Here is a 115,343-nt window from a genome sequence, read left to right on the forward strand (position 1 = left end):
GTCGTCGGCCATTGCGGCCGTTGGAGTGTCGGCCGCTGTGAGGCAGTTCATAGGCGCATTGCCGCCGTTCGCTCCGTCGTTAATGCGAATGTCAGATATCGTTGGAGTGAACGAGTACTTGCGACCCCATTGCTGACAGTCGAGCGGTCAGAGGTGCAACGGCGGGTATCGGAGTTGAGCCGTCGCTCGATACTGCAGCTCACGGACGTCAAATAGAGCGAGACCTGCTGCCAGCAGCCAGGTCTCAGTCTGGATTCCGCACACCGGCACGCGAAGGCCTAACCCTTTGCGACGGGTGCAGGAGGTACGGGCAGGATGATCTCAGAAGCAACCTTCCAGTCCTTCCCGACCTTTATCCAGTTGATGATCATCAGAAACGGCTTGGGAGTTCCGTCCTGCCCTGCATACGAGACCGTGATGTTCACCGGCGCGTAGGATTGCGCTACGTCCGGCGTCAAGCCGACGACCTTGAGCTTTGAGTAATCCGGTCGGAGGACGACCGGGCCGGAGGTGCCGATGTCGTGCAGCTTCCGATCGATTGCCTCGTTGCCCCAGAAGCCTGCCCAGTTCCCCTCGGAGGGAATTGCGCTTTTGGCAACGAGAAGGGCCGAGGGGGATTGCCAGAACATCTCGTGCAGAGCCTTGAAATCGTGCCGGTTGGCTAATTCCATGAGCTCGCCGAACTCTGATTTGATCGTGTTCAAGGCCTGAGCGTCCAGCGGCTCCTTGTAAGCGGCAGGAGCAGCCGCGAGAGATCCGGCGGAGACGGTCAAGGTGGTGGCAGCGGCCAATAACGTCCTGTGCATGGTCAGCATTCCTTTGGGGATTCCATAGCTTCGTTGTGGTGCGGAGCAATCCTACGCGGCCTTCCTGGCGGAGTTCGCCGCGCCCCAGAGCGAGCCCGGATTAGCGTGGTCGGGGTAGAGTGCGAGCATCGCGTCGTAGAGTTGGACGACCACCTCGGGACACAAGGCCCAGCATATTCGATCGGCTGATCGGAAATCTTTAAATTCGCTACGTCCGTTTTCTGGCGTGCGCTTAACTCCTCCCGCTGGGGATGCGGATTTCGCGTCATTGCGCTCGTATGTGCGCGGCGTCGAGCCATGCCCGTCACCCCTTCAACTCAAAGATACTGTCAATCTCAACCGGGATGCCCATCGGCAACGAATGCACTCCCAGCGCGCTTCGAGCCGGCAGATTGTCTTGCCCAAACAGGGTCAGCAACAGATCACTGGCGCCATTGGCCACTTGCGGATGCTGGGTGAACGACTGTGCTGTACGCACGTAAACTGTTAGCCGGCTGCATCGCCGGACGTTGTCGAGTCCGCAGGCCTGTTCGACACAGGCCAAGATCATGAGCATCGTTAGGCGCGCCGCGTCTTGAGCCTTTTCCAGAGAAATATCGCGGGCGACCATTCCGACGATTGGCTTGCCATCCTCGAAAGGGCCGAGCCCCGATACATACAGTTGATTCCCCGAAACGGAAACCGTTCGATAGGACCCAAGTGGGTTGATGGGCGATGGCAATTTTAGGCCCGCTTGCGCGAGGCGTTCGGATACGTTCATGTTCGGGCTCAACGTAACGTGAAAAGGAAATGGACTTGGCCTGATGAAATTAGCGCGATGCAGTGAGCTCAACCGTCCGATACACCGAACGACGTTCGTCGGTTGAGGCTCGATACGCTCGCGGATGCTTGTCCTGGTTACGATGCATTGACGCAATCGATCAGTTCGGTCAACGCATCACGTATCAAGAAGCGTGCGAGTCCCGTTGTTCAGGCCCTGATATGTACGCACTACGGGAAAGTCAGTCTCCGTGTTTGCAACGACGTTGGCGTAGTTCGTCAAGACGCTCAGTGCGATGTGCACGACAATCTCGACGATCTGCGCATCAGTGTAGCCGGCCTCCTTGAGGACGCGCAGATCTTCGTCGGATACGCGGCCACGTTCGTGCGCGACCTTCGCGGCGAACTGCACGGCAGGGGCAGCCTTTGGTTCATTCGAGCCGCCATTTCGATTGGCGGACATTTCCGCATCGTCAAGCTTCGCCACGTTCTTTCCTAAATAGCTGTGCGCCGACATGCAATAGTCGCAGCCGTTGATTTCGGCGACGGCGAGAGCTATACGTTCGCCGGTTTGTGCTGGAAGTGCGCCTTTTGCCAAGGCTCCGGCCAGACCGAGGTACCCCTCTAGCGCCGCGGGGCTGTTGGCTATCAGACGAAACAGATTCGGTACAACACCCAGTTTCTTGTTGACGGCCTCCAGGAAGGGCTGAGAAGCAGCTGGTGCATCTGCGATCGTGGCGGGTATCTGAAGACGGGACATATCGGTTCTGCCTTTTGAAAACACGAGAAATTGTCGAAGACAACGGACGCGTATGCTTCTATTGGAAAGAGCATCCCGGCACAGACCATCGAAGAGCGGCCTGCAGGACGATGCGCGGAAGCCCGGATACCGCAGCCCTCTGCACAGAGCAACACACTCGAAGGCAAAGCGCGGGATGACGAAGCCTCCCGCCTTCGCTTCCCCGGACCGACCGTAAGCCGCCTATTTCGCAGCGGCCTCGATCGCCTTTGCCAGACCGTCGGGATCGATGAGGAACGGCGTATGACCGGTCGGCAGGGAGTACTCGGCTCTCACGGGGGTGGCGGCAACCATCTCGGCCTGGAACGAGGGGCTGATGACCTGGTCCATGGCTGTGTGGATATAGACCTTGTCGACCTGACCAAAGTTGGGGGAAGTCACGTGTACAGGCGTAGCCAGCGGGCCGACGGGTTCATCCAGGATCAGATCCGCGATTGCCTCGCGTAGTTTGTCAGGACCTCCATTGGCAAACAGATCGGCACGTGCCGGATATTCGATGGAGGCAATGCCCTTTTCCTTATCGATCTGCAGGTGCGGGCCGATCTTGGCGTCGGCATCCTTACTGGCCATTGAAACGAGCGAGTCGCCGTCTTGCGGCAGGTAGGCAGCAACAAAGACCAAAGTCTTGATCTTCTTCGGTGCCGTTTCCGCGGCGTCGGCGATGACGATGCCGCCGAAGCTGTGACCGACCACGACGGCCGGGCGATGGGACTTGTTCAGCGCTGCGACCACGGTGTCGCGATAGAGGTCAAGGCTGACTTTGTCCGGTGTGGCTGGCGCGCCCGGACGCCCTGGCAGATCAACAGCCACCACCTTAAAGCCGTCGGTTTGAAGCCTGGATGTGACATAACCCCAGACCTGGGCGTCTTCGAAAGCGCCGTGGACCAGAACGATGGGGGGCTTTTCCGCAGCCATCGCACCGGTACCAAAGGCGAATGCTGACATGGCGAGAACAGCGAGGATGAGTTTCATCTACATTGCTTCCTTGAAGAGACATCGGTGCCGATGTCGTGAATTGAAACCTGCATTTGAAAGATCCGTGGGCATGCCTCGATCTCTCGATTCCGTTTAGGAATCCAGAACTCTATTATGTTGGGGCGGAACTGAACGGCACCAGATCGACGAATTGCCCGAGATCAGCCGACGTTACTTATGCATCGCGGCATGCCCGGTCTTCATGCCGCCTATACGACGGTGAAGCTAGCGGCTCCGCTCCAGCTTCCGATCCAGACGCATGACGGAAGCGTGGGTGCTGCAACGAGAAGTGTTATCGCAAACCGTCTGAGCTGCCTGAGCATGAGAGATCCGAACCATAGTGCGTGAGAGCCTTTCCTCCTATTCAGATACCGGAGGACCTTGGCTATCCACTCTAAAGAATGTATTCGAGACTGACCATATCTCGGCGTCTGATTTGCATGATCCATCGTACGATCGACGCACTCGGACAAGCGAGCAGATCGGCGCCGCCTGGGGACCGACGCGATGCCATTGAAAGGAAACCGCCGCAATGACAGTTTCAACTGACGAATCAAGCCAACGGTGTAAAGAGGACTCTCAAAGGAGTTCCGCACTTCGCGCGACAAAGGCCCCGGTCTGTGCGATTCGATGCGCGTCACGCGGTGGATAGCCAAACTCCTCCTTGAAGGCGCGACTGAAGGCAGCCTCCGAACCATAGCCGGCACCGTGGGCCACTTCGGTCACCTTCAGGGTCCCTCCGCTTAGCAAGTCTGCTGCGATTGTCAATCTCCAGCGTGTCAGGTAACGCAACGGTGGAAGTCCCACCACCGCCGTGAAGCGATCCGAGAACGTCGATCGCGACATCATCGCCGTCTCGGCGAGGGCCGAGACCGTCCATGCACGGTCAGGTTCCAGATGCATTGCGTTCAACGCACGGCCTACGCGTTCGTCGCTAAGTCCGGACAGCCAGCCGAGCCGATCGCCTTGCTGGCTGACCCACATCCGCAAGGTGCGGATAACGAGTAGATCAATAAGCCGCGAGATCATCAGCGATGACCCTGGGCCGGCGCTACGCGATTCCACGTCAAGGAAATGCGAGATAGAGGCCAGCCAAGGGGGCTCGCTGACTTTGTCGCATGTCAGATGAATCAGACCGGGAAGCCCGGTGAGCAAAGAGCGTAACGGCGCCCCGTCAAAATAGAATGATCCTGCGAGAAAGGATCCTGCCATGCCGTCATCAGCCGCCCATTTGAACGTCTGAGCATCTCTGCTGGGGGTAAAGTCCACCGCCGCCTCGAAGCGTTGATGTGCTTTCCGGCCCGGCTTGCTTCGAATCGTATGTCCGTCCGCATGTGGCAAAAGAACGAAGTCGCCTGACCGCAGCGTCACGGAGGGGCCATTGCGTTGAGACACCGACAGTTCGCCGGCACGCAGATGCAAAAACGTTGCCGGCCCTGGCGGAAAAATCACTTCGGTGGAACTGCCCAGCTCGCCGTGGAAAACATGATCTCCGCGAAGGCGAATCAGCCTGAGTACCTGTGACAAGACATCGGCGTGCTCGGACGGCATGGGCTACTCCTCTGGGGCATATTCACAGGGCTGCGCCCATCAACGATGTATGCGAGGTCAAGAGACTGACGGTTGCCTCAGGGCCACCATCGTACCGTGCCGCTTCTGGTATGCGGACATATCTTCGGCGGAACGAACGCCACGCGGGGCGGGTTGTCCGATCTCAGCTTGTCTTCAGCCATTCGAGCTTTTCTCACAAATGGCCGCTGCTGGCCGATATCTTGCATTGGAGCGCGCTTGTCCGCACGAATGCTGAAGACGTTGGCGAACGTCCGCGCGTCGCCCGCCATGCAACGCGCGCCACCCGCCAAGAGATAACTCAGGCGATGACCTTCTGCTCTGCGGCAGCCTGCTCGCGCATGCGACGGGCTTCGTCGCGCAGGAACTGCTGGTAGTCGTCCAGATCCCCGTCGAAGGGCTCGACGCCGCCCTTGGTGACCAGCCAGAACTCATCACATACCGCGCGCAGCAGGGCCCGGTCGTGACTGACCAGCATCACCGTGCCTTCGAATTCGTTGAGCGCCATGGCTAGCGCTTCGCGTGTGGCCAGGTCGAGGTGGTTGGTGGGCTCATCGAGTAGCAGAAGGTTGGGACGCTGCCACACGATCATGCACAACACGAGCCGCGCCTTTTCGCCGCCGCTCATCGTGCCAACCGCCTGATGGACCATGTCGCCACTGAAGTTGAAGGTGCCGAGGAAGGTGCGAAGCGATTGTTCGGTTCCACTCTGGCCGGGGGCGCGCATTTGAACCGGCGTGTCCCTGGCAAGGCGGATCATGTGTTCCATCGGCGTGTCGAGCGGGCGCAGCACGTCGAGTTCCTGCTGGGCGAAGTAGCCGATGTTCAGGCCTTTGCCTTCGCTGATTTCGCCGGTAATCGGCGTAAGCGCGTGCGCCACCGTCTTCACCAGCGTGGACTTCCCTTGGCCGTTGGCACCGAGAATGCCGATGCGCTGCCCGGCCAGCACGGAACGGTTGATGCCCCGCACGATGACCGTGGGCGGCGTGCCCGGCAGTGCGCCGGTCGGCGCGGGGTAGCCGAAGGTCGCGTCCAGCATCGACAACAGCGGGTTCGGGACATTGAGCGGCTCCTTGAACTCGAAAGTGAACTCCGCATCGGCAAGCACCGGTGCGATCTTCTCCATGCGCTCAAGCGCCTTGACCCGGCTCTGCGCCTGTTTCGCCTTCGACGCCTTGGCCTTGAAGCGGTCGATGAATTTCTGCAGATGGGCGATCTTGTCCGCCTGCCGGGCCACCGCGGCTTGCTGCAACAGGAGCTGCTCTGCGCGCATCTCTTCAAACTTGCTGTAGTTGCCGCCATAACGCACGAGCTTGGCGTTGTCGACGTGCACCGTCACCTGCGTCACCGCGTCGAGGAATTCGCGGTCGTGGCTGATCACGACCAGGGTTCCTTGATAGCGCTTGAGCCAGGCTTCCAGCCAGATCAGCGCGTCGAGGTCGAGATGGTTGGTCGGCTCGTCGAGCAGCAGCAGGTCGGATGGGCACATGAGGGCGCGCGCCAGTTGCAGTCGCATGCGCCAGCCGCCGGAGAAGCTGTTGACCGGCTGGCCAAGCTGCGCAGCACTGAAGCCAAGTCCCAGGATCAGCGCCTGGGCACGTGCGGGGGCATCGTGTGCACCGGCGTCGTGCAGGGCCATATAGGCGTGGGCCATGCGCATGCCGTCGTCGCTGACCTCAGCGGCAGCTACTTCGGCCTGCGCGGCCAGCAGTATGGCGTCACCCTCGATGACGAAGTCCGTCGCGCTCTGCTCGGTCTCCGGCATCTCCTGCGCGACCTGGCCCATCTTCCACGAAGCGGGAATCGAGAACTCGCCGCCGTCTTCGTGCAGCGTGCCGTTGAGAAGGCCAAAGAAAGACGACTTACCGGCGCCATTGCGGCCGACAAGGCCAATCTTTTCGCCGGGGGTGAAGGTGACGAACGCGCTATCGAGTACGACATTGACGCCGCGGCGCAGCGTGACATTACGGACGGAAATCATAAGGAGCTACTTCGGAGAGGATAGGCATGATAGCCGACCGGACGTACAAGGCGGTCTCTTTCCTGGCCGAACGAGTGAAGAGCCGCTTGCGCTTTGCGGCGCCCACCGGCAACAAAGCGAGGTAGACCATGGTGCACCGGGCGTTCCAGCTACGGAGCCAGCGAACTTGGCGGTGGATGACGGATCTTGGTCGAAAAGCGCAGTTTAGCCGTGGCGCAAGCGCGGCTGGCGGCCAGCAACCTGTCGCGCAGCCACGTCCCGATGTTAGATTTCAGTTTGCTCAGATATTTCGAGGGCATCGTCGACCTCAATCCCGAGATATCGAACAGTGCTTCCAATTTGCTGTGACCAAGCAGGAGTTGAACGGCTCTAAGATTCTTCGTCCGCTTGTAGATCAAGGTGGCCTTCGTCCGGCGCATCGTGTGCGTGCCGTAAGCGGTCGGATCAAGACCGATTGCAGCGACCCACTGATGAACCATCCTGGCGTATTGTCGCGTTGAAATGTGCGGCGAGCGAGAAAGCCGACTCGGGAATAGGTACTGATCGGACCTCAGCTTGGCTTTCTCAATCCATGCAGCAACGGCAGTGCGAGCTGGCTCCGTGACCTCAAACTGCACGGGCCGTTTAGTCTTGCTCTGCATGATCATCGCACGCGGCAGTATCTGATTGCCGTGAGTCACGTCGCGGACATGCAGGTTGACGAGATCGCAACCGCGCAGCTTACTGTCGATCGCAAGATTGAATAACGCAAGATCGCGAACCGCATGCGCGTTCTGCAGGTGAATCCGGATTGCCCAGACGTCTTTTGGCTTCAACGGCGGCTTCTGACCGATCAGCTTGGCCTTGTTCCAAGGCTCCCGGTTTTGAATGCTTCCCATGACAAACTCCCCTTGAGTTGATGGGAAATATATTGTCTGCCGTTATTTTTCCGCCACACCGGTTCCATCCGGTCTTCTTACCCGAATCGGCCTGAGCCGTCATTCGAGCATCGGTGCCGGTCAGACGGGTATGGGGCGCCTTCCTGTCATTCACAGGTCGGTGGTCGCGAATGACTCGTCCCGCGGAAAGCGAACGAGTACTTGCGACCCTGAGCCGCCGTCCACCGTCTTTAACCCGGACGCCCGTTTCCCAAGGTTAAGCAGTCGATCGCGCCTCCAGACGCAGCGACGGAATCGGCAGAAATGTCCGAAGGCGGAACCGATGCTCCAGGAGTTGAATCCCCGAAATCCCTTCGTCAACCCTTAGAGGATGCCGCCGCCCAGGCGACCTTCGAGCGCTCATGCGTCCAACGTTACGCCCCTTCCTCAACAGCGAATGCCCTTCCGTCACACATCCATTCGGCGTTCCGAAGAAGTACAACGACTTGCCTGTAGCGGATAACGCAAGAATTAATAGGGTTTTCCCTGATGTAATTCTGCGACTGTTTGCCTTTAATCCAAGCCGGTAAATTCGATGGAGGCTCAATGAAGAGACACGCGCTGCCCTGTGAGCCTTTCACAATCTTGCGCTGGCTTTAGAGTCGCGAAAGCTTGACCTCGCCTTGACGAGAACACCTGGGCACCCACCGGCTAAATTAAGGAACATTCAATGGAACACTACAGCGGTACCCTTTCCCCCGAGGCCGCAAACGTCTCCGCTGATCTTTTAGAGAAACTCGCATACGCTACGACGGAAACAGCCCCACTAGTAGCAGGTCGCCGAACATTCTTCAATTATCGGGATCTCGGTGTTTCCGACGCCACAGACGGTCGAATGAGGGCGCAGGTGACCGTGGCGACAGGCGTGATGCAGCAGACCGGTTGGCATTACCATGTTTGCGAAACGCAGTTTATTTTCACCCTCCGAGGCTGGATAGATCTTCAGTTCGAAGATGGTCGAGTTATTCGGGTTGGCGCTGGCGAATCGCTTTATATTCCACCTGGTCTCAAACACAATGAAACGGCGATCTCGGAAGATTTCGAGTTCCTGGAAATTTCAGTGCCGGCCAATATGGGAACAATACCGTGCGAGCCTCCTGAAGGTTTAAAGATCCTCGACTGAATTGCACGACGTACCACTTGGCTCGCAATGCGCACTGAGACGCAGTAAGCATGACCTGAAGTCGTGCTTACCAGTCAAGAGCGCTTGCGCTGGTTGTTTTACTGCCCGCCCTTTACCGCCCGTACAGTCCTAGTCATGCAAGCTAACGGTTCTAACCAACCACGCGGCATGCGGCAGCGACAATGTTCTGCTTGTCCTGCTTTCCTTGGCGAAGCCGACGGTGCACGCAACAGAGACCGCGAAAGTCCGACGGCTGGACGGAGCCTATGTATCAGTTCAACGGGTATGATGCTTGGTATGTTCGTTACATAAGTCGTCTGGCCGATTGACCTGTCCGGCGGCTGAAGCCCAGGCGATGAAAGGAAGGCCGAAACTGCATCTGTCGTTAAGTCCAGAGGACAGAGCCGCGCTCAACGACTTCGCGCAGCGCGGCGGCAATAGTCCAGCGCTGGCTTTTCGCGCCCGAATCGTCCTGGCTTGTGCAGAGGGACTGGACAATGCTGATGTGGCCGCTCGCGTTCAGTCGACGGCGCACACAGTCTCCAAATGGCGCAGAAGGTTCATCATGGATGGCCTGCAGGGCTTGACGGATCTTCCTCGCAGCGGGGCTCCCCAAAGAATCGGCGAAGCGACGGTGGCTGCGATTGCATCTCGCAAGCCCGACGGTGTCACGGCAGTAAGCAGCGCCCGTCACGTCGCACGAGAGTCTAACGTTTCCGCCTCCACTGTCGGCCGGATATGGCAGAACATGGACAGGCCGGTAAAACGATCCGGATCCCACGGACAATCCCGTACCGCGCATCCTTCTGCTGGATCCGAAGTCGTTTCCATAAAGGCGGCGCCGCCCACCGTCAACCAGGAAGGAGAGGGTTCCAGTGATGACAGACTGGCTACCGACGTGGGTTCCGGTGAGTCGCCGTATCTGCCTGACGATCTTGCGCAGGCGTTTCGCATGGCACCCGTTGGCCTGCTCCTGTCCAGGCAGCGAGTCATCGTGTCTTGCAACTACACGTTCGGTGAAATTTTTGGGTGTGCGCCCAACGAACTGGCTGGACGCTCGCTGGAATACCTTTACCCCTCCCAGGACGAGTTTCGACACATCGGCGAGCGCGCATGGCTTGTGATGAAGGAGACGGGCTTCTATTCTGATGAGCGCATCATGCAAAGGCTTGATGGCAGCCCGTTCTGGTGCCACGTTTCCGGGCGCTCAATGAACCGAGACGATCCATTTGCAACTGCGATTTGGGCATTCGAGGATATTTCGTCGGTCCGTCGGGTGACCCGCGACCTGACTCGGCGCGAGCGCGAGGTCGCGCAACTGTTGGTGACGGGAAAAAGCAGCAAGCAGATCGCGCGCGAGCTGCAAATTAGTCATCGAACGGTTGAAGCACACCGTGCCCGGCTTATGCGCAAGTATGCAGCCATGACGACGGGAGAACTGATCGGCAAGCTACTCGGGCGCGATCGGTGACCTTCTGCACTACCTCTGCGCCACGTTGCCACGTTGTAAGTCCTACGCCCGGAGAAACGCGGATTAATGAAATGAAGTTAAGACGCATCTTACCGGTGTTCACCCTAATGTAATTCGACGACTGCCATCCCGGTGATGACGCGGGTAAATTTCCCAAATGCACACTGATGGGAGAACGCGATGGGAGTGGCGATTGTAGGCTGGGCGCACTTGCCGTTTGGCCGATTCGACGACGCAAGCCTTGAGGATCTGATCGTGCGGGCCGGCCGCGAAGCCGTGAAGGATGCGGGCCTGCAAGGCGAAGAAATCGACGGCACCTGGCTGGGCAACTTGAATGGTGGTCTGGTCCCGGACATCTTCGCTTCGTCACTGACGCTGAATTGCAGCGATGGGCTGCGATGGAAGCCGGCGGTGCGCGTTGAGAACGCCTGCGCGTCGGGCGCCGCCGCAATTTACTCGGCATGCGATGCGATCGAGGCGGGCCGTGCGCGTACCGCGCTGGTAATCGGCGCCGAAAAGATGACCGATGTATCCGGCGAAGATGTTACGCGGATTCTTGGTAACTGCGCATACTCGGGCGAGGCGGGAAGTCCACCCGGGGGCTTCCCGGGAATCTTCGCCTCAATCGCGCAGGACTATTTCGCGGAGTACGGAGACCATTCGTCGGCGCTCGCGCGTATAGCCGCAAAAAATCATGCGAACGGCGTCGACAATCCGTGGGCGCATATGCGGCGAGATCTCGGCTTTGAGTTCTGCAATACCGTATCTGAAAAAAATCCGATGATTGCGCCACCGCTGCGCAAGACCGACTGCTCGCTAATCTCCGACGGCGCTGCGGCACTGGTGCTTGCCTCGAGCGATGCGGCCGCAGATTTTCCTCGTGCGATATCAATCCGTTCCCGTGTGCAGGTCAACGACTATCTGCCGCTGGGGCGCCGCCATGCTGCGTCGTTCGAAGGTCCGAAGCGTGCCTGGCGCGGCGCACTCGAGCGTGCCGGTTGCGCGGTTGACGACTTGTCGTTCGCCGAGGTTCACGATTGCTTCACGATCGCCGAGTTGCTCAGCTACGAAGCGATGGGCCTGGCCGCTGCTGGCCAAGGCCATCGTCTTATCGAAGAAGGGGTCGTTGCCCGTGGAGGGCGACTTCCGGTCAACGCTTCGGGCGGCCTCAAAGCGAAAGGCCACCCGATCGGCGCCACAGGCGTGTCCATGCACGTGATCGCTGCGATGCAACTGACCAATACGGCAGGCGCGATGCAGGTTCCCGATGCCTCCCTCGCAGGCGTCTTCAACATGGGAGGCTCCGCGGTGGCGAGCTATGTCAGCATTCTGGAGCGCAGCCGATGAACATCGCGCGCTGGCTGCAGCGCACGGCAGCGATCTTTCCCAAGCGGCTCGCGGTTCTGCACGGCGACGAACCCTGGCTCGAATACGGGCAACTTGCAGCACGCGTGGCGGCACTAGCGGGTTTCCTTCGCGAGCAATGCGGCGTACGGCCTGGTGCCCGGGTTGCCATCTACTCCGCCAACCGTCCCGAATATCTGGAGGCGCTTCAGGCCATCTATTGGGCAGGTGCCGTTTCCGTGCCCGCTAACTGCAAGCTGCATCCCAGAGAGTTGGAGTACATCCTGGATGACGCCGGGGCCGACGTGCTGTTCGTTTCGAGCGAGTTGCTGTCGACATTGGGCGACATGCAATGCGGTAAGCGGCGCTGCGTCGTGTTCGGCTCGGACGAATACCTGCATGCGGTCGAATATGCACCGACCGACCTGCATCACCGTCAGCCCGACGATCTCGCGTCGTTGTTCTACACATCCGGAACAACTGGGCGACCGAAAGGCGTCATGCAGACACACCGGAACCTGATGGCGATGACGGCGTGCTATTGCATTGACGTGGACGATGTCAGCCCCGAAGACGCAATGGTCTACGCAGCGCCGATGTCTCACGGCGCCGGACTTTACCACTATGCGTACATTTTGCGAGGCGCGCGTCACGTGGTGCCGCGGTCGGGTGGATTCGAGCCCGAGGAGTTGGCTGGTCTGGCCGCGCGCGCCGGACCTCTCGCGATGTTCGCGGCACCGACGATGGTCAAACGGCTCGTCGATCATTTCCGCGCGGTCGATGCCGATCCCGCCGGCTTCAAGACCATCATCTATGGCGGCGGACCGATGTACGTGAATGACCTGCAGCAGGCTTTGGAAGTGTTGGGTCCGCGCCTCGTGCAAATCTATGGGCAGGGCGAAAGCCCGATGACAATTACCGCACTCGGACGTCACCATCTCTCAGATCGGAAGCATGCTCATTGGTTGGCCCGTGCCGCTTCGGTAGGTGTCGCACAGTCGCTCGTCGAAGTCGACGTCGTGGCGCAAGATGGAAGCTCCGCCCCGAAAGGAGAAACAGGCGAGGTCGTTGTTCGCGGCGCCGCCGTCATGTCCGGCTACTGGAACAATGCGTCCGCTACGCGCGACGCGATCCGCAACGGCTGGCTCTACACGGGCGATACCGGCAGTCTCGACGAGGACGGGTTTCTCACGCTGAAGGACCGATCAAAGGACCTGATCATTTCGGGCGGTTCCAACATCTATCCGCGAGAGGTAGAGGAAACGTTGCTGGCTCATCCGTCGGTGTCGGAAGTGTCGGTTGTGGGACAGCGAGACGACGAATGGGGTGAGGTGCCCGTGGCTTTCGTGGTGCTTCACGCGGGCCGTCAAACGACCCGCGACGAACTGGACGCCTGGTGTGTGCAGCACATTGCACGTTTCAAGCGCCCGAAACACTACCGGTTCACCAATGAGTTGCCAAAAAACAGTTACGGCAAGGTATTGAAAACGGAGTTGCGCGGCCGGCTCGGCCAGTAGCCGTTGCGCAAGCTGCTGAAGATGAGGAGAGCAATCTTGAAACAAGTCAATGTACCGGTACTGATCGTCGGTGGAGGCGGTTGCGGGCTGAGCACATCTATTTTTTTGGCCAACCTTGGCGTTGAATCGCTGCTAATCGAGCGGCACCCGCAGCAGTCGCCGATGCCGAAGGCGCGGTACCTGAATCAGCGCACGATGGAGGTGTTTCGTCAATACGGGCTTGCCGACGCAATCTACGCACGATCATTGCCGATCGAATACGTCAGCAAGATGCGCTGGTGCACGAGTCTGGGCGGAGATCGCCCGTGGGACCGCAAGACGCTTTACGAACTCGAAGCCTGGGGCGGCGGTTCCCTGGCGTCTACGTATCAGAAAGATAGTCCGTGCCAGAGCACCGTTTATCCGCAAGTGCGCCTTGAGCCGCTGCTCAAGGCGCATTCGGAGCAGATGGGTGGTGCGCAGATGCGCTTCGGTCACGAGTTGCTGTCGATCGAGCAAAGCGAGACCGAGGTCATCGCGACCGTGCGTGACCGCATCGCTGACGAAAACTATCAGGTTCGCGCTCAATACGTCGTCGCTGCCGACGGTGGAAAAACGGTCGGTCCGTGCGTCGGTGCGCGTCTTGAAGGTACGCCCGAACTGCTGGAGATGGTGACCGTCTACTTCGCGGCAGATCTGTCGGCTTATATCGACGACGACAACGTCAGCACGTTCTGGTTTGCGAATCCCGAAGGCGACACCAAAGCATGGGGTAGCGGCGTGCTGGGTAAGCTGGGCCCGACGCGGTTCGACCGTCGCTCAGAAGAATGGATGTTCCACTTCAGTTTCAAGCCCGGCAGCAGCGAAAATTACGAGGCGGCTACGCTCGTGCCTCGCATCCGCGCATTGTTGAAGATTCCTGATCTCGACGTTAGCGTGCTCAGCGTCGGCAAATGGATCGTGCAAGGTGTGCTGGCTGATCGCTATCGGTTTGGCCGCGTCTTTCTGGCAGGCGATGCCGCACATAGACACACGCCCACGACGGGGCTTGGCCTGAACTCCGCTGTGCACGACGCACAGAATCTGGCATGGAAACTGGCTGCCGTGATTCGGGGCCGGGCCGGCGCCGGGTTGCTTGACAGCTATGAGAGCGAACGTCGCCCGGTCGCCGAGCGCAACGTCAACTGGGCACTGTTCACGTTCGGAAATTATCAGGTGACGAACGCAGCCATCGGCATCGTGCCGGGCGATCCGCGGGGCAGCGAGGCAAACTTCAAGGCCTTGCTCGCCGAGGGCGACGACGCAGATGCACGACGTGCCCGGTTCAATGAACTGATGAAGGTTCACCAAACCGAATATCAGGCGCACGACCTCGAAATCGGCATCCGGTATGACACCGGTGCGCTCGTGAGCGACAACACATCGCCTCCGCCTCGCGACCCGCTCGGTCAACGCTTCGTTCCGACCACGCGCCCCGGCCATCGCATCGCGCATGCATGGCTGGCGCGCGGGGCGCAGAAAATTTCCAGCCTTGATCTCGCACGGGCTGATCGCTTTGTGCTTATTACCGGCCGGCCGGACATCTGGGAAACGGCGGCAAAGGAGACCACTGACAGGCTCGGTATGCCCGTCGAGGTGGTGGTCATCGCCGACGACGCACAGGTAAGCGATCCTTCGGGCGAATGGCGCAACGTACGCGAAATCCAGGATGACGGCGCAATCCTGCTGCGCCCGGATCAGCACGTTGCGTGGCGCTGTACAACTGCTCCAGTAGGTGTCGATCTCGCGCAGTGCCTGACGGACGTGCTGGCACAAGTCATCGATCGCGCCCCCGTGCCGGTCTAACTACGACAGATAGGAGTCGATATGCAAACTTCCACATTAGCATCGCGCCGCTCGGCCTCCGAGCTGGGACTGCGGCCGAATATGCTCAATCACTATGCACGCGTCACGCATGACGTCGGTGCGACTGCCGACTTTTACGGCCGCATCCTCGGAATGGAACTCGCGAGCGCGATCATGGATGATCACGTGCCGTCTACGGGTGATGCCTTTCCCTATTTCCATATCTTCTTCCGGATGGCGGACGGATCAACGATGGCGTTCTTCGAATGCACCGATTTGCCTTTGCCCTCGTCTCCGTCGCATCCCGCCTACGACGTCTTCGACCACATCGCGCTTGAAGTGAGCGATACGGCCGAGCTCATGCGCTGGAAGGAATGGCTGGTAAGCCAGGGCGTAGATGTACTTGGCCCCGTCGATCACAAAGGCATTATTCAGAGCATCTATTTCAGGGACCCGAACGGATATCGGCTTGAGTTGACGACGCCGATCGATCCTGCATGGAACCAGCACACTACCCGGGCACAGGAAGATCTTAATCAATGGCTCGCCGCGAAAGCAGCGGCGCAAGCCGAAGGCCGGGACGTCTCCGCCGCCATGATTGAGTTGATCGGACAGATTAAGCGCAAGCGCTACGAGACCTCTGCGGAAGGAAATGAGTGAACATGACCCGTTCCAATCATACCCATGACGCTTCACGGAAGAGCTGGGTCCGCTCAGCAAATGACGGCGCGACGGATTTTCCAATTCAGAACCTTCCCCACGGCGTATTCCGGCGGGCTTCGCGAGGCGAAGATTTCCGAGGCGGCACAGCAATCGGCGATCAAATTCTTGATGTAGGCGCTGCTCTGGCAAGGAGTCTTTTTCCGGCAGAAGCGCGTGAGGCAGCGCAGGCGGCCGCACGTGCGCCGCTCAACGATTACATGGCGCTATCGTCCGACAAGCGAAGCGCTGTGCGCTCGGCTGTGTCGTTCCTGCTATCTGAGGACTGTCCTCAGCGGAAGGAGGTTTCCGAATGCCTCGTTCCGCAGGCGGACGCTGAATACGCTCTTCCGGCGCGCATCGAGAACTTTTCCGACTTTTACTCGTCGCTCAGCCATGCGACAAACGTCGGCCGTCTGTTCCGGCCCGACAATCCGATCCTGCCAAACTATCGCTGGCTGCCGGTAGGCTATCACGGCCGTACGTCCTCGATTCGTGTGTCGGGACAGGATTTCCGTCGGCCAACCGGTCAACTGAAGGACCCGAGCAGCGCCGAGCCGGAGTTTGCGCCCAGCCGGCGACTTGATTACGAAGCCGAGCTCGGTGTACTCATCGGACAAGGAAACGAACTCGGCACGGCAATTGACATCCAGAATGCTGACGCGCATGTATTCGGCGTTTGCCTGTTGAACGACTGGTCCGCGCGCGACATTCAGTCATGGGAATATCAGCCGCTGGGGCCGTTCCTTGCGAAAAGCTTTTTCACCAGCCTGTCGCCGTGGATCGTGACGCTCGAGGCGCTCGAGCCGTACCGCACCGGCTTCTCTCGGCCTGAAGGTGATCCTGCGCCGATGCCGCACCTTTGGAGTCCGGAGCTGGCGACACGTGGTTCGATTGATATTCGAGTCGAGACCCTGTTGCAGTCAGCGCAGATGCGAACCAGCGGCGCACCTCCGGCGAGCTTGTCCATCTCGCGTTATCCGGACGCTTATTGGGCAATGTCACAACTGATTGCACATCAGACATCAAACGGGACGAATCTTTGCCCAGGCGACCTGCTCGGCAGCGGGACGCTCTCAGGCCCCGATCCGGCTTCGCGCGCCTGTCTTCTTGAACTCACGGAAGGCGGCAAGCATCCGTTCACGTTGCCGGGCGGAGAAACCCGCACGTTCCTGGAGGACGGCGACACAGTCATCATGCGCGGATGGTGCGAACGAGACGGCTATCGTCGCATCGGGTTCGGTGAGTGCCGCGCGACGGTGCTTCCCGCGCGCCGGCCGTGACGGGTGACGTGAGGATGTAAGGAGCGGCGGTGGCCTTGGCCCACCGCTGGTAGGAAAACATGAACCGTATTGTCCGTAAGAGATAAGCGGCTACCCAGGAATCACCTGGATCGGTGAAGGACAAGGCAACCCAGTGACATGCCCAAAGGGTTTGGTCCAAAGCCGGTCCACCATCGTCCGGATGGAGGAGACAAAATGAAATCCGATCAAACCGCCGCGAGCCTCGCGGCAGGCACAGCTTTGCCTGAACATTCCGCAGGAAAGCGCTCGGGCGCGAGCCTTTACCAGATTGTGGTTGCTGCATCGCTTGGATCGTGCTTCGAGGCGTACGATTTGTTCCTCGTCGGCACTATGGCTGCCGTGATTGGCAAGCAGTTTTTTTCCGGTGTCAATCCCGCGCTGTCGCTGATCTTTACGTTGCTCGGATTTGCGGCAGGCTTTCTCGTCAGGCCGCTTGGCGCGATGGTCTTCGGCGGCATAGGCGACCGGCTCGGTCGAAAACAGGTTTTCGTCGTGACGGTCGCGCTGATGGGACTCGCGACCGTGCTCATCGGTCTGCTGCCGACATACGCAACCGTCGGCGTCCTCGCCCCCGTTATGTTCGTCGGGCTGCGGCTTGTGCAGGGGTTCGCGTTGGGCGGCGAAAATGGAGGGGCGATGGTGTACGTCGCGGAACACGTTCCGGCAAATCGGCGCGCCTTCTATACCTCGTGGCTCCAGATTGCACCGATCGCTGGTCTGATTCTCTCTCAGTTGGTCGTGCAGGGCACGCGTTCTACATTTGGCGAGGCGGCTTTTCTTGAATGGGCCTGGCGTGTGCCGTTCGTGCTATCGCTGGTTTTGCTGGCGTTGTCGTTGTGGATGCGTACCCGCATGGGCGAATCACCTGAATTCGAACGCCTGCGCAACGAACACCAGGTCTCACGCGCGCCGCTCAGGGAAGCGTTCACCGGTCGTCGCAACATCGTCGCAATGATCTGTTCGCTGTTCGCTCTTGGACCCGGCGCGGCGGTGACGTTTTACAGCGCATTTTTCTACACGCCATTTTTCCTGACTGAGGTGCTGCGCGTTGAGCCCGCAACGGCCAATCTGCTTTCAATGTTCTCGCTCGTCATGGCGGTTCCGATCTTTCTCGCTTTCGGCGTGCTGTCCGACAAGATCGAGCGTAAGACAGTAATCTGCACAGGTTTCATTCTGGTTGTCCTTTGTTATCCGGCTATCTACCGCGGCCTGACGCATTTTGCCAATCCGGCGCTGGAACGCGCCATTGAGACGGCGCCCGTCGTGGTCGTGGCCGATCCGCACGAATGCTCCACGCAATTCAATGCACTCGGAACGTCGAAGCTTCATACGTCCTGCGATCTCGCGAAGAGTGCGCTTGTCCGCGCCGGCATCAGCTACACGAATGAGACAGCGAGCGCGGGTGCCGGTGCAATCATCAGGGTGGGCGATAAGGTCGTCGCTTCTTACGAAGGCAGCGGGCCGGACGCCCCAGTCAAGGCTAAAGCTTTCGCCGCCTCGCTGCGCGGTGCGCTGGACTCGGCCGGATACCCGCAGAAGGCCCCGCCGCACGGTGTGAACCGGCCAATGGTCTTCCTGCTGCTGGTCGCCCTTGCCACTTTTTCAGCGATGACCTACGCACCTTTAGCAGCGGCAATGACTGAACTGTTTCCAGCCAGGATTCGCTTCACCGCGCTTTCCGTGAGCTACCACATCGGCTTCGGCTGGACTGGAGGATTTCTTCCTGCAGCGGCTTTCGCGATCGTCGCGGCGAACGGGAACATGTATGCAGGATTGGCCTATCCCAGGGTGGCCGCCCTGATCGGCGCAATCCTTGTCGTGGCGTTCATGCTGGCAGCACGCACGGGAAGTCTGAAGCACGAGACGTGACACGAGGGGTTGGCGTGGCGGGCGGGCGCCGGGTCGGCGTTGCATGGCGTGACCTGGCGGCGCGGTTACGCAAGGTTGTAATCTGGAGACATTGACAGTGCATAGTACCTATCAGTACGAGAAATTCGAATTTGTGCGTCCGCCTGAGCTCAATGGCGTTCCCCATGGGCGCTACCCGGTGGTCGTGGTCGGCGCCGGTCCGGTCGGTCTCACTACCGCTATTGACCTGGCCGCCCAGGGGACGCCGGTGCTTCTCCTGGACAACGACGATACTGTTTCATTCGGCTCACGCGGGGTGGCGTACGCCAAACGCACGCTCGAGATCTTCGACCGACTCGGCTGCAGCGGGCCGATGATGGAAAAGGGTGTGTCTTGGAACGTCGGCCGTACATTCTTTGACGAGACGGAAGTTTTTAACTTCAATCTCAGCCCGGAGCCCGACCATCATCGCCCCGGCATGATTAACCTTCAGCAGTACTACCTCGAAGAGTTTCTGCTTCGACGCGCTCGCGAGTTGCCGAATCTCGAGATCCGTTTCAAGAACGAGGTCATCGGCATTATGCCGCAGGGTCATGAGGTGACGCTTCAGGTCAGGACCCCTGCGGGGGACTACACCTTGGACACGGAATGGCTCGTCGCTGCGGACGGCGCGCGCAGCCCAATCCGCACCTTTCTTTGGTTGGACATCGACGGGAAAATCTTCAAGGATCGGTTCCTGATTGCCGATGTGGTCATGAACGCCGATTACCCCACGGAGCGGTGGTTCTGGTTCAATCCGCCGTTTCACCGTAATCAGTCGGCGCTCGTACACCGTCAGCCCGACAACGTCTGGCGGATCGACTTTCAGCTTGGCTGGCAGGCCGACCCCGAAGAGGAAAAGAAGCCAGAGAATGTCATCCCGCGCATAAAAGCGATGCTGGGCGACGACCGCGAGTTCGAGCTCGAATGGGTGAGCATCTACACGTTCCAGTGTCGGCGCATGGGCAGCTTCAACCATGGCCGGGTGCTTTTTGTCGGCGATTCCGCGCATCAGGTTTCTCCTTTTGGCGGGCGGGGTGCCAATTCGGGCATACAAGACGCCGACAACCTGGTATGGAAGCTCAAGCTCGTGATGGAAGGCGAGGCGCCGCCGGCGCTGCTCGACACCTACACGGAAGAGCGCGGGCTGGCTGCTGACGACAACATCAGGAACTCGACGCGCTCGACGGATTTCATTACCCCGAAAAGCAACATCAGCAAAACGTTCCGTGATGCGCTACTGGGGCTGGCCGGGGAGCAGCCTTTTGCACGGGCGCTGGTGAACTCTGGCCGTCTCTCGGTGCCCACGATCCTGATCGACTCGAGTCTTAACACGCCGGATGCGTCACCGTTCGCCGGCAACATGGTGCCGGGGGCGCCGATGGCCGATGCGCCGGTGACCGGTGGCGGTCACTCATGGCTGCTCGGGGCATTCGGTGATCGCTTCGCGCTACTCCTTTTCACGAAGGACGCGTCAGCGCTCGATGCGGCGACTGTTCAGGCGCTCGCCGAACTTTCGGATGCGCCGATTCTGGTCGAAGCAGTTGTGGTGGCGGAAGGTGGCAGCGCCCCTAGCGGCATTCCCACGCTCATCGACATCAAGGGGCGCGTCCGCGAGCGATACGATCTCGCTCCCGGGAGCGTCTATCTTGTGCGGCCCGACCAGCATGTCGCAGCACGCTGGCGCGAGCTTGACCCGATGAAGGTACGGAGTGCGATTGCCCGCGCGACGTGCAACGATTGAAGGACTCAGAATGGCACTGACTACGCAGCCCAATTTTGCTGAACCCGGCAAACGCTATTTCTATTCGTTCGTTCCCGGCGACGATTTTTACGAGGCGCTCATCAATGCTCATCGCGACCTCACCGATGAGCAGAGTTCAACGCTCAACGCGCGGCTGATCCTGCTGCTGGCCAACCACATCGGCGATCTATTAGTGCTGCGCGAGGCGCTTGGTATCGCGAGGGGAAAAGTGGAGACCACCGGCAACCTCGAACCTTCCGCGGAGCATTGATCCATGAGCGGATCCAATGATTTGATGCAGGCTGAATGGCGTCTGACGGATTTTGTGCATGGGTTTGATGCCTCGCATGCACCGGAACAGGCACTCGCAGTCGTGCGCAACATGCTTTTGACGACCCTCGGGCGACGACGGGCGAGCAGCAATAACCCGGAGGCTGTCGGAAAGCACTGAAGTGTTTGCAATATCAGCCGCCTGATGAATTTCTAAGGAACTCGATAGCAAATTCAGTTGCACGCCGCGAGAAGAAACGAAAACCCGCGTTGCCTCTAGCTGCCCGCGTGGACTCTGAGCGGTAGGCGGCTGTTGATTGTTGTGAAGCGGACAAACCGACGTCCCGTATGCGTAGGCTTCGGGCGTCGCCTAATGGCCGAGAGCACCAGTTCAATGAAGGTACCCAAGAGCTGTCATCGAAATTTCCAACGGCAGCTCAGGGGCGGCTTCGGCGAATGAGTACAGTCGGCCAAAAGCAGCCGCCGGAACCCAACCTGCGACCGTCCGTTCCCCATTCAACATACGACAGCCACTAGGGTTGACCTGTCTTGCGTAGCAATCGGAAAGGAGGATTGCAGGGCTCCGCGTCGCCGGAATCGTCGCTATTTCCATACGCAGAGAACCGACGGCTGCCATTGCTTCGATCTGGAGGCCCGCGTTACGCGACGCCGTACAATGAGGCGTTTCCCCACCCGTCGACAGATCGCATTCTGCGCCGCCCTACATCGCCATGAATCACGACACTGAACACGCTCTCGCTGCCGCGCAAAAGAACCTCATGGCCGGTCAATTCGACGATGCAACGCGTCTGCTGAGCGGTATTCTGGCAAGCGTCCCCGACCACGGTGAAGCTCTTGCGGGCCTCGGTTACATCGCGGCCAAACAGGGCGATCATGCACGTGCAGCGGCGTATCTGATACAGGCATCGGCGCACATGTCCATGTCGGCGGAACACCTGAATTTCGCCGCGCAGGTGTGTCAGTTGGCGCAACGTCACGATGATGCGATAGCGCTGTTCGAGCGCTGCCTGGCCCAGTTTCCAAACCATGCCGCTTCATTGCATGGCGTCGCAATGTCGCTGATACAGCTTGGCGAACCGCAGCGTGCACTCGAAATCCTGGTGCATCTGTGCAAAATCCAGGCACATTCAGCCGAAGCGCATTACAACCGGGGCGCGCTGCTCGGCAAGTTGGAGCGCTATGAGGACGAACTGGATGCCTACCGGCAGGCGATCGCGCTCAAGCCGCGTTTCGTGCGCGCATACGTCAATCTCGGTGTCGCGTTGCGAGATCTGCGACGCTTTGATGAGGCGTTGCTTCAATTCAAGAAGGCGCTTTCGCTCGATCCGAACGACGTCGGCGCCCGCACCAATCGGGCTCAGACGAATTTGCTGCTCGGCGAATTCGAACACGGCTGGCGCGAATATGAATGGCGTTGGCGCGATGGCACCGATAGCCACGGATTTCCGCAGAACACCCTATGGACCGGCACCCAACCGATACGTGACAAGACAATACTCGTTCATCACGAGCAGGGGTTCGGCGACACGCTGCAATTCGTGCGTTTCGTGGATCGACTCAGTGCAGTTGGAGCTCGGGTCGTGTTGCGTGTTCAGGATGCACTGCTGCCGCTTCTCAAGAATTATCAGGGTGCGGCCGAAGTCATCGGCGAGACAGGACAGGTGCCGCATTTCGATTATCACGTTCCGACCCTGAGTCTACCGTTTGCGCTCAAGGTTCGTGCACCCGATCTCGCGGTGACCGGTCCATATATTCACGCAGACGACGCGCTTGTACGTCAATGGGACGATCTTTTTGCAGGCTCTGCTCGACGGCCGAGAGTTGGGATCGTATGGTCGGGAAGCCTGACGCATGTAAATGACTGCAACCGGTCTATGTCACTCAAGCAACTGAAGCCGTTGTTAGATGCCGACGCGGACTTCTTCGCGCTGCAACAGGATGTACGCGACAGTGATCGTACGTGCCTCGCGCAGCTTGAGCAGCGCGCGGTGCTGCGCGATGTTTCCGCGCGGCTCACTACGTTCGCTGAGACGGCTGCGCTGATCGCTGGTTTTGTCGCATTAACGCGGTCAAGTAAAATCCGTGGACCGCAACGCATGATAAGCATCATGGCAAAGACGCAAACGCCGCGCAAGACGCTGCCCGCTGGCATTGGCAAGGTACTGAAGCGGCTGCACTACCCGTTGGACGTGATCCTGCTGTGCGTGCGGTGGTACGTGGCGTACTCACTGAGCCTACGTAACCTCGAGGAAATGATAGCCGAGCGGGGTATCGAGGTGGATCATTCGAGCGTGCACCGGTGGGTTATTAAGCTGCTGCCGGTGCTTGAAAAAGCATTCCGCAAACGCAAACGGCCTGTGGGCAAGAGCTGGCGGGTCGATGAGACCTACGTCAAGGTCAAAGGCCAATGGAAATACTTGTACCGTGCCGTCGACAAGACAGGTAATACGGTGGATTTCCTGCTGCGCGCCCATCGGGACAAGGCCGCGGCGCGCGGCTACTTCGAGAAGGCGATTGAACAGAACGGCGAGCCCGAGACAATCACCGTGGACAGGAGTGGCGCGAATCTGGCTGCGCTTGAAGCGCTCAATGCCGAGCGTTTAACACCGATCAAGGTCCGTCAAAACAAATACCTGAACAACGTCGTCGAGCAGGATCACCGTGCCATTAAACGCATCATCAAACCGATGCTGGGGTTCAAGGATTTCCGCTGTGCGCGCATCATCCTGTCTGGCATAGAAATCGCACACATGATCCGCAAGGGGCAGATGTGTGACGATGGCGTCGCCCCGACTGCAGCCGAACAATTCTACTCGTTGGTAGCGTGAGTAGTACTACCGATATCACGCTTTGCTCAAGCTGTAATCGTTAGCGCGACAGAACCCTTTCGGCGCGTTCTTCGCCGAGTGCGAGCCGGGCGCGAGTTCGAATTCGACCGCGCCCGGGCTCGCCTTGATCGACGCTCGCACGCGCTCTTCCATGCGATTGAGGTCGAATGGCGACAGGCCGGTCACCAGCGACTTCGCCTGTTCGAGCACGCGCAGCATCGGTTCGTCGCCATAGGTCTCGGAGATGCCGACGCGGCCGTCGCTCGTCTCGAGCTCGACGATGGCGCGCAGCGCCCAAGGTTCGTGGATTCCGGCGGCGTTGAGCAGCGGGCCGTCGCGGAAGGCGATCGGGGTGATGCGCACCTGCGTGATGGTGATGTCGCGAGTCATGATAGCAATCGGCATAAGAAGAGTTTGATGGGACGGATGGTAAAGCACTAATGTATTAGTGCGTTACTGGGGTAAGTACCCATGTGCACTGTTCGCGGAATTCCGCTCGCAAGCCCGCTGGAAGGGGCGCGCGTCGGCTATAGTACTAGTGCCTCAGCGGACCGCCATGCCGGGTCACGCCTGCTTCCATGCTTCAGTTTCTGCCATGAAAAACCACGCTCATTCGTCGACGGTAACCCGGCTCGACCGCTCCCGCCACGCCGCGCCGCAAGTATTCGAACGACTGCGCGAAATGATCCTTTCCCTCGAACTCACGCCGGGTACGGTGCTGTCGCGCACCGAGCTGGCGAACCGCTACGGGCTCAGCCAGACGCCCGTGCGCGACGCGCTGATGAAGCTCGGCGAGGAAGGTCTCGTCGACATCTATCCGCAGCACGCGACGGTCGTCAGTCAGATCAACGTGACGTCCGCGCTGCAGGCGCATTTCCTGCGCCGCTCGATTGAACTCGAAGTGGTCCGCACGCTCGCGGAGCAGCGCGACGCCACGCTGATCGCTGAACTGCGCCTGACGATCGCGCGGCAAACGGAAGTGCTCGACCTGAAGAACTACGAGCAGTTTTCGCTGCTCGATCAGGCGTTTCATCGGCAGATGTACGAGGCGGCCGGCGTGCCGCAGCTATGGGATCTGGTGCGTAGGTTGAGCGGCCATATCGACCGGCTGCGGCGCCTGAATCTGCCGGTGGAGGGCAAGACGATAGCGGTCGTGCGCGATCACACCGAGATCGTCGATGCGATCGACAAAGGTGATGTCGAGGCGGCGCAGGCAGCGCTACGCAAGCATCTGTCGGGGACGCTGAGTCAGATCGATCAGATCCGCACAAGTCATCCGAATTTTTTGGCGGACGAGTGAGCGTTCGCTGATTCGCTGGCTACGGCTGGTTCACGGTCATTCTGAATGGACCGCCGTTCGCCGCCGCGTGGGGTACCGCTTCGTTGAGCGGACCGCAACATCCTGTTTTCATGTTCATCGAACCGGAAGCGCGGCGGCTTGTGGATCGCGCACGACGCGAAGGCCCTAAGACCTTGGTCCGATTGACGCGACAGCCACGCGTGGCACCCTCGTACAAAGCCGGCATACTCGTATTCAACCTGTCAGGGAGGTCGCCATGTTTTCATGGAGCCGGGAGTTCGCGGTCGCGGTCATGGCTGTGTCCGTGATGGTTTGCGCGGGAAGCTCCTGGGCAACCGAACAGGCTCAGCAGCGTCGCGCCGGACGTGACGTTCGCCAGGAGACACGCCAGGGTTCCCGCCACACGAAGCAGGAGTGCCGGGCCACGGACCAGAAGAGCAATTCGCAATGCCGGCAGGACAAGCGGCAAACCAAGCAGAATGGCCGTGAGGCGGCCAGGAATATCAAGTATTGAGCGTTTGCGTTCGCGTGCGCCGGCTGGGCACTGAACCAGCGACAGCAGGGGATGGCAGACACCACGTCCACCAGATCAAGCGGGGAAGCTGATGCGAGCCTGCCGATACGTAGCGCTTTGCACCTTGCCGTTCATGATCGTCGGCTGTAACACGCCTCCGATCGCACCGGGCAAGCCGGTCGATATCCCGACTGCCCTCGAGCAGGTTCTCCAGGGCCTGTGCAATTTCCGCAAAGATCAGGCCGGCCGGAAGCAGGATCTCGGCGCTGCAATCGACTCGATCACCGTGGAACTCGACCTGACCGTCGACGGAGCGAGAAATCCCCCGGTGGCGGTGGCGCCGGATATCCAGTTCATTCCCACCGTTAGCTATGGTCAGATCATGACGGCAAACAGGGGTAGCAGACTCGTGCTTACGCTGAAAAACACCGGCAGCGGTGCCCACGGCGGCGACTGCGATGTCACCGCGCCGGCCAGGTAGAGACCACTTTCGCTCGCCATAGTCTATGGCATTGCGAAAGCGGACGACTGGGCACTTGCCGCGCGTTGAACAGCGCGGCTCGCGCCAGCGTTGCACGTCAACCTTGGGCGATGCTCTCCCACGCGCCCGATTGAGCCGAGCGGAACACGGCATCGATCACCCGCATATTCGCGCGCGCATCTTCTAGCGAAATAGCCTGCGGGCCCCCACTCAGGATCGCCTCCGCGAACGTGGCGGCGGCTACGCCATATTGATCGCACACCGCAAGCTCCAGCCAGCGGTCAGTCGCGACACCGTCGCTATTGTGCTCACTGATTAGCAGGCGTGTCGGTCGATCGTTTGGTGCATTGAATGGAATTTCGACTTCGATTCGCCCCTTGGTACCGTGAAATTGCATCCGCTGGTACGGATAGGTCTGAGTCGAGTAAAAGAAACTCGCCTGCACGCCATCGAAGTCCATCAGCACGGAGCCGAGCCGGTCCACTTTGAAGGTCGGATCCTGCTCCACCAGCGCAACGACGCGCCGTGGCTCACGCCCGATAGTGAAGCGCGACGTCGTGATCGGATAACAACCAATATCGAGCAGACCGCCGCCACCTAGCTCGCTCTTGTTGCGGATATTGTGTTCGTTCGTGTTGTGATAGGTGAAACCGCCGGTCACTGCCCGCAATTCGCCGATCGCGCCTTCGTCGATCAAGGTCCGCACCTTCAACCATTGCGGATGCGTGCGAACCATGAACGCTTCCTGGATGTATCGGCCGGTCTTGTCGCGCGCGGCGATCAGCCGTTCAACCTGTTGAGCGTCCAGGCTGATCGGCTTCTCACACAGGACGTGCTTGCCCGCCTCGACCGATTTGATCGTCCATTCCACGTGGAAATGATTGGGTAATGGAATATAGACCGCGTCGATTTCCGGGTCCGCGAGGAGCGCCTCGTAACTATCGTATGCGACAGCCAGACCATACCTGGCCGCGGCTTCCCGCGCCTTCTCCGGAGAGCGTGACGCGATGCCTTTCACCCGACACTTCGGCGCGTTGTGCATGGGCACGACCACCTTGTCGTTGATCTTTGCGGCGCCCAAAATTCCCCAGACTATTTCATCCTTTGCCATGACATCCCTTTATTCGATTGCGTATCCGATGAGTCGAGCAGGCTGAACATTCGCGTGAGTCGACAAGTCGCGTGAGTCCGCGAACGACCAGAAGCATGCGATCGTATCAGTTTAACCGTGTCGCCCCGCGATACGCGGCGAACACTGCCGCGCGCTGAGCGGGCGTCAGCCGGCCCAGATCGAGTTCGTCGTGATTGCGCAGAAACACCCCCCATTGCGCGCTCGGCGGCCGTGGCTTCGTCGCAAGGAGCGCGTCCTTCAACGGCTTCGTGTTGCCCGTCGCGAGCGTGTAGAACGTGTTTTGATTGACCCGGAAGTTGAACATCATCGGCAGGCGCTCGCCCTCGTCGCCGAAGTAGTGCAGGTCGGTTTGGGGCGGCACGTTGGCTTCGGCCAGATCGTCGTCATGCCGAGCCCTTGCAGGTAATCGGAGCCTGCGCATCAGGCCCTCGAAGTCGCCGACGCCGTCGCCATTCGCATCCATGAAGGTGTCTACCGAGAGGCAATAAATGATCGCGCCAACTTGCTTGCCGCCAGCGAGGCGGTCATCGTGATTCTTACGCGAAGCTTGTGCGATGCCGTGCAGCCAATTAACGGGCCGAACGATGCAGTTCGGTAGTCGTCCCCAAGGTGCTTCAACCTCATTGGTTTCCACGAGCAATTGCGGAGTCGCCCGAGTGCGATCCGGCGGCCGCGCTCGCGCTCGAGCGTCAAAGCCGATCACGCAGCGGTCAAAGGCGCGGCGCTGGCACTCTCATCGATCGATGAAACGGTACTGCGGATGCGCGCGGCGATTCGCGCGTCGAGCGGCGTGTACACGAGCATGCTCAGGTCTGGCCGACCATCGACGGCGAACAGCGAATACTCCATTTCGATGGTCCCGAACGCAGGATGCAGCAGGCGCTTAACGTGCTGTCCTTCGCTGTGGCCGAATACCTGGTTTTCGCGCCACATGCGTTCGAAGTCCGGGCTCGCGCGACACAGATCGTCGACCAGATCGCCCACCTCGGAAGCGAGCCCCGCGCGGGCAACGTCCGCTCGGAACGTCCCCACGACGAAGCGCGCGACACTCTCCCAGTCGTGCTGTTTTGCCCGGACGGCCGGATCGCCGAACAGGAAGCGCAGGATGTTGCGCTGGCCCGGCGGCAGCGCGCTGTAGTCGGTCAGCACCACGGCTGCGGCGCGATTCCACGCGACGACGTCCCACGTCGCGGTCTTGATGATCGACGGGCTGGCATCGAGTGAATCGAGCACGCGCTGCAAGCGCGGGTCCACTGCGTCGGTGGACCGGTAGCGCACTTCCGGGGGGCGTCCGAGGCCCAGCATGAAAAGATGTTCGCGCTCGGTATTCGTCAGCATCAGCGCCGCGCAGATGCGCTCAAGCACCGCGGCGGACGGCGCGCCGCCGCGGCCCTGCTCGAGCCACGTGTACCACGTCGAGCTGATATTCGCGCGCTGCGCCACTTCTTCCCGGCGCAATCCGGGCGTGCGCCTGCGGCCCGAGAAGCCGAAGCTGGCCGGATCGAGCCGCGTGCGGCGACTACGCAGAAAGTCCCCGAGGGTTTGGGCGGTGTTCACTGGGATGATTAACCTGTTAGTCGCTTTACCGGGATAAGCTCACTACTTCAATAGCATAGTGAATGATCGCATAGTGCGTCGGTGGCTATTCTGGAGACTTGACCATGCGAATCTTTCTGACGGGCGCAACCGGGTTTATCGGCTCGGCTTTGGTGCCCGAACTTATCGAAGCCGGGCATCAGGTTGTCGGCATGACCCGGTCCGACCAGGGCGCGCAGGCGCTCAGCGCAGCCGGTGCGGAGGTCCATCGCGGCACGCTCGAAGACACCGATAGCCTGCGCAGCGGCGCCGCGAAGGCGGACGCCGTCGTTCACCTTGCTTTCGACCACGATTTCTCGCACTTCGTGGAGAACTGCGAGAAGGACAAGCGTGCTATCGCTGCACTGGGCTCGGCGCTGGCCGGCTCGGATCGGCCGCTTCTGATCACGTCGGGCACGGGCGTCGGCAGCCGCGATAACGGGCAGCCGGCCACCGAAGACGTGTTCAACACCAGTCACCCGAACTCGCGCATCGGCTCGGAGCTGGCCGGCAACGTGCAGCTGGAGGCGGGCGTCAACGTGTCGGTGATGCGCTTGCCGCAAGTGCATAACCCGTACCGGCAAGGCCTCATCACGCCGCTCATCCAGATCGCGCGGGACAAAGGCGTGTGCGCATATGTGGAGGAGGGACGCAACCGCTGGCCGGCGGGGCATCTGTCGGATGTCGTGCGGCTGTACCTGCTCGCGATCGAGAGGGGCGAACGCGGTGCGCGCTATCACGCGGTCGGCGAAGAAGGCGTTAGCGCCCGCGAGATCGCCGAGGCGCTCGGACGCGGCCTGAAGTTGCCGGTCGTCTCGATCGCGCGCGGCGAGGCGCAGGCGTACTTCGGATGGATGGCGATGTTCGCCGCGCTCGATATGCCGGCATCGAGCGCGCAGACGCAGGCGCGTTTGGGCTGGCGACCGACAGGTCCGACGCTTCTCGCGGATCTGAACGAAGCGCGCTACGTTCAGGGGGTCACGTAGCTTTCGCTGTCGCTGTCAGCCGCCGTCGCACGAGAACAAACCTGGAGCAACCATCGCCGTCATCATAGGTGTTTCATTACGCCACTCGCCAGCTTGCGCAATTCGTCGAACTGCGTGACGAGCTGGAGGCACAGAATAAAGGCCAGCGTCGCTGCGGGCGCCGGGTGGCGTTCGGTCCATCGCAGCACCGGCGTCGCGTAGCGCACGCGGATCGCATCCCGCGTCATCGCCAATGTAATCACGATTCCCACCGCGGCGCCCACCAGCAAATCGGTCGGATAGTGAAAGCCGAGATAGGCGCGCGGAAGGCAAATGAACAGCGCAGTATAGAGAAGCGCCAGCACGCCGACGCGCCGCGACATGAGGAAGATGCCGGTGGCGACCGCCATCCATAGCATCGCGTGATCGCTTGGGAAGGAACTCCAGTTGGTCAGCACTGCGTCCTTGATTTCGCCGCTGGCAAAGCGCAGATGCAGTTCGGTGTCGTAGACGGGGCGCACCCTGAATGGCAACCAGTGAGTCAGCAGTCTTCCGACTAAGAGCGCCACGATGCCGCTGACAAGCGTCGCGAGAACCATTTCTCGCCGCCATTCGCGGCACTCGTCTTGCTGAAACCACATCCACCACAGCACGGGAATGAGTACGAGGCCTTTGAAGGTGTACAGGTTGTCGATGGCCTGGATGGATAGATTCGCGAACTCACCGAGGTGTATGTTGGACAGATATGTTTCGATGGATAAATCGAAGCTATTCATTGTTTTCTAAAGAAATTGAGCCGGTCGCAGATGAGGGTCAGCATAATTCATCGCATGCACGGCATTTTTTGGCGCTTACTTTCACTGACAATTTTTACCGCGCAATTTCATCGCTAACTTTCAGTGACCCTGGGGACGCTCATAACAAGGGGAGCCGTGTGATTGAAATGCGCCCGTCCTGTCCAGCGCTGAGTCACCGCGCAGGATGCGGCGATACACTGTAGTCGGATCTTTCAAGGAGGCCGTCATGAAACTGGTCGACTGGAACATTCAGTGGGGATGCGGCGTCGACGGCTGCGTCGACCTCGGACGGATCGTGCGGGAAGCACGCGCGTTGTGCGACTTCGACGTCCTGTGTCTGCAGGAAGTCACGCGCGGCTTCAACGAAGAACCGGCGGCCGGCGGACTGAAAGGCGCGCCATCGTCCGATCAGTTCGCCGAACTTGCCGCTCTGCTGCCGGAGATGACCGTGCTCGATGCGATCGGCTCCGATCTGCCCTCGTTGGGCGCGAGCCGTCATCGGCGGCAGTTCGGCAATGCCATCGTGACCCGTTTGCCGGTTCGTCAGGTGCTGCGCCATTCTCTGCCGTGGCCCGCGGACCCCGCCAAGCCATCGATGCTGCGCGTCGCGCTCGAAGCGGTGCTCGAAGCCGACGTCGGTCCGCTTCGTTTCATCACCACGCACCTAGAGTTCTATTCGGAGAAACAGCGGCTCGCACAAGTGGCGAGACTGCGCGAGTTGCATCAGGAGGCGTGCGCTCACGCGCGCGCTCCCGCGCGTGGCGAGAAGCCGGACAGTCCGTTTGCCGATACGGCGCGCCCGGTCAGCGCGATTGTCTGCGGAGACTTCAACAGCGCATTCGAAGACACCGCCTTTTGCCGAATGCTCGAACCGATCACCAACGCTCCGGCGTTCGTCGATGCGTGGGCCCGCGCGCACCCCGGCGAGCCGCGTGCCGCGACGGTCGGCCTATACGATCACGAGCAATGGCCCGACGGAGCATTCGCGTGCGATTTCGTTTTCGTCACGGCAGACCTGAGCGCACGCATTGCATCGTGCGATGTCGATCAGCACAGCCGCTCGTCCGATCATCAGCCGATGTGGCTGGAACTGCGTTGAAGGGACTCGGAGTTACCGCCCCGTTACTGGCGCAGGAAAATCTGACCGCGTGATTCGGCGGGATGCTTAAGGTGCTGTTAAGGGTCGCTCTGCGATGGTTGAGCCTATGTTCAAGCCATGAGAATAGTGAGCACGTCACATGAATAGCAACCCGTTGCAAACTCGCGCGCATGCACTCACTAAAGTCCCGCAGATCACGCTGGGCTTCTGGATCATCAAAATCGCCGCCACGACGCTTGGCGAAACGGGCGGCGATTGGGTGACCATGTCGCTCAAATTGGGTTATCTGATCGGCACCGCGATTTTTGCGGTTATTTTTATTGGGCTGGTCGCAGGGCAGATCAGGGCGGAGCGGTTCAATGCCTCGCTCTATTGGGCGACCATCGTTGCAACGACCACGCTCGGTACCACGCTGGCCGACTTCTTCGATCGTTCGGTGGGAGTCGGCTATCCGGGCGGTGTAGTCATCGTCTTCGCGCTTCTGCTTGCGAGCCTGGGCGTCTGGTACAAATCGGAAGGTACGGTGGCGGTGCAGAGCGTGACCACGCCCAAAGCCGAGTGGTTCTATTGGGTGACGATCCTCTTTTCGCAGACACTGGGTACGGCCTTGGGCGATTGGGTGGCGGGATCGGACGAAGGCGGTCTGGGGCTTGGCTATGAGTACGGCGCTTTGATCTTCGGTGGGGGTCTGCTGATCGTCGGTGCGCTTTATTACTGGTCGCGGCTGTCACGGACCGCTATATTCTGGGCGGCGTTCATCCTGACGCGTCCGCTCGGCGCGACCTTGGGGGACCTGCTCGACAAACCCATTTCTCAAGGTGGGCTCGAGATCAGCCGACTCTATGCGTCGGTGATTCTGGTTTCGTTCATGGCGCTCTGCGTGATTTTCTTACCGCAACGTCCTGCTGGGCGAGCGATGCGGTAGATGGCGCGAAGAGGCTACGAATGTTCGGGAATAGCCATTGCGTGCCCGCTTCTCGGGTGGCGCCGCGTTGTTTGCCGTGTCTGCTCCTTCGACTACGGCAGCGACGAGTTTGACGCAACGCATTGGCACAGTGCCAGTTCATCCTCGCGAAGCTCGGCCTCGGGAATTTCGCTGCGGCCCTCAAACTGGATGCGGTCCTGTCAACCCGGCCCAAAACGGAAAAACGAAGGAGCGCGATAGTCGCGCCCCGTTCGTTCATGGGTTACAGCAGGCAGGCTTACTTGATCGCAGTCAGGTAAGAGCCGGACAGGAAGCGTTGCGAACGCGGAATGGTCGCCGTGTAGGCCTGAATCGCGGCTGCCAGCTGCGGACGAATCAGGTTTCGGTTGTAGTCGTAGATCGAATAGCCGTCGCCTTCGCCATTGCTCGGATCGCCGTTACGCACGACATACCAGAACGCCTTTGCCACCGAACCGTTGTTCATCAGAACCTTCAACTGGTTGAATGCGGCCGTTTGTCCGGCGTCCGTACCGTTGGTGCCATTGTTGGTCTCGGTCAGCCAGATCGGCTTCGCGCCACTGCTGACGAGGTTCGACACCGTGGTCATGAATGCCTGCACCATCATGTCGTATTCGGCGCTGCCGAAGTAGGGGTGAACGTCGACGACATCGATCGTGGTGTTCAACGGGCTGGAAGCACTCTTCGTGTTGTTACCCATTGCCTTGATGTAGTCGGTCGCCTGGATCAGCTCGCTGCCCGCGGGCGGTTTCCAGCCGTTATTCGGGTACGCCGAGTTGTAGAAGTACGAGATGCCCTGAGTGTGCAGAACCGTTTTGTAGCCCGACTGGCTTTTCGTGTTCAGGATCTGCCTGGCTTCCGAATAGAGCGTCTTGCTGCGATTCAGAATGTATCCGGAGATACCGTTCGGATCGCCGTAAGACGGGTCTGAAGCGGAGAACGACCAGTTGGTCTCATTGAACAGTTCGATGTCAGCCGTAAAGGGCAGAACGACGTCCATGAGCGAGCCGAGATACTTCGTGAACGTCGCGTCGCAGAAGTCGAGTCGCGGTGACGATGCGGTCGGCGGATTTTTGGTGGCCGGGCATTGGTATGCACTAGACGGCGCGTACATGCCCACCTGGAAAAGAATCTTCATGCCGCGCGTGCGTGCGGCGTTCAGAAGCGACTTCAGAAAGGCCACTTTGTTGGGGTCCAGCGTGCTGCCGTCGGCCAGCGTCATGAAGTCCCACGAAACGCCGAGGCGAACCGTGCCCACGCCCAATCCGGCAATCAGATCCAGGTCCTTTGAGCATTCGCTCAGCGCCGTCTGATCCGCACTCCAGAGATTGCAGTTCACGTCCATTGCAAAACGGTCGTTTCCGCTTCCGGTGGGCGGCGGCTGCAGCGCCGCGAGTTGCTGGGCGGTGGCGGCGGTCGAACTCGTCTGGGAGAACGCTGGCATCGATTGCCCGCACAACAGGGCTAAAACGGCGAATAGTGAGTAGAGTCTGAGTTTCATGGCTTAGCTATAAATTGCTACTGACCGGGGATGGGCCGAGAACGTTGGAATTACGTTTGCCGATGACCATCAGTTCCTGAAGCGATGGCATACGTAACGCAAACACGTCAAACGCGTGAGTCAACGGTCGCTGACATCACGATTGAAAATGCTCTTGCACGGGATATGCGGGTTTCGTATCGATCGTCGCGAAACGGTTCAATCGCCTTGTCCCGCCCGTTGCACCAGGGCGCGGTTATAAGGCTGACCGTTCGCCTGAACCGGCGGAGAGCCATTGTCGGGGGGCACTACGCCGTTGCTGTACGGATCTGTAGCCGCGTTCGCGACTGTGTCGGCAGGGAGGGAGTTGGCCGTCACGGACGCGGTGCTGCCATCATCGCTTGTTTCACCGCCACAACCTGCAAGGCTTAGTACGCCTGCGATAAATGCAAGCGCCGAAGCAGTTTTTGCGATCTGGGGAAGCCGACGAAATGACGGTTTCAGTCTTGGAGAGAGTCTGCTGAAGAAGGACATCTGTCTATCAAGGCCGATGGAACCTGGCCGCTAAAACGAACAACGTTCGCGTGATAAGGACGTCGCCACGAAAAAATACGCAACAACACGAAGTACAACTGAATAATGATCGGCTTTTGTCAAGAGCCGCCCGCTGCCGCACTCGCGTGGGGCACTAATCGCGTTTAATCTTCAGATTTAATGCGACCTACTGAAAACCCGCTTTCATCATTTTCAATCGGAAGATTCGGTAATTCGTCGCAAATTGCGAAGTTTTTCCAATCGAATCAAAATCGACAAGGTTTTCCCTGAGTGATCTGATGAATACGAATGATACAGAATTGGAACAAAACTTTCGCCGTCGGACGTAACTAAGCGTAACAACGAAATTTGTGCTACATGAGCCTATCGGCAACGCGTCCCTCCTCCCTTCCAACGCTTATCCAGAGGCGTTCTCACGCCCGAATTCGAGATTCACAAAACAACAAAAAAGCCGTTACAAAATTGTTACTTGTCGCTTTTAGACAGTCGCGGTGCTTTATTTCCGCCAATGTATGGTTCTTATCGGGATGGCTGGGACCTAATTAAATGCTGATTAAATGTTTCGGTATGGTTTTAGAAAGAAAATAATGCTGCCGAGGCATTTATATGGGCCGCACCGGTCGCATCAAATAAATCGCGGAATGCGAATTTTGCCACGGTTTGACTTTGGGCTTTGGAACAAGGAGACGGCCGGGAGCCAGGGGCGCGGAACCTGCATATCATCGCCAGCGAAACACGCGCAATGGCTCGCCTGGTCGCGGCGAAACTCGAAGCCGCCGGAACACCGGCGCTGCTTGCTATTCGCCACCGCGGACTTGCCATCGTGCCGATGCTGAGGCCTTGTTGGGCAACCCCTTCGTGGTAGGAGCAGGGCTTGGCAGTTCGGTAACGGTCAGCCGAGTCTCTTCGGCCGGGCCGACCTGGTCCGCCTGCCTGACGCGTCTTGCCGCCACGTTTGAGCGCGCAATCCATTTTCGCGACTTCGCCATTTCCGCCGCCTCACGACGAATCTCAGGACAACATAGGTTTTGCTCGGGCTTTCTAAAACACCCAGTTTTTGAAGTTTCATTGTTATGTGGCCGACCTCACAAAGCGGAGCAAGTCGCGGGCCTGACGCTGTAATTTTCCGGAAGGTTCTCTGCTACGCTCCCGAATGCCGTTGATTCGCAATTAGAAAGCGAACGTAGCCGTCGCGCGACTCGTGCGCATTATCGCGTGGGTAACACGCAATAAAAGATGGCGACGAATGGTTCTGCGAGCCATTACACGTTGCGGGAGATCATAGTCATGTTCCATCAACACGCGCCGACTCGCGCGACGTTGCGTGCGTGCGCGCCGGTCCGAAGTCCGGGACGCCGCGCGCTGCTGCGTGGCATATCGGCCGCGGCGTTAGCCGGCGTTTCTTTTCCGCTATACGCGCAGCACGCAAGCATAGGACTCGTCACGCCGCCCATTCGTCTCGACGACTTCTGGGTGGTCGATCAAAGCGGCCAGAAACAGTTGCTAACCGACCTGTTGCGTCAGAAAGTGACTGCGTTGCAGACGATTTACACAGGATGCACTTCAGTTTGTCCTTTGCAGGGTGCACTGTTCAGCACCGTTCAGCAACGGATATCGCAGTTACAGCACCGCTACCCCGTTCAGTTGGTGTCGATCGGAATCGATCCGCTTTCCGATTCGCCGCCCGCGCTGCACGCATGGCTCATGCGCTTCCAGGCCGGACCCGAATGGCGGGCGGCCACGCCGACGTTGCAGGACGTCGACCGGATGCGCAGAGCGCTTTCGGGCAGCACCCTGCCACTCGGCAACATTGCCGATCACTCGACCCAAATCTACTGCTTCGATGCGAACGCAATGTTGCGCTGGCGAAGTGACGACCTGCCTCGCGCGGATCAAATTTGCGATGTACTGGGCGCATTAGGGCGTGTGTAACCTACTGGACTGAGGCTATGTCACAAAACCGATCGTTTAGGATCCTCTCGCAATTGTTCGACAGGTGCGTGAAAGCGTTGCTGCTGATCACATTCATGGCGGCGCTTTCGATGTTCTCCACAGCTGCCGACGCGCAGACATCGAGCACGCTCACCGTCAACGGCACGACCTTGTGCGCCGACGTGAACGCCGAATCGAAGACGCCTGGCGCCTCGGTTATCGAGTGGACGTGCAATGGCGGGAATAACCAGCACTGGACACTGACGCAGAACAACGGGCTTTATCAGTTCGTCAACGTCAACAGCAACCTTTGCCTCGACATCTACGGTGTCAGCACGGACGCCGGCGCTGGGGCGGACCAGTGGACCTGCAATGGCCAGGCGAATCAAAGCTTTCAGCTGATCCCGCAAGGTGGCGGCTTTGCAATCGTCGCGTCGCAGAGTCACCTGTGTCTGGCTGCTGCCAGCCTCACGGCGCAGGGCTCGCAGATCACGCAGCAGGCTTGCAGCGGAACCGCTCTGCAGACGTGGCAGATCAGCGGCATGACCGCGAAAACATTGCCGGCAAAGTGGACTACACCCTATAACCTGTCGATCGTGCCGGCAGCTGCGGCGAATCTGCCCGATGGCACCGTGGTAGTGTGGTCCGCCGACCAGAAGCTGGACTTTACGTCTGGCGAAGTCACCCCCGGCAACACATACACCGCAATCTTTAACCCGACTACCGGCACGAGCAAACAGGTTCTCGTGTCGAATACCGGCCACGATATGTTCTGCCCGGGAATCGTCAATCTTCCGGATGGCCGTATTTACGTCACTGGTGGCTCGAGCAGCGACGCGACGAGTTTCTACACGCCTTCGACCGGAAAATGGTCGTCAGGTCCTCTAATGAATATTCCGCGCGCCTACCACGGCAGCGTAACGTTGAGCAATGGCAACGTATTCCTGGTGGGCGGCTCGTGGAACGGAGGCGAGGGCGGCAAGACCGGCGAAACCTGGTCACCGAGTACGGGTTGGCAGCTCAATAGCGCCATTCTCGCCGACTACATCCTCACGAATGACGCGGCTGGCATTTTCCGCTCCGACAATCATGCATGGCTGTTTGCGGTGGCAAATGGGCGAGTCTTCCACGCCGGCCCGAGCGTCGCCATGCACTGGTTCGATACCGCCGGCGCGGGCAACGTGACGCCTGCCGGCAACCGGGGCAGCGATACCGATGCGATGAACGGCAACGCCGTTATGTACGATATCGGCAAGATCCTGGCTGTAGGCGGTGCGCCGAGCTACGAGTATGCCAACGCGACTGCGGACGCCACCCTAATCGACATCAGCAGCGGCACCGCGGTGACTCAAACGCTTACGCCGATGAATTACCGCCGCGCCTTCAACACCAGCGTGGTCTTGCCGAACGGTCAGGTGGTAGTCCTTGGTGGAGAGGCGTACCCGATAACGTTTTCGGACGACACCGCCGTGCTGGCGCCAGAGTTGTGGGACCCTACCACCAAGACTTTCTCGGTGCTCCCGCCGCAAGCCGTGCCGCGTAACTATCACAGCATCGCACTGCTGTTGTCGGACGGTCGCGTACTGAGTGGTGGCGGTGGACTGTGCGGAACCTGCTCGACAAACCATACGAACCTCGAAATACTGACGCCGCCGTACCTGCTCAACGCGGACGGCTCGGCGGCAACACGACCGACCCTCACAGCCGCGCCCACTACGGCACAGCTCGGGACATCGATCGCCGTAACGGGCAGCAGTGGCATCAAGGCCTTTGCGTTGATGCGCATGTCTTCGTCGACCCACGCGGTCAACAACGAGCAGCGGCGGGTACCCGTGACTTTCACGGTAGGAACGGCGGGCGAATATCTGATCAATATTCCTTCCGATCCGGGTGTCGTCGTGCCTGGCTACTACATGCTGTTTGGCCTGAACGCGAAGGGTGTGCCGAGCGTTTCGCGCACGGTGCAGATCCAGTGATGGCGTTACGGTCACGGCGAACCGCGGCGCGTGCGCTGGCGCTGGCGCTGGCGAACATCACGTATGTCGCGCATGGCGCGCCGCCTTGTGAGTCGAACGATCTCGGGTGTTCGATCTTCAACGGGCAGCATTCGGTTGAGGCGCAATTGCGCGACGACGATCGTCTGTTGCCCGGCTCGACCACGCGTTGCGCGAACTGCCATTCGCAAACCGGCTCGGGCGACGCATTCGCACCACCCTTGACCGCCGGGAACCTGTTTCCTGCGAAGAGTCGAAGGGACGGTCCGGCGAGCAGTTACGATCAGGCAACGTTCTGCAGGGCGCTGAGGGAAGGCATCGACCCGGTCAACGTGATGTTGCGCAAAGCCATGCCTCACTACCGGATATCCGAGACCGAGTGTGCGGCGCTCTGGCATTTCGTGACGAAGCGCTAGCACCCTTGCGTGCGGTTGCGCGAATTCGGCGCCGTTTGCTCCACCAGCTTTTGTCGGTGTTTTCACGCTATACGGGTGCTTGTTCGAAATGATCGAAATAGCGACATCGCAATTGCGCATGACCCCGTTGGAGCGAAAAATGGGAATGTGCGGCAGCGTACGGAGGTGCGGCAAGCCGTCAGATAGGCTGCGATGACTTCTGCTATGAATAACTCGCTTTCTGTTTGCTGGCGCAATACATCGGATGCGGAAAAATTAGAAGTCTGCGCCAGACCCGGCGGAAGTCTCTTTTAGACCATAAGACGATTCATTTCGAGCACGCTTGCGAGCAGGACTGACGTACTCGGCCTGTGCGTCCGATTTCAGCCGTGACAAAAAGCGAGATCTGGCAACGCCGCATCGCCTGCACATTAAATCGAGCTTCCATCCTTTTCGTACACCCGCCCTGGGGTTTCGATGAATCAGAACTCTCTGCTTACGAATGCTGCCGTGCTCCGGAATAACGATGTCAGTCTTTCGCGTTATTTCGACGTTCTAATGGCCAACCGCTGGCTGGTCGGTGGAATCGCCGGCGGCGTGCTCGCCGTGGGCGTGGCCTACGCGTTTATCGCGCCGTCGGTGTACCAGGCCGATATTCTCGTGCAGGTTGAAGACAGCATTCCGACCAACAATTCAAAAGGCCCGCTGGGCGACGTCTCCAGCATGTTCGACGTCAAAACAGAGGCGACGGCTGAAATGGAAATCCTGCAGTCGAGAATGGTGGTCGGAAAAGCGGTTGACGATCTGCACCTCGACGTCAGCGCAAAGCCGAAGCGCTTTCCCTTGATCGGAGACTGGTTGGGCCGGCAAGCCCGGAGTCTTTCCGAGCCAGGGATCTTTGGATTTGGCGGATATGCATGGGGCGATGAAGCGATCAAGGTGTCCAGCTTCGACGTCCCGGAAGCATTCGAAGGCGAGAAGTTCGTTCTGACGGTTCTGGAGGGCGGACGCTACCGGCTGGAGCAGTCGGATCTCAGCGAGCCGATCGAGGGTCGCGTGGGCGAAAAGCTCGACACGAAACTGCCCGATGGCGCGATCACGCTGCAGGTCGATTCGCTGAACGCAAAGCCGGGCACGCAATTCATTCTGGAGAGACAGTCGCGCGAGAAGACGGTGGAAAGCCTGCAAAACCGGCTGACGGTCTCGCAGAAGGGTAAAGACAGCGGCATCATCGGCGCGTCGCTGATGGGCTCTGAGCGGCTGCTGACGGCCAGCACGCTCGCCGAAATCGGCAATGCGTATGTTGACCAGAATCTGAAGCGCAAGGCGGCGGAAGCCGAGAAGTCGCTTGCGTTCCTGAGCGAGCAGCTGCCGCAACTCAAGAGCGACCTGGAGCGCGCCGAGGGACGCTATAACGACATGCGCAACCGCATGGGCGTGTTCAATCTGAGCGAGCAGGGCAAGGCCTATCTGGATCAAAGCGTAGCCACGCAGCGCAGCCTGCTCGAACTGAAGCAGAAGCGCGCGGAGATGGGCGCGATCTACGCGCCGGGTCACCCCGCGATCCAGGCGATCGATCAGCAGATCGGCATGCTGAGCAGCAGGATCGGAAGCTTGTCGCAGCAGGAACAGGCGTTGCCGGACCTGGAGCAGAATGCGGTGCGCCTGACCCGTGACATGAACGTGAACAACGAGCTTTACGTCGGCATGCTGAACAACATGCAACAGCTCAGACTGGTTCGCGCCGGCAAGGTTGGAACGGTGCGGTTGATCGATAACCCGGTGGTGCCGAAAGAGCCGATCAAGCCGAACAAGCTTCTGGTGATTATCTATGCTGCGTTGGGCGGCCTGATTCTGGGCGTGGGTGCGGCGTTCGGGCGTACGGCGCTGTATCGGGGCGTGACCGACGCGCAGGAGATCGAGGAGCAAACGGGCCTGAACGTCTATGCGAGCGTGCCGCTGTCGCAGGCGAAAGTCGCGCGAATCGGCAAGACGCCGAAGCTGCCCGCTGGCGAGAAGTTCCTGCTGGCGAGCGAGTTTCCGCGCGACCCGTCGATTGAAAGCCTGCGCCGACTCAGAACCGCGCTTCATTTTGCCATGCTGGAATCGGAATCGGGCGACAATCGCGTGCTGCTGACGGGGCCGACGGAACAGGTGGGCAAGTCGTTCCTTTCGGCGAATCTGGCGGCGGTCGTATCGGCGGCCGGCAAGCGGGTGTTGCTGATCGACGCGGACCTGCGCAAAGGTCATCTCGAGCAATACTTTGGTCTCGACTCGAGCCCCGGCCTGGCTGACTATCTGTCGTCGGACGTGACGTCCGACCCGGTGATCATGCGTGACGTGCGTCCGGGCCTCGACTTCGTTGCGCGCGGAGCGATACCGGAGAACCCGGCCGAGCTTCTGGTGAGCGAACGCATGCAGCAATTCCTCGCGAAGACGAGCGAATACGACATCGTGCTGATCGACACGCCGCCGGTGCTCGCCGTCTCCGACGCGACCGCGCTTGCGGATAGCTGCGGCACCGTGCTGCTGGTGACCCGCTTCGAGACCACTTCCATTGCGCAGGTGGTGGAGGCCACCAAGCAGCTCAAGCAGGCGAATGCCCGGGTGAAGGGCGTGATCTTCAACGGGATCGATACGGATGTCTATCGCTATAGTCTGGGCGCGCGCGCAGGCCTCTATCGCAGTGCTTCCTATCTCGACGCATTGCCCGCCAGCGGAAAGACGCAGAAAGGCTAGCCTTCAGACGACAACCATCGTCGTGTAGAGCGATGAAAAATTCACCCGGACTTCGACGTAGATAAATTGTGAATATCAAACATTCGATCGTCAGTATCGCTGGAGTCGTACTGAGTCAGGCGCTCAATTTCGTTTCGATTCTATTGATCGGGAAGTTCTGCGGGCCGACGGCTCTCGGGTACTTTTTATCCGCTCGTTAATCGGCTTGCGTCCGGAGGTTGCGTGCATGGCGGCGGACAACGCCCAGGCCGTGCGTGCAATGACGAGTTGCAGCGCCGTCGCGATACCGATCGGCCCCGCGCTTGGTGGCCACGATCATTTCCGCCCCTCCGATTCGATCCCGGTGATCGCCCTCGCATTCGGCGTATTTCTGCAGCAGACGCTGGGTGAAGCGCTGACCAGCTGAGCGCACGGGCACCGGCGTCTTCATCTATGGCGGGATCTTTCCGACCTCTCTGTTTGTGCCGGCCGGCGTCTGCCATTTTGATGCTGATGATATTCGTCCATCGCGACGCCGGCAGCTTCGCGCTCGCCTACCGCGTCGGCTATTTTCGTACGTCACGTTCTTCTGAACCCGCGCGCCGCCGGCCATGCAATGCGCTTGCCATTCTGAAGTTTGGCGCCGAAAGCGTGGCTAAACCCGTGGTATAGTGAGTTCGATTATTAGGTCGGCATCCATCCGCAAGCGGGACATTGCGCCCTTGTCAATCTCTGCCGGACTTTGGATCGCCTTCATCACACTGTCCGGTGCCGCTAGGGAAGATCTCAAGCCATAGCTACGCCACCGATGACATCGTGCTGTTCAACTTCTCGAAAATTCGATGTGGTCGTAAAGGGAGTGGAAGATGGTAACTTTCTTGACGCATGCCGCCTGTCTGCTGATCGGCGTGGCGATTGGGGTCTTCGCGTGTGCGCTTTGCGTTGCGCGCGCGAGAGGATCAAAGGAGGATAATTAGTCTCATCGCCCTCTTATGATTCATCCGTCATTGCGGATGTCCGCTGCTTCCTGTTTGCAACACCATCAAGCACGCTGGAGCAGGGCAGAACAGCAAAATGACGCAGACGGCGGAGTCGGCGTTCGCGTTCATCTCATCGATTGCAATTAGACGCCTTCACTGGACCGGGGTCAGGTAGGGACCCGATAGGAATCGCTGCGCTCGCGGGATGCTCGCGGTGTAAGCCCGAATAGCGGCGGCAAGCTGCGGACAAATCAGGTTACGGTTGTAATCGTAGATCGAATAGCCGTCGCCTTCCCCGTTGCTCGGATCGCCGTTACGCACGACATACCAGAACGCCTTTGCCACCGAACCGTTGTCCATCAGCACCTTCAACTGATTGAATGCCGCGAGTTGTCCGGCGTCCGTACGGGTCGTCCCGTTGTTGGTTTCCGTGATCCAGATCGGCTTGGGACCGCTAGCGACCAGATTCGAAACGGTCGTCTTGAACGACTGCATCAGCGTTTGGTAGTCGGCGCTGCTGAAGTACGGGTGAACGTCGACGACGTCGATCTCGATGTTCAACGGGCTGGAAGCACTCTTGGTGTTGTTACCCATTGCCTTGATGTAGTCGGTCGCCTGGATCAGCTCGTTTCCTGCGGGCGGTTGCCAGCCGTTATTCGGGTACGCCGAGTTGTAGAAGTACGAGATGCCCTGAGTGTGCAGAACCGTTTTGTAGCCCGACTGGCTTTTCGTGTTCAGGATCTGCCTGGCTTCCGAATAGAGCGTCTTGCTGCGATTCAGAATGTATCCGGAGATACCGTTCGGATCGCCGTAAGACGGGTCCGAAGCGGAGAACGACCAGTTGGTCTCATTGAACAGTTCGATGTCAGCCGTAAAGGGCAGAACGACGTCCATGAGCGAGCCGAGATACTTCGTGAACGTCGCGTCGCAGAAGTCGAGTCGCGGTGACGATGCGGTCGGCGGATTCCTGGTGGCCGGGCATTGGTATGCACTAGACGGCGCGTACATGCCCACCTGGAAAAGAATCTTCATGCCGCGCGTGCGTGCGGCGTTCAGAAGCGACTTCAGAAAGGCCACTTTGTTGGGGTCCAGCGTGCTGCCGTCGGCCAGCGTCATGAAGTCCCACGAAACGCCGAGGCGAACCGTACCCACGCCCAATCCGGCAATCAGATCCAGGTCCTTTGAGCATTCGCTCAGCGCCGTCTGATCCGCACTCCAGAGATTGCAGTTCACGTCCATTGCAAAACGGTCGTTTCCGCTTCCGGTGGGCGGCGGTTGCAGCGCCGCGAGTTGCTGAGCAGTGGCGGTAGTCGCGTTCGTTGTCTTGGCGCGACCGTTCTTCGCGAAGGCCGACATCGGCTGCCCACACAAAAGTGTTAAGAGGGCGAATAAAAAGAAAAGTGTGAGTTTCATTTCTCAACTATAAATGCTGTCGCGTGGAATTGGTTCCGAAAACGTCAGAGTTAAGTGTGCCGATGAACATCAATTGTTGAAGCGACCGCATTGACGGCACGGATATGTCGAACACGCGCATCGAATACCGTGTCGACGTCAGAGTCCCGCACAGACACTACACTTCAGAACCGAGCGACTCAATCTTCCTAAGGATGCGCCCTCTTGTTCGGCATCAGTCCCAGCTGAAGTTTGTTGTGTGACGCAATGCCTCACTATCAGATTTCCGACGCCGGTTGCGCCACGCTTGTCGGCATATCACGAAGTCTTCGCGTCGAACTCCGCAATGAGCGAATCGTCCGATCATGTACGGGAACGCACATCGATTCGTAGTGCCGAGCCGGGATACTTGCGACTTCGATGTGCAGCGCGAGTCATCGCATAGACCTTGCCGCGGTCAGTCATTACAGAAGTTGTTCCTTCATCAAATGTTCTTTTTTCCTAAAGATGAAAACTGTCGTCTCTCTTTAGACAAATTCGCAATCACGAGCTTTCGAAAGAACGGTTACACCTCTGATAAAAGCATGCGTCTGACCTGAACGCTTTGTCATGATATTTACGAGTGATACCTGGCGATAAGACCAATCAAAGAACGAAGCCATGATTCGAATTCTGCGTATTTGATTGGCAGAAGAACTGTTGGTGCACCTGATGAAGGGCGACGTGTCTCGATCGAACTGTACGATGGCGACTTTATGCGCTATTGCTAACATTCGGTCTTTGAGTGAGATGTTACGCTCGTCGTGACTCGTCAGTGAATCAATGAAATTAGCTTCACTAAACGATTCACTTCCACACCAAAATCTGTTTTGCAAGCGCAGGGTGCCTACGCCGGCATCGTTCCCCACGAGTTTCCGAACTGAGGAGATAGTATGTTCGAATCCAACGCCACCGCGGATCCGAAACTGAAAGAGGCGTGCCTTGAGGCGAATTCAAAACAGGTCGCCCTGGATGACTCGAACCCGCAAAGCGAGAACATCTTCGTCGCAAGGTGGGACGACGCAGTGAAGAGAACGATGGACGTTTGCGGGGCGTCGGTTCTACTCATCCTGCTTTTCCCGGTTCTTCTGATAATTGCGCTGGCAGTCATGAGAGATCACGGAAACGCCGTATATGGTCATCCAAGAATTGGCCGAGGAGGACGTACTTTCAAGTGCCTGAAGTTCCGCTCCATGGTCAAGAACTCGGATGAAGTTCTCGCCAAACTGCTCGCAACCGATCCGCAGGCTCGTGCGGAATGGGACCGCGATTTCAAGCTCAAAAACGATATTCGTGTGACGCCTGTTGGCCGCATCCTGCGCAAGACGAGCCTCGATGAGTTGCCGCAACTATGGAACGTGCTGCGCGGCGATATGAGCCTGGTGGGACCCCGTCCTATCGTGCAGAAGGAGCTGGTGCGATATGGCCGCGATGTTCGTTACTACCTCGCGCTGAAGCCGGGAATGACAGGCTTATGGCAGGTCAGCGGCCGCAACGATGTGGACTATCCGACGCGGGTTTCGCTCGATGTTAAATACGCAATGAACCGCTCGCTGACATTCGATATGTCGATTCTTCTGAGAACCGTCAAAGTGGTGTTCGCGAAAGACGGCGCCTACTGAGCCGGCTGAGGTCCTTTCCCTGTCGTAGATTGCATGTCGTCCCGATCGCCGTGACCGATCGGGGATGTGTTCCGCTATCGCTGCGCAATTCACGAGAAACATGTTATGAGAGTGGTCCACGTAATCGAATCGACTGCTACAGGAACGCTTGCAGTTGTGAGCACGCTTGCGACGCGCCTCGCCAAGGAAGGTCACGAGGTGTATGTGATCTATTCAGAGCGCGAGGAAACACCGAAGAATTTGCGCGCGATGTTTCACTCTGACGTCGTCCTGCAGCATCTGCAGATGAAAGGGCCATCATTGGCACGGATCATGTCTGTCTTGCGCCAACAACTCATCGAATTGAACCCGGATATCGTCCATCTGCACTCGTCATTCGCAGGTTTCCTGGGACGAATGTCGACCTTGTTTGCGTTGCCGTCAACGGCGCTTCTTTATAGCCCGCACTGCATCTCTTTCGTACGGCGAGACATAGGCAGGTTGAAGCGATACTGTTTCGCCGCGTTGGAGTTGCTTGCGTGTGTGAAGAACTGCACATACGTTGGCTGCTCCGAGAGTGAATGCGCCGCTATTCGCCGCTATCTTCGGCGAGATGCAGTACTGGTCGAGAACGCGATCGATCGGGCTGTCAGTGTCCAGGGCAACAGTCGTTTGGAAAGCGCCGGAAAAGTCGGATCGACCAAAAGGCGAAAAATTGTGACTGTCGGCGGCATTCGTGTGCAAAAGAATCCGCGATTATTCGCGGAGATTGCACGCTCGTTTGATCGGGACGGCGTCGAGTTCGTATGGATCGGCGACGGCGACGCAGATCTCAGGAGGACGCTCGAGGACGCCGGCGTGCGTGTGACCGGTTGGCTTACGCGTGCTGACGTAATCGCGGCTGTGGCGCAAGCGGATATCTATTTGTCGACAGCTTCCTGGGAGGGAATGCCGATTTCTCTGATTGAAGCAATGACGCTCGGCACACCCGTTGTGGCGTCAGATTGTCCGGGCAATATAGACACCATTCGTCACAATTCGACCGGCGTTCTTTATCGGACGGCTGCGGAAGCGACTTCGCTGATCCGGAAGATGATAGCCGAGGATAAATTTCGTGAAGGTTTATTGCGGCGCGCGCAGGAAGAAGCGCGCAACAGATTCAGTGAAGATCGTTTCTTCAACAACATCGCGCTGCTTTATTCGGCCCAGTTGAGAAGCATTCGCCAGGGCCGTTCGGTGCTGAGCGAGTGACTACTGCGCGATTTGCAGCAGGCCGTCGTCTGGGACCGATTGCATACAGTGCTCTTGCCGAAGTGAAGAGTAGCGGACAAAAGCCTCTTCACGCGTGTGACCATCAACTCTTCATCGATTCGCGCAGTCGGGACGGGCGAAGAACTGGCCCGAACGTGCCGATGGGGCGCGGCAAGAATCGAAGCACCACTCCGTAACCAACGTTCACGGAACGCGATCGCGACGAGACTGACTTTTGAGAAATGGTTTGCGCGTGTCATCGCGCAAACCATTTTAATTTTTAGAGCCGCGCGAGATATCGCTCCACGCCCGAGGCGGCGATTATATCTGTCCACCGCAAATGCAGCAGCGTGGAGGGGTCATTTTTCGGCACCATATCGCCGTGGAAATTGCAGATGCTAGAGAATACGTCTGGGCCCGTTACTTTACATTGAATTCCAAACTTGGCGGCGGCGTTCAGATTCGAAGGCGAGTCATTGCAGATGATTCTTTTGCCGAGCGCAGCATATTCCAGAAGCTTGGTCGGCGTCTGCACGTCGTACGGACGCTTGTACGGGATGGTTGAAATAGCAATCTCGCAGTTGCGAACCACCGCGAGGGCATCGCGTTGCGCAAGACGTCCCGTGAACAGGATGCCGGGCGATCGAAGATATGCGTCGGAGATTTCCTTTTCAACAGGCCCAATCAGAACGAGGGTATCCGAGTCGCGCTTGGCGGCCAGGAAGTCCCTGATGAAGCCGACAAAGCCGCGTTCCCGTGTTATCTCGCCCAGATAACAATACGTTCCCGACGGAAGCGCCTGGTTGCGGTCAGCATCCGTCGTGAAAATCCAATCTGGTACGCCCATCGGCAGGAAAACGGTATCTACGCCGTCGCGGAAGCCCATGACTGCACTCATTGAGTCGTTCTGAAATATTCGAAGATCGGGCCGTGGTTGAAACGTTTTCTTGATGCTGTCCTTTAGCGCACTGTTACGCCCGACAGACAGCGAGCGGTAATCGTGGATAACGTATTTTGCAGCAGGGATCCTGGGGTAAAAGCCCATGATGCACCAGAGAATGTACTCTTCCGGATTCTTGACTTTTTTGTAATCATCCAGTGTCCCTGACGTTACCTTACAGTCGTTTCTCACGAAATACTTCGTGTAGGCGTCTATCTCAGGATAATTCGCCTTGCCGGGGTGAAGAATGAATATCTGCATGTCATTACCACCGTTCAAATGTCGTCTCTTCGGCTGACTCAGTGCTACCAAGGGCAGTTCGAGTCGCATTCGTTGAAATGTCGCACCTCAATGGATTGGTCAAGCGTTGGTTAGCTTGATATCCGTCGGCAGAAATGTCGCGACGTTGGACTGCTCTATCACCCGGTCCCAAATGAGGTCTGCGAAGTCCGTCCGACGATTCGCTGTCGCACCGCGCGCGGCGTCTTCATCGATTCCGTCAAAGATGTTCGCCGTGGTGATCACACTATGGATGCCCATCTCTTCACAGCATCTGATATTCGACGGCGAGTCGTTGCACACGATTTTCTTGCCGAGCGCAGCATACTCGAGCAGCTTGGTCGGCGTTTGATAGCAGTGCGGCCGGTGATAGGGGAAATAGCACACCGCAACATCGGACTCGACCACGTGTTTCAGCGCCTCACGCTGCGGCAAGGGCCCAGTGAAAATGATATTTTTTGCGTTCGAAAATCTTTCGTAGATGCGCGGGTCCGGTTTTCCCACCAGGAGGAGGGAGACGTCGCGCTTCTGAAAGTTGTTTATAAATGCTTCCAGCACGCGATCGAAGCCCCGCTCGACGCTCATTTCGCCGATATAACAGAAATCAGCTTTCTTTTCGGTCTGACCGCCATCCTGTACCTCGAAGATCCAGTTCGGCACGCCCATGGGCAGGATCACACTGGGTACGCCGTGACCGAAACCCATGATCTCCTGTTGCCGTTTGTTCTGAAAGATCCGCAGATTCGGCTGGCAATTGAAATACCGCTTCGCGACGTCTTTCATCGCCGGCCAGCCGCCAACGGAGAGAGAACGGTAGTCATGGATGACAAAGTCGGATTCAAACCGGTTCGGATAAAAACCCATGATTTCCCACAACACGAAATTTCGTTTGTTATCGAGGGCGCGGTAATCGCTGATTGTTCCGACCACCACGTCCACGCCGCGCGCTTTAAAATAGTTTTGATAGGCAGTAATTTCCGGATAATTGGCGGTACCCGGAGACGTGATGAAGATTTTACGCATGCCGCCTTCCTTTTTAACCGTGGAGATAAGGAACAATAAGGCCGTTACGAGTAATGCACTGGCGGTCCGGTTGCGCCTTTGATTGACGGGTGCTCGAACGTTGACCGCTTGTTCTGCTCGAAGCCGAGATCGCGCGCGCTGGTATTTTTATTAGCGAATACCTTATCGTGACGATTCGCCGCCCTGGGTTGGATGCAGCGCGGTGCACGACGGTGTCGTACGCCGCTGCGCGAGCTGTCGCGTCGGCGCTGTGCTTTCTACGCCTGGTTCAATGCGCGTGGCCTGCTAAAGATGCGCTGAGCCAGGCGCCTGACGCGTCCCAGTCGCAGATAGCGCGGCACCAACGTCAGGCCCGTGAGCTGCGCGGCGAACCACGACACGGAAGAGTCATCGTCAATGTCGAACGCCTTGAGTCGGAACGGGTCGCTTCCTTCGTCATTCCAGCCCACGTCGGTCGTGCGTGCGGTCTTGTAGCCGGTGGCCTTCAGCAGCTCGACTTCGCGCGGACCATAAATGCCATAGGGATACGCGAAATGCTCGCAAGGCTTACCTACGATCCGTTCTACCTCCGACTTTGATAGCGCAAGCTCTTCAAAGCATTCGTCATCGTCACAGAAGGTTAGTGTCGGGTGATAGCGTGTGTGAGACTGAAAGTCGACATAGGGGCGCATTTCTTCAATATGGGCGGCGCTGAGGCCACTAATCGTCGCCGCTGGGTCTGGCAAGTCCTGACGAAAGCCTCGCGCGTCGAGTTCAGCCAGGCGCTGGTGGTTTTTCATGCGAATCAGCCGCTTCACACCTGCATCCCTCGCGACAGGATGCAGGAACCAGTGAGTACGATCGTGCGCCACGACACTGCTGCAGATGTAAATGGTCGGGTACACGCCGTACTTGATGAATACGGGCAGCAGATTTGCATTGCCGATATGGCCGTCGTCAAACGTGACGGCCACGCGCGGGCGACCACTACCTCGCGAATTTGCCTGCGACAACGGCACGAACTCGACCTTGTCTTTCAGGTACTCAAAATGAGCCTCGAGCGTGGCGGGCGACGGATCGTGATAGAGCAGAATCGCGGTGCGATCGCGCCAGAGAAAGGCTCGAATCGCCGCGGGGGTTCCACTGAAAAGCAGCGCGCGTGTGAATATCTCACGCATCAATTGTTTCATATGCATCCCAAGCTAACGGCGTTGAATGGGATTGTGCCGTCACGGCCACAAAAGCGATGTGCGTTAGCGTACGGAGGTGATGACCGTCTTGAGATAGTCTGGGATACTTGTTAGTGTGAAATATACGCTAATTTTCCACCGAGGAATCTACTGCGGGGAAACAGTGGTTAAGCGGAGAATTAGGCAGTCTTATCTTTGTACGGTAAGACGATTATTCTGAAGTTGGTGGCGCGCAAAGCAGAGGAATTGTTGACAGTTTGCGTTGCACACCGAACTGACGCGCGCAGCGCCAGCACCGAAAATGTTGCCGTCCCGTGACAAAAAGCGAGATCTGGCAACGCCGCATCGCCTGCACATTAAATCGAGCTTCCACCCTTTTCGTACACCCGCCCTGGGGTTTCGATGAATCAGATCTCTCTGCTTACGAATGCTGCCGTGCTCCGGAATAACGATGTCAGTCTTTCGCGTTATTTCGACGTTCTAATGGCCAACCGCTGGCTGGTCGGTGGAATCGCCGGCGGCGTGCTCGCCGTGGGCGTGGCCTACGCGTTTATCGCGCCGTCGGTGTACCAGGCCGATATTCTCGTCCAGGTTGAAGACAGCATTCCGACCAGCAATTCAAAAGGCCCGCTGGGCGACGTCTCCAGCATGTTCGACGTCAAAACAGAGGCGACGGCTGAAATGGAAATCCTGCAGTCGAGAATGGTGGTCGGAAAAGCCGTCGACGATCTGCACCTCGACGTCAGCGCAAAGCCCAGGCGCTTTCCATTGATCGGAGACTGGTTGGGCCGGCAAGCCCGGAGTCTTTCCGAGCCAGGGATCTTTGGATTTGGCGGATATGCATGGGGCGATGAAGCGATCAAGGTGTCCAGCTTCGACGTCCCGGAAGCATTCGAAGGCGAGAAGTTCGTTCTGACGGTTCTGGAGGGCGGACGCTACCGGCTGGAGCAGTCGGATCTCAGCGAGCCGATCGAGGGTCGCGTGGGCGAAAAGCTCGACACGAAACTGCCCGATGGCGCGATCACGCTGCAGGTCGATTCGCTGAACGCAAAGCCGGGCACGCAATTCATTCTGGAGAGACAGTCGCGCGAGAAGACGGTGGAAAGCCTGCAAAACAGGCTGACGGTCTCGCAGAAGGGTAAAGACAGCGGCATCATCGGCGCGTCGCTGATGGGCTCTGAGCGGCTGCTGACGGCCAGCACGCTCGCCGAAATCGGCAATGCGTATGTTGACCAGAATCTGAAGCGCAAGGCGGCGGAAGCCGAGAAGTCGCTTGCGTTCCTGAGCGAGCAGCTGCCGCAACTCAAGAGCGACCTGGAGCGCGCCGAGGGACGCTATAACGACATGCGCAACCGCATGGGCGTGTTCAATCTGAGTGAGCAGGGCAAGGCCTATCTGGATCAAAGCGTAGCCACGCAGCGCAGCCTGCTCGAACTGAAGCAGAAGCGCGCGGAGATGGGCGCGATCTACGCGCCGGGTTACCCCGCGATCCAGGCGATCGATCAGCAGATCGGCATGCTGAGCAGCAGGATCGGAAGCTTGTCGCAGCAGGAACAGGCGTTGCCGGACCTGGAGCAGAATGCGGTGCGCCTGACCCGTGACATGAACGTGAACAACGAGCTTTACGTCGGCATGCTGAACAACATGCAACAGCTCAGACTGGTTCGCGCCGGCAAGGTTGGAACGGTGCGGTTGATCGATAACCCGGTGGTGCCGAAAGAGCCGATCAAGCCGAACAAGCTTCTGGTGATTATCTATGCTGCGTTGGGCGGCCTGATTCTGGGCGTGGGTGCGGCGTTCGGGCGTACGGCGCTGTATCGGGGCGTGACCGACGCGCAGGAGATCGAGGAGCAAACGGGCCTGAACGTCTATGCGAGCGTGCCGCTGTCGCAGGCGAAAGTCGCGCGAATCGGCAAGACGCCGAAGCTGCCCGCTGGCGAGAAGTTCCTGCTGGCGAGCGAGTTTCCGCGCGACCCGTCGATTGAAAGCCTGCGCCGACTCAGAACCGCGCTTCATTTTGCAATGCTGGAATCGGAATCGGGCGACAATCGCGTGCTGCTGACGGGGCCGACGGAACAGGTGGGCAAGTCGTTCCTTTCGGCGAATCTGGCGGCGGTCGTATCGGCGGCCGGCAAGCGGGTGTTGCTGATCGACGCGGACCTGCGCAAAGGTCATCTCGAGCAATACTTTGGTCTCGACTCGACACCCGGCCTGGCTGACTATCTGACGTCGGAGGTGACGTCCGACCCGGTGATCATGCGTGACGTGCGTCCGGGCCTCGACTTCGTTGCGCGCGGAGCGATACCGGAGAACCCGGCCGAGCTTCTGGTGAGCGAACGCATGCAGCAATTCCTCGCGAAGACGAGCGAATACGATATCGTGCTGATCGACACGCCGCCGGTGCTCGCCGTCTCCGACGCGACCGCGCTTGCGGATAGCTGCGGCACCGTGCTGCTGGTGACCCGCTTCGAGACCACTTCCATTGCGCAGGTGGTGGAGGCCACCAAGCAGCTCAAGCAGGCGAATGCCCGGGTGAAGGGCGTGATCTTCAACGGGATCGATACGGATGTCTATCGCTATAGTCTGGGCGCGCGCGCAGGCCTCTATCGCAGTGCTTCCTATCTCGACGCATTGCCCGCCAGCGGAAAGACGCAGAAAGGCTAGCCTTCAGACGACAACCATCGTCGTGTAGAGCGATGAAAAATTCATCCGGACTTCGACGTAGATAAATTGTGAATATCAAACATTCGATCGTCAGTATCGCTGGAGTCGTACTGAGTCAGGCGCTCAATTTCGTTTCGATTCTATTGATCGGGAAGTTCTGCGGGCCGACGGCTCTCGGGTATTTCAGCCAGCTCATGGCCGGTGGTCTTTTTATCGGGTCGGTGATCGGCTTGCGTCTGGAGGTTGCGTGCATGGCGGCGGACAAGGCCCAGGCCGTGCGCGCAATGACGAGTTCCAGTGCGGTCGCCATAGGGATCGGCGTGGCGCTCGTGGTGGCCACGGCAGCGGCCGGGCATACGGAATACATACCTGTTATCGGTCTGGCACTTGGCGTGTTCCTGCAACAGGCGTTGTGCGGAGCACTCACCACCGAAAGAAAGTACGCGCAAATCGCGACGATCCGGTTCTTCCCTAATGCTGCGTTCGCCGTCTACTTCGTCTGCATGATGATGTTTTCGAAAGGGGAGTGCACAGGCACCACCGTATTCAACATCTATAGCTGGATTTTTCTGGCCTCGACCGTTGTGCCGGCCGCGATCTGCCTTTACTCGGCGCGCCGGATGATCCCGTCGGCCTTCCTCAGGTTCTCCGCGCTTCAGATCCAGTATGCAAAATTTGGTGTGCCGACCACTACGCTGAATTCCTTCGTGATCTATGCGTCCGCCATTTTGATGCCGATGATCTTCGATCATCGTGAAGCCGGCATCTTTGCGCTGGCGTATCGTGTGGGGTACTTCCCTGCGTCCCTCTTGTCGCAAAGTTTGGGCGCTGTCTTCCGCCGCGATCTGATCGATTATTTCGACGGCCACAGAAAAGACAGAGTGAATCCCTCGAAACAGTTTTTTACTATGCTGACGTTTATCAGCATTTCTCTGGTGGCAGCGTGCTATGCAGGCCTTAGCCTGATTATCCACATGAAGATGGGCGACGAATGGGAACCGTCGATGTCCGTGTACCTGATCTTTGTTCCCTATTTCATCACGATGGCGATCTATGGCTCGATGGCTCAGGTATTCATTGTCGCGAACCGGCTGAAGATCGACTTGATGATTCAAGCAGTCAATGCCGTATCGATCTTCCTGATCTTTGCGACGGCTCAATTCCTCGGCGTCGGGTTCATCCACTCGCTTCTTCTGCTCAGCGTCTGTGGAACGATCGTGGCAAGTGCGGGTACTTACCAGGCGCTCAAGATCGGCAAGGAGCCGGACGCTTATTTGAATCGCCAACCTAGTTTTGAAGCGCCGTGATCTCTGCGCTCAAAAATCAGCGACGCTGCAAGTTTAGCTCCTCCACCGCGAGGCGAGTCGCTCACTTGTTCAGGGAAAGAGAATGCGCATTGTAAAACTCCCCGGCATCATCGGCAGGAATGCGAGTCCAGGCGTGTCGGCCGTGGTCTGGTTCATTCTGTTCATCGCACTTTATGCGATCTCCGCGTTTCACGAGAGCACGTTGCCGGCGCGTTTTCTGTTGGATGAACTGGTGATCTTCGACCGGATGAAGACCGTCACGGCTTTCAGGGCGTTTGGCGACTCATTTGACAATCTCGCGTGGCTGTTCAACTTCTTCGGTCTCCAGAGTTTCTCCATTTCTTTGATAGGATTTCTCGCATCGACTATCGGCATGTTTGTCGCCGTCTGGCGTTCCGGTGTCACTTCGCTAAAACCGGCCGAGTTCTTTCTGGTTGCGTTCTGGCTCGCCAATCAGACCGTCTACATCGGCGTTCCATCGAAAGAAATCATCATTTCGGTTCTGGTTCTTCTGATGCTGTTTTACAACTCGTCGCGTGCGATATTGGTTTTGTTTGTCGTCCTGGCAGCGCTGGTAGCCGTGTACTTCAGATCGTACTGGGGCATTACACTGGCCGCAACCGTGTTTCTTTATTTCGCGCCAAACGGCTTCAGAAGGCCGGTTTCATTGATCTTTTTCGCGCTGGCCATGTTTGTGATGGTCGCCTTCGTGTTCCAGAAGGCCTATGGCGAATCACTGGATTTCGCAAGGCAGAACGCCAATGAGTGGCGGGACCCGGAGGAAGTGGGGTCGATGATCGTACAGTTCATTCCAGGCAGTGGTATGTTCATTGGCGTGGCGAACGTCGCCATCACGCTGGCGACCTTCGTTTTGCCGGTGCGGTTGATTACGTCGGGTTCTCCGCTGCAAATGCTGGGCGGCATTGGCGTGTTTTTCACTTTTGCGATTGTGTTTATGCGTTATCGCTCCGCGGCGGCGCTATTTCCGGTGGGCCGATTCGAGACGCTTTGTTTTTGTTTTCTGGTCAGTTTCCTATCAACGCAAGCTATTTTCGAGCCGGACTATGGGTCATTTCTGCGGCATCTTTCGCCGGTGTCGCCGATGATCATGTTTCTCGTCCTGCGGCTCTCGTACGATGAACACATAACGGTATCGGCGCAGAGTGCGTCGCGAGTGAACGACGACGCCCATCACCAGTCCACATTGTCGAAGCATCGCAGCGCCTCCTGAATCGCAATGACGATCCGCTGATTCAGTAGGCCGTCGATGAAGCACATGATCGTAAACATCGGGGCGAACTATCTGACGCGCATCGGTGGGTACGACGTGACGCTGCGCGCGGCGATCGACAACATCACGAATCGCCGCTACTGGATGTTCCAGTACTCGGACTACATCGCGCCGGGCGATCCGCGCGTGGTCAGCGTGAACGCGAAGATCGATTTCTGATCTGAGTTGCGCGGTGTCGCGGGCCGTGGCGGGCTCACTGTGCGCCGCCGGCGCGCATGGCCCGGTATTCCCGCTGCACGATGTCCATCAGCTCCGCCACCGAAGTCAGCGCGCTCTGTTGCTCGTAGGTCACGCGCCCTCGCTGCATCAACATGATGCGATCCGCGATATCGAGCGTCTGCGCATAGTTGTGCATGATCATGATGATCGAGAGGCCGCCTTTTTCCTTCAAGCGCATCAGTAGGTCGATGATGAGTCCCGCCTCGCGCGCGCCCATCGCGGCGAGCGGTTCGTCGAGCAACAGGATTTTCGCGTTCGAATGCACGGCGCGCGCCACGGCGATCGCCTGGCGCTGGCCGCCCGAAAGACGCTCCACGGGCAAATCCACCGAAGGCACGTGCACGCCGATATCGTCGAGGCATTGCGCCGCGCGCTCGCGCATCCGTTTGTGGTCGAGCAGCCTGAACGGCCCGCGCCGCACGATTTCGCGGTTCAGGAACATATTGTGGTAAATACTCAGCGAATTCGCGAGCGCGAGATCCTGATACACGCATTCGATGCCGAGCGAACGCGCATGATCGACCGAGCGCAACAGCGTCTCCTCGCCGTCGATGTGGAGCGTGCCGCTCGTTTGCTGATGAAAGCCCGTGAGGATCTTCACGAGCGTGGACTTGCCCGCGCCGTTGTCGCCGAGTATGCCGAGGATCTCGCCCTTGCCGAGCGTGAGCGAGACGCCATCGAGCGCCGTCACCGCGCCGAAGCGTTTGACGAGGCTGTCGCCGCGCAGCGCGAGTGGGGCGTTCGGCGCGCTGGGCGCAGCGGCCGTGGCATTGGCGCCCGCGGAGGAGGTTTGCGATTGGTCCATCATCGTCCACCCTTGCGGCGAATGCGCCCGACGTGGATGTTGAAGATCATCGCCGCCAGAATCGCGGCGCCAAGAATGATGTTGAACGTAAACGCGTTGATACCGATCAGTGTAAAGCCGTCGTTCAGAATGCCGAGCACCGCTGCGCCGATGAGCCCGCCCACGATGGTGCCCGAGCCGCCCGTGAGCGGCGTGCCGCCGATCACGGCGGCGGCCACGGCAAGGAACATGATCTGGTTGCCGCCGGCCTGCGGGTCGATCGAGGTAATGCGAAAGGCTTCGAGCATGCCGGTGAAGCCCGCCAGCACCGCGGCGAGGACGAAGTTGCCAAGGCGCAGTCGCTTCACATGTATGCCGGCCTCGCTCGCGCCGAGCGGATTCGCACCCGCGGCCTGCGTATGCAGGCCCCAGCGTGTATGTCGCAACAGCACATGCATCGCGGCCGCGATCACCAGGGTCCAGATGATCTCGCTGTAGCCCCACGCGCCCATGAACGCGGCGAAGGTGGGCGATCCCGGCGTGGCGGCGGGCGTGCCGCGCGAGATCGTGAGCGTGATACCGTTGATCAGAAAGAGCGTGCCGAGCGTCGTAACGAACGAGGGCAGCCGCAGCCAAACCGACACCGCCCCGTTCACGAAGCCGACGATTCCCGCGGCCACGAGCCCCGCGATCACGGCGAGCCACATCGGCGCGCCCGCGTCATTCGCGAACACCATCATGAATGGCGCGAACGCGAACACCATGCCCGCCGACAGATCGATGTCGCCGCCGATCATCAACATGATTTCGCCGAACGCGATGATCGCCACCGGCGCGATGAACTGCGACAGGTTGACGAGGCTCGCGTTGGTGAGCAGGAAATCGTGGTTTGCGAATTCGAAGTAGGCGGCCAGCAGCACGGCCACGAGCAGGATGCGCAGCTCGGCCGCCCATTGAGACGCGAAGGAAACGCCCGCGCGCCGGGACGCGCGGACCGCTTTGCTGGTTTCGTTCACTGTATTCATCAGGACTTGATTGCGCCGGATCTCGGAACGATTTGCTCCTTGTCGGTCTTGCCTTCGAAGCGCGTCGAGGTATTCAGGTACGGCTCGACGTTATCCTTCGTCACGAATTTCAGGCCGGTGTTGATTTCGGCCGGGCCGACGAGGCCGCCGGAGCTTAGGAACACGAACGCCTCCATCACCGTATAGAAACCCTGGACGTAGGGCTGCTGATCGATGGTGAAGTCGAGGAAACCTTCGTGGATCAGCTGGATCGTGCTCGGCAGCAGGTCGAAGCCGCCGCCGTGCACGCCTTTGGACGGCAGGTTCGACTCTTTCATCACCTGCGCGACGCCCTGCGTGCTGCCCGCATCCACCGCGAACATGCCTTTCAGGTCCTGGTGGCCCAGGTAGAACGCCTTGATCTTCGACAGCTCCTCGTTGACGGTCGCGCCCGTGGCCACGGTCTGGATGTCGATCTTCTTGCCGGACTTCTTGATGGCGTCGCTCGCACCGTCCAGACGCGGCTGGATGTTGAGCTGCCCCGGCGTGGCGATGAACAGCCCGACCATGCCGCTGTCGATCAGACTGACGATGCGCTCGCCCATCTGGTAGCCCGACAGATACAGGTCCTGGCCGATATACGCGAGGCGCGGATTCTTCTTGCCGCGCGGCGCGTCGGCGTTGTACGCGAACACCGGAATTCCGGCGTCGAGCGCGGCCAGGATGGGCTTGTCGAAAGCGCTCGGATCGACGATCGGCACCGCGATGGCGTCGGCCTTCGCGGCAATCGCCGAGTTCACGGCGCGGACCATTTCGCCGGCATCGGACGTGGCCGAGCCGGTCCACTGATAATCCATGTTGAGCAGTGAGCAGGCATCCTGAATGCCGTACTGCGTGGGCACGAAGAACGGGTTGGTGGTGACGTGATTGACGAACACGATCCTCCACTTCTTGTGCGACGGAAAAGCCGTCTGCGCTGCCTGCGCGGTGCCGATCAGACCGCCCGCGCCGCCTAGCGCGCCCATCAGCGAAAGCGCTGCGCCGAGTCCCGCGCCCTGCATCAGCCCCCGCCGCGCCGTGCTGAAACCGTTGCCGCTGTTTTTCTGATCGTCATCCCGTTGCTGTGCCATCTGATCCTCCGGTTCTTGTCTTCATTGGTCGATGTGGTCGACGTTGCGTCGATTGCGTGCAGATGCTGGACGGCACCGGGAGTTCGCGGGGCAGCGCGAGAGTTTGGCGTGGGACGCGCAACCCCGATTCGGAAGCGCTCGATACGAGCCGTGCGGTACCGCAAAAATGTTAGTGCAGTGCGGTAGCGACTCCTAATCCATGTATACCCGTAACCGTTCCGAAGATTGGGACGCCGGGTCAGGATGCGTGTTTACCATGAGCGGCTGATCGCGCGGATGGGTGCGCGGCGCTCAAAGCTCGCCGCCCGCCAACACCGTCGCCACGTGTTCGCGCAACGTCGGCAGCACCGCGCCCTCGAACCAGGCATTGCGCTTGAACCACGCGATATTGCGCGGCGACGGATGCGGCAGCGGCATCACATGCGGTCCAAACTCGGCCCACCTGACGAGCGTTTCTGTCGAGGTCGGGCCAAATGCGTCGCCGAGGCCAAAGCGCTGCGCGTATTGTCCGATCAGCAGCGTCAATTTCACCGAACGCATTTGCGCGAGCAATTCGCGGTGCCAACGGCCGGCGCACTCGGGCCGAGGCGGCAGGTCGCCGCTCGCGCCGCGGCCCGGAAAACAGAAGCCGATGGGCACGATGGCGAATCTGGAAGCGTCGTAGAAGGTCGTGTCGTCGACGCCGAGCCATGTCCGCAGACGCGCGCCGCTCGCGTCGCTCCACGGCACCCCCGACGCATGCACGCGCGCGCCTGGCGCTTGCCCGATGATCAGAATGCGCGCCCGCGTGGACGCGGCGAGCACGGGGCGGGGCGCGTGCGGCAGCATGGGTGCGCACAGCGTGCAGGCGCGGATGTCGCGAAGCAGCGTGTCGAGTTTCGACGGACGTTTGGTGCTAACAGCCATAAAGCGGTGCGAGGTGACTGGTGCGCAGTCGTGTCGTGAGTCGGCTCAGTTCTGCGCCTGAGCCGGATAGATCAGCGTGCCGTCGGCCTGGGGCTCGGCGCCCGGCGTCATCGTGGCGGCGTTCGTGTGATGTGCGTCCATGATGTGCAGCACGGTTTCATCGTGCATCAGCAGATAGTCCGTAATGATACGCCGGTGGCAGCGCCACCAGACCGCTTCCGAGCACATGATCGCGCAGCGCTGCCCATGACCGAGCGTCAGAAGTTGCGCCAGTCCCTCGCGGAACGCGTCGCTCATTGCATAGTCGGCATAGTTGCGAAAGGCCGGATGCGTCCAGTACGCATTTGGCGACGGCGCGTCATCCTTGCGCCTGCTGCGGCGTCCGCCGAGCGCGGCGAGATGCATGTAGTCGATATGTTCCGGTGCGAGCGAGGCGGGCAGCGTGTCGCGATTGAACTGCGGGTTGGTCCGCGAGCGCGGGATGCTGCGCACGTCGACGAGCAAGGCGATCTGCTCGCCTTTCAGTAAGTCGACGAATTCCTGCAACGGACGCGTCGAGTGGCCGATCGTGAAAAAAGGGCGTTTCGTTTCCATGCGTGCTTCGCCGGCGCCGATAGCGGCGACGATCCCTACAGATTTACAACGTGTGGCGCAGTAACGTCAACTGTGTCCCGATTCAGGTGTTGCACGTGTCATGCCTGACGAGCGCGCGTATGCACGCGCTCGCGAATCGCAAGACCCCGGGGAGACAAGCCGGGTAGCCATCATTCCGGTATCGAGTGCAACCTTGCTCCCGCGAGTCGGAGTTGCAACAATGCACCCGCGACGGCGCCCGCGCCGCACGCAGTCGCCCGCGCATTTTCTTTCGACCCGCTTGCACCATGACCGACGGCCTGCCCAATCCCCAACGTGCGTTTGCGTACATCGCGATCGCCATCGCGATGACGATGTCGGTGCTCGACACCTCGATCGTCAACGTCGCGCTGCCCACCATCAGCAACGACCTCGCGGTATCGCCCGCAAACGCGATCTGGGTCGTCAACGCGTATCAGCTGGCGATCACGGTGTCCTTGCTGCCGCTCGCGGTGCTCGGGGACAGCCTCGGCTACAAACGGGTCTACTGCTACGGACTCGCGCTTTTCACGCTGGCGTCGTTCGCCTGCGCGAATGCGCACACGCTGCTGGTGCTTGCGGTCGCTCGCGTGTTTCAGGGCTTCGGCGCGGCCGGCATCATGAGCGTGAATATCGCGCTGGTGCGCTTCGTTTTCCCGAAGGCACGGCTTGGCGTGGGCGTCGGTTATTCGTCGCTGGTGGTGGCCGTTTCGTCGGCGGCGGGGCCGAGTATCGCGTCGGTGATTCTGTCGGTCGCGCACTGGCAGTGGCTGTTCCTCGTCAACGTGCCGCTCGGCGTGCTGGCGCTGTCGATCGGCGCGCGCACGTTGCCCGCGACGCCGACCTCGGGGGCTCGCCTGAGCGGCCTGAGCGTCCTGCTCAACGCGCTCACATTCGGCCTGCTGATCTCCGGTCTCGCGGCATTCAACCAGGCGGGCGCGACGCAGCGCGGCGCCGTGATGGTCGCGATCGCACTGGTGGCCGGCGTGCTGTTCGTGCGACGCGAAAGCCGGCTCGCGACCCCGATGCTGCCCATCGACCTGCTGCGCATGCCGGTGTTTTCACTGTCGATGGCGACGTCGATCTGCTCGTTCGCGGCGCAGACAATGGCGTACATCATGCTGCCGTTCTACTTCGAGCAGACGCTGAAGCTGTCGGAAACACAGACAGGCATTCTGATGACGCCGTGGCCGCTCGTGACCGCGTTGATCGCACCGGTCGCGGGCCGGCTGTCCGATCGGTGGGCGCCGGGACGCATCAGCAGCGTCGGGCTCGTCGTGTTCGGGTGCGGACTCGCGATGCTCTGCCAGCTCGGCGAGACGGCGACGCGTTTCGACATCGTGTGGCGGCTCGCGGTCTGCGGCCTCGGCTTCGGTATCTTTCAGTCGCCGAACAACCGCGTGATCATCGGCAGTGCGCCGCGGCATCGCAGCGGCGGCGCGTCCGGCCTGCAATCGATGGGTCGTCTGCTCGGCCAGTCGAGCGGCGCGGTGGCGGTGTCCATCGTGTTCGGACTCGTGCATGGCCAGCACCTCACGTTGATTGCCGGCATTGCCGCGGCGCTCGCGTTGATCGCGGCCAGCGTGAGTTCGGTGCGGCGTATGACGGAGCACAGCGACGCCCCGCCGGAACAGCAGGCTACGCCAACGCGGTCGGTCTCCGAGCGTTGACGCGGGTGCGGCGTCGTTCTGCCGCCCATACGCCTACGCGAGATTCGAAGGCGCCGCCTTCAGCACGTCGACGTGCTTCGGAATCAGGCCGAGATCGAGGAACGTATCGGCGATCTGTTGCTGCTCGCCGAGAATCGCGCGGGTAATCGGCTGCGTGCCGAACTGCTGACGCTGCACCGCCACGTCCACGACCTGCTTCGGCAGACCCCATAGCCGCGCGAGTTCGCTGGCGAGCTGATCCTTGTTCTGCTTGCCCCACTGATCGACCTTGTCGAGTTCTTCGATCAGGATCCGGACTACGTCGGGATTGTTCGCCGCATAACTCTGCGACGAGAAGTAGAACGCCCGATTGCCGACTACGCCGCTTGCATCGGCAATCACGCGAGCGCCGAGCGATTGCTCCGCCGCGGCGAAGAAAGGATCCCAGATGACCCACGCGTCGATCGACGCCCGCTCGAACGCGGCGCGTGCATCGGCGGGCGCGAGGAACACGAGCTTTACGTCGCCGTATTGCAGGCCATGCTGCCGCAGTAGTTTGACGAGAAAGTAGTGGACGTTGCTGCCTTTGTTGAGCGCGATCCGTTTGCCCTTCAGGTCCGCGACCGAGCGGAGCGTCGATTGCGGCGGCACCAGCACCGCTTCCGACCGCGGCCGCTTGACGGTCGCCGCCACATAGGCCAACGGTGCGCCGGCGGCCTGTGCGAAGATCGGCGGTGCTTCGCCGACGTCGCCGAAATCGATCGAGCCGACGTTCAGTGCTTCCAGTTGCACGGGGCCCGCCGCGAACTCGGTCCATGTAACCGATACGTTCAGCGGCGCGAGCCGTTTTTCGAGGGTGCCGCGGCCCTTCAGCAGATTCAGGTAACCCTTCTGATTGCCGACGCGCAGCGTGCGCGCGTTGGCTTGCGCGAACGAAAGCGGTGCTGCCGCGGCCGCTGCGGCGCCGAGCGAAAGTTTCAGGAAGGTGCGGCGGTCGTGGAGCGTTCTGTTAATGGACATGACGGACGATACGATCAGGAGGGCAATGAAGAAGGCAGGATGCGCGGCGGCCGAGGCGCCGCGGCGTGAGTCGTGCGTTGTTCGTGCGTCAGGTTAGTGCTGGGGCGCGCCATCCCATGCCGGCAGCGTGGCGCCGTGATAAACGGTCAGGATCGCCGCGGCGACGTTGGTCTGCTGGTAGCTGTCGACGATCGCCTTCACCCACACAGCGTTCGCGTCTTTCGCGTTGACCGCGATGAAGTTGCGGTACGGGTTGCCCGGCACTTTCTCCTGCGCGATGCGTTCCTGCGGAATCTTGATGCCCGCTTTGATCGCCCAGTCGGTATTGATGACGGCAGCGTCGAGGTCGCCAATCGCGCGGCCGACGATGCCGGCGTCGAGTTCCTTGATCTGGACGTGCTTCGGATTCTCCGCGATGTCGCGCGCGGTCGGCAGCAGGCCGACGTCGGGGCGCAGCTTGATCAGTCCATTCGCCTGCAGCAGAAGCAGCGCGCGGCCTTCATTGCTCGGATCGTTCGGCACGCCGATCGCCGCGTCCTGCGGCAGCGCCGCGACCGATTTCACCTTGCGCGAGTAGAGACCGATCGGCTGCAGGTAGGTATAGCCGACCGGCACGATCCGATAGTGGCGCGCCGCGATCTGCGCGTCGAGATACGGCTTGTGCTGGAACGAATTCGCATCGAGGTCGTGTTCCGCGAGCGCTTCGTTCGGCTGCGTATAGTCGGAGAAGGTCGTGATCTTGACGGTGACGCCCTGCCTGGCGGCATTGGCCGCGACCGCACGCCACACGTCTTCGTCCTCGCCGGACATGATGCCGACTCGCACCGTTTGTCCCGCCGCGAGCGCCGGTTGCGCGCTGACGATGCCGCATGTAACGAGAACCGAGAGGAGTGCGGCCTTGAGCGCTTTTGTCGTAGCCATGTTTTGAAAAGAGATCGAAGTGTAGGTCCGGAGATCGTAGAGAGGCGCTCGGTAGTGCACAAATAATATCGAGCGCTATCGTTATCGCGCTTGAGCGTAAGCGGCGGTACGACGTGCATGGCGCTGCTGGAATAAGCCAAGCGCGATCGCCGCGCTGGCATGAAGCGAGCCGCAGCGGGGTTGGCGGATGCCGGATCGTGCGAATGTCCGCTGGCGCGGTTTTCGTTTCAGGTTGCGTGCCGGAACAGATGTGCGGGCTCGCGTGCGTCGTCCGTCATTTGTTCTGGATAGGCACCCGGTTCTAACCAGGTGGCGGCGGGGAGGGGGCTATGGGAGCCGAAATGGAGGCGCTGTCTGGCAGACCGCGACGGCAGGCGGTCTTCAGGAGCAAGCGCATCAAGCCCGCGGCGGCAACAGTGCCGAAAGCAGCCGGCGCAACTGCGCCAATTCGCTTGCCGTCAGTCTTTCAGTGAGAATGCGCTCGACCTGCTCGACGCGCGGACGCAAGGCCGAGAGTTGCTTCTTACCGGCAGTGGTGAGAAACAGCACATAACTGCGCTTGTCGACAGGATCGTCGGCGCGCTCGATCTGGCCATTGCGCACCATGCGTGCAACGAGATCGGCAATCGTCGAACGATCCACGTCGAGTTTGTCTCCGAGTTGCCGCTGACTGACGCCAGGCGTCTCGTGCAAGACCTCGAGCGCCGCGTACTGCACGCTCGTGATCTCCGCGGAAACCTCGCTCAGCCAGACCGCTGCATGGCGCTGTTGGGCACGGCGCACCAGGCTGCCAGTAAATTTGGGGAGCGCGCCGGCGTCTTCGGGTTTGATCGGCAATTTCGGAGGTTTGGGTTTCGTTGTGGTTTAACGCACGCGAAAGATGGGCCGAAAGAAGGCGTTCAACTCCGCATACGCATTCAATGGGAGAACATGGGCCACGTATTGATCGGGACGTACCACGACGAGTGCACCTTGTTCGCGAGCGATGCCGCGCTCGTCGAAGATATCAGTCGTCGCGTCGCTCGTAAATGCCTTTTCGTAGTCGATGAGGCCGTGGCGACCCTTGCGCGGCAGCAGGAGGGCGGGGACGTCTTCGAGGCGGACTTCGCGATGCGGCTGTTGCAGCACCGCGCGCAGATCGAGGACGCTGTCCACGTCGGCGTCCTTCGGCGTGAAGAGCCTCAAAACGGAATCGGGCGACTTGTCGAGATGCTCGCACAGCGCATCCAGCGCACGATGCGACGCGTCCGCGAAAGCGTACAGGCGCCAGCGGCCGTCCGCTTGCGCGGCATGCCCTAGATGGAACGGTTTTGCATCAGCGAGGCGAACGACAGGCGACGAGTGAAAGCGCGTACCGATCGCAAAGCCTTTGGCGAGCGCCTGATGCGTCGCTTCACCGGTCAGGGTGGCCGGCCGGTAACGCGTTGCGACGCCAGCCGTGTAGCGGCCAGCGCGAACGAAGTACGCCTGAAGCTCCGCGGGATCGACGCCGCCTGCCTCGGGCCGGTTGGGATCCTTCGGCGGCGCGGCCATCATCGCCGACCATTCCTTGTCGAAATCGATCAGCTCCTGCGCAATAGGTTGGCGCTCGTCCGAATACGTGCGCAACAGAGCGGCGTCGCTGCGGCCCTCCAGCACCGCGCCGAGCTTCCAGCCGAGATTGAAGCCGTCCTGCATCGACACGTTCATGCCCTGACCCGCTTTGGCGCTATGCGTGTGGCAGGCGTCGCCCGCGATGAACACGCGAGGCTCGCGCGAAGTGCCGTCGGAGGCGATGGCATCGTCGAAGCGGTCGGTGAGGCGCTGCCCGACCTCATAGACCGAGAACCACGCCACTTCTTTTACGTCGAGCGTATAGGGATGGAGGATGCGCTGCGCCGTCTCGATGATGCGATCGACCGTGATCTGCTTGATGCTGTCGCGGTTCTCCGGGGTGACATCGCCGAGGTCGACGTAGAAGCGGACCAGATATCCGCCTTCACGCGGAATGATCAGCAGGTTGCCCCTGCTCGCGGACTGAATCGCCGCTTTCAGCCGGATGTCCGGAAAGTCGCTGACCGCCAGCGCATCCATCACGCCCCACGCATGGTTGGCCGCGTCACCACGCAGCGTTTGTCCGATGGCGGTGCGTACGCGGCTGCGAGCGCCGTCGCAACCGACGACATAGCGCGCACGCACGGACACGGTCTCGTCGAGCCGCGCAGGATCGGTATGGCGCAGCGTGACCAGCACCGGGTATTCGTGCGTATCGTCGCGCTGAACGTCGACCACTTCGAGGCCGTAGTCCGGTTCGATCCGTCGCGCGGAGCGGCGCATCACGTCGAGCAGATATTCCTGGATGCGGGCCTGATTGACGATGACGTGCGGAAATTCCGAAAGGCCTGTTTCGGTATCCTGAACTCGGCCGGTACGACTGATCGCGCCGCGGTCATTTGCATCGGGTCGCCAGAATACTGTTTCATTGACCCAATAGGCTTCTTGCAGCAGGCGGTCACTGAGGCCGAACGCATTGAACATCTCGACGGTACGGCACGCCACGCCATCGGCCTGACCCATCTGCAACGGTCCGTCGCGACGCTCGACGACGCGCGTGCTGATCGACGGGAATTGCGACAGCTGCGCCGCCAGTACGAGTCCGGCAGGGCCGCTGCCGACGATCAGCACGTCGACCGTCTCGGGCATCTGCGCCGCATGCGCATTGCCGATGACTGGCTCGATCGTCGGATCGCCGACCCGGAAACCGTTGAGGTGAAATTGCATGACGTCCTCCTCCGTTCAGTAGATATTTGCTGAACGCGAATATACTCCGTACACCAACCATTTTGAAGTGCTTCGTGGGAGGATGGATGTTTACCCTGGTTCGGTAGAGCGCTCGTGGACTTTCGGGAACGGCTGTTTCAATGACCGTGCCAATGGCCCCCATGGCCACCCCAGTAGCCGCCAATGCCGATGCCGAGGCTCACGGAGGGCGCGACGTAATACCCGGGGGCATAGCCATAGGCGGGCGCTGGCTCATAACCGTAGCCAGAGCTGGGCGGCGGCGGGGCGACGACGCAGCCCGCCAGGCCAACTGCCACGATGATTGCAAAGAGTAGTCTGGTCATGATCGTTTTCCTCCAATGATTGAGGAGACGCAAGATTCAGTCCAGCCGTCTTCTGCCACCATGTCGACAGTGTCGTCCTCGGCAATGGCACCCAGAAACTCAGCGTCAGCGATGCACGTCGTTAATCACGGATGACCTCGCGCAGCACATGACGCGTGTCGAGCTGTTCGGACAGGCACTCGCTGACCCATTCGCTCATCTGCTGGAAAGAGGGATCGTTGGCCATTTCTTCGCCGAACTCGCGCAGCAACAGCAGGTCGACCACGGCACGAAAGAACTGCCGCTCGTCGTCGACACCTGCCGCGCGTAACGTGTCGATCCGCGCTCGAATCGCATCAGGCAGACTTTCGGCAGTCGGCGGCGGTCCGCCAGGCTGCATGGAAGATGCCCCCTTGCGGCCGGAGGCCGTCCGTTCGCCCCGCTGCTCCTTTTCGGCGAGTTGTTGCCGTAGCACCTGCATTGCCTGATTGAGCGTCGAAATGGGGTTCATGGCGCGGCCGCGAATCAGTGACGGGTCTGATTGTTCTGATAGCCCGACAGCAGCAGATGGTCGTGTTGCGCCGTGGAGCCTTCTTTCGCCTGATCCGCAGGCTCGGCCCCGGCGGTCAATGTCGCGATCAGCGCGCCGACATAGGCGTTGATCAACGGATACTGCTGATTGAGCTCCATGCCGAGATTGAGCTTGTCGAGCGCGTCATCGAACTGATCGTCGGCAAACGTCAGCAGCCCATCTTTGAGCACGCGCAGTGCGTCGTACTCAGCCAGGCGATCGAGTGGCAACCAGCTTTGCGACGCCTGCGCGACGAGCCCGTTTTGCAGTTCGAGAAGCCCCAGCATGAAGCGGGCGACGTGAAGATCCGGCACGAGCGTCAACGCCTGAACGAAATCAGTACGCGCTTCGCCGTGTCGACCCTGGTTGGCGTACACCGAGCCGCGCAGGAACCACAGGCGTGCATCGAGCGGCCAGCCAGCGAGCGTCTCGTTCAGCACATCGAGCGCATGTTCATCGGTGCCCTGCATCGCGGAGAGGACGGACGACATGACGCCATCGTTGCAGTGCGTAGGAGAATCGTGTTCATGAGTCATAGTTCTAGCCAGTGATATGCAGATGCTGGGTATTGCCGAGCAGGTTGCGCAGATCGAGCAGCGCACCGCGATGCAACTGTGAGATGCGGCCCTTGGTTACGCCGAAAATGTCGGCGATTTGCTCGAATCCCAGTCCATGAAAATAATGGTAGCGGATAATCTTCTGCTCGCGCGTGGATAATCGTGCGACGGCCGAATGCAGTTGCTCCGTTGTCTGCCTCCAGGCGATGATTTGATAAGCGGTTGCATACGGCGCGGCCTGTGCGGCGGATTCCTCGACGATGCCGGTATCGTCGAGCATGAAGCCGATCGCAAGGCCCGCGGCGAGCGTCGCGAGAGCCTGGAACGTATCGGACTGCTTGCTCGCGCGAGCGGGCGCTTCTAGTGATGCAACACGCTCGCGCCGTATCCGTTTGCGCAGCGCGATTTGTTCCTGCGCATCGCTCAGGCGCTGTACGCCGGTCAAAACGTTGCCTCTGAGGCGTGGGGTGCAGAAGGTGCGAAACGACACGCCGCGCCCGGATTCGAAGCGGTCGATTGCTTCGAGCAGACCGACGCAGGCAAGTTGCAGAAAGTCCTTGAACTCGACGTCGTCGCGGTGCCGGCCTGCGTATAGTTGCGCCGCGAGCGCCTGTGCGTAGGGCAGAAAGTGCGCGAATACGGCTTCGCGCGCTTGCGGACCGCTTTCGTCGCGTAGCGCTGCCCATAGGCTCTCCTCCAATGCGGACGCCGCGGCGCCACCGTGGGTCTCGTCGGCATTCGCATACTCCGCCGGCAAGTTCATTTGAAGCTACCCAGCACGCCGCGCAACACGAGGCTCCAGCCGTCCACCAGCACGAACATCAGCACTTTGAGCGGCAATGAGATCGTTGCGGGCGGCACCATCAGCATACCGAGCGACAGCAGCACGCTCGACACGACGAGGTCGATCAGCAGGAACGGCAGCAGGATCACGAAGCCGATCTGAAACGCAACGCGTAATTCGTTGAGGATGAACGCGGGCGTCAACTGCACCAGGCTGACGTCGGCCGGCGTTTGCGGCAGCGCCTGTTGCGACATCTCGTACATCAGCCTTAGCTCATCCTCGCGCACCTGGCGCAGCATGAAATCGCGAATCGGCGCGGTACTGCTGTCGAGAGCGTGAGCGAGGTCGATCTGGCCGTGCATGAATGGCTGCAGCGCGTCGTGATTGATCACCTGCAGCGTCGGCAGCATGGCGAATGCCGTCAGGAACAGCGCGAGGCTGATCAGCACGGGTGTCGGCGGCGTTTCCGGCATGCCAAACGCGTGCCGGATCATCGACAGTACGATCGCGATGCGGATGAATGCCGTCATCGACACGATCAGTGCAGGGGCGACGCTGAGTAGCGTGAGCAGCGTCGCAATGCGTACCGCTTCAGATACGCCCTTACTGTCCGCGATGACTCCGGATGCGGAACCGGAGAGCGACAGCATGCCTGCGTCACCGCTGTGCGCGATTGGCGCGATGGGCGCAGCGTCGACGAATCCGGCATACAGGCACAAGACTCCTGGCAGCAGCGCGATCAGCCAGCGCCACGCGTGAAACCGACTTCGTTGCATCATGCTTTGCGCGCTCCGTCAGGTCGATCGCGCGCGTCCAGCAGCTTGACACCGGTTGCATCCGAGGCGAGCAGGACGACGCGGCTATCGTATTCGATCAGATGAAGCGTCGTGCGCGGGCCCAGACGCAGCGATGCGGCTGCGGTGATCCGCGGCGCGAGGCTCGACGACGAACCGCACGCGCCGACCCGATGGCTTCGCCGCAAAAGCAGAATCGCAACGATACCAAGCGCGATGCAACACACGAGTGTGATGCCGACGCGCATGACGTCGACCCCCGCGAGTGCGAGGCCGGTTGCCGATAACGCATGTTGGCCTGCGGTCGCGTCGCTTGCGCCTTGCAGCCATGAGGCCGGGGTTGAAACGGTCATGGGTGCGTCGAGATTTCAGTGATTCGAATGCCGAACTGCTCACCAAGCGCGACGATCTCGGCGCGCGCAACGCGCTTGTCATTGAGCAACACGTCGACGGCATCGCCGAGATGACGATCGAGTTCGACAACAGCGCCGGATTGCAGCGCCAGCAGTTCCTTGATCGACATCTCGGCTGAGCCGAGGCGGATGTCGACGGTGACATTCACTTCTTCGAGCAGCGCCAGCTGCGGGCGTGTCGTGTTGCGGTCGTCGAAGACGGGTTCTTGTTCGGGAAGATCGACACGCATGACGAGCGGTCGGGTGGGTGGGGTACTCAGAGTCATGGGGTATCGGGCCCAGCTATCGAAGTCAGTTGAATGGATAATTTGCCGCCGTGTTGTCCAGGCGTGCCGGCGGCGATGGGGGTGAGTCGTCCGCAATCGGACTGCGCCAACAGCAACGGGATCGGCTCGGAAATCGTCTGGTCGAGTCGGATGACGTCGCCAACGGCGAGCGTGGCCAGTTGCGGCACGCTCAGTTCGCACTGCCCGAGCATCGCCCAGAGCGATACGCGGCTCGATTCGACGGCCGTGCTGCGACGCGTGGTGGCCGGTGAGTTCGCTCCATGAACCGTCGGCTTGCTGACGGGCAAACACGACCACAGCGCCGGCGCGCCGCAGACGAGCGTCAAGACGGTCTCGCCGCTCGTGTTCCGTATTCGGAAGCAGGCGCCGCCAAAACGAAGACGCGGTGTATCGGTGTTTCCTGTCGTACGGACGCGGGCAGCGGACTGTTGCCCAGGAGATAACGCCGCACCGATCGCATCGAGCAGTTCGTCGACAAGCTGCTTGCCGACGTCCGCGAGCAGGGGCGCGCGAGCGTCGTCGGTCAGGGCGAACGTCTTCGGCAGATCGAGCGTCTCGTTGACCAGCATGACGATCTGCCGAGGCTCGGTGAATAGCCAGACGTTGTCGCCGATTGACCACGACTCGCATTGGCCCGAAGGCGGCGCGCTGTCGAACGGATCGAGCAAGTCCACGGCTTCGACAGTGAGCTCGGGCGCGGCCAGCCACGCCTGCCGCCACGGATCGATTGTGCGCGCAAACCACGCCGCGCCGGCTGCGAGATCGCGCGCGCCGAGCGGCCGCCAGCGGATTGGCACGACGCTCATCCCTGACCTCGCATCTGGAACAGCTGCATGATCATTTCATTGGCGGTACTGATAACCTGCGACGACGCCTGGAAGCCGCGCTGAATCAGGATCAGTTGACCAAACTCCGTCGATAGATCGACGTTCGACGCCTCGGTCGCGCCCGCGAGCAGTTGCCCAACGCCCGCGCCATTGCTGGTGCGATATTGCGGCGGCGACGCGTGCGACGCATCGAATAGACCATTCCCCTGTTGCACCAGTTGCTGCGGATTCGCAAAGCTCGCGAGCGCGATCGTGCCGAGCTCATCGGTTTGTCCGTTCGAGTATTGCAGCACCAGTCGCCCATCGACGTCGACGTTCATCGACGACAACGTACCGGTCCCATAGCCGTCCTTGTCCGACACACGCAGGCTCGAGAAGCTGCCGGCGGAGAAGCCGGTGACGCCGGTCGAGAAATCGAGTGTGACGGTGAGCGGCGGCGCGTCGGCGGAAGTCAGCGTGAAGTCGATCCGGTCGCGTCCGGGCTCGGGAATACCACCGTTGAACTGCAGCGTGCCCTGCTGGACCGGTATGTTGTTTTCGTCGGAGACGGTCACCTGCCAGCGCCCGGGAACGATGCTCGAATCGGGCGCGAACGCGATTGTCAGCGTGTGCTTGCCGCCGTTCGCGTCAAAGACGTCAACGTCCGGAATCGAGAAGCTGGTCGAACCCGTCGACAGATTGTCGGAAAACCTGATCACCGTCGTCGCCTGCGGTGGGCTGATCTGTTTGCCGGCGAGCGAAATCGGACCGAGGCTGCCCGATGCGCTCAAGGCCGCGAGTTTCAATCCCGTCGCCTTGTCCTCGATAAAGCCGTCGTTGCCGACCGCGAACTGACCGGTGCGGGCGTAACGTGCGGTGTCACCGTCGAGCAGCGTCAGAAAGCCCTTGCCCTGAATTGCAAGATCGAGCTGGCCGTTACTCACGCGCAGATCACCCTGCGCGAAATTCAACGACGAGTAACCGTACTCGACGCCGCTGCCGAATTGCATCGTGTTCATCGCGCCTGGTTCGCCCCGCGCAAACTGCTGGCCGTAATACAGATCGGCGAACCCCGGCGTCGAGGTCTTGAAGCCCGCGGTGTTCAGGTTCGCGACGTTATTGCTAATGGTTTGCAGGCCCTTCGCGTACGCCGTCAACCCGCTCATGCCGATGTAAATGCTTTCCAGCATGGAAACTCTCCTTTAAGAACCACTCGTCTGGCGCACTGCGACGATCTGCGAAATATTGGCGTTCGTCAGAAATTCGCCGCTCTCGGTTTCGATCGTCAATTGCGGCTGAGAATCCTTGAACGACACGCTCTTCACGATGCCGCTCAGCAGCGCCGTGTCGGTCTGCACGTCGACGTTGCGGCCGAGCAGGCCGAGCGTCTGCGTGGCTGACTGAACCGACAGCAGGTCGTCGATCTTGTCCGTGATCTGGCGTGTCTGTTCGAGCGACGTGAACTGCGCGAGCTGCGACACGAACTCGAAGTTGTCGACCGGCTTTAGCGGGTCCTGATAGGTGAGCTGCGTCAGGATGATCTGCAGCAGCGATTGCATGTCGAGACCGATCGAATCGATGCGGTTGCCGACGTCGCTGCTCGAGCTGATCGGATTAGTGGCCATGAGCGATGCCTTGCGATGTAGTCGGAAAGTGTTCGACGCCGTTGACGACGACTCGCACGGCGCGCGGTACGGCGCGGCGCAGCTCGTCGAGGGCGCGCTGGGCGCGGGCGTCGGGTTCGTCCGCGTTCGTGATCGCATGGTTGATGCGTAATGCGATCGACACGCCGGCTTCGCCAGTCATCACGGTCAGACGATAGGGCGTTGGCGCGCTCCCGGCGCTGGCGCCGCTCTCGGTATTAGCGGCCTTAGCGGCTCGTGAGGCGATCGATGCGGCGGACGAAGTGATACGAGCGGCCCTGTGCGGTACGGCCTGTTCGCGCGACAGTGCGTCGTGAACCGTGCTGCCCGATGCTGAGAAAGCCGAACTGGCGACCGTGATCGGCGACCCGGTGAGGTGCCCGGCGTGAGCGCCATCGTGGTCAGGGAGCGCAGGCTCGATGTCGCGTGCATGCGATTCGACATCGATGCGAGCGGATCTCGCCGATGCACAGCCGCGCGGCTCGCTCGGATGGTCAACGGACCTATCGCGAGCACAGGAGCGGGCGTCGAATGCCGGCGCGTGGTCGTAACGTTCCGCTGGCGTGCGTCGCTGTCGTGCGGGCGCGGGATCTTCGTTCATCGCGCCGGCCTTCGCGCCCGACCACATGACTTTCTCCATCACCCGCAATACCTGATCGAACGCCGCATGCCTGGCATCGGGCTTGGGCGAACTTGCTGTGGACATCGGCGCAGTGCGCCACGTTGGAAATACGGTGAGCTTCATTGGCGCCCCTCCCGCGACAGATACATGTCCTCGATCCGGCCCGCACGCTGCTCGTCGCGCTGAAGTTCGAATTGCCGCTCGAACCTGGCGGCCACGCCGCAAGCGTGCTCGGTTTGCTGTTCGTGGCGCGCCAGCACGGCGCGCTGTCGTTCGACACTGCTTGCGGCATCGCGTGTGTCCTGTCGCGCGTGCAGATGGGCGGCGCGAGCCGAGGCGAGCGCGCCTGCCCAATTGGCCGCGAGCGCAGGCGACAAGCCGTCCGGCGCATGCAACGCGTCGCGCCATTGCGCGACATGGGCGTCGAGGCTCGCACAAAGCGATTGTTCGTGTGCGTGGCTGCGCCGATGGAGTTGAATGACTCGCACGGTATCCAGGCGCGCGCGTTCCAGTTGCAGTCGACGCAAGTCGGCGATCTTTCGTGCCGTTTCAAACTGGTGGCGTTTTTTCATGAATGACTCGTCATGCAACTTTCCGAAGCAAAGCAGCGAGCGCGTTGATGGTCGTCGCGCGCGGCGTCGTCGCATCGGGGGCCTGACGCAGAAAATCGATTAGCGCGGCGCGCTGTTGCAGCGCGCGATCGAGCGCCGGGTTGCTGCCTGGCGCGTAAAGCCCCGATTCGACGAGCGTGCGCGACGCCTCGTACGCTGCAAGCTGCGCGACGGCTTCGGCGGCGAGCCGCCGTTCGTTGGGCTCAGCGACGTACTGCATCACGCGGCTAATGCTTCTCGGCACCTGAATCGCCGGGTAGTGACCCTGTTCGGCGAGTTCGCGCGTCAACACGATATGGCCGTCCAGCAGCGCGCGCATCGTCTCGGCCATCGGATCGTCGATGTCGTCGGTCTCGGTGAGCACGGTCATCAGCGCGGTGATCGCGCCACTGTTCCTGACTGCGCCGCACCGCTCGACGATTTTCGGCAGCGCGGCGAACACGCCCGGTGTGTACGCGCGAACGGTCGGCGGCTCGCCGGCGGCGAGGCCGATCTCGCGCAGCGCGAGCGCATAGCGCGTGACCGAATCGAGAAGCAGCAGCACGTGCGCGCCCTGCGCACGAAAATACTCGGCGAGCGACAGCGCCACCTGCACGCTGCGGGCGCGCATCACGGCAGGCTGGTCGGAGGTTGCGACCACCATCGTGGAGCGGGCGCGCGCGCTGTCGGACAGCGCACGCTGCCAGAACTCCTCCGCTTCGCGGCCCCGCTCGCCGACGAGGCACAGCACGCAGACGTCGGCTTCGACGTGGCGCGCGAGGCTCGCGAGCAGGGTCGTTTTGCCGACGCCGCTGCCCGCAAAAATGCCCACGCGCTGGCCGACGCCAAGCGTTAGCAGGCCGTCGAGCGCGCGAATGCCGGTCTCCAGCGGCTCGACCGGCGACAGGCGATCGAGCGGCGGCGTGCAGACGCCGGCGAGCGGCCATGAGGCGTCGTTCGCGGGAAGCGGTGCACCGCCGTCGAGCGGCCGGCCCAGGGGATCGACGACGCGTCCGAGCCAGCGTGGCCCAACGGGGATCGTTGCTCCCACTCGCATCGCGCACACCGGGTCGCCGACGCAGATCCCTGCCGTCGACGTGTACGGCGCCAGCGTGACGCGGCCCACCTCGACCTTGACGACTTCCGCCTCGCATTGCTGCGGACCCGGCGCGCCGAGTGAGCAGCGCGAGCCGAGCGGCACGCCGGGTCCGTCCGCTTCGACGAACGTCGGCATTACGCGCGTGATCGCGCCGACCCGGGTCGCCGGATCGACCTGACGCATTGCGGCAAGATAGCGGTGGAGCGAGGGACGGTCAGTCATCGGCGCGAAGTTCGTCGAGCGTGCGATTGAAATGCGAGAGCTGCCGCGGCAGGCTCACGTCGAGGCGGCCGAGTGTCAGATCGATCAGGCACGCGCCGGCAGCCAATTGCGGATCGGCGTCGACCGTCAGTGCGGTATCGCGCGTGAGCGTGGCGAATGCGTCGCGCAGCGCATCGGCGTCAGCAAAGTCCTGCGCGGACACGCGCACGCCGATCGCCGACCCCGCCGCGATCTGCGCGAGATGATGGCGCGCGGTTTGCACGACGAGCGCCGCACACGCAGTGGTGTCGCCGAGGGTTTTCCGCAGCGCGGCTTGTGCGACATCGAGCGCGAGGCTTTCGACTTCTTGCAGGCGGTCGCGCAACGCAGCGAGCGCCGCGTCGATACCGGCGACGAGTGCTTCGATCCGCTGCACGTGATCGAGCTTGACGCGCGCTACCCCCTTTTCGATGCCTTCTTCGATGCCTCGCTGATAGGCGGCGCGTTCCCGTTCCTCGAAGTCGCGGATTTGCTCGGCATGCGTTTGCGCAAGTTCCGCCAGTTCGCGTCTGAGTTCGTCGATCTGTGCGTCGGTTTGGAAAGCGTGCTGAACTTGCACCGGCACGTGTTCGGACGGCTCGGCGGCTACGGCAACCAGCGTGGCTCGACCGAGCGTCTTGCGTCCGCTGCCCAGCGTGACCTGCGCGGCTTTCAGCAGCAGACTCATGCGGACCGCCCCATCCAGCGGCGAAGCTTCTGGTGGAGCCGCAATGGTTCGACCTGCGGCGGCTTGCCGTCATCATCAGAGATATCGCCGAGTTGCGCGCTGGCTGTGAGCGCCGCGGCCTGCAACGCCGTACGCGCGCGCTCCGTGATGTCATATGCACGACCATGTGACGCGAGCATTGCGCGGCGCTCGGGCGGCAACGCAATGATCATGGCCTCGCGGGTCGGTGCGTTCACGCAAGACATCAACCGGCAAAGCAGTTCATGCGGCAAGGTCTCGGCGAAACGCGCAAGCCGTGATGCGGAGAGTCGCGCGTCTTCAGGCGAATGGCCGTCGCCGGCAATCGCAACGCGGTCATCTGTCGCCGGGGCCGTCATCGCCGCCACCAGATTTCCGGGTGCGACGCGCGCCGCGTCAGCGAGCAGCGGTCGCAAGCGCGCGCGCTCGTCGTGCGAGAGCGCGCTCCAGATCGCCTCGATATCGTCGATCGCAAGCCCGCTCAGATCGGCAACCGCGCGCCTCAGACGGCGTTCGTGCGATGCGTCGCGCTCAGGCGTGGCCATGCGGCTCTCCTTCTTCGGCGAGCAGCGCACGCAAGCGCAGCACGTAGGCTTCGCGCTGATGCAGACTCAAAGCACGTGACGACGAGCGACGGGAAGCACGACGCCGGCGCATCGCGAGCAACGCACCAATGATGCCGACGAGCAACAGGGCAGAGCAAACGCAGGCGGCCGGATGACTGGCCATCCATTGCGCGAGGTGTTGGACCACAGCCTCCACGCGCCGTGCGTCGGCGTCGGGTGCAGCGGAATTTGCGACGGCCAATGCGACGGGTTCGGATGCGTCGCGAATCGTGGCGCCGGCCTCCAGATCCGCGCTCGCATCGGGCTCGACTGGTGCCGCAATGCCGGCGTTCGCGGGCGTCGTTTGCGCAACCACACTCGTCGCTACGTCGCCGGAGTGACGCACATAGATAGACAGCACATCACCGCGCGCCGCGTCGAAACCGATCGACGCGCCCAGCATCGCGTTTATGCGTGCCATATCGTCTTGCGGCAAGGCATGGTCGAGCACGATGCCGACTGATAGCCGGCGGATCGAACCGGGCTCCGACACGATCTGCTCGAGACTGCGATCGGTCTTTGTCCCCTCCACGGAGGGCATTGCGGGCAGCGGTGGCGTGCCAGCGGGCGGCAACGCATTTGCGTTTTTCGTTGACGGTAGCGGCGGCGTGGCGCTGGCCGCGCCGTCGGCGTTGACGATGGGGCGGGTGACGCCCGACTCGCGCGTCGTGCGCGTCTGCGCGAAGTCAAGCGCCGCGTCGACGCTGACGCTCACATGACCGTCGCCGACCAGCGGCGCGATCTGCGTAAGGATCTTACGTTCGTAGCGTTGCTCGATCGCCTGCTTCAACGTGAAATGCGGGTCGTCGGTCAGCGCGTTTTCGCCGGCTTTCGTGCCCGCGACGCCGCCGCGTTGATCGAGCACAGTGACGTCGTTGGCGGACAGTTCGGGCACCGCTGCGGCCACGAGCCGCTGGATGCCGCGCACCGTTTCGGGAGCGAGCGCCTGGCCGTCGCGCATGAACAGCGCGACCGAGGCCTTGGGCCGCGCCGCATCGCGCCGGAACAGCGACGACTCGGGCAGCGTCAGATGCACGCGCGCGAGGTCGATCTCGTCGAGCGTCATGATCGTGCGCGCGAGTTCGCCTTGCAACGCGCGCTGATAGTTGACCTTCTGCGCGAACTCGGTGAGGCCGAGATCTGAGTTATTGAACAGCTCGAAGCCGACCGCGCCGTGCAGGCGCAGATCGCTGCTCATCAGCTTCAGACGCAGTGCGCGCGTATCGCCGGCGGGCACCAGAATCGCGGAGGTCTCGTCGTCGATCCGGTAGGGTACCTTCTGTTTGTCGAGTTCGGCCACGAGTGCGGACGCGTCCTGCGGCTTCAGATCGCGGAACAGGACCTGATAGCCGGGCCGTGACAGGAAGAACGCGGCTGCCATCGCGCCGCACAGCAGCAGTGATAGCGCGCCGACCATCAAGAATTGCCGCTCGCGCGGCGCATCGGCAAAAAACGACTTGAAGCGGGACATGCTGGCTTCCATTTCAGAGTTGCATCCGCATCAGTTCCTGGTAGCCCTCGACGAGGCGCGAGCGGATCTGCAACGCGAATTGCAGCGATATGCGGGCCTGTTCGAGCGCCATCATCACTTGATGCGGCGGCAGGTCCGCGCCGAGCGCGAAGTCGGCAATCGCTGCATTGGCGGTGCTGACCTGCGTGTCGACCGATTGCAGGCCATCGACGAGTAGAGCGCCGAAGCCGGGTTGAGTGGTCGCGCCGAGGCCTTGCTCCACTTGCGACGCGAGCGACGGCGCCAGGCCGGTTTGCCGCGTCGGCGCGAGAAAGCCCGGTTCGAGCGCGGAGATGACGGCGATGCTCATCAGTGGCTCCCCATTTCGAGGGCACGCATATACATCGAGCGTGCCGCGTTGAACATCACCGTGTTGGCTTCGTACACGCGCAACGTCTGCACCATGAGCGCCATCTCGCCGGCATGATCGAGACCGGCGTAGGACACGAAGCCTTTCGCGTCCGCGTGCGGATGCGACGGGTCGTAGACGAGGCGCGGCGGCGCGTCGACCGTCTCGATGCCATACGCCTGCACGCCCCCGAGCCCATGCGTGGTGGGAAGTCCCGCGGCGCTGTGCGCGCCGGGCGTGCCGCCGTTGCCGAGCAGACTGGCGAAGTCCCCTGCGGCCAGGCGCGGCCCCGACACGAGCCGCAGCGGCTGATAAGACGCGCCGCTTGCCGTGCGCGTCGTGCCCGCATTGGCCAGGTTCTGCGCAATGACTTCCATGCGTTGGCGCTCGACGTCGAGTCCGGAGCGCGCAATCGCGAAGATGGAATCGTTCATCGGTTCAGCCTCCGCCTATCGCGAGTTTCTCGATCTGCATCGTGCGATCGAGCATGCCGGCCAGCATCGCGTAGCGTGGCGAGGTTTCAGATGCCGTAGCAATTTCGTCGTCGATTCGCACGGTATTCGAGGCGAGCGGCAGCGGCGCGTCGATGCGGGGCGCGACACCCGCGACACGCGCGAGCACGCTGGCCGGCGTGTCGCCGGGGTGCAACGCGGCGGCGTCGCGCAAGGCATCCTCGAACGACACCCGCAGCGGCGTAAAATTCGCCGAGCCGGCGTTGGCCACGTTCTGCGCGGTGGCCGTTTGCCGTGCGAACAGCCCGTCGAGGGCCTTGCCGGCGATGGCGGCGACGAGGTTGATCGTCATAGCGGTTCCTCCTGTTATTGAACGATGATGTCGGCGTGCAACGCGCCCGCCGCCTTGATGGCTTCGAGAATCGCGATCACGTCGCGGGTGCTGACACGACTGCGCGAGAGCGCTTGCACGAGTTCGCCGACCGAGCCGTAGGGGAACGTTGCGGCGACGGTCTGGCCGGGTTCGTCGACGGAAAGATCGCTGTTGCCGATCACGAGGCTGCGCACGCCGCGGCCCGCAATGCCGATCTGCTCGGGTTGCGACGCCGAGTATTCGGTCGTGACCGTCACGCGAATGTCGCCGTGCGAAATCGTGATTGGCGAGATGTGCGTGTCGCCGCCGGCGACCACGGTGCCCGTGCGTTCGTTGATGACGACACGTGAGCCCTGATCGGGCACGACGCCGAGCGTCTCCACGCGCGCTACGAAACTGTTGAGCGCGCTGCCTCCACCGGGCGCGCGAATCTGGACGGTTTCCGCGTCGAGCGCGCGCGCGCTGCTGGCGCCGAACGCCTGGTTGATACGCTGTGCGATGCGCTCTGCCGTGGTCGCATCCGTGTTGCGCAGGACGAAGTTCAGATAGCCGTCCCGCGTGACGAGCTCGGCGCGCACCGGTACTTCGACGATCGCACCTTGCGGCACGGTACCGACCGTCGGATGATTTTTCTGGCGCAGATTGCCGTTGGCGTCGAAGCGGTAACCGCCGACCGTTATCGGTCCTTGCGCGAGTGCGTACGTCTTGCGGTCGGGGCCGCGTAGCGGCGTCATGATCAGCGTGCCGCCCGACAGGCTGCGTGCATCGCCCATCGACGTGACGTTGATGTCGATCCGGTCGCCGATGTTGGCGGTCGGTGGCAGCGAGGCCGTAATCATGACCATGGCGACGTTGCGGCTCTGGATCTGGTCCTGGGTCAGATTCAGATCGAACTGCGACATCATGTTCATCATGGCCTGGCGCGTGGCCTGATTGCGCGGCGTGTCGCCCGAGCCCGCGAGACCCGACACGATGCCGTAGCCGACGAGCATGTTGTCGCGCCAGCCGAGAAAGCGTCCGAGGTCTTTGAGGCGCACTTCATTTGCCGCGTGCGCTGGACCGCTGCCCGCGGCCATCGCGCATACGAGCAGCAGTACGGCCTGGATGACCCGCATCGTGCGAGAAGAGAGCCGCATTACCATAAGCCCAACCATGCGAGAAAGCGGGGAATGAGGCCGGGTCTCGACCGATCGGTGATGAAGCCTTCGCCGACGTAGTCGATCTTCGCGTCCGCGAGGCGGTTCGACTGCACTGTGTTGTTCGCGGCGATGTCGACCGGACGCACGCGGCCTTGCAGATGGATGCGCGTCTTTTCGCCGTTGACGTCGATGGCCTGTTCGCCGGCGACGATCAGGTCACCATTCGGCTCAGTCACCTCCACACGCGCGCTGATCTGCGCGAGCAAACGGCCCGTGCGCTGGATCTGTCCGCGTCCGCCGTAGTTATCGCCGAGGCCGATCTGCGCAGCATTGCTGCCGGCCCACATCGTCGAGACGTTGCCCTGCACAGCCACGTTCGTTTTGGTCGACGTGTCCGCAGTATTGCTCGCGGTCGAGTTCTCATAGACGAGGATCGTGACGATGTCGCCCGGGCGCGAGGCGCGGCGGTCCGAGGTCAGCGACTGGTAGGCGTCGCTGTGGAAGAGGTCGGCGGCGTGGGTGGGCGTGAGCGCGCACCAGGCGATGCCTATCGTTGCCAGCGTTGAACGGATCTTGGGTTGCATGACTGAGTTACTTCGACAGCGAGGTGGTAGCAGGAATGGCCACGATGTCGTGATCGCCTGTCGCGATCATGGTTACGCGGCCACTCGCGCTGTCCGTTAATGCGATGCCGGTTCGCCAGACGGTGACGGCACCCGTTCGTACGACGGCCACAATGCGTTCGCCGCGAATGACCTGGGCGAGACGTTGTGAGGGGATGCCGGTTATCACGTCGCCGGGCACGAGGTTTTGAGTCGCACGCGCGACGCGCGCTTTGTCGTCGTAGTGAACGCCGCGCATGACTAGCTTCTGCGGGCACGCGATACCGCGCACGCTATCGAACGTGATTGCATCTCCTTTCGAGAGATCACGAAGTAGTTCGACGCAGCGTGCCGCCGGCACAGACCGGACTTCGCGCGCTGGATCAGGCGTAGCGCGAACAGGTCGGCTGATGATGACGGCCGGTTGTCCGTCCTGCGTCGCAAGCCACGGCGTGAGAGCCGGAATCTGCCGTCGGGCCGCTTCGGTCAGACGCCGCGGCTCGATGGCAACACTCGCATCCGCTTCGCGTAACCTTGCGACGACGAGATCGGCCGCCTGCTTTTGCAAGGCGACAGGCAAAGCGCTCACCTCCGCGACATCGCCGAATCGCACTATGCTGCTGTCGAAGTCGGCGACGTTTCGGAATGTCAGCGTTGTACTGGACGCGTGAACCGCCGCGCTCGCCGCCATGCAGGCAAGCGCGATGGCTAACGGGTCGAGCCGGCGAAAACGGATAGGCGACATGAGATCGGGCACGCCTGGATCGAACACGGGGCGGCCTTATCTGATCGTGAGTGCGAAGCCGGCGACGACCTCACTGAACGGAAAGGTCGACCAGTTGGTGTAGTTCAGTACTCCACCAATTTCCTCGCCTTTGGGGCCGTAGAACCGGCCGCTGATCCGTCCGGTTGATGGATAGCCGTCGTTCGATTTGAGATCGCACGAGAACGCGTTGTTGACCACATCGATGTCGGCGTCGCAGGTGAACAGAGGCGGTGACATTTCGGCTTCCGCCACGCTCCAGTCATTTGCCACTGAGATCTTGGTCACCTTCGGCACCTGAAAAGAGATCTTCCTCGCGTCCATATCGGCCACGCCCTGAATAACAGCCCCGGCGAGCGGATAGCTCGGCGAGCCTACCCAGTCGGTCTGATAGCGCAACTTGCCGACCAACGCTCCGGCATACGTGCGCGAGTGAATCTGGCCAAAGTCTTCCGGGCGAGTCTGGCTGCCAAATGCGAATCCGCCCGAGGTGACCCAATAGTCGGTGACGTAGATAGCGGTTCGGCTCGCCTCCCAGGCGCCGGCCGCGACATAACCGCTACCGTTCTGTCCGCGTACGAGCGCGAACCTCAACGGATTGCCGGATGAGATGTCGTAGTTGATGCCGAGGATCCGCTTCTGACTATTTATCAGGGAAACCACGAGTTCGTCGAATGACGGCGCGGTCGGTGCACCGTCGACGCTGGCCGTGGCCGACATGCTTGCGCCGATCTGCGAAAGATAGCCGCCGGTGACCGACGATTTGGAAACGAGCCGCAGTTTGATATCCCCGGAAACCGGGTTCGTAATCGAATCGATCACAGCAACAGGGTCTGGCGGGAAGGTATAGCTGAGCTTCGAACCAGCGTTCATCGCGACGCTTTGCACGCCTTCGATGGACCCGAGAGGGAGGTCGGCGATCTTCACGTAGCCCGGCGTCGGCGGCCCGACTTCGGCGTCGGGCGGGGGCGTCGCGCCTGCGTTGTCGGGCGGTGAGGTTGGCTCGCCGGGTAGCGTCTCCGCAGACGTTTTCGGGGCGGACGTGTCGACGCTGCCCGAATCGCGATCGGGATTCGACGCCGCGTTTTGTTCGCTGGCGTTGGACGAACTCGCATTGTCCGAGTTACCTCCGCCCCCGCAGCCGATGAGAGTGAGCGTGCAACACGCTGCGAGCAGCGCTTTTTTGAACGTAAATTGCATGGTGTGTTTTTGGGTTCGTCTCACTGTTGAACGTCGGTCGATGCATTCCAGCGCTGATTACCGCTTCAACCCATTCGCAATCGCCATCAACTCATCGCCGGCCTGCACGAGTCGCGCATTCGACGCATACGCACGCTGATACAGCATCAGACTGACGAACTCATCCGACAGCGACACGTTCGAGGCTTCGCTGAATCCTTGCGCCAACGTCCCAGCGTTGTCTTCGCCGGGACGCACGCGGCTGACAGTGATCCCGTCGTCCTGAATGCGATAGATTCCGTCGCCGGCCGATTGCAGCGCGCGCACGTCAGTCGGCATCACGAGTTCGATTTCGCCGAGATCAATCGGGTCGGTCTGGTTCGGCAGAACCGCCTGCACCTGGCCGGTCGCCGAAATGGTGATGCTGGAGGCGTCGCGCGGAACGGAAATCATCGTTTTGAGCGGCAGGCCGTTCGACGCAGTCAGATAACCGTCGGCCCCGACGTGCAGCGTGCCGCCGCGCCACAACGTGGCCGGTCCCGAGTCCGACGCCAGTTCGATGAAGCCGTCGCCCCGAATCGCGAGATCGAGCGCGCTGCCGGTCGGGCGCAACTCGCCCGCCGTGAAAACGTGCAGCGACGGGTCGGCCGCCACGCCCGCGGCGATGGTGACGGTTTCGTTGGCCGGGGCGCGGCTGAGTGGGGCGACCGCCGACGTCAGTAACTCGCTGAAGGACACCGTGCCGCGCTTGAACGCCGGTGTGTTCATGTTCGCGATGTTGTTCGCGGTGACGTCGACGGCTGTTTGCTGCGCGTTCAAGCCCATCGCGCCGATATAAAAAACGTTGTTCACGCTTACATGTCTCCCAAACGCTGCAAAACGGCGCCGACCATGTCGTCGTACGCATGCACGAGCTTCTGGCCGGACTCGACGCGGCGCATTGCCTCCATCATCTGCATCATGTCGTTGCCGACCGCGACGTTCGACGATTCGATAAAGCCCTGCGCGATGTGCGGCTGTTCGGCGTCGACGGCCTGCGCGTCCGTGGCATGGAACAGGCCGTCCGCGCGGCGCTCGAGTTGGGTCGGATCCGTAAAAGTTGCGACGCGTATCACGGCCGAAGGCGTGCCGTCGTCAATCAGCGTGCCGTCGCTGGCGATCTGCCAGTTGCCCGAACGCAGGACCACGTCGCCGCCACCCGCGGCTTGCAACGCCCAATTCTGGGCCGTGACGAGACGTCCGTCGGCCTCGCGCTGGAATGCGCCGAGCCGAGTGTAGGCCGGACCGCTCGCTGTCATGACCTCGAAGAAGCCGGAGCCGCTGATCGACAGATCGAGCGGATTGCCGGTGTGGACCAGCTTGCCGGCGGAGAAGTCGGTGGCGATGCCGGTTGGCGGCGGCGCGAGCATGGCAGACACAGGGACCGTCCCGGTGCGTCCGGCTGCGAGCACGTCGTCGAACGCGATCTGCCGCTTGTAGCCGGGCGTGGCCACATTCGCGAGGTTTTGCCCAGCGGTTTCGATCCGGCGCGTTTCGTGCGAGATCAGGCTGGCCGCGACAGTCATCATGTTATCCATCAGGAATCCGTTTCAATTTGGCAGGCAGGTGGCAAGCTGCTCGACACTCAGGCGGCGAGCGCTGTAGCGTTCGAGGGCTGCGCGGCGCGCGCGGGAGCCCGAGCCGCAGTTGTGTCGAGACTGACCATCGCGAACGATCTCAGGCTGATCGAGTGCGGAACCTCGTTCATCGACAGCACGGCGAGCCGTGGCGCAACACGATGCGTGAAGGTTTTCAGATGACGACGAATTTCCGGGCGGCACAGCAACGCAGGTTTGAGGTTCTGCCGCATCATCGCGTCGACCTGCGCGGCGAGCCGGGCGAGGAAGCTTTCGGCCAGACGCGGGTCGAGCACGAACGCGCCTGCGCCGTCAGCACCCTGCAGGTTCTGCACGATCGCGTTTTCGAGCGCGGGGTCGAGCGTCAGCACCGCAAGCGCATCGTGATCGCTCTGGATTGCCTGACAGATGCCGTGGCCGAGCCGCTGGCGCACACGCTCGCTCAACGCGGCAGGGTCTTTTTCATGGCGACCCGCGTCGACCAGCACTTCGACGATCAGGCCGATATTGCGGATCGCGACCTGCTCGGTCAGCAGATTCTGCAAGACGTGCTGCACGTCGCTGACGGCGAGCACGTTCGGCACGAGTTCCTCGACGAGGCCGGGTGTGCGTGAACGCACTCCTTCGAGCATCGCGACGACTTCGGTGCGCGACAGCAACGCGGGTACGTTGGCCTTGATCACCTCGGTGACGTGCGTGATCAGCACGGTCAGCGGATCGACCGCGGTGTAGCCGAGCGAGCGCGCGCGCGACAGGTCGGCCGTATCGATCCATACCGCGGGCAGCCCGAAGGCCGGATCGTGAGTGGCGATGCCGGGCACCTTCTCACCCTTGTCCGACGAGTGAATGGCGAGTGTTTTTTCCGGATACAGCGTTGCCTGACCGAAGCGGTCTCCGAACAGCAGGATCCGGTAGTCGTTGGAGCCAAGCTGCGCGCCGTCGCGGAACACCACGGGCGGAATGGACACGCCCATCTCGGCCGCGTACTGTTTGCGAAACGCCGCGATGCGTTCGGCCAGCAAGCTTTGCGTCGGGATCCATGCGGCCGTCAGCGCGGCGCCGAACGACACTTCGATGGCCGGCAGATCGGTGGCCTGGGTGGCCGCGGCCGCGTCGCTGTCGTCTCCGTCCGTCGCGGCCTGGTTATCCGGCGCCGCACTTCGTTTGCGGCGCGCGATCCACCAGGCGCCACCCGCAATCGTTGCAAGGATCAGCACGGGCCACTTCGGCATGCCCGGCAGCGCGAGCAGGCCGGTCAGCGCGACCATGACGAGGATCTGTATCTTCGGGAATTGCACGAGCTGACGCAGCACCTCGTTGCCGAGCTCCCCGTCCGCAGACGAGCGCGTGACGATGATGCCGGTCGCGACGGAAATGATCAGCGCGGGCACCTGCGTGACGATGCCGTCGCCGATCGTCAGCAGCGTGAAGGTCTGCATTGCCTGGCTGAGCGGCATGCCCATCTGCGCGACGCCGACCGCCCAGCCGCCGAGAATGTCGATCAGCAGGATCATGATGCCGGCTACCGCATCGCCTTTGACGAACTTGCTCGCGCCATCCATCGAGCCGTAGAAGCCAGCTTCCTTTTCGAGCGCCTTGCGTCGGCGCTTCGCTTCGTCCTGATCGATGAGACCCATGTTGAGGTCGGCGTCGATACTCATCTGCTGGCCGGGCATCGCGTCGAGTACGAAGCGCGCGGCGACTTCCGACACGCGCTGCGCGCCGGTCGTGACCACCACGTATTGCACGACGATCAGGATGAAGAAGACGATCAGGCCGATGACGAAGTTACCCTGCACGACGAATGCGCCGATTGCCGCGATGACCTGGCCCGCTTCGGCGCCGGACAGGATCAGACGGGTCGCGGCGATGTTCAGCGACAAGCGGAACAGCGTCGCGATCAGCAGCAGGGAAGGGAACGTCGAGAACTCGACGGGTCGCGACACGTAAAACGTCATCAACAGGATCGTGAACGCGAATGCGAAATTGACGATGATGAACAGGTCGAGCGCCCCTGCCGGAATCGGTGTAAACAGCAGCAACAGGATCGCGACGACGGCGAAGACGAGCGCGAGGTCGGAATGATTGCGCAGGCGGGATCGAAGCGTCATGCGGACATCACCTGCGACGGCGCACGTCGCGCCTGCAAATAGATCGCCGCGGTATCGCGATACAGATCGCCCGGCACCTCGCGTTCGAGCACTGCCTTGAAATAGAGCGCGCGGGCGAAACGTGGCGACTCGATGACCGGCACGCCATAGATGAAGGCGAGCTTCTTCAGACGCAGTGCAAAATCGCCGGCCCCTTTGGCGACGACATGCGGCGCGGCCATCCGTGACGGATCGTATTTCAGACCGACCGCATAATGCGTCGGATTCGCGACGATCACGTCCGCGCTACGCACCGCCTTCATGCTGCGCGAACGCTGCAGCAATTCGCGCTGCAACTGGCGGCGCCGCTGCTTGATGCGCGGATCGCCTTCGCGCTGCTTCATTTCCTGCTTCTGCTCGTAGCGGCTCATACCCATCTTTCTCGCGAATGAGCGTCGCACCAGCACCTGGTCGAGCAACGCGAACACCGACGCGGCCGCGAGCAGCATGAAAAGCAGGTGGACGCCGCTAGCGAGCAGCGTCTGCGCAATGCGTACCGCGGACAGGTCCTCATGTGCGAGCGAGACGGCCGCATCGACGATCGTGAAACGGATGATCGCCACATAGACGACCGTCTTGAAGCATGCCTTGGCGGCTTCGATCAGCGTCTGTATCGAGAAAACACGCCTGAGACCTTGCACCGGGTTCAGCTTGCTGGTGTCCAGCCTGAGTGCGCCGGGGGCGAACAGGAAGCCGGTCTGCATCAGCGCTGACAGTAGCGCGCTACCCATCGCAATCGCAATCAGAGGCGCAACCGCGTGCGCGCCCTGCAGCAGCAGCGCCGCGCACGCGACCGGCATCGCACGGCCGCTTGCGTCGAGTGACGCGGCTTCGCTCAGCGCATGAGCGCCGAGCGAAGCGAGACGTGCCGCCATTTCTCCGCCCCACACTGACAGGTAGCCGGTACTCGCAAGCAGGCCGAGCACCATGCCGAGCTCCTGGCTGCGCGGCACCATACCCTTCTTGCGCGCCTGCTCGAGCTTGTAAGCAGTGGCCTGTTCCGATTTGTTCTGTTCCGTATCCGACATGACTAATCCAGGGACGGTACGAAAGCCAATGCGTGCGTCAGCAAACGCAATGTCGCAGGTGCGAGTAGACCCGCTGATAGCGCCATCATGACGGGCGTCGCGATGACTTTGACTTGCAGACCCAACATCAGTGCGTTCATTTGCGGCAACGCGCGGGAGAGAAAGGCGATCGCTACATCGATTAGAAACAGTGTGACCATTGCGGCCGCGATGACCGACAGACCCATGCCGAGCGCAATGCCGAAATAGCCGATCAGCGCATCGGGAGTGACGGCGACTCGCGCGTAGCCGACTGGTATGACGCTCGTTAGCGCAATCAAAAGCCGTACCAGCTCGAGATGACCGCCCGAAGCAAAAAACAGCAGGCCCGCGACGAGCGTGAGTATCGTGCCGAACAGCGGCGCCTGTGCACGCGAACCCGGATCGATCACCATCGCGAGACCGTAGCCGGCCTGGACGTCGAGCACGCGGCCAGCAAACGTTAGCGCCGCAAACGCGGCCTGGAACGCGAAGCAGATCGCGAGGCCCAGCATCAATTCGGCTACAGCGGCGATGAGTAGCGCTGCGCCGTCCATGTAGACGTCGGGTGCAGCGCGATGTGCCAGACATGCGGCGAGCGCCAGCACGAAGCACACGCGGACCCGCGCGGGCACCTGCGTTTGTGAGAACGGCGGCGCAAGAACGAACACCGGGCCGATTCGCAACGAAAGAAGAAGAACGCCGAGCGTCCAGCTCGTGCTGGCTTCGATTGTCATTGCGTTAGCCCAGATCAGGAATGCTGCGGAAAAGCGACGCTGCGAAACCGGTCAGACGCGCGAGCATCCACGGGGCGAGCGAAACCGTCACGATGACGGCGACCGCGAGCTTCGGCACATAGCTCAGGCTCATTTCCTGCAGCTGCGTGACGACCTGAAAGACACTGATCAGCAGACCGACCACGAGCGTGGCAATAACAATTGGCCCCGCAATGAGGAAGCTGTTCCAGAACAGCTGCGTCATCATTTGGAGTGCCTGGTCTGCCGACATGGATGAGGTCCCGTGTTTAAGTGGGCCGCATTATGGGGAGTTTTCTTTCGAATTGGAAGTGGTGAAATTGAAAATAGTAAGGCGAACGGATGAAAATAGTGAGGCAAACGAATCAAAAACGAATGCAATCAGATTAATCAGAGAGGTAGGTGCTTATATCAAAATCAAAATAGTCGATCGTCACGTATTTTTAGGACAGGTTCTATTTCGCAGATGATCGACCATTCGCGAAAAATCAGGCGTTTGCCTATTCCAGTTCTTGTGACGATTTGTTAAATGGAGGGGTCTTATTGCTCCGGGTCACCCTTCTCGCGATCGCTTTTGCAAGCGTATTGCCTTGTGGGTCCAAGGGCCGATTCAATGCCGCATCAAGGACTTGACTCGCTGTAGTTTGATCGCCTGCGGAGGTGCTGAGCAGACTCTTCGCAAGTGCGGCGGACAGACACTCGGGGTCCAGCCGCAACGCCACCTTCGTATGCGCACGCGCCTCGTCGAGTCTGCCTTCGCGCAGCGCCACGATGGCCAGTGCGCCTGGGGCTTCGGCAAAACCGCGATCTAGGTGAGCGCCTTGTTCGAAGCGCGACCGCGCCAGTTGTAGATCGCCATTGAGCAAATGGGCCCAGCCGGCCGCAATCCAGGAGCCCGCATGGGTGCGAAACGATTCGGATGCGGCGTCGATGTGTTGCGCGGCCTGCTCGAAGCGGTGCTGTTCGAGTAGCACGAGCCCTGTGCCGAGAAGCGCGCGGCTGTGTGCCGGCTGGATGCGCAGTGCCTCCGCGAACAGCGCCATAGCGTCGAACTCGCGGCCTTCGCCGAGTGCCAGCAAACCACCTATGGCGAGACCGTCGGGAGAGCTCGTTGCAAGAGACGCGAACTGTTGCGCGCTGTCGGGATGTCCGGCATCGAACAAAGCAGCGGCGAGGAGTCCGCAGACTTCGATGCCGGTCTCCGGATGATCCGCATACCGTTTGCCAACTTCGATGACCTCGTCGAGGCGGCCTTGATGGTGAAGCGACCGCATTTGGAGCGTGATGGCTTGCGGAATCGTTGTCAGCACGCCTTCATCCAGCAGCGCTAGCGTTTCGTCGAAAGCGCCGAGCATGGCGTGCGCATACGCTTTGTTATAGCGAATCGCGGGATGGCTTTCACCGTCCGGTAACGCGGCGAATGCCCGGAGCGCGTCCTCGAATCTGCCACGAGCCATGGCACACAGTCCACGCAGATGCATCGACTCCGGCGGCACCGCACCGAGCGCTTGCTGACGTGCGAGCAGTTCATCGCAACGTTCGAATTGCTGTGCGTCGAATGCGCACGCGGTGGCGTCTCCTAGCAGCGACAGGTTGTTGGGGTCGGACTCAAGGAACGCAAGCAGCCGGGTCAGTCGGGCAGATGCCAAAGCAACGGCGTGTTCGGAAGTGGAGTTCATTTGGCGTCGGGTGTTCGCTGCGTCGGTGGACAAAGCCGAAAGTGAGGGATCGGAAGTGAGTAGCCCTTTTTCTAGCATAGCAGTCTGGAATTGCTGCGGGATCCTTATTGCGAGATCAGGCCGGCAATCGCCGCCACAATTTATGCTTCATCGCACGCAAGGAGGCACGAGATCCTGAGGGCCTGAGATTTTCGCTAAACAGTTCTGAAAATCTTCGGACAACTTGTTCGGAAGCGGTTCGGGAAACCAATCGCGCAAGGCTTAACGAACAGGTACGGGGCATAGATGGTAGCGATCGTCACGGGCAATGGTTTGGGGTTGCAGTCGTCGTCGGCATTGGGGCTTGGAGCCCATGGCCAGGTCGGCAATGCGGCATTCGGGCAGACCGGAGAGCAGCTCTATGTGAACGCGGCGAACGGCAATCTGGTGATTCAGGATCGTGACCAGTTGCTGCTCGGCCAGGGGGTTAACAGTTCGATCTACCGCGCCTATAACAGCCTCGGACAGTTTGCTGGAGACAACTGGCGCCCAGGCGGATCGCGCACGGTGGATGGCCTCACTGGGACGCTGAATAGCATAGGCAGTACGGTAACCCTGACAGACTGGGATGGTTCGAGTACGGTGTACGAGTACGATGCGTCGCGCCAGTTGTATGTGTCGACCGCGTGGCTTGGCGCCAGCGTTGCCCAAGGCGACTTTGAGCCCGGCTATGCCGATGCTACTGGCACAGGGGCGTACGCGACGCTGTCCTTTGATGAGGCGACCCGCAACTGGCAGTGGAACGACGGAAACAACGGGCTGAGCGAGCTTTACGATGCCACGCGAGGCGGCAGGCTCGTGTCAACCCGCGACAGGGACGGCAATACGGTCGGCTACGCCTACAACGCCGCAGGGCAGCTCGCGCAGGTAACGACTGCAGGGGGCGACGTCACCTATCTCGACTACAACGCAGCCGGTCAACTGACGGATCTGCGCTCGGTCTACCGGGGGATGGGTAACAGTCTGGTCACGTCGACCACGATCCGTTACGCGTACGACACACAGGGTCGACTGTCGCGGGTGACAGTCGACCTGAGTCCGGAAGACAACAGCATCGCCGACGCTCACGTCTATACGACGACCTATACGTACGACGGCACGAGCAGCCGGATCGCCTCGATCACCCAGTCGGATGGATCCCAGGTGATGTTCACCTATCTTCAGGTGAACGGCGAGTACCGGGTGGCGACGATTGCCGAAAAGGCCGACGACGGGGTGTTTCGGATCACCACGCTTAGCTATGACACCGCGAACAGGCAGACGACGGTGACCGATCCGCTTGGCTACAGGAAGGTCTTGACGTATGACGATGCCGGCAGGTTGATCAGCATCCGGTCGACTTCGTCTCTGGACGGACAGTGGGTAAACCTGAACTTTACGTATACCGTCAACGGCGACAGCGACCTGCGGATTCTGAATGATGGTAAGGGCAAACCGATCTACTTTATTTACGATGCCGCGGGCAATCTGATCAGCCAATCGGACAGCTCAGCCGACGTTACCCGTACGTACGGGTCGAACAATGAACTGTTGACCGAGACGGTCTTTGACAAGACCAGCAATTTTGCCAATGGTTACGCGAACCAGTACCTGACGACGCGCTATGTCTATGACGCAGCCGGGCATCTGCGATACGTGGTGAGTGCGGCGGGCCGCGTCACGGAGTTCAGGTACAACGCGGCGGGCCAGAAGGTCAGCGAGATCCAGTACACATCGGCGGCATTCGACGTCAGCGCCTTGAGCAACACCGACGCAGTGTCGGAGGCGACGTTGAATGCATGGGCGGCGGGCCTTGTGAATCCCAGCGAGGCGATCCGTATCGATTCGACGTATGACTACCGTGGGAACCTCGCGACGGTCACGCGCTATGAGAAGCTGCTGGCCGACGGCACAGGCGATGTGACGGGAGCAATCATCCAGACACGGTACGTCTATGATGCTGCCGGTCGTCTCCTACAGCGTTTTGCGGGCAGTCCGGGCAACGAGAAGGCTGAAACTTTCACGTACGACGGGCTCGGCCGCCTCCTCTGCGCGATTCAGTTCGACGGCGTCACGACGCTGTATCAGTACGACGATGCGCACCACACGGTTTCAGTCACCTTCAGCAACGGGCTGACGCGTACCTCTACGTATAACGCCGCGGGGGAACTGGTCGCCGTGGTCGATTCGGTGCAGGGCAAAGTGCAGTCGCAGATCAGGAACTACTACGACACCAACGGCCGGTTGCAGATGACGACCGATGCCAATGGACTGAATACGCACTACCTGTACAACGGGCGTGGCCAGTGTGTCGCACAGATCGCCCCTGATGGAACATTGACGGAGTATGTCTACGACACCACATTCGCGAGGCCGCTGCGCACGCTCACCTATGCAACCAGGCTTACGGCCGCGCAACTCGCCTCGTTGACCAACGCCGACGGGACACCCGCCGAAAGGCTGAAATCGGGGGCGTTGCTGACGCTCGACTCCTCGAAGCTGCGCCCGCCTGCATCGGTGGACGACCGGACGGTATGGGCTTTTTATCTCAACAACTTCATCGACCATACCGTTGACGCGGACGGAACCGTCACCCAGGTTCAGTACGACGGCAGCGGACGTCCCGTGGTGAAGACGGTCTTTGCGAACCGGGTCGACACCAGCGTGGCGCGGACACAGGTCTTACCAGATGCCGATCCGGCCAACGATCGCGTCACGCGCTACTTCTACGATCAGGATGGTTTGTTGCGCGGGGAACTTGACCCGGAAGGTTTCCTGACCGAATACCGGTACAACGGCGCAGGGGAGCGTGTTGAGACGGTTCGTTATGCCACGGCAACGGACGCCTCGTTGCGCAGTCAGGGCATGTTTGCGCAGCTGGTTCCCGGTAGCAGCGACGCAGACGCTCACCTGAGCTACTTCTATGACTCGCGCGGCCTGTTGTGTGCAGAAGTCGATGCCGAAGGTTACGTGACGCACTATAGCTACGATGCGTGGGGCAACGTCACACAGCGCGTGCGCGGCCAGCAAGTCGATCTCGGCTCGATGCAGGCGCCACAGCAGATCCCGGTCACGATTAACGTGACCGGGACGCTGGGTTCAAGCGGCAGTGTTGAAATCTGGATCGATGGCGTGCAGGCGGGAGCGCTCACGTTCGACTTCCCATTCGGAGGCTTCGCCACCGGTACGCTTGACGTACCGAACGTAGTGCCGCTTGCGCATCATACGATCGAGTTCCGCTATCCGGCGGACAGCGGCCTCTCGATAGGGTCCGCAACCTTTGGCGCATCCTGGCTGAGCAAGGCTGACGAGCTGAGCACGCCGGTAGGCGGTAACCCCTCGCAGCAAAGCCTGCGCTATGTGCTGCGGGCCGACGCCATGCTCGCGTGGACAAGTCGTCCCGGGCAGATGGAGTTCACCTACTACACCTACGACGCAATGGGACGGCTCACGGGCCGCACTACGTATTCGCAGGACGGTATGGGCGGCAATGTCTCCACTAGCTGGACCTGGGACGACGAGGGCCGCGTGGCCAGCGAGACGACCGCTGGGCGCACGACGACCTACCGCTACGATCTGCAGGGACGGCTGATTGCGCAGCTGGGCGGCGAAGGCAGCACGGCGCTCGCAGCGCTTGGCGCGAACGCAACGCTTGCACAGATCGATGCCGTATGGCAATCGTGGGGGGTGAGCTACACGTACGACGCGGCGGGCCTGCGCACCTCCATGACGGACGCGAACGGCAACACCACGTACTACTACTACGACGTGGCGGGCCACCTCACCCACGTTGTCAATCCGATCGGCGAAGTCGTCGAGTACCAGTATGACGCATTCGGTGACGTGACGGAGACGCTGGTCTACGCGACGCGCGTTGCAGCGGACACGCTGGCCAGTCTGGTAGGCGGTCTCCTGCCCGACCCGCTCAGAAGCACCCTCGCGGTGCTGGGTGATGATAGTGACGTCACGCGCACTGCTTTCACTTACAGCGCCGCCGGCCGCCTCGTCCAGCGTACCGATGCGTTAGGTCTGAGCACACGCTATACCTACAACACGTTTGGCGAGCAGATTTCCACCGTTCGTGACATTGCCTCCAATGTTCAGGTGCGAGACACGATCGACTACGACCGGCTCGGTCAGGCGATCCGCCATACGTCCGACGCGGGCGGCCTCAACCTGATCACTCAGGCAATCTACGACGCGTTTGGGCGTGTGATCGAATCGATCGATGCCAACGGTGTGCTGCGCCGCCAGGACTACGATCGCAACGGCAATGTGGTGGCGGTGACCGACGGCACTGGCGCGCGTATGCACATGACGTACGACGCGTTCCGCAACATGCTCACCCGCACCGACGCGACGGGCAGCACGACGACATGGTCATACTCGGAGTTCGACCGCGCGGTGACAGTGACGACCGCCGAGGGCATCAGGACCACATTGACGTACAACGACGCCGGCCAGATCGTGACGCTGACCGACGGGCGCGGCAACACGACAGGCTACACGTACGACCGTGACGGCAACCTGGTCAGCACGGCCGATGCAACCGGTGCGACGACCACGCAAAACTACGATCACGCAGGCCATCTGATCGATACGGTTGACGCGCGCGGTGTTCACACCACGTATAGCTACGACGCGACGGGCCGCGTGCTGAGCTGCACAGTCGACCCGAGCGGCCTGAATCTCACGACCCGCTACGAATACGACGGCAAGGGTCAGGCGACCCGAGAGACGGACCCGTCTGGCGTCGTGACTGAGACCCGTTATGACGCAGCCGGACACACGGTTTCCGTGACGGCCGACGTAGGTGGACTGAACCTGTTGACGACGTTTGCGTACGATGGTGTTGGCAACGTCCTCACCGTGACCGAAGGTGCGGGCAGCAGCAACCCGCGTGTCACGCAGAACGTATTCGACAAGGCGGGGCGGTTGACCAGTACTGTCGTCGACCCGGCAGGACTCAGCCTCACAACAGGCTACGCATACGACGCCAATGGCGATGTCGTGTCCGTGACCGATGCGGCGGGTGGCGTCACGCGCTACGTTTACGATGAGGAGGGGCGGCAGATATGGTCGGTCGGACCGACCGGCGCGCTCGTCAGGAGCGTGTACGACGCCGCAGGGCTTGTCGTCGCGCGAACGGCGTTTGCCTTCCCTCTGGACGGTTCGCCGGACAATCTGACCGACGCGTACATCACGGGAAGTCAAACGGTTCAGCCGCTGCTCGACCAGACCACGCAATACGTGTATGACGCAGACAGCCGCTTGCGCTACGTGGTGAACGCGCTGAACTACGTTGCCGAGAACGTCTACGACGCCAACGGCAATGTGATCAGCACGATCACGTATGCAAGCCCCGTCAATATAGCGGGTGCCCTCACCGTCGACGCCGTTGCCACAGCGCTGAGCGCCCAATCGGCTCAGGCGCATGCGAGCGATCGCACGACGCGCATGGTTTATGACGCGGCAAACCGGGTGGCAGCCAGTATCGATGCGCTCGGCTTCGTCACATCCAACCGTTACGACGCCGGCGGCAATCTCCTCGAACGCACACAGTACCAGACGCCGTATGCGGGGGCTGGCATTCCAGACGCCTCGACGCTGGAGCTCTGGCTCGCCTCACCTGACGTCGCGAAGCCATCCGGGGATCGCGCCACTACGTGGATTTATGACACCGCCACCCGGCCGGTCTATGTGATCGATGCCGAAGGCTACGTCACGGAGCAACGTTACGATCCAGCGGGCCATCTGCTGACGACCATCCGCTACGCGGACAGATACGAAGCGGCGCGCAGCGCCAGCCAGAAACAGGCTGCCGCACTTCTGCCGCAAATCATTCCGGCTTCGGCGGCCGCGACGGGATACGACTATGACAGCGCCGGACGTCTGACGGGCACGACGAATGCGGCAGGCGTCGTCACGCGCTATGAACTTGACGCGCTGGGACGCGCGGTGAACACGAGCGTGGCCGATGGTCTGCCCGAACAGAGCGTCACGCACGCGGTATTCGACGCAGCTGGGCGCATGATCGAACAGACCCGCGCGTACGGTACGTCAGTCGCTGCGACATCACGTTACACGTATGACGGGATGGGACGTGTGACTGCTGAGACCGACCCTCGCGGGGTGGAGCTTTCCGAGCGGGACACCGCCTGGGCACTTGCCGAGCGCAAGGCGCGTGGCTATGTCGACGCGAATGGCGAGGCGCTCGAGGCAGCAGCGCTCAGTCCCAGCCAGCGGAGCAATCTGCAGGCGGCGTATCGCATGCGCTATATCTACAACGCGAGGGGTGATCTACTGGTTACGGCCGATGCGCTCGGCTATATAACCAGTAACACCTATGACGCTTTCGGCAATAGGGTGACGGCGGCCGACCAGAACAGGAACATCATCAGCCAGATCTCCTACGACGTGCTGAACCGCGCGGTGCAGGTCGTCTCGCCGACGGCGAGCATCGTGCTGACCGAATACGACGCGTTTGGCAATGCGGTCAAGGTGACGCAGGATACGAAGGCGGTCACCCGCATGGAGTACGACCGGCTCGGCCACCTGGTGAGGTCGACCGACGCCGAGGGCTACGGCGAAATCTACGCGTACGACGCATTCGGCAACCGCACCGGCTATACGAACAAGGTCGGCGGGCAGTTTTCTTATACGTATGATCGCCGTGGACTGATGCTGTCGGAAACACCACCGGTTACTTCGGGTGGCAAGGCGGTTGTCAACACGTTCGAATACGATGCGCGCGGCAATCGCATCGCGACGATCGAAGCGCAGGGGCTCAAAGAGGAGCGTGTTACGCGCTATGGGTATGACCTGCTTGACCGGCAGATCACGCTGACCGGCGTGTCGGTGTACCAGGCTGGCTTTCCTGCGAGCACGACCGAGACACGGGTCTATGACGCGCAAGGCAATCTCACATCGATTACCGACGCGAATGGACATACCACCACGTTGTACTACGACGTGGCGGGCCGGAAGACTGCGCAGGTCAGCCCGACCGGCACGCTGACGCTATGGGCGTGCGATGCGGTGGGCAATGTCGTCGCGACGAAGGTCTACGCGGATCCGATCGTGGCGCAACCTGGTTCGCAACCGCCTGTGCCTGCCGATGCGGCCAACGTGCGCGAAACGCGATACGTCTACGACGCGGATAACCGGCTCACTCAGTCCCGCGTGCAGAATGTAGCGACAGGCTACTTCGATCCGAGCGCGGGTGACGACGCGCGGGGCGAATACTTCATCACGTCTGGCAGCGAGCTGGTGACGACGTGGGAATACGATGGTTGCGGCCAGGTTACCGCGACCGTCGATCCGGCCGGCAATCGCACAACCTATTTCTATAACAAGGCCGGACAGAAGACGCTCGAAATCGACGCGAAGGGATTCGGCATCGCGTACACGGTGAATGCGCAAGGCAACGTCACGCAGGAAACGCGGTTTGCACTGCCGTTCCCGGACCCGGTTTCGGCGAGCGCCTCCGTCAATACCATCGTCAGTTCGTGGCCCCGCAGCCCCGACGATCGCATCACCAACTACACCTGGGACAACAACGGCCGGTTGCTGAGCGAGTCGCGCGTCGGCGTTGAGTTCGCGAAGGTCGACGCCAACGGCAAGCTCGTGCAGTCGACCGGTGACGCCACGTCGAACTATTCATACGACGGAGAGGGGCACCTGCTGCGCAAGGTCGACGCGAACGGCAGCCAGTACGACTTCACCTATGACGCGCTCGGACGTCTGACGGGCGAGATGCTGCCGCAGTTCGCCGACTATCAGAACCGGCAGGTGCGCGTCACGACGCTATACGACTACGACGGCCTGAACAATGTCGTCAGGGAAACCCGCAAGGGTGAGTCGGACCAGGTGACCACGTACCTCTACGACGCGGGTGGTCGACTTCATTCGAAAGTCAACGCGCTGGGTGTGGCGACGAATTTCCGGTATGACGCCGTGGGCAATGTCACGAGCGTCTTCTATCTACGCAGCGATGTGGACGGGAACCAGCGGCTCGACTCCACCACAATCACCTATGACGCGGAAAACCGCGAAACTTCGCGCTTCACCCAAACGAGTGACGCAGCGACGGGTGCACGGGTGTCAACTGGTGCACTGATCGAGCTGCGCTACAACGCATATGGCGAGCCGACCGGACGGCGCACCGGAGGCGGCGGCGCGAACGGTGAATGGCAGGAATATGCGGACTATGACAACGCCGGCCGGGTGGTGCGCACGAACTTTGATGACGGGGTGTCGCATCTGTTCATGTATGACCGCAATGGCAATGCGACGCTGAAGGTCGAGTCGATGGAGAACGATCTGCGCTATCGCGTGATCACGACCGGGGACGATCTCGTCGCGCTGCTGCAGAGCGTCGACATGATGCAGACTTACACGCGCTATGACGAGCGGAATCAGGTGATTCAGATTCGGCAGCCGAAGACGTCGGGCGGCATACCTACTATCAGCTTCAGTCCGGTGGATATTCCGATCGATGGCGGGGTATTCGCGAATACACAGTTGAGCATCGCGGGGTGGATCGATTCGTCGAATCGACCGGTGACGGGGCCTGCGTTGACGGTGGTGGGAGGGGACGCTGGAGTTGTCACTGGGGAACTGTCCGCGCCGGTGCAGATTCAGATTAGCGCAGGCAGGTTTAGTGCGAATCTGGATGCATTGTCAGTCTCGTTGCCTGACCTCGGGGCGATCTACGGTGCTTACCAGGTCGAGGTCGAGGTGCAGTATCAGACAACGAGGGATTGGACTGCGACATCGACCGGCGTGTATGACTATATCCATCCACAGTATGTTTCCGGCACAGCTTCTTCGGTGGTGCCTTCCGGTGCCCAGACGGTAAGCATTCCGATCAACGCGATCATTACAGGTAACGAACAGAGTGGCTTCATCAGTGCTGTCGATCTGACCTATACGCTGGCAATCTACCTGACGCCCCTGAGTGGTGGTGGCGAGCGGAATCTCATTGGAGCTACAACGCAGACTGTTGAAGTATTGCCGCAGAGGTCTGCGGCAACGGATATTGGTGCGGTGCTCAGGGACTCGAATTCGGGCGTGATTGATGGCGGGTCGGTGTCACTTAATCTCGAATCAACGTTCGCGCCAGTGCAGATTCAGATTAGCGCGGACAGGTTTAGTGCGAATCTGGATGCATTGTCAGTCTCGTTGCCTGACCTTGGGGCGATCTACGGTGCTTACCAGCTCGAGGTCGAGGTGCAGTATCAGACAACGAGGGATTGGACTGCGACATCGACAGGCGTATATGACTTTACTCATCCACAGCGTGTTACCGGCACGGCCTCTTCGGTGGTGCCTTCCGGTGCCCAGACGGTAAGCATTCCGATCAACGCGATCATTACAGGTAACGAACAGAGTGGCTTCATCAGTGCTGTCGATCTGACCTATACGCTGGCAATTTACCTGACGCCCCTGAGTGGTGGCGAGCGGAATCTCATTGGAACTACAACGCAGACTGTTGAAGTATTGCCGCAGAGATCTGCGGCAACGGATATTGGTGCGGTGCTCAGGGACTCGAATTCGGGCGTGGTTGATGGCGGACTGATATCGCTTGGTGGGGATTTCGAAACTTTGACCGTCGCGCGAAGCTCGCTGCCGGCCGGAGCTCAGGGGATGTTGTACTACCGCCCCGCCGGGTCAACGGCCAACTTCCTTCAACTGGTTGACAGAGCCGGACTATCTGCGAACTCGTACAGCGCCAACATCAGCAATCTGCCCGATGGCGACTACGAGATGATCTTCATCGCGGTGAGTAACGGCGATGACGGTCATGGTCCAAATACGCTGCTGCGCCGCGACAGTTACGAGGTTCATCTGGATCGGGTGACCGGCTCCAGCGTTAAGCAGACGGAATTAGCGTACTACAACGAGAGCTCGCGTCCCGGCTTTCGCGTCGATTCGACCGGAAGCTACATCTGGTCAGCGCCGCAAGTGCTGAACATTTACGCGCTGCAGAGCACGGAGATGGACTCGGCTGATCATATCGTCGTGCACCTGCGCGACCCAAACAATGCGGGCTGGCAACTCGACTACCCGGTCTGGCGCGATCCGGTCACCGGCGCGTTCCAGATCGACATGGGTTCGCTGGGCGGCGGAATCTATGAGATATCGCTCGACCTGTTCGATCCGGCCGGCGCACAGATCGATGCGTTGCGCGGCACGGTCAATCTGCCGGGCAATGGTCAGTCGCCGTCGTTTGCCCTCGGCTATCTTGTGGACCTGAAATCGACGGTCGTGTTTCATGCCCAACCGGCAGGCACTGACCACATGGTCATATCGTGGGACCAGGACGGCGTCACACAGTACACGACGTTGTACGGCATGGGCGGCGACTTCCTGTGGGACACAACGAACGCGGGATTGCAGCCGGACACGGTCTATGCGATCAAGTTCACCGCCTACGACACGGCGGGCCGCCCGCTGTCGATGGGACAAGGCGACATCAGGATCGGTGTTAACACGACTTCCGAAGTGACCTTGACGGGTAGCGCGCTGCCGTCGATCTTCGAGTTCTCGCCAACCGATAGTAATGGGGCAAGGCTCGATAACGTCGAAACGATCACGCTTTACTACCGCGAATCGACCAAACAGGACGGCGACTATGATCGGCCGTTCAAAACGGCGATCCTCACTCGCGACGCTGCCGGCCGCTTCCTGTTCGACGCGGGCGATCTGCCGACGAACGTCGAGTACGAGTACCGCTACCTCGCAATGGACGCCGCGGGCAACGTGCTGATGGAGCGCCAGAGCTACTTCCTCACCGGCACGCGTAACAACCCCGTCACCAATGTCGACATCGTCGGAGTGATCGAGGAACTGGCGAAGGACATGACGATCGACCGTCTGCAGCAGCACGACGCGTTCGGTGAGGTGTCGGCGGAGAGGGACGGGCGCGGCAACTGGACCTACTCGTCGTATAACACGATGGGTTCTCTCACGCTCAAACGCGAGCCGACTGTCATGGTCACGCTGGAGAACGGGGCGCAGATAGAGATGGCGCCGCTCACCACGTACTACTACGATCTGACCGGCAACCTGGTGGGGCTGAGGGACGCCAACGGCCACCTGAGCACCCAGCAATGGAACTACGGTCTCGCGCAGCCGGCGGTGGCGCAGTCGTGGGATGCGATGGGGTTCAGCAAGAACTTCTCGTATGACGCGGTGGGAAATCTGCGCGTGTCGACCGACGAGCTGGGACGACGCACCGATTACACGTACGACAGGGCCAACCAGCTGATCGAGATCGCCCGGCCGGTGTTAGCCAACGGGCAGCGCAGCATCGACCGCTATGAGTACGACAGTGCGGGTAACCGCATTGCCCACACGGACGCGTTGGGCGGACGCGAACGCATCTACTACGACGCCGACGGTCGTATCGTGAAGACCGTCAGCGCGGCGGGCCGCACGGTGCAGTACGACTACCGCTGGGCGAGCACGATCAGCTCGATCGGCTCGGTCGCGAGCGGTGGATGGGTAAAGACGACGATCGATGCGAACGGCCGCTCGATGGTCGACGAGGTGGATCTGTTCGGCCGGGTGACGAAACATACCGATCTTGGTGGCCACGTGTTCCAGTACACGTACAACTGGGCCGGTCTGCTGACAAAACAGGAAGGCACGAGTGGCCAGCATGTCGAATACAGCTATTACTCGCACGGTCTGGTGCGCTCGATCATGGATTACGGCACGCAGACCCAGTCGCTCTACGAATACGACGGCGACGGCAACCGTACGGCGGAATTTTTCACGGACTTCGGCAACTCGTACGTGTTCGCGCAGTCGCGGGTCGAATACGACGCCCTGAATCGCGTCGTGGCGATCCGTGACAACAGCTACCAGGTCGGTTACGAGTACGACGCGCTCGGCAATCGCCGCCGGATGATGGCGACGTACACGGACATGGTGGGTTATCACGCGACGGAGCAGGAGTACTGGTACGAGTACGACGCGTTGAACCGCTTCACGGTCTCGATGGGATCGCTGTCGGGCACGCGCGCCACCGATCCGGACGACACCAGTGTGCATATCGTGGCGGGCGCGGCCGGCGGCGACGGCGTGCAGCTTGGCTATAACGCGGCCGGCGAGCGGACGATGGCGGTCTATGCCAGGGATGGACGCACGGAGTACTACACGTACGACGCGAACGGCTTGCTGGCGACGCAGACGGTCGACGGCATGATGATCCAGCAGCGCACCAATGATCTGCTGGGGCGCGTCACGGAGACCATCGAACGGGACAGGAGCAGCGGTCAGATCGTGACGGCGGTGACGCGCGACTGGGACGCCGACAGCCAGTTAATGTCCGAGCACGACAATCTGAACAGCACGACGACGACCTATACGCGCATGGCCGACGGCACGCTCGGGCAGATTGCCACGCGGCCCGACAATGGCAGCGGCGCGACCATGACATCCACCTATTCGTACGAATGGTGGGACAGCGCGAAACAGAGCCAGATCCTGGCGCAGGGGAGCAACCCGGACGCGCCGGGCTGGAGACCGGCATCGAGCTATTTCAACTACGACGTCAACGGCAACCTGAAGGCCACCTACGACGATGGTGGCGGCCAGGCGGGCAGCGCACGCGCGTTCACGTACTACACGGATCTGCGCGGCCAGGTGCAGCGGCGCGACGAACTGGTGGGCGTGACGGTGGCGGACGAGGGCACGATCCGGGGCGCGACGGGGGACAGGAAACACAATTACTACTACCTGAACGGCAACCGGGTGGGCAACCAGGGCAACGACGGGGTCGAGACGGTTGACTACGTGCAGGAGCTGGCCGGCAAGCTCGCGAAGGGCAGCGAGAGTCAGTACAAGGTGTTCACGCCGGTGGGCAGCGCGGACTTCGACGAGAACTTCATGGCGATCAACGGGGTGTATCCGGGCGTGAGCCCGGGTACCTGGACGGTGCGCGATGGGGACACGCTGCAGTCGATCGCGTCGTCGCTGTGGGGGGATGCGACGCTGTGGTACATCCTGGCGGACGCGAACGGGCTGAAGGGCGATGACGTGCTGAAGGCCGGGCAGATGCTGACGGTGCCCAACCAGGTCACGAACGTGCACAATACGGCGACGACGTTCAAGCCGTATGACCCGGGCAAGGCGATTGGAAACACCCAACCGACCTTGCCGGATCCGCCGCCTCCGCCGGGGAAGGATGGGGGATGTGGTGGGGTGGCCCAGATTTTCGCGGTAGTCATCGCGGTCGCGGTATCGGTCGTGTCGATGGGTACGGGCAGCATTGTTGGCGCAATGCTGATTGGCGCCGCGGGAGCGGCCGCGACGCAGGGCGTCATGATCGCCGCAGGCGAGCAGCATGGATTTGACTGGAAGGGGATGGCAATTGGAGCTGTGTCAGCTGGTATCGGGGCGGCGGCGGCCCCTGCCACCAGCTTCTGGACCGCGGCTGCTCAGGGGGCGGTGCGTTCAGCCGCGACTCAGGGTATGGCGCTCGCTGTTGGTGCTCAGCGCGGGTTTGACTGGAAGGGCATGGCAGCGTCCGCTGTGGCATCTGGAGTCGGCTTCCAGGCGGCACGGACGATTAATGTCGGCGGCAGCAACGTGGGCTTTAACATGGGCTCGGATCCAGGCAGGTTTGTAACGGGCATGGGTGCGGGAATAGCTGCAGGGGCTGCTAGTACAATCGTGCGTGGTGGGAGCCTTGGGCGCAATGTTGGGGCGATCACGATGGATGCCATCGCCAGCACCATTGGCAATCTGGTCGTCGACAATGTGCAGGCCGGCTCCGTTGGGAAAACCGATACGACGGCGCAGCGTGTGCAGGACGCGATCGACGGCATGAACGGGCAGGTCCTGCCGGGCGGGATCGGTGGTGTGGGTAGTGGGTTTGTTGCGCCAACGTATAGCAGCAATGCTGCGCTGTTCGGCGCATACGGTGGGCTGGTCGATAGCAGTGCATCGTCATACAGCGCTTCGTCGGCCCTGTTCGGTCCATCAATGGGGTTGCAGGACCGGCAGCGACCGATCATGCTGGCCGATGCGGGTGGCAATCCGGACAATACGTTGCTTGCGTGGGAGCATGCGAAGCAGGCTGCATCGGACAGTTTCAACTTTGTGAAGGGACTGGCCAATACACCGATTCAGTTCGTGAATGGCGGTCTGGATCTGGGGCACGCGGCGGTGGCAGGCCTGGAGGCTGTGGGCGTATTCCCGCCGGGAGCATCGGCGGGTAAGACGCCGCAGATTCCGTATTTCCAGGCTGAGGATACCTTCGCAGCGCGTTCGGGCAACGCGGCGGGATTTGCGTTAAGCATGTTCGCGCAGATACCCGAACAGATCGCCGCGAAAGGGGTGGGGCTGCTTGATGCGGTGTTGTCGGGGCAGTCAATCAGGACAACGGGAACACTTGGGGAGCTGGGAAAGGTCGATAGCCTTTTATATGGCGCTCGTGTGGGAGAAGGGTTGCCTGGGGCAACTGGTGTTCCCATTGCAAACAGACCGACACCGGCGCAACTTGAAGCGCTTACCGTCAAGCATGATGTTGAGTTTGCGGTGACCTATCAGCTTGGGCCGGGTAAGGGCGGCGGCGGTCAGTACTTCCTGTTCTCGGGCGAGGGGCGTTCTGTTGATATTCCGATTAGCCGCGATAGTATGCTGATCTACCATACCCATCCAGGTGGAACGCCTTGGGCAAGTTCGCCAGATATGCAAATCATGCGCTATTTAGAGGCAGTAGGATCGCCGCAACGCAGCTCACAGGTTGTTCCTGTTGGGAATGACGTGATCAGATTTAACAAGAGTTTGCCGAGGTTTTAAAATGGATGAACGGTTACAGCAGTATGAATATTTGTGGGACGGTAGCCAGCCACAATGGGCATTGCTGAGCGATGGCACTGGTGCTGGTTATCTAATTGTGAATACCGTTTCAAAGATGGGAAAGATAATTGAGGATGACGTACTGGCACAGAAAATAATTGAGAAAATGCTTGCGACAGGAGTCAGGGTTGTATCTATAGGTAATGGTTTTTAAAAAGATCTGGCAGCATTAAAACAACAAACCCAGCCTTTGTGCTGGGTTTGTTGTTTGTGGAGTTGTTCAATCGGGTGTGGTGACGAGTCTGCCGTGCTGGACCTCGATCCTCACGCGCTGACCGGGTTGGAAGCCGGCGTGTTCAAGCCACATGCCGGCGATGCGCAGCCACGGAAAAAACCTTGGTGTTCGCCAAGGCCTGCCGGGTTTCGGTGAGGGTCGCCAGCGCATGAGCTGCTGGACGGTGGCGTATCGCTCGGGATGAGCGTTCAATGCATTAAGATTGGCATCAGCCATGATCAACTCCTTGAGTGAGTTGGTGGTGGTCAGCGGGCGGTGAGTGTTGGTAGCACTCATCGCCCGCGCTTCGTTTACGTCACTTCAATCTGGACGACCATCGTTCAGCTTCGTACTTGATGATCATGCCTTCGAGCAGTTGCTTGATAACGGACTGCTGCTTCTTGGCAATATGGTGGTGAGCCAGGTTACGCTCATCACCACGTCCCTTGTTCGCGAATACCGGTGGAATGGAGACGCTTCCTGTGGCTTCATCGATAAATAACCGGCGATTACCCTCGCCCTCAATACGGAAGACAGTGATGGTACTGGGTTCTCTCGCTGCACCTACACCCCGTCCGCCGAGCAGCAGCCCGACTCCAAACTCCGCATAACTCGACGCCTCCGAGTTGTACGGAATTTTGGCACCCTCAAGGAACGGCACATAGTCCGGCGTACCAGGTAACGCCCCGCTGAGCAGGTTAACACCACCCTCGAATGTGTTCAGCGCCAGATTGACGGGAAGCTTTGGAACATCGGCAAGCCACGAGCGCCCCAGATCATATTGGGCATGTCCTGCAGTACTGTTGCCCTGCTGATCAAAGCCACCCCGCACATCCGTGGTTAGCCGCTTTTGTGCATCCCACGCGTATTTCAACGCGTCTGCATCATCGCCCGCCAAACCAATCGAACCGGCAGTGCCTGAGCTGTCCCACGTATAACGGAATCCATCGCCTCGGCCCAGGGGCCCAGCAGCAGAGAGACCAAGGTTCGGACCATAAAGCACCGCAGCGCCGCTGTAAGGCTCTACGACTTGACTCGATTCATAGGCGCTGCGCGCAGTCGTACCAGTCAGGCTATCGAGCGTATCCAGCGAACCGCCCATGCCAAACAGTGCAGCGTTACTGCTATACGGCGGCGCTACGAACCCACTGCCCACACCACCCAACCCGCCCGGCAGGATCTCGCCATTCATCGCCTCGATCGCCTGCTTCGTGTAGTCCGTTTTCCCGACACTGCCCGCCTGAACCTGTATCTGAATTTCGGTGACGAGGCGCGTGCTCAGAGTTTCCTGGAGCAAAGATTGCATCAATTCCCTGATAACACAATCAAGACTTTTACAGTCCCGAAGTCATTCGTTGATCAATTGCGCACTTCCGCAGTTCAAGAGGGCAGGCGATCAATCAACCCCGGGAAAGCAGTGGTTGCCGATCCGACAAAGGCACGTGACCAGTTCGGGCTTAGTCAGCAGCAGATTGAGCAATTGCGGAGAGTTATCATTCCCGGATCTGGTAAACAATATGTTCAATGAACGACATGGAAAATCATCTTTACGAGTTCCGAATGAGGCTCTTGCGTGGCGAGGGTTGTGACATGGCAGAAGGAATCGATGGGGCACATGTCGCGTGTTATGCAAGTGCATCGACATATGAAGCGGCCGTCAAAAAAGGGGTGGTTGCTGCCTCTCATATGCACTACGTATTCGACAATATCGAGGGAGACGTGCGTGAAATTCCCGTGGCCTCATGGGGTGCCTACGTTGAGAGAGTCTGGCCGGAGTTTGCGAGTCACTTTCCGTCTCAGGATGAGTTGCCGTCCCTTGTTGAGCAGGGAATAGTGTTCTTCGGGCCATTTGCGGGCTTTAAGAAGTAACCCGCTACAGATGAGCAGAGTGATATTTAGCTGCTAGAAAACCCGAAGGGCCGCGTAAGCGGCCCTTCGTTCGTCTAGCTGTGATCGGGTTTGTCGTGTGGGGAACTGATTAGTCCGGGATGAGCGAGTTGCGCTGGCTGATCTCCGTCTCTGTCATAGGCCTGCCTGCGACGGTGTAGCTGCGATCCGGGGTAATGATGACGTGGCCGAACCTGTGATCGACGCTGAACATGACGTGCTGGCCGGGCAGGAAGCCCAGGTGTTCGAGCAGTGCATCGGTGATCTGAGTACAACATGTCCGTAGAGGGGATGTCACCTGTTCATGCTGCTAGCAATACACCATTGGGCAAATCACTGGCCAGTCTTGGATATAGGCAGATTGAAGTGAACGGTTACCATATAACGGCTAGATTGGGGAATTGACGTGAGTGCTGCTGACAAGGAAACCGTCCTGAAGTTAATGGAAGAAGGGAAAGCATTGGATTTGGTGGATTTAATTCTAGGAGATTCACCATATCGTGTTACTGGCGAAGTGGAATTCGCCAGTAACGAAGAACGTGATGCTTACGTGATGACCATCGAGCACTTGCGCTTCGTAAGCAAGTATGGAACACAGCCAGGCCCGGTCAAGGAGAACGGTCGGGTGCACTTCACATACCTGGACTACTTCGAAAGGTGGTTTCAACTGGGAACACCGGGGCTCACGCAGGAGGACTTGCTAAGCTACCTGAACAAAGCGGCGTGATAGCGGCAACCTGGTGGGACTGAGGGACGCCAACGGCCACCTGAGCACCCAGCAGTGGAACTATGGTCTCGCGCAGCCGGCGGTGGCGCAGTCGTGGGATGCGATGGGGTATGGCAAGAACTTCTCGTATGACGCGGTGGGAAATCTGCGCGTGTCGACCGACGAGCTGGGACGACGCACCGATTACACGTACGACAGGGCCAACCAGCTGATCGAGATCGCCCGGCCGGTGTTAGCCAACGGGCAGCGCAGCATCGACCGCTATGAGTACGACGGTGCGGGTAACCGCATTGCCCACACGGACGCGCTGGGCGGACGCGAACGCATCTATTACGACGCCGATGGCCGCATCGTGAAGACCGTCAGCGCGGCGGGCCGCACGGTGCAGTACGACTACCGCTGGGCGAGCACGATCAGCTCGATCGGCTCGGTCGCGAGCGGTGGATGGGTAAAGACGACGATCGATGCGAACGGCCGCTCGATGGTCGACGAGGTGGATCTGTTCGGCCGGGTGACGAAACATATCGATCTCGGTGGCCACGTGTTCCAGTACACGTACAACTGGGCCGGTCTGCTGACAAAACAGGAAGGCACGAGTGGCCAGCATGTCGAATACAGCTATTACTCGCACGGTCTGGTGCGCTCGATCATGGATTACGGCACGGGCAGTCTCAAGAGTCAAGTGCAACGTTTAGCTAATCCGGCCTTCTCTAACTCTTTAGCCATTGCTTCCTCGGGGGAGTCCCAGCCGAGCGTCTGGCGAGGCCGCCCGTTGAGCAATTTGGCGATGTCATTGAGTTGGGTCTGCGAGAGCGTCGAAAGGTCTGTGCCCTTTGGCAGAAACTGACGCAGCAAGCCGTTGGTGTTCTCATTGCTGCCGCGCTGCCAGGGCGCATGCGGATCAGCAAACCAGATATCGATATTGAGCCGCCTGGAGAGCTCGACATGGCAGGCCATTTCCGTTCTCCGATCGTAGGTCAGGCTCTCGCGAAGAAAGGCCGGCAACTTCTTCATTTGCCGCGAGAAGCCTTCCAGCGCATTCCTGGCCGTACAGCCAGGTTTTGTCGGATTAACGCGGTCAAGTAAAATCCGTGGACCGCAACGCATGATAAGCATCATGGCAAAGACGCAAACGCCGCGCAAGACGCTGCCCGCTGGCATTGGCAAGGTACTGAAGCGGCTGCACTACCCGTTGGACGTGATCCTGCTGTGCGTGCGGTGGTACGTGGCGTACTCACTGAGCCTACGTAACCTCGAGGAAATGATGGCCGAGCGGGGTATCGAGGTGGATCATTCGAGCGTGCACCGGTGGGTTATTAAGCTGCTGCCGGTGCTTGAAAAAGCATTCCGCAAACGCAAACGGCCTGTGGGCAAGAGCTGGCGGGTCGATGAGACCTACGTCAAGGTCAAAGGCCAATGGAAATACTTGTACCGTGCCGTCGACAAGACAGGTAATACGGTGGATTTCCTGCTGCGCGCCCATCGGGACAAGGCCGCGGCGCGCCGCTACTTCGAGAAGGCGATTGAACAGAACGGCGAGCCCGAGACAATCACCGTGGACAGGAGTGGCGCGAATCTGGCTGCGCTTGAAGCGCTCAATGCCGAGCGTTTAACACCGATCAAGGTCCGTCAAAACAAATACCTGAACAACGTCGTCGAGCAGGATCACCGTGCCATCAAACGCATCATCAAACCGATGCTGGGGTTCAAGGATTTCCGCTGTGCGCGCATCATCCTGTCTGGCATAGAAATCGCACACATGATCCGCAAGGGGCAGATGTGTGACGATGGCGTCGCCCCGACTGCAGCCGAACAATTCTACTCGTTGGTAGCGTGAGTAGTACTACCGATATCACGCTTTGCTCAAGCTGTAATCGTTAGCGCGACAGAACCACCGATCGACTCAAGGCCGCGCCCCGAGCGCCTGATAGAGCGCGGCGGTATCGGCATAACGCTGCGCGGCGGCTTTGGTGCGATCGAGTCCGGTCTGCAATTCCTGACGCTGCGTATCGAGCAGTGTCAATTGACTGATGCCGCCCGCCGCATACCGCTGGCTGGCGATCCCTGCGCTGTGTTGTGCGCTGCGCTGCGCGGCGTCGAGCGCCTGCAATGCAATCGCGTCCTGATCGAGCGCGCGCAGCGCGTCGGCGACCTGTTGCAGTCCCTGCAGCACGGTTTGCTTGTAGACGGCGAGCGCCGCTTGCCAGGCCGCCTCCGACGAGCGCTTGCGCGCCAGCAGTTCACCGCCGTGGAACAGCGGCTGCGTGAGACCCGCACCGAAATTCCACACGTTGAAGCCCGTCAGCAGATCGGACACGTTGACGCGTTCGGTCGCCGCGCTGCCCGACAGCGTGATGCGCGGATACAGGTTCGCGGTCGCGACGCCGATGTTCGCGCTCGCCTGATGCAACAGCGCCTCGGACGCGCGAATGTCGGGCCGCTGCCGCGCGAGCGTCGACGGCAAGGTCAGCGGCAGGTCCGCCGGTAGCACGAGCGTATCCAGGTCGAGCGCGGCGAGGTCGTGGGTGGTGGCCAATTCCGCCGGCGCGCGTCCCAGATAGATCGCGAGTTGATGATCGGTCTGCGCAAGCTGCGTGCGCAATGGCGGTAACGTCGCGCGGGTTTGCTGCACGAGCGTGCGCTGGCTCAGCAGATCGACCTCGGAGATGCCGCCCGCGCCATAGCGGCGTTCGGCGATATCGAGTTGCTGCATCTGGTTGGCGAGCAGCGCTTCGGTGAGGGCGATCTGCCGCGCGAGCGACGCGCGCCGGATCGCCGCCGTCACGACGTTGCCCGCGACCGTCAAACGCGCGGCTTCGAGTTCGTATTGCTGATAGTCGACCTGCGCGGCCACCGCTTCGAGCGCGCGGCGATTCGCGCCGAACAGATCGAGCGTGTACGACACCGTGACCTGTGCGCTGTACAGCGTGAACGGCGCAAACGCGCGGCCCTGCGTCAGCTGACCGAAGCCGAGCGCCTCGGGATCGATTTTCTCGCGCGTGGTCGACAGGTTCGCATCGACTTGCGGCCATAGCGTGCCGCCCGCCTGCGCGCGATAGTCCTGCTGCGCTTCGTCGAGTTTCGCGCGGGCTTGCGCGAGGGTCGGGCTATCGTCGAGCGCCTGTTGCACGAGCGCGTCCAGCGCCGGCGAGCCGAAAGCGCGCCACCAGCCGTCGCCGGGCACCTCGGTCGGCACGAAGTGTTGGGCGGCGCCGCCGGGACCATCGGTTGCGACGGTGCTCGCCGCAAGCGGCGCGGCGGTATAGCTCGACACGCTGGTCACCTCGGGTCGATGGAAATCCGGGCCGACGCTGCACGCGCACAATGCCGCGCTTGCGCAGAAGCCGGCCAGCCGGCGCATGGCGAAACGCTGGGACCAACAAGCCGCGCGATGAAAAACCGCGTCACGAAAGCCAGGAGCGGAACACATTGCAGGCCTTCCTCAATCGAGCGTGCGCCGATAGAACTTCACGGCGATACCCATGACGACCAACAGAAAGATCAGCAGCGGCCATACATGCGGCCACATGTCGGCCCAACCGACACCCTTGAGCAGAATGCCGCGCACCAGCCGGTTGAAGTAGGTGAGCGGCAACAGGTTGCCGATGTACTGCGCCCACTTCGGCATGCCCGCGAACGGAAACATGAAACCCGACAGCAGAATGTTGGGCAGAAAATAGAACATCGTCAGTTGCATGGCCTGCAACTGGTTCTGCGCGAGCGACGACAGCGTAATGCCGATCGTCAGATTGGCCGCAACGAACAATAGAGCGGACAGATACAGCGCGATCAGACTGCCTTCGAACGGCACGTTGAACACGAAGCGCGCCGCCGCGAGAATGATGCTGACCTGCACCAGGCCGATCGCCACGTAAGGCACGATCTTGCCGGTCATCACTTCGAGCGGCAGTACCGGTGTGGCGAGCAGATTTTCCATCGTGCCGCGCTCGCGTTCACGCGTGATCGCGAGGCCCGTCATCATCACCATCGTCATCGTCAGGATCACGCCCATCAGGCCGGGCACCACGTTGTACTGGGTCAGGCTTTCGGGGTTGTAGAGCCGGTGCAATTGAACGTCGAAAGCGGCCGGGCCGACCGCGAGCGTCGACAGCGGACCCGTGAGGTCCTTCTGCAACACCGACTGCGCGATCGACGGCAGTGCGCCGAGCGCGGTGCCCACCGCGGTGGGGTCCGTCGCGTCGGCTTCGACGAGCAGCGATGGCCGCGCGCCCTTGGCCAGATCGCGCGTGAAACCGACGGGGATATTCAGAACGAACAACACCTTGCCCTGTGCGAGCGCACGGCGACCGGATTCTTCGTCGGGCAGCGTCGATACGATGTCGAAGTAATCGGAGTTGCGCATCGCCATCAGGAAACTGCGCGTGAACTCGCTGTGATCGGCGGCGATGACGGCGGTCGGCAGATGCTTGGGGTCGGTATTGATCGCGAAGCCGAACAGCGCCATCTGCATGATCGGCAGCACGATCATCATCGCAAACGTGATGCGGTCGCGCTTCAGTTGCAAAAACTCCTTGCGCACGACGCTCCACCAACGCATCAGCGAAAAGCGCGGAAGTCGGCGCGCGGAATTCACGATGCTTTGCCCGAAGGGGTGGCGTAATTGTCGGTCGAGCGGTTCATCATGAAGATGAACACGTCCTCGAGGCCGGTTTCCTGTGGTTCGATCCGCAACGCCGGGTCCGAATGAGCCAGCTGGTCGATCGTGGCGTGAAGCTCGGGCGTGTCGGGACCGCTCACGTGCAGCGACGAACCGAACGCCACCGTCTGCTCGACGCCGGGCGAGCGGCGCAGCCGGTCGCCGAGCTCGACGAGATTCTGGCCGTACACGGCCCACGTCACGAGCCCTTGCGAATCGATGACCTGTTTCGACGTGCCCTGCGCGAGCAGCTTGCCGTAGGCGATATAAGCGAGCTTGTGGCAGCGTTCCGCTTCGTCCATATAGTGCGTACTGACGAGCACCGAGATGCCGCGCGCCGCGAGGCGATGCAACTCTTCCCAGAAGTCGCGGCGCGCGCTCGGGTCGACACCTGCGGTCGGTTCGTCGAGCAGCAGCAGTTCCGGCTCATGGAGCATGCACGCGGCCAGCGCGAGACGCTGCTTCCATCCGCCCGACAGTGCGCCGGCCAACTGCTTCGCACGGCTTTGAAGGCCAAGCTGTTCGAGTGCGCGATCGACCGCCTCGCGGCGGTTCTTCATCTCGTAGATGCGCGCAACGAAGTCGAGGTTTTCGCGGATCGTCAGATCTTCCCAATAGGAGAAGCGCTGCGTCATATAACCGGTGCGCCGCTTGATCTGCGCGCTGTCCCGCACGATGTCGTAGCCGAGACACGTGCCGCTGCCGGAGTCGGGCGTCAGCAGTCCGCACATCATGCGGATGCAGGTGGTCTTGCCGCTGCCGTTGGGGCCGAGAAAGCCGAAAATCTCACCGCGCTGCACGCGCATCGTGACATCGTTGACCACGTGCTTGGTGCCGAAATGCTTGTTCAGCCCCTGCACGTCGATCGCGTACACGGGGTCGCTGGCATTGCCGGGGGGCGCGGGCGCACTCATTGCAGCGTGACCGTGACGGGCTGGCCGGGCCGCGGCTTCGGCGCATCGGCGCTCTGAGGTCGGGCTTCGACCATGAACACGAGTTTCGCGCGGCTTTCGTTGCTGAAGATCACCGGCGGCGTGTACTCCGCCTGGTCCGAAATGAAGCTGAGCACGGCCGGCACATCGGCCGCGCAACCGTCGCAATGAATCGATACGCGACGGCCCGGCGCGAGCGAGCCGACCACTCCCTGGGGCACGAAAAAGCGCACCTTGACGTTCTCCGGCGGCAGCATGCGCACGACGGGGCTGCCGGCCGGCACCCATTCGCCGCTGCGATACATCGTGTCGAACACGAGACCGGCGTGCGGCGCGTGCACGCTTTTCTGATCGAGCTTCCATTGGGCCTGGCCGAGCTGGGCCTGCGCCGCGTCGACCTGCGCCTGCTGCGCGCGGATCTGTTCGATCCGCCCAGGCAGACGCGCGACGGCCAGCTGGCTTTGCAACTCACGCACGTGCGCGGCGCTCGACAACGCGCTCGCGCGCGAGTCGTCGAGCTGGCTTTGCGCGATGCCGCCCGCGCCGAATTGCTGTTGGTCGCGGCGGAACTGCGTCGCGGCGCGCGTCGCATCGGCTTCGGCCTGCACGAGTTGCGCGCGCGTCACAGCGACTTCCGGCGGACGCTTGCCGGTTCCAAGGTCGGCAAGCTGGGCGCGGGCCGAGCGCAGTTGCTCGCCCGCCTGCGCGACGGCGTCGGTTTCGTTCTGCGCTTCGAGCGCGAAGAGCGGCGTGTTCTGCGCGACGGTCTGCCCGCGCGAGACCGCGAGTTCGGTCAACTGTCCCGCCTGCGAAGACGCGAGGTACAGGAACTCGCCTTCCACATAGCCTTGCCACGTGTTCGCCGGTGGTCGCGAACAGCTTGCGCACGCGATGCACAGCGCGAGCAACGCGGCACGTCGGGATGAGCTGGCGAACACGATCATGACGGCTTGCCCTTCGCGCGGCGTGCGGTGGACGTCGCCCCGGTTCTGGCCTTGGCGTTGGTCTCGACCGCCGTGGTTGCGCTCATGCCCTGCGCGAGCAGCGCGACGACATGGCGTTCGAGCGTCGCGCGATCGAACGAGGTGCGCGGATTCAGGCGCTGCCAGATCCTCGCGGTTGCCTGCGGCAGCATCACCAGAGCGAGCACCGAGTTGAACAGCAGCAACGGTTCGAGCCGGGCGTTCAACTGACCCGACGCGCAGCCACGCGCGATGTTCTGACCGAACGCGGCGAGCTTTTGCACGGGGATGCGCGCAAACGCGCGCTCGCGCAGCAAACCGCCTTCGTTGACGATCTCGCGCAGCCAGAGCGAAGGCAGCCACGGCATGGTTTCGGTGACATCGAACATGCGCTTGACGATGCCTTGCGTCAGCGCGAGCGGTTCGTCGTGTTCGGGATCGACCGGATCCCAGATCGCGCCGAACGCGGCGACGAGCCTTTCCTCGAACAACGCGTCGAGCAGCTTTTCGCGCGTCTGGAACCAGTAGTGCACCATCGCGGATGTCACGCCGCTCGCCGCCGCGATCTGCGCAAGCGTCGTGTTGGCGATACCGCGCTCGGCGAACAGCGCCACCGCGACATCGAGCAGATGTTCGCGTGCGTCGAAGTCCTGCGGATGAGGACGACGACCCATTCGGGAACGGGCGGCTTGCGGCATGGACACCGGACTAATTGATGAGTTAGTTAGTTTTAACTCATTGATGCTAGGATATTTTCCGG

At 60.8% G+C, this 115,343-nt stretch carries 94 protein-coding genes and 6 pseudogenes; 37 read left to right on the top strand and 63 right to left on the bottom strand.

Annotation, left to right across the window (positions count from 1 at the left end):
- Positions 1–278: 278 nt before the first annotated feature.
- The 7 genes and pseudogenes from OKW35_RS12360 to OKW35_RS12390 form a co-directional block, all read right to left on the bottom strand.
- Positions 279–815 carry a hypothetical protein gene (locus OKW35_RS12360; RefSeq protein ID WP_260321228.1) on the bottom strand — a complete coding sequence of 179 codons (537 nt, stop codon included), beginning with the start codon at positions 813–815 and terminating at the stop codon, positions 279–281.
- 295 nt (positions 816–1,110) lie between these two features.
- Positions 1,111–1,566 (bottom strand): RidA family protein, encoded by a 456-nt coding sequence (locus OKW35_RS12365; RefSeq protein ID WP_026225479.1) that lies wholly within the window; start codon positions 1,564–1,566, stop codon positions 1,111–1,113.
- Between the two features lie 177 nt (positions 1,567–1,743).
- On the bottom strand, positions 1,744–2,325 hold the full coding sequence (locus OKW35_RS12370) for a carboxymuconolactone decarboxylase family protein (RefSeq protein WP_429552153.1): 582 nt from the start codon (positions 2,323–2,325) through the stop codon (positions 1,744–1,746).
- A gap of 222 nt (positions 2,326–2,547) precedes the next feature.
- Positions 2,548–3,336 (bottom strand): alpha/beta fold hydrolase, encoded by a 789-nt coding sequence (locus OKW35_RS12375; protein WP_429552154.1) that lies wholly within the window; start codon positions 3,334–3,336, stop codon positions 2,548–2,550.
- Positions 3,337–3,918: 582 nt separating this feature from the next.
- A complete protein-coding gene (locus OKW35_RS12380) occupies positions 3,919–4,890 on the bottom strand; it encodes an AraC family transcriptional regulator (RefSeq protein WP_184061716.1) in 972 nt (323 codons plus the stop codon).
- Between the two features lie 319 nt (positions 4,891–5,209).
- A complete protein-coding gene (locus OKW35_RS12385) occupies positions 5,210–6,889 on the bottom strand; it encodes an ABC-F family ATP-binding cassette domain-containing protein (RefSeq protein WP_429552155.1) in 1,680 nt (559 codons plus the stop codon).
- 264 nt (positions 6,890–7,153) lie between these two features.
- Positions 7,154–7,767 (bottom strand): annotated as a pseudogene (locus OKW35_RS12390) (tyrosine-type recombinase/integrase).
- Positions 7,768–8,476: 709 nt separating this feature from the next.
- On the opposite strand from OKW35_RS12390, the gene OKW35_RS12395 reads away from it, so the two are divergent.
- The 13 genes and pseudogenes from OKW35_RS12395 (at position 8,477) to OKW35_RS12455 (ending at position 23,838) form a co-directional block, all read left to right on the top strand.
- A complete protein-coding gene (locus OKW35_RS12395) occupies positions 8,477–8,929 on the top strand; it encodes a cupin domain-containing protein (protein WP_184061713.1) in 453 nt (150 codons plus the stop codon).
- A gap of 355 nt (positions 8,930–9,284) precedes the next feature.
- Positions 9,285–10,400, top strand: a complete 1,116-nt coding sequence (locus tag OKW35_RS12400; protein WP_429552156.1) for a LuxR C-terminal-related transcriptional regulator — start codon at positions 9,285–9,287, stop codon at positions 10,398–10,400.
- 180 nt (positions 10,401–10,580) lie between these two features.
- Complete coding sequence (locus tag OKW35_RS12405) at positions 10,581–11,747, top strand: acetyl-CoA acetyltransferase (RefSeq protein ID WP_429552157.1); 1,167 nt, start codon at positions 10,581–10,583, stop codon at positions 11,745–11,747.
- Positions 11,744–13,261, top strand: coding sequence for an AMP-binding protein (locus OKW35_RS12410; RefSeq protein ID WP_184061710.1), 1,518 nt, complete (start codon positions 11,744–11,746; stop codon positions 13,259–13,261). Before OKW35_RS12405 ends, OKW35_RS12410 begins: the two co-directional genes overlap by 4 nt.
- Positions 13,262–13,297: 36 nt before the next feature.
- Positions 13,298–15,085 carry an FAD-dependent monooxygenase gene (locus OKW35_RS12415; protein WP_184061823.1) on the top strand — a complete coding sequence of 596 codons (1,788 nt, stop codon included), beginning with the start codon at positions 13,298–13,300 and terminating at the stop codon, positions 15,083–15,085.
- A gap of 21 nt (positions 15,086–15,106) precedes the next feature.
- Positions 15,107–15,745, top strand: coding sequence for a VOC family protein (locus OKW35_RS12420; RefSeq protein ID WP_184061709.1), 639 nt, complete (start codon positions 15,107–15,109; stop codon positions 15,743–15,745).
- Between the two features lie 2 nt (positions 15,746–15,747).
- Positions 15,748–17,067 carry a fumarylacetoacetase gene (gene fahA / locus OKW35_RS12425; protein ID WP_429552158.1) on the top strand — a complete coding sequence of 440 codons (1,320 nt, stop codon included), beginning with the start codon at positions 15,748–15,750 and terminating at the stop codon, positions 17,065–17,067.
- A gap of 195 nt (positions 17,068–17,262) precedes the next feature.
- Positions 17,263–18,957 carry an MFS transporter gene (locus OKW35_RS12430; RefSeq protein ID WP_429552159.1) on the top strand — a complete coding sequence of 565 codons (1,695 nt, stop codon included), beginning with the start codon at positions 17,263–17,265 and terminating at the stop codon, positions 18,955–18,957.
- Between the two features lie 97 nt (positions 18,958–19,054).
- Positions 19,055–20,719 carry an FAD-dependent oxidoreductase gene (locus OKW35_RS12435; RefSeq protein WP_429552160.1) on the top strand — a complete coding sequence of 555 codons (1,665 nt, stop codon included), beginning with the start codon at positions 19,055–19,057 and terminating at the stop codon, positions 20,717–20,719.
- 10 nt (positions 20,720–20,729) lie between these two features.
- Entirely contained in the window at positions 20,730–20,990 is a 261-nt protein-coding gene (locus tag OKW35_RS12440; RefSeq protein ID WP_429552161.1) for a DUF2783 domain-containing protein, read from the top strand.
- A 3-nt stretch (positions 20,991–20,993) separates the two neighbouring features.
- Positions 20,994–21,170 carry a hypothetical protein gene (locus tag OKW35_RS12445; protein ID WP_184061838.1) on the top strand — a complete coding sequence of 59 codons (177 nt, stop codon included), beginning with the start codon at positions 20,994–20,996 and terminating at the stop codon, positions 21,168–21,170.
- A gap of 598 nt (positions 21,171–21,768) precedes the next feature.
- Positions 21,769–22,386 (top strand): annotated as a pseudogene (locus OKW35_RS12450) (tetratricopeptide repeat protein); the annotation flags it as partial.
- Positions 22,387–23,106: 720 nt separating this feature from the next.
- Positions 23,107–23,838: an IS6 family transposase gene (locus OKW35_RS12455; protein ID WP_429552776.1), complete on the top strand. Its 732-nt coding sequence runs from the start codon at positions 23,107–23,109 to the stop codon at positions 23,836–23,838.
- Positions 23,839–23,895: 57 nt separating this feature from the next.
- Here the strand turns inward: OKW35_RS12455 and OKW35_RS12460 are convergent.
- A pseudogene (locus tag OKW35_RS12460) lies at positions 23,896–24,228 on the bottom strand (glucarate dehydratase); the annotation flags it as partial.
- A gap of 205 nt (positions 24,229–24,433) precedes the next feature.
- Between OKW35_RS12460 and OKW35_RS12465 the strand changes: the two are divergent.
- From OKW35_RS12465 to OKW35_RS12475, 3 genes are all read left to right on the top strand, one after another.
- Complete coding sequence (locus OKW35_RS12465) at positions 24,434–25,138, top strand: GntR family transcriptional regulator (RefSeq protein ID WP_184059055.1); 705 nt, start codon at positions 24,434–24,436, stop codon at positions 25,136–25,138.
- 256 nt (positions 25,139–25,394) lie between these two features.
- Entirely contained in the window at positions 25,395–25,652 is a 258-nt protein-coding gene (locus OKW35_RS12470) for a hypothetical protein (RefSeq protein ID WP_429354734.1), read from the top strand.
- 133 nt (positions 25,653–25,785) lie between these two features.
- A complete protein-coding gene (locus tag OKW35_RS12475; protein WP_084754269.1) occupies positions 25,786–26,133 on the top strand; it encodes a hypothetical protein in 348 nt (115 codons plus the stop codon).
- 97 nt (positions 26,134–26,230) lie between these two features.
- Here OKW35_RS12475 and OKW35_RS12480 read toward each other — a convergent pair whose 3' ends face one another.
- From OKW35_RS12480 to OKW35_RS12490, 3 genes and pseudogenes are all read right to left on the bottom strand, one after another.
- Positions 26,231–27,244 (bottom strand): Gfo/Idh/MocA family protein, encoded by a 1,014-nt coding sequence (locus tag OKW35_RS12480; protein WP_429354733.1) that lies wholly within the window; start codon positions 27,242–27,244, stop codon positions 26,231–26,233.
- Positions 27,245–27,374: 130 nt separating this feature from the next.
- Positions 27,375–27,641, bottom strand: a pseudogene (locus OKW35_RS12485) (trehalose synthase); the annotation flags it as partial.
- A gap of 323 nt (positions 27,642–27,964) precedes the next feature.
- The gene (locus tag OKW35_RS12490) at positions 27,965–28,822 is read right to left on the bottom strand and encodes a helix-turn-helix transcriptional regulator (RefSeq protein ID WP_184023351.1); all 858 of its coding nucleotides are present in this window, start codon (positions 28,820–28,822) and stop codon (positions 27,965–27,967) included.
- 104 nt (positions 28,823–28,926) lie between these two features.
- On the opposite strand from OKW35_RS12490, the gene OKW35_RS12495 reads away from it, so the two are divergent.
- Positions 28,927–29,826, top strand: a complete 900-nt coding sequence (locus OKW35_RS12495) for an SDR family oxidoreductase (protein ID WP_429552162.1) — start codon at positions 28,927–28,929, stop codon at positions 29,824–29,826.
- A 62-nt stretch (positions 29,827–29,888) separates the two neighbouring features.
- On the opposite strand, the gene OKW35_RS12500 is transcribed toward OKW35_RS12495, so the two are convergent.
- The gene (locus OKW35_RS12500; protein WP_429552163.1) at positions 29,889–30,581 is read right to left on the bottom strand and encodes a phosphatase PAP2 family protein; all 693 of its coding nucleotides are present in this window, start codon (positions 30,579–30,581) and stop codon (positions 29,889–29,891) included.
- A 247-nt stretch (positions 30,582–30,828) separates the two neighbouring features.
- Here OKW35_RS12500 and OKW35_RS12505 point away from each other — a divergent pair, with 247 nt between their 5' ends.
- Together OKW35_RS12505 and OKW35_RS12510 are read left to right on the top strand one after the other, a co-directional pair.
- Positions 30,829–31,701: an endonuclease/exonuclease/phosphatase family protein gene (locus OKW35_RS12505; RefSeq protein WP_429552164.1), complete on the top strand. Its 873-nt coding sequence runs from the start codon at positions 30,829–30,831 to the stop codon at positions 31,699–31,701.
- Positions 31,702–31,840: 139 nt separating this feature from the next.
- The gene (locus OKW35_RS12510) at positions 31,841–32,626 is read left to right on the top strand and encodes a COG4705 family protein (RefSeq protein ID WP_184059042.1); all 786 of its coding nucleotides are present in this window, start codon (positions 31,841–31,843) and stop codon (positions 32,624–32,626) included.
- Positions 32,627–32,903: 277 nt separating this feature from the next.
- Here OKW35_RS12510 and OKW35_RS12515 read toward each other — a convergent pair whose 3' ends face one another.
- Positions 32,904–34,145: a glycosyl hydrolase gene (locus tag OKW35_RS12515; RefSeq protein ID WP_429552165.1), complete on the bottom strand. Its 1,242-nt coding sequence runs from the start codon at positions 34,143–34,145 to the stop codon at positions 32,904–32,906.
- 1,821 nt (positions 34,146–35,966) lie between these two features.
- On the opposite strand from OKW35_RS12515, the gene OKW35_RS12520 reads away from it, so the two are divergent.
- From OKW35_RS12520 to OKW35_RS12540, 5 genes are all read left to right on the top strand, one after another.
- Positions 35,967–36,611, top strand: coding sequence for an SCO family protein (locus tag OKW35_RS12520; RefSeq protein ID WP_187614586.1), 645 nt, complete (start codon positions 35,967–35,969; stop codon positions 36,609–36,611).
- 17 nt (positions 36,612–36,628) lie between these two features.
- On the top strand, positions 36,629–38,587 hold the full coding sequence (locus OKW35_RS12525; RefSeq protein WP_429552166.1) for an RICIN domain-containing protein: 1,959 nt from the start codon (positions 36,629–36,631) through the stop codon (positions 38,585–38,587).
- Positions 38,587–39,021 carry a hypothetical protein gene (locus OKW35_RS12530; RefSeq protein ID WP_184074558.1) on the top strand — a complete coding sequence of 145 codons (435 nt, stop codon included), beginning with the start codon at positions 38,587–38,589 and terminating at the stop codon, positions 39,019–39,021. The genes OKW35_RS12525 and OKW35_RS12530 overlap by 1 nt, the downstream gene beginning before the upstream one ends.
- A gap of 456 nt (positions 39,022–39,477) precedes the next feature.
- A complete protein-coding gene (locus OKW35_RS12535; RefSeq protein WP_429552167.1) occupies positions 39,478–41,739 on the top strand; it encodes a polysaccharide biosynthesis tyrosine autokinase in 2,262 nt (753 codons plus the stop codon).
- Positions 41,740–41,965: 226 nt separating this feature from the next.
- Positions 41,966–42,145 (top strand): hypothetical protein, encoded by a 180-nt coding sequence (locus OKW35_RS12540; RefSeq protein ID WP_429552168.1) that lies wholly within the window; start codon positions 41,966–41,968, stop codon positions 42,143–42,145.
- A gap of 706 nt (positions 42,146–42,851) precedes the next feature.
- Here the strand turns inward: OKW35_RS12540 and OKW35_RS12545 are convergent.
- Positions 42,852–43,937 carry a glycosyl hydrolase gene (locus OKW35_RS12545; RefSeq protein ID WP_429552169.1) on the bottom strand — a complete coding sequence of 362 codons (1,086 nt, stop codon included), beginning with the start codon at positions 43,935–43,937 and terminating at the stop codon, positions 42,852–42,854.
- A gap of 1,217 nt (positions 43,938–45,154) precedes the next feature.
- Here OKW35_RS12545 and OKW35_RS12550 point away from each other — a divergent pair.
- Positions 45,155–45,751 (top strand): annotated as a pseudogene (locus OKW35_RS12550) (sugar transferase); the annotation flags it as partial.
- A 105-nt stretch (positions 45,752–45,856) separates the two neighbouring features.
- Entirely contained in the window at positions 45,857–46,981 is a 1,125-nt protein-coding gene (locus OKW35_RS12555) for a glycosyltransferase (protein WP_429552170.1), read from the top strand.
- A 280-nt stretch (positions 46,982–47,261) separates the two neighbouring features.
- Here the strand turns inward: OKW35_RS12555 and OKW35_RS12560 are convergent, their stop codons facing one another.
- The 3 genes from OKW35_RS12560 to OKW35_RS12570 form a co-directional block, all read right to left on the bottom strand.
- Positions 47,262–48,182 carry a glycosyltransferase gene (locus tag OKW35_RS12560; RefSeq protein ID WP_184059026.1) on the bottom strand — a complete coding sequence of 307 codons (921 nt, stop codon included), beginning with the start codon at positions 48,180–48,182 and terminating at the stop codon, positions 47,262–47,264.
- 99 nt (positions 48,183–48,281) lie between these two features.
- Positions 48,282–49,223, bottom strand: a complete 942-nt coding sequence (locus OKW35_RS12565; RefSeq protein ID WP_429354722.1) for a glycosyltransferase — start codon at positions 49,221–49,223, stop codon at positions 48,282–48,284.
- A 257-nt stretch (positions 49,224–49,480) separates the two neighbouring features.
- On the bottom strand, positions 49,481–50,392 hold the full coding sequence (locus OKW35_RS12570; RefSeq protein ID WP_429552171.1) for a polysaccharide deacetylase family protein: 912 nt from the start codon (positions 50,390–50,392) through the stop codon (positions 49,481–49,483).
- Positions 50,393–50,794: 402 nt separating this feature from the next.
- On the opposite strand from OKW35_RS12570, the gene OKW35_RS12575 reads away from it, so the two are divergent.
- The 4 genes from OKW35_RS12575 (at position 50,795) to OKW35_RS12590 (ending at position 55,813) form a co-directional block, all read left to right on the top strand.
- The gene (locus tag OKW35_RS12575; protein ID WP_429552172.1) at positions 50,795–53,056 is read left to right on the top strand and encodes a polysaccharide biosynthesis tyrosine autokinase; all 2,262 of its coding nucleotides are present in this window, start codon (positions 50,795–50,797) and stop codon (positions 53,054–53,056) included.
- A 68-nt stretch (positions 53,057–53,124) separates the two neighbouring features.
- Positions 53,125–54,363, top strand: coding sequence for a lipopolysaccharide biosynthesis protein (locus OKW35_RS12580; protein ID WP_429552173.1), 1,239 nt, complete (start codon positions 53,125–53,127; stop codon positions 54,361–54,363).
- Positions 54,364–54,445: 82 nt separating this feature from the next.
- Positions 54,446–55,594 carry a hypothetical protein gene (locus tag OKW35_RS12585; protein ID WP_429552174.1) on the top strand — a complete coding sequence of 383 codons (1,149 nt, stop codon included), beginning with the start codon at positions 54,446–54,448 and terminating at the stop codon, positions 55,592–55,594.
- Positions 55,595–55,630: 36 nt separating this feature from the next.
- Positions 55,631–55,813: a hypothetical protein gene (locus OKW35_RS12590; RefSeq protein WP_429552807.1), complete on the top strand. Its 183-nt coding sequence runs from the start codon at positions 55,631–55,633 to the stop codon at positions 55,811–55,813.
- Between the two features lie 34 nt (positions 55,814–55,847).
- Here OKW35_RS12590 and OKW35_RS12595 read toward each other — a convergent pair whose 3' ends face one another.
- From OKW35_RS12595 to OKW35_RS12615, 5 genes are all read right to left on the bottom strand, one after another.
- Complete coding sequence (locus tag OKW35_RS12595; protein WP_184059243.1) at positions 55,848–56,678, bottom strand: ATP-binding cassette domain-containing protein; 831 nt, start codon at positions 56,676–56,678, stop codon at positions 55,848–55,850.
- Positions 56,678–57,682 (bottom strand): ABC transporter permease, encoded by a 1,005-nt coding sequence (locus OKW35_RS12600; protein ID WP_090811666.1) that lies wholly within the window; start codon positions 57,680–57,682, stop codon positions 56,678–56,680. Before OKW35_RS12600 ends, OKW35_RS12595 begins: the two co-directional genes overlap by 1 nt.
- Positions 57,682–58,791: a sugar ABC transporter substrate-binding protein gene (locus tag OKW35_RS12605; protein WP_429552175.1), complete on the bottom strand. Its 1,110-nt coding sequence runs from the start codon at positions 58,789–58,791 to the stop codon at positions 57,682–57,684. Before OKW35_RS12605 ends, OKW35_RS12600 begins: the two co-directional genes overlap by 1 nt.
- 291 nt (positions 58,792–59,082) lie before the next feature.
- Positions 59,083–59,697 (bottom strand): uracil-DNA glycosylase family protein, encoded by a 615-nt coding sequence (locus OKW35_RS12610; protein WP_184059010.1) that lies wholly within the window; start codon positions 59,695–59,697, stop codon positions 59,083–59,085.
- Between the two features lie 45 nt (positions 59,698–59,742).
- Complete coding sequence (locus OKW35_RS12615) at positions 59,743–60,291, bottom strand: DUF488 family protein (protein WP_429552176.1); 549 nt, start codon at positions 60,289–60,291, stop codon at positions 59,743–59,745.
- A 287-nt stretch (positions 60,292–60,578) separates the two neighbouring features.
- Between OKW35_RS12615 and OKW35_RS12620 the strand changes: the two genes are divergently transcribed.
- Positions 60,579–61,979: an MFS transporter gene (locus OKW35_RS12620; protein WP_429552177.1), complete on the top strand. Its 1,401-nt coding sequence runs from the start codon at positions 60,579–60,581 to the stop codon at positions 61,977–61,979.
- A gap of 33 nt (positions 61,980–62,012) precedes the next feature.
- Here OKW35_RS12620 and OKW35_RS12625 read toward each other — a convergent pair whose 3' ends face one another.
- From OKW35_RS12625 to OKW35_RS12695, 15 genes are all read right to left on the bottom strand, one after another.
- Positions 62,013–62,978, bottom strand: a complete 966-nt coding sequence (locus OKW35_RS12625; protein WP_429552178.1) for a sulfonate ABC transporter substrate-binding protein — start codon at positions 62,976–62,978, stop codon at positions 62,013–62,015.
- A gap of 93 nt (positions 62,979–63,071) precedes the next feature.
- Positions 63,072–63,899, bottom strand: coding sequence for a MetQ/NlpA family ABC transporter substrate-binding protein (locus OKW35_RS12630; RefSeq protein WP_429552179.1), 828 nt, complete (start codon positions 63,897–63,899; stop codon positions 63,072–63,074).
- Positions 63,900–64,295: 396 nt separating this feature from the next.
- Positions 64,296–64,736: a MarR family winged helix-turn-helix transcriptional regulator gene (locus OKW35_RS12635; RefSeq protein ID WP_018422184.1), complete on the bottom strand. Its 441-nt coding sequence runs from the start codon at positions 64,734–64,736 to the stop codon at positions 64,296–64,298.
- 27 nt (positions 64,737–64,763) lie between these two features.
- Positions 64,764–66,659, bottom strand: coding sequence for an FAD-binding monooxygenase (locus OKW35_RS12640; RefSeq protein ID WP_429552180.1), 1,896 nt, complete (start codon positions 66,657–66,659; stop codon positions 64,764–64,766).
- Between the two features lie 137 nt (positions 66,660–66,796).
- The gene (locus OKW35_RS12645) at positions 66,797–67,003 is read right to left on the bottom strand and encodes a hypothetical protein (protein WP_184058998.1); all 207 of its coding nucleotides are present in this window, start codon (positions 67,001–67,003) and stop codon (positions 66,797–66,799) included.
- A 121-nt stretch (positions 67,004–67,124) separates the two neighbouring features.
- Positions 67,125–67,493 carry a hypothetical protein gene (locus OKW35_RS12650; RefSeq protein WP_429552181.1) on the bottom strand — a complete coding sequence of 123 codons (369 nt, stop codon included), beginning with the start codon at positions 67,491–67,493 and terminating at the stop codon, positions 67,125–67,127.
- 14 nt (positions 67,494–67,507) lie between these two features.
- Positions 67,508–68,044 carry a tetratricopeptide repeat protein gene (locus tag OKW35_RS12655; protein WP_429552182.1) on the bottom strand — a complete coding sequence of 179 codons (537 nt, stop codon included), beginning with the start codon at positions 68,042–68,044 and terminating at the stop codon, positions 67,508–67,510.
- A gap of 49 nt (positions 68,045–68,093) precedes the next feature.
- Positions 68,094–68,873 carry a sigma-70 family RNA polymerase sigma factor gene (locus OKW35_RS12660; protein ID WP_184058992.1) on the bottom strand — a complete coding sequence of 260 codons (780 nt, stop codon included), beginning with the start codon at positions 68,871–68,873 and terminating at the stop codon, positions 68,094–68,096.
- Complete coding sequence (fliP, locus tag OKW35_RS12665; RefSeq protein ID WP_260321075.1) at positions 68,870–69,673, bottom strand: flagellar type III secretion system pore protein FliP; 804 nt, start codon at positions 69,671–69,673, stop codon at positions 68,870–68,872. Before fliP ends, OKW35_RS12660 begins: the two co-directional genes overlap by 4 nt.
- Positions 69,670–70,041 carry a flagellar biosynthetic protein FliO gene (locus tag OKW35_RS12670; RefSeq protein ID WP_184058990.1) on the bottom strand — a complete coding sequence of 124 codons (372 nt, stop codon included), beginning with the start codon at positions 70,039–70,041 and terminating at the stop codon, positions 69,670–69,672. The genes fliP and OKW35_RS12670 overlap by 4 nt, the downstream gene beginning before the upstream one ends.
- Positions 70,038–70,331, bottom strand: a complete 294-nt coding sequence (gene fliN / locus OKW35_RS12675) for a flagellar motor switch protein FliN (RefSeq protein ID WP_429552183.1) — start codon at positions 70,329–70,331, stop codon at positions 70,038–70,040. Before fliN ends, OKW35_RS12670 begins: the two co-directional genes overlap by 4 nt.
- Before the next feature lie 32 nt (positions 70,332–70,363).
- Positions 70,364–71,194 (bottom strand): FliM/FliN family flagellar motor switch protein, encoded by an 831-nt coding sequence (locus OKW35_RS12680; protein WP_429552184.1) that lies wholly within the window; start codon positions 71,192–71,194, stop codon positions 70,364–70,366.
- Positions 71,191–72,384, bottom strand: coding sequence for a flagellar hook protein FlgE (locus OKW35_RS12685; protein ID WP_187613027.1), 1,194 nt, complete (start codon positions 72,382–72,384; stop codon positions 71,191–71,193). The genes OKW35_RS12680 and OKW35_RS12685 overlap by 4 nt, the downstream gene beginning before the upstream one ends.
- A gap of 12 nt (positions 72,385–72,396) precedes the next feature.
- Positions 72,397–72,819, bottom strand: coding sequence for a flagellar hook assembly protein FlgD (locus OKW35_RS12690; RefSeq protein ID WP_429354704.1), 423 nt, complete (start codon positions 72,817–72,819; stop codon positions 72,397–72,399).
- Entirely contained in the window at positions 72,809–73,582 is a 774-nt protein-coding gene (locus OKW35_RS12695; RefSeq protein ID WP_429552185.1) for a hypothetical protein, read from the bottom strand. The genes OKW35_RS12690 and OKW35_RS12695 overlap by 11 nt, the downstream gene beginning before the upstream one ends.
- Here OKW35_RS12695 and OKW35_RS12700 point away from each other — a divergent pair.
- Positions 73,582–74,037 carry a hypothetical protein gene (locus tag OKW35_RS12700; RefSeq protein ID WP_429552186.1) on the top strand — a complete coding sequence of 152 codons (456 nt, stop codon included), beginning with the start codon at positions 73,582–73,584 and terminating at the stop codon, positions 74,035–74,037. The genes OKW35_RS12695 and OKW35_RS12700 overlap by 1 nt on opposite strands.
- A 4-nt stretch (positions 74,038–74,041) precedes the next feature.
- Here the strand turns inward: OKW35_RS12700 and OKW35_RS12705 are convergent, their stop codons facing one another.
- From OKW35_RS12705 to OKW35_RS12790, 18 genes are all read right to left on the bottom strand, one after another.
- On the bottom strand, positions 74,042–75,370 hold the full coding sequence (locus OKW35_RS12705) for a FliI/YscN family ATPase (RefSeq protein WP_429552187.1): 1,329 nt from the start codon (positions 75,368–75,370) through the stop codon (positions 74,042–74,044).
- Positions 75,363–76,076 carry a FliH/SctL family protein gene (locus OKW35_RS12710; protein ID WP_429552188.1) on the bottom strand — a complete coding sequence of 238 codons (714 nt, stop codon included), beginning with the start codon at positions 76,074–76,076 and terminating at the stop codon, positions 75,363–75,365. The genes OKW35_RS12705 and OKW35_RS12710 overlap by 8 nt, the downstream gene beginning before the upstream one ends.
- Positions 76,073–76,639 (bottom strand): hypothetical protein, encoded by a 567-nt coding sequence (locus tag OKW35_RS12715; RefSeq protein WP_429552189.1) that lies wholly within the window; start codon positions 76,637–76,639, stop codon positions 76,073–76,075. The genes OKW35_RS12710 and OKW35_RS12715 overlap by 4 nt, the downstream gene beginning before the upstream one ends.
- Positions 76,626–78,170, bottom strand: coding sequence for a flagellar basal-body MS-ring/collar protein FliF (fliF, locus tag OKW35_RS12720; protein ID WP_429552190.1), 1,545 nt, complete (start codon positions 78,168–78,170; stop codon positions 76,626–76,628). Before fliF ends, OKW35_RS12715 begins: the two co-directional genes overlap by 14 nt.
- Before the next feature lie 13 nt (positions 78,171–78,183).
- Positions 78,184–78,519 (bottom strand): flagellar hook-basal body complex protein FliE, encoded by a 336-nt coding sequence (fliE, locus tag OKW35_RS12725; protein WP_429552191.1) that lies wholly within the window; start codon positions 78,517–78,519, stop codon positions 78,184–78,186.
- Positions 78,519–78,992 (bottom strand): flagellar basal body rod protein FlgC, encoded by a 474-nt coding sequence (gene flgC / locus OKW35_RS12730; RefSeq protein ID WP_429552192.1) that lies wholly within the window; start codon positions 78,990–78,992, stop codon positions 78,519–78,521. Before flgC ends, fliE begins: the two co-directional genes overlap by 1 nt.
- A gap of 4 nt (positions 78,993–78,996) precedes the next feature.
- The gene (locus OKW35_RS12735) at positions 78,997–79,362 is read right to left on the bottom strand and encodes a flagellar basal body rod protein FlgB (RefSeq protein ID WP_429552193.1); all 366 of its coding nucleotides are present in this window, start codon (positions 79,360–79,362) and stop codon (positions 78,997–78,999) included.
- A gap of 14 nt (positions 79,363–79,376) precedes the next feature.
- Positions 79,377–80,519 (bottom strand): flagellar basal body P-ring protein FlgI, encoded by a 1,143-nt coding sequence (locus OKW35_RS12740; protein ID WP_429552194.1) that lies wholly within the window; start codon positions 80,517–80,519, stop codon positions 79,377–79,379.
- The gene (locus OKW35_RS12745) at positions 80,519–81,106 is read right to left on the bottom strand and encodes a flagellar basal body L-ring protein FlgH (protein ID WP_184011937.1); all 588 of its coding nucleotides are present in this window, start codon (positions 81,104–81,106) and stop codon (positions 80,519–80,521) included. The genes OKW35_RS12740 and OKW35_RS12745 overlap by 1 nt, the downstream gene beginning before the upstream one ends.
- 7 nt (positions 81,107–81,113) lie before the next feature.
- The gene (locus OKW35_RS12750; RefSeq protein WP_429552195.1) at positions 81,114–81,896 is read right to left on the bottom strand and encodes a hypothetical protein; all 783 of its coding nucleotides are present in this window, start codon (positions 81,894–81,896) and stop codon (positions 81,114–81,116) included.
- A gap of 9 nt (positions 81,897–81,905) precedes the next feature.
- A complete protein-coding gene (locus OKW35_RS12755; protein ID WP_429552196.1) occupies positions 81,906–82,814 on the bottom strand; it encodes a transferrin-binding protein-like solute binding protein in 909 nt (302 codons plus the stop codon).
- Between the two features lie 330 nt (positions 82,815–83,144).
- Positions 83,145–83,918, bottom strand: a complete 774-nt coding sequence (locus OKW35_RS12760) for a flagellar hook-basal body protein (protein WP_429552197.1) — start codon at positions 83,916–83,918, stop codon at positions 83,145–83,147.
- A 2-nt stretch (positions 83,919–83,920) separates the two neighbouring features.
- A complete protein-coding gene (locus OKW35_RS12765) occupies positions 83,921–84,643 on the bottom strand; it encodes a flagellar hook-basal body protein (protein ID WP_429552198.1) in 723 nt (240 codons plus the stop codon).
- A gap of 47 nt (positions 84,644–84,690) precedes the next feature.
- A complete protein-coding gene (locus OKW35_RS12770) occupies positions 84,691–86,793 on the bottom strand; it encodes a flagellar biosynthesis protein FlhA (protein ID WP_429552199.1) in 2,103 nt (700 codons plus the stop codon).
- Positions 86,790–87,860 (bottom strand): EscU/YscU/HrcU family type III secretion system export apparatus switch protein, encoded by a 1,071-nt coding sequence (locus tag OKW35_RS12775; RefSeq protein ID WP_429552200.1) that lies wholly within the window; start codon positions 87,858–87,860, stop codon positions 86,790–86,792. The genes OKW35_RS12770 and OKW35_RS12775 overlap by 4 nt, the downstream gene beginning before the upstream one ends.
- A 2-nt stretch (positions 87,861–87,862) precedes the next feature.
- On the bottom strand, positions 87,863–88,615 hold the full coding sequence (locus OKW35_RS12780; RefSeq protein ID WP_429552201.1) for a flagellar biosynthetic protein FliR: 753 nt from the start codon (positions 88,613–88,615) through the stop codon (positions 87,863–87,865).
- A gap of 4 nt (positions 88,616–88,619) precedes the next feature.
- On the bottom strand, positions 88,620–88,862 hold the full coding sequence (locus OKW35_RS12785; RefSeq protein WP_260321071.1) for a flagellar biosynthetic protein FliQ: 243 nt from the start codon (positions 88,860–88,862) through the stop codon (positions 88,620–88,622).
- 271 nt (positions 88,863–89,133) lie between these two features.
- Positions 89,134–90,312, bottom strand: a complete 1,179-nt coding sequence (locus tag OKW35_RS12790) for a tetratricopeptide repeat protein (RefSeq protein ID WP_429552202.1) — start codon at positions 90,310–90,312, stop codon at positions 89,134–89,136.
- A gap of 285 nt (positions 90,313–90,597) precedes the next feature.
- On the opposite strand from OKW35_RS12790, the gene OKW35_RS12795 reads away from it, so the two are divergent.
- Positions 90,598–105,144 carry a LysM peptidoglycan-binding domain-containing protein gene (locus tag OKW35_RS12795; protein ID WP_429552203.1) on the top strand — a complete coding sequence of 4,849 codons (14,547 nt, stop codon included), beginning with the start codon at positions 90,598–90,600 and terminating at the stop codon, positions 105,142–105,144.
- A gap of 1 nt (position 105,145) precedes the next feature.
- Positions 105,146–105,358: a hypothetical protein gene (locus tag OKW35_RS12800; protein ID WP_429552204.1), complete on the top strand. Its 213-nt coding sequence runs from the start codon at positions 105,146–105,148 to the stop codon at positions 105,356–105,358.
- A gap of 66 nt (positions 105,359–105,424) precedes the next feature.
- Here the strand turns inward: OKW35_RS12800 and OKW35_RS12805 are convergent, their stop codons facing one another.
- Complete coding sequence (locus OKW35_RS12805; RefSeq protein WP_429552205.1) at positions 105,425–105,715, bottom strand: SymE family type I addiction module toxin; 291 nt, start codon at positions 105,713–105,715, stop codon at positions 105,425–105,427.
- A 19-nt stretch (positions 105,716–105,734) separates the two neighbouring features.
- Positions 105,735–106,724: a hypothetical protein gene (locus OKW35_RS12810; protein ID WP_429552206.1), complete on the bottom strand. Its 990-nt coding sequence runs from the start codon at positions 106,722–106,724 to the stop codon at positions 105,735–105,737.
- A gap of 218 nt (positions 106,725–106,942) precedes the next feature.
- On the opposite strand from OKW35_RS12810, the gene OKW35_RS12815 reads away from it, so the two are divergent.
- Together OKW35_RS12815 and OKW35_RS12820 are read left to right on the top strand one after the other, a co-directional pair.
- Positions 106,943–107,287 carry a hypothetical protein gene (locus OKW35_RS12815; RefSeq protein WP_429552207.1) on the top strand — a complete coding sequence of 115 codons (345 nt, stop codon included), beginning with the start codon at positions 106,943–106,945 and terminating at the stop codon, positions 107,285–107,287.
- A 424-nt stretch (positions 107,288–107,711) separates the two neighbouring features.
- Positions 107,712–108,032, top strand: a complete 321-nt coding sequence (locus tag OKW35_RS12820; protein WP_429552208.1) for a hypothetical protein — start codon at positions 107,712–107,714, stop codon at positions 108,030–108,032.
- 678 nt (positions 108,033–108,710) lie between these two features.
- Here OKW35_RS12820 and OKW35_RS12825 read toward each other — a convergent pair.
- Positions 108,711–109,088: pseudogene (locus OKW35_RS12825) on the bottom strand (IS30 family transposase); the annotation flags it as partial.
- A gap of 49 nt (positions 109,089–109,137) precedes the next feature.
- Between OKW35_RS12825 and OKW35_RS12830 the strand changes: the two are divergent.
- Positions 109,138–109,869 (top strand): IS6 family transposase, encoded by a 732-nt coding sequence (locus OKW35_RS12830; RefSeq protein WP_429354294.1) that lies wholly within the window; start codon positions 109,138–109,140, stop codon positions 109,867–109,869.
- A 66-nt stretch (positions 109,870–109,935) separates the two neighbouring features.
- On the opposite strand, the gene OKW35_RS12835 is transcribed toward OKW35_RS12830, so the two are convergent.
- From OKW35_RS12835 to OKW35_RS12855, 5 genes are all read right to left on the bottom strand, one after another.
- Positions 109,936–111,393: an efflux transporter outer membrane subunit gene (locus tag OKW35_RS12835; protein WP_429552209.1), complete on the bottom strand. Its 1,458-nt coding sequence runs from the start codon at positions 111,391–111,393 to the stop codon at positions 109,936–109,938.
- 81 nt (positions 111,394–111,474) lie between these two features.
- On the bottom strand, positions 111,475–112,590 hold the full coding sequence (locus OKW35_RS12840) for an ABC transporter permease (protein ID WP_429355226.1): 1,116 nt from the start codon (positions 112,588–112,590) through the stop codon (positions 111,475–111,477).
- Positions 112,591–112,622: 32 nt separating this feature from the next.
- Positions 112,623–113,603 (bottom strand): ABC transporter ATP-binding protein, encoded by a 981-nt coding sequence (locus OKW35_RS12845; protein ID WP_429552210.1) that lies wholly within the window; start codon positions 113,601–113,603, stop codon positions 112,623–112,625.
- The gene (locus OKW35_RS12850) at positions 113,600–114,565 is read right to left on the bottom strand and encodes an HlyD family secretion protein (RefSeq protein ID WP_429552211.1); all 966 of its coding nucleotides are present in this window, start codon (positions 114,563–114,565) and stop codon (positions 113,600–113,602) included. The genes OKW35_RS12845 and OKW35_RS12850 overlap by 4 nt, the downstream gene beginning before the upstream one ends.
- Positions 114,562–115,257 (bottom strand): TetR/AcrR family transcriptional regulator, encoded by a 696-nt coding sequence (locus OKW35_RS12855; RefSeq protein ID WP_429552212.1) that lies wholly within the window; start codon positions 115,255–115,257, stop codon positions 114,562–114,564. The genes OKW35_RS12850 and OKW35_RS12855 overlap by 4 nt, the downstream gene beginning before the upstream one ends.
- Between the last annotated feature and the right edge of the window lie 86 nt (positions 115,258–115,343).

Origin of the sequence: Paraburkholderia sp. MM5477-R1 (genome assembly GCF_050436385.1) — a bacterium.
Taxonomy (GTDB): Bacteria; Pseudomonadota; Gammaproteobacteria; order Burkholderiales; family Burkholderiaceae; genus Paraburkholderia; species Paraburkholderia tuberum.

Excerpts from the sequence above, each read along its gene's own strand:
- OKW35_RS12360 (WP_260321228.1), bottom strand. The coding sequence starts at position 815 with ATGCTGACCATGCACAGGACGTTATTGGCCGCTGCCACCACCTTGACC.
- OKW35_RS12365 (WP_026225479.1), bottom strand. The coding sequence starts at position 1,566 with ATGAACGTATCCGAACGCCTCGCGCAAGCGGGCCTAAAATTGCCATCG.
- OKW35_RS12370 (WP_429552153.1), bottom strand. The coding sequence starts at position 2,325 with ATGTCCCGTCTTCAGATACCCGCCACGATCGCAGATGCACCAGCTGCT.
- OKW35_RS12375 (WP_429552154.1), bottom strand. The coding sequence starts at position 3,336 with ATGAAACTCATCCTCGCTGTTCTCGCCATGTCAGCATTCGCCTTTGGT.
- OKW35_RS12380 (WP_184061716.1), bottom strand. The coding sequence starts at position 4,890 with ATGCCGTCCGAGCACGCCGATGTCTTGTCACAGGTACTCAGGCTGATT.
- OKW35_RS12385 (WP_429552155.1), bottom strand. The coding sequence starts at position 6,889 with ATGATTTCCGTCCGTAATGTCACGCTGCGCCGCGGCGTCAATGTCGTA.
- OKW35_RS12395 (WP_184061713.1), top strand. The coding sequence starts at position 8,477 with ATGGAACACTACAGCGGTACCCTTTCCCCCGAGGCCGCAAACGTCTCC.
- OKW35_RS12400 (WP_429552156.1), top strand. The coding sequence starts at position 9,285 with ATGAAAGGAAGGCCGAAACTGCATCTGTCGTTAAGTCCAGAGGACAGA.
- OKW35_RS12405 (WP_429552157.1), top strand. The coding sequence starts at position 10,581 with ATGGGAGTGGCGATTGTAGGCTGGGCGCACTTGCCGTTTGGCCGATTC.
- OKW35_RS12410 (WP_184061710.1), top strand. The coding sequence starts at position 11,744 with ATGAACATCGCGCGCTGGCTGCAGCGCACGGCAGCGATCTTTCCCAAG.
- OKW35_RS12420 (WP_184061709.1), top strand. The coding sequence starts at position 15,107 with ATGCAAACTTCCACATTAGCATCGCGCCGCTCGGCCTCCGAGCTGGGA.
- fahA (WP_429552158.1), top strand. The coding sequence starts at position 15,748 with ATGACCCGTTCCAATCATACCCATGACGCTTCACGGAAGAGCTGGGTC.
- OKW35_RS12430 (WP_429552159.1), top strand. The coding sequence starts at position 17,263 with ATGAAATCCGATCAAACCGCCGCGAGCCTCGCGGCAGGCACAGCTTTG.
- OKW35_RS12440 (WP_429552161.1), top strand. The coding sequence starts at position 20,730 with ATGGCACTGACTACGCAGCCCAATTTTGCTGAACCCGGCAAACGCTAT.
- OKW35_RS12445 (WP_184061838.1), top strand. The coding sequence starts at position 20,994 with ATGAGCGGATCCAATGATTTGATGCAGGCTGAATGGCGTCTGACGGAT.
- OKW35_RS12455 (WP_429552776.1), top strand. The coding sequence starts at position 23,107 with ATGATAAGCATCATGGCAAAGACGCAAACGCCGCGCAAGACGCTGCCC.
- OKW35_RS12465 (WP_184059055.1), top strand. The coding sequence starts at position 24,434 with ATGAAAAACCACGCTCATTCGTCGACGGTAACCCGGCTCGACCGCTCC.
- OKW35_RS12470 (WP_429354734.1), top strand. The coding sequence starts at position 25,395 with ATGTTTTCATGGAGCCGGGAGTTCGCGGTCGCGGTCATGGCTGTGTCC.
- OKW35_RS12475 (WP_084754269.1), top strand. The coding sequence starts at position 25,786 with ATGATCGTCGGCTGTAACACGCCTCCGATCGCACCGGGCAAGCCGGTC.
- OKW35_RS12480 (WP_429354733.1), bottom strand. The coding sequence starts at position 27,244 with ATGGCAAAGGATGAAATAGTCTGGGGAATTTTGGGCGCCGCAAAGATC.
- OKW35_RS12495 (WP_429552162.1), top strand. The coding sequence starts at position 28,927 with ATGCGAATCTTTCTGACGGGCGCAACCGGGTTTATCGGCTCGGCTTTG.
- OKW35_RS12500 (WP_429552163.1), bottom strand. The coding sequence starts at position 30,581 with ATGAATAGCTTCGATTTATCCATCGAAACATATCTGTCCAACATACAC.
- OKW35_RS12505 (WP_429552164.1), top strand. The coding sequence starts at position 30,829 with ATGAAACTGGTCGACTGGAACATTCAGTGGGGATGCGGCGTCGACGGC.
- OKW35_RS12510 (WP_184059042.1), top strand. The coding sequence starts at position 31,841 with ATGAATAGCAACCCGTTGCAAACTCGCGCGCATGCACTCACTAAAGTC.
- OKW35_RS12515 (WP_429552165.1), bottom strand. The coding sequence starts at position 34,145 with ATGAAACTCAGACTCTACTCACTATTCGCCGTTTTAGCCCTGTTGTGC.
- OKW35_RS12520 (WP_187614586.1), top strand. The coding sequence starts at position 35,967 with ATGTTCCATCAACACGCGCCGACTCGCGCGACGTTGCGTGCGTGCGCG.
- OKW35_RS12525 (WP_429552166.1), top strand. The coding sequence starts at position 36,629 with ATGTCACAAAACCGATCGTTTAGGATCCTCTCGCAATTGTTCGACAGG.
- OKW35_RS12530 (WP_184074558.1), top strand. The coding sequence starts at position 38,587 with ATGGCGTTACGGTCACGGCGAACCGCGGCGCGTGCGCTGGCGCTGGCG.
- OKW35_RS12535 (WP_429552167.1), top strand. The coding sequence starts at position 39,478 with ATGAATCAGAACTCTCTGCTTACGAATGCTGCCGTGCTCCGGAATAAC.
- OKW35_RS12540 (WP_429552168.1), top strand. The coding sequence starts at position 41,966 with ATGGCGGCGGACAACGCCCAGGCCGTGCGTGCAATGACGAGTTGCAGC.
- OKW35_RS12545 (WP_429552169.1), bottom strand. The coding sequence starts at position 43,937 with ATGGACGTGAACTGCAATCTCTGGAGTGCGGATCAGACGGCGCTGAGC.
- OKW35_RS12555 (WP_429552170.1), top strand. The coding sequence starts at position 45,857 with ATGAGAGTGGTCCACGTAATCGAATCGACTGCTACAGGAACGCTTGCA.
- OKW35_RS12560 (WP_184059026.1), bottom strand. The coding sequence starts at position 48,182 with ATGCAGATATTCATTCTTCACCCCGGCAAGGCGAATTATCCTGAGATA.
- OKW35_RS12565 (WP_429354722.1), bottom strand. The coding sequence starts at position 49,223 with ATGCGTAAAATCTTCATCACGTCTCCGGGTACCGCCAATTATCCGGAA.
- OKW35_RS12570 (WP_429552171.1), bottom strand. The coding sequence starts at position 50,392 with ATGAAACAATTGATGCGTGAGATATTCACACGCGCGCTGCTTTTCAGT.
- OKW35_RS12575 (WP_429552172.1), top strand. The coding sequence starts at position 50,795 with ATGAATCAGATCTCTCTGCTTACGAATGCTGCCGTGCTCCGGAATAAC.
- OKW35_RS12585 (WP_429552174.1), top strand. The coding sequence starts at position 54,446 with ATGCGCATTGTAAAACTCCCCGGCATCATCGGCAGGAATGCGAGTCCA.
- OKW35_RS12590 (WP_429552807.1), top strand. The coding sequence starts at position 55,631 with ATGAAGCACATGATCGTAAACATCGGGGCGAACTATCTGACGCGCATC.
- OKW35_RS12595 (WP_184059243.1), bottom strand. The coding sequence starts at position 56,678 with ATGGACCAATCGCAAACCTCCTCCGCGGGCGCCAATGCCACGGCCGCT.
- OKW35_RS12600 (WP_090811666.1), bottom strand. The coding sequence starts at position 57,682 with ATGAATACAGTGAACGAAACCAGCAAAGCGGTCCGCGCGTCCCGGCGC.
- OKW35_RS12605 (WP_429552175.1), bottom strand. The coding sequence starts at position 58,791 with ATGGCACAGCAACGGGATGACGATCAGAAAAACAGCGGCAACGGTTTC.
- OKW35_RS12610 (WP_184059010.1), bottom strand. The coding sequence starts at position 59,697 with ATGGCTGTTAGCACCAAACGTCCGTCGAAACTCGACACGCTGCTTCGC.
- OKW35_RS12615 (WP_429552176.1), bottom strand. The coding sequence starts at position 60,291 with ATGGAAACGAAACGCCCTTTTTTCACGATCGGCCACTCGACGCGTCCG.
- OKW35_RS12620 (WP_429552177.1), top strand. The coding sequence starts at position 60,579 with ATGACCGACGGCCTGCCCAATCCCCAACGTGCGTTTGCGTACATCGCG.
- OKW35_RS12625 (WP_429552178.1), bottom strand. The coding sequence starts at position 62,978 with ATGTCCATTAACAGAACGCTCCACGACCGCCGCACCTTCCTGAAACTT.
- OKW35_RS12630 (WP_429552179.1), bottom strand. The coding sequence starts at position 63,899 with ATGGCTACGACAAAAGCGCTCAAGGCCGCACTCCTCTCGGTTCTCGTT.
- OKW35_RS12640 (WP_429552180.1), bottom strand. The coding sequence starts at position 66,659 with ATGCAATTTCACCTCAACGGTTTCCGGGTCGGCGATCCGACGATCGAG.
- OKW35_RS12645 (WP_184058998.1), bottom strand. The coding sequence starts at position 67,003 with ATGACCAGACTACTCTTTGCAATCATCGTGGCAGTTGGCCTGGCGGGC.
- OKW35_RS12650 (WP_429552181.1), bottom strand. The coding sequence starts at position 67,493 with ATGAACCCCATTTCGACGCTCAATCAGGCAATGCAGGTGCTACGGCAA.
- OKW35_RS12655 (WP_429552182.1), bottom strand. The coding sequence starts at position 68,044 with ATGTCGTCCGTCCTCTCCGCGATGCAGGGCACCGATGAACATGCGCTC.
- OKW35_RS12660 (WP_184058992.1), bottom strand. The coding sequence starts at position 68,873 with ATGAACTTGCCGGCGGAGTATGCGAATGCCGACGAGACCCACGGTGGC.
- fliP (WP_260321075.1), bottom strand. The coding sequence starts at position 69,673 with ATGATGCAACGAAGTCGGTTTCACGCGTGGCGCTGGCTGATCGCGCTG.
- OKW35_RS12670 (WP_184058990.1), bottom strand. The coding sequence starts at position 70,041 with ATGACCGTTTCAACCCCGGCCTCATGGCTGCAAGGCGCAAGCGACGCG.
- fliN (WP_429552183.1), bottom strand. The coding sequence starts at position 70,331 with ATGCGTGTCGATCTTCCCGAACAAGAACCCGTCTTCGACGACCGCAAC.
- OKW35_RS12680 (WP_429552184.1), bottom strand. The coding sequence starts at position 71,194 with ATGAGCGTCGTGCCAATCCGCTGGCGGCCGCTCGGCGCGCGCGATCTC.
- OKW35_RS12685 (WP_187613027.1), bottom strand. The coding sequence starts at position 72,384 with ATGCTGGAAAGCATTTACATCGGCATGAGCGGGTTGACGGCGTACGCG.
- OKW35_RS12690 (WP_429354704.1), bottom strand. The coding sequence starts at position 72,819 with ATGGCCACTAATCCGATCAGCTCGAGCAGCGACGTCGGCAACCGCATC.
- OKW35_RS12695 (WP_429552185.1), bottom strand. The coding sequence starts at position 73,582 with ATGAAGCTCACCGTATTTCCAACGTGGCGCACTGCGCCGATGTCCACA.
- OKW35_RS12705 (WP_429552187.1), bottom strand. The coding sequence starts at position 75,370 with ATGACTGACCGTCCCTCGCTCCACCGCTATCTTGCCGCAATGCGTCAG.
- OKW35_RS12710 (WP_429552188.1), bottom strand. The coding sequence starts at position 76,076 with ATGAGTCTGCTGCTGAAAGCCGCGCAGGTCACGCTGGGCAGCGGACGC.
- OKW35_RS12715 (WP_429552189.1), bottom strand. The coding sequence starts at position 76,639 with ATGGCCACGCCTGAGCGCGACGCATCGCACGAACGCCGTCTGAGGCGC.
- fliF (WP_429552190.1), bottom strand. The coding sequence starts at position 78,170 with ATGTCCCGCTTCAAGTCGTTTTTTGCCGATGCGCCGCGCGAGCGGCAA.
- fliE (WP_429552191.1), bottom strand. The coding sequence starts at position 78,519 with ATGAGCATCGCCGTCATCTCCGCGCTCGAACCGGGCTTTCTCGCGCCG.
- flgC (WP_429552192.1), bottom strand. The coding sequence starts at position 78,992 with ATGAACGATTCCATCTTCGCGATTGCGCGCTCCGGACTCGACGTCGAG.
- OKW35_RS12735 (WP_429552193.1), bottom strand. The coding sequence starts at position 79,362 with ATGACGATCAACCTCGTCGCCGCCATCGCCGGCAAGGCCCTCGACGGG.
- OKW35_RS12740 (WP_429552194.1), bottom strand. The coding sequence starts at position 80,519 with ATGCGGCTCTCTTCTCGCACGATGCGGGTCATCCAGGCCGTACTGCTG.
- OKW35_RS12745 (WP_184011937.1), bottom strand. The coding sequence starts at position 81,106 with ATGCAACCCAAGATCCGTTCAACGCTGGCAACGATAGGCATCGCCTGG.
- OKW35_RS12765 (WP_429552198.1), bottom strand. The coding sequence starts at position 84,643 with ATGGATAACATGATGACTGTCGCGGCCAGCCTGATCTCGCACGAAACG.
- OKW35_RS12770 (WP_429552199.1), bottom strand. The coding sequence starts at position 86,793 with ATGACGCTTCGATCCCGCCTGCGCAATCATTCCGACCTCGCGCTCGTC.
- OKW35_RS12775 (WP_429552200.1), bottom strand. The coding sequence starts at position 87,860 with ATGTCGGATACGGAACAGAACAAATCGGAACAGGCCACTGCTTACAAG.
- OKW35_RS12780 (WP_429552201.1), bottom strand. The coding sequence starts at position 88,615 with ATGACAATCGAAGCCAGCACGAGCTGGACGCTCGGCGTTCTTCTTCTT.
- OKW35_RS12785 (WP_260321071.1), bottom strand. The coding sequence starts at position 88,862 with ATGATGACGCAGCTGTTCTGGAACAGCTTCCTCATTGCGGGGCCAATT.
- OKW35_RS12790 (WP_429552202.1), bottom strand. The coding sequence starts at position 90,312 with ATGAACTCCACTTCCGAACACGCCGTTGCTTTGGCATCTGCCCGACTG.
- OKW35_RS12795 (WP_429552203.1), top strand. The coding sequence starts at position 90,598 with ATGGTAGCGATCGTCACGGGCAATGGTTTGGGGTTGCAGTCGTCGTCG.
- OKW35_RS12800 (WP_429552204.1), top strand. The coding sequence starts at position 105,146 with ATGGATGAACGGTTACAGCAGTATGAATATTTGTGGGACGGTAGCCAG.
- OKW35_RS12805 (WP_429552205.1), bottom strand. The coding sequence starts at position 105,715 with ATGAGTGCTACCAACACTCACCGCCCGCTGACCACCACCAACTCACTC.
- OKW35_RS12810 (WP_429552206.1), bottom strand. The coding sequence starts at position 106,724 with ATGCAATCTTTGCTCCAGGAAACTCTGAGCACGCGCCTCGTCACCGAA.
- OKW35_RS12815 (WP_429552207.1), top strand. The coding sequence starts at position 106,943 with ATGAACGACATGGAAAATCATCTTTACGAGTTCCGAATGAGGCTCTTG.
- OKW35_RS12830 (WP_429354294.1), top strand. The coding sequence starts at position 109,138 with ATGATAAGCATCATGGCAAAGACGCAAACGCCGCGCAAGACGCTGCCC.
- OKW35_RS12835 (WP_429552209.1), bottom strand. The coding sequence starts at position 111,393 with ATGCGCCGGCTGGCCGGCTTCTGCGCAAGCGCGGCATTGTGCGCGTGC.
- OKW35_RS12840 (WP_429355226.1), bottom strand. The coding sequence starts at position 112,590 with ATGCGTTGGTGGAGCGTCGTGCGCAAGGAGTTTTTGCAACTGAAGCGC.
- OKW35_RS12845 (WP_429552210.1), bottom strand. The coding sequence starts at position 113,603 with ATGAGTGCGCCCGCGCCCCCCGGCAATGCCAGCGACCCCGTGTACGCG.
- OKW35_RS12850 (WP_429552211.1), bottom strand. The coding sequence starts at position 114,565 with ATGATCGTGTTCGCCAGCTCATCCCGACGTGCCGCGTTGCTCGCGCTG.
- OKW35_RS12855 (WP_429552212.1), bottom strand. The coding sequence starts at position 115,257 with ATGGGTCGTCGTCCTCATCCGCAGGACTTCGACGCACGCGAACATCTG.